The 112,198-nt window shown below is 71.7% G+C and carries 109 protein-coding genes and 1 pseudogene (2 of these 110 only partly in view); 47 read left to right on the top strand and 63 right to left on the bottom strand.

Features of this window, described 5'->3' with window-relative positions; translation table 11 throughout:
• Window positions 1-90, top strand: the final stretch of a protein-coding gene (locus ACQP2Y_RS41280) for a hypothetical protein (RefSeq protein WP_433721774.1). 1,137 nt of this gene lie to the left of the window's left edge; 90 of the gene's 1,227 nt are visible here — the last part of the coding sequence; its start codon lies off the left edge, out of view; its stop codon occupies window positions 88-90.
• Here the strand turns inward: ACQP2Y_RS41280 and ACQP2Y_RS41285 are convergent.
• Window positions 87-998 (bottom strand): Gfo/Idh/MocA family protein, encoded by a 912-nt coding sequence (locus tag ACQP2Y_RS41285; protein WP_433721775.1) that lies wholly within the window; start codon window positions 996-998, stop codon window positions 87-89. The genes ACQP2Y_RS41280 and ACQP2Y_RS41285 overlap by 4 nt on opposite strands.
• Window positions 999-1,077: 79 nt before the next feature.
• Here ACQP2Y_RS41285 and ACQP2Y_RS41290 point away from each other — a divergent pair, with 79 nt between their 5' ends.
• Window positions 1,078-1,443: a hypothetical protein gene (locus ACQP2Y_RS41290; protein WP_433732274.1), complete on the top strand. Its 366-nt coding sequence runs from the start codon at window positions 1,078-1,080 to the stop codon at window positions 1,441-1,443.
• Window positions 1,436-1,867 carry a hypothetical protein gene (locus tag ACQP2Y_RS41295; RefSeq protein WP_433721776.1) on the top strand — a complete coding sequence of 144 codons (432 nt, stop codon included), beginning with the start codon at window positions 1,436-1,438 and terminating at the stop codon, window positions 1,865-1,867. Before ACQP2Y_RS41290 ends, ACQP2Y_RS41295 begins: the two co-directional genes overlap by 8 nt.
• A 26-nt stretch (window positions 1,868-1,893) precedes the next feature.
• Here ACQP2Y_RS41295 and ACQP2Y_RS41300 read toward each other — a convergent pair whose 3' ends face one another.
• The 10 genes from ACQP2Y_RS41300 to ACQP2Y_RS41345 all read right to left on the bottom strand — a co-directional run bounded on the left by ACQP2Y_RS41300 (window position 1,894) and on the right by ACQP2Y_RS41345 (window position 10,714).
• Window positions 1,894-2,913, bottom strand: coding sequence for a hypothetical protein (locus ACQP2Y_RS41300; RefSeq protein ID WP_433721777.1), 1,020 nt, complete (start codon window positions 2,911-2,913; stop codon window positions 1,894-1,896).
• Entirely contained in the window at window positions 2,913-3,410 is a 498-nt protein-coding gene (locus ACQP2Y_RS41305; RefSeq protein ID WP_433721778.1) for a SigE family RNA polymerase sigma factor, read from the bottom strand. Before ACQP2Y_RS41305 ends, ACQP2Y_RS41300 begins: the two co-directional genes overlap by 1 nt.
• A gap of 52 nt (window positions 3,411-3,462) precedes the next feature.
• Window positions 3,463-4,926 carry a glutathionylspermidine synthase family protein gene (locus ACQP2Y_RS41310; RefSeq protein WP_433721779.1) on the bottom strand — a complete coding sequence of 488 codons (1,464 nt, stop codon included), beginning with the start codon at window positions 4,924-4,926 and terminating at the stop codon, window positions 3,463-3,465.
• Between the two features lie 3 nt (window positions 4,927-4,929).
• Window positions 4,930-5,334 (bottom strand): hypothetical protein, encoded by a 405-nt coding sequence (locus tag ACQP2Y_RS41315; protein WP_433721780.1) that lies wholly within the window; start codon window positions 5,332-5,334, stop codon window positions 4,930-4,932.
• A gap of 85 nt (window positions 5,335-5,419) precedes the next feature.
• Window positions 5,420-6,178, bottom strand: a complete 759-nt coding sequence (fabG, locus tag ACQP2Y_RS41320) for a 3-oxoacyl-ACP reductase FabG (RefSeq protein ID WP_360550397.1) — start codon at window positions 6,176-6,178, stop codon at window positions 5,420-5,422.
• A 109-nt stretch (window positions 6,179-6,287) separates the two neighbouring features.
• Entirely contained in the window at window positions 6,288-7,934 is a 1,647-nt protein-coding gene (locus ACQP2Y_RS41325) for an alpha-amylase family protein (RefSeq protein WP_433721781.1), read from the bottom strand.
• Entirely contained in the window at window positions 7,915-8,778 is an 864-nt protein-coding gene (locus ACQP2Y_RS41330) for an MFS transporter permease (protein WP_433732276.1), read from the bottom strand. Before ACQP2Y_RS41330 ends, ACQP2Y_RS41325 begins: the two co-directional genes overlap by 20 nt.
• 5 nt (window positions 8,779-8,783) lie before the next feature.
• Complete coding sequence (locus tag ACQP2Y_RS41335) at window positions 8,784-9,221, bottom strand: hypothetical protein (RefSeq protein WP_433721782.1); 438 nt, start codon at window positions 9,219-9,221, stop codon at window positions 8,784-8,786.
• 135 nt (window positions 9,222-9,356) lie between these two features.
• Window positions 9,357-10,373, bottom strand: a complete 1,017-nt coding sequence (locus ACQP2Y_RS41340) for a hypothetical protein (protein WP_433721783.1) — start codon at window positions 10,371-10,373, stop codon at window positions 9,357-9,359.
• Complete coding sequence (locus tag ACQP2Y_RS41345; protein ID WP_433721784.1) at window positions 10,370-10,714, bottom strand: PadR family transcriptional regulator; 345 nt, start codon at window positions 10,712-10,714, stop codon at window positions 10,370-10,372. Before ACQP2Y_RS41345 ends, ACQP2Y_RS41340 begins: the two co-directional genes overlap by 4 nt.
• Before the next feature lie 94 nt (window positions 10,715-10,808).
• Here ACQP2Y_RS41345 and ACQP2Y_RS41350 point away from each other — a divergent pair, with 94 nt between their 5' ends.
• Entirely contained in the window at window positions 10,809-11,474 is a 666-nt protein-coding gene (locus ACQP2Y_RS41350; RefSeq protein ID WP_433721785.1) for a DedA family protein, read from the top strand.
• 34 nt (window positions 11,475-11,508) lie between these two features.
• On the opposite strand, the gene ACQP2Y_RS41355 is transcribed toward ACQP2Y_RS41350, so the two are convergent.
• From ACQP2Y_RS41355 to ACQP2Y_RS41375, 5 genes are all read right to left on the bottom strand, one after another.
• Window positions 11,509-12,708, bottom strand: a complete 1,200-nt coding sequence (locus tag ACQP2Y_RS41355; RefSeq protein ID WP_433721786.1) for a carbohydrate-binding protein — start codon at window positions 12,706-12,708, stop codon at window positions 11,509-11,511.
• A gap of 32 nt (window positions 12,709-12,740) precedes the next feature.
• The gene (locus ACQP2Y_RS41360; RefSeq protein WP_433721787.1) at window positions 12,741-14,000 is read right to left on the bottom strand and encodes a chitinase; all 1,260 of its coding nucleotides are present in this window, start codon (window positions 13,998-14,000) and stop codon (window positions 12,741-12,743) included.
• 159 nt (window positions 14,001-14,159) lie between these two features.
• Window positions 14,160-15,566 (bottom strand): carbohydrate-binding protein, encoded by a 1,407-nt coding sequence (locus ACQP2Y_RS41365; protein ID WP_433721788.1) that lies wholly within the window; start codon window positions 15,564-15,566, stop codon window positions 14,160-14,162.
• 91 nt (window positions 15,567-15,657) lie between these two features.
• Window positions 15,658-16,368, bottom strand: a complete 711-nt coding sequence (locus ACQP2Y_RS41370) for a YidC/Oxa1 family membrane protein insertase (protein ID WP_433721789.1) — start codon at window positions 16,366-16,368, stop codon at window positions 15,658-15,660.
• A 61-nt stretch (window positions 16,369-16,429) separates the two neighbouring features.
• On the bottom strand, window positions 16,430-16,717 hold the full coding sequence (locus ACQP2Y_RS41375) for a DUF6412 domain-containing protein (protein ID WP_433721790.1): 288 nt from the start codon (window positions 16,715-16,717) through the stop codon (window positions 16,430-16,432).
• A gap of 115 nt (window positions 16,718-16,832) precedes the next feature.
• Between ACQP2Y_RS41375 and ACQP2Y_RS41380 the strand changes: the two genes are divergently transcribed.
• The 3 genes from ACQP2Y_RS41380 (at window position 16,833) to ACQP2Y_RS41390 (ending at window position 20,935) form a co-directional block, all read left to right on the top strand.
• Entirely contained in the window at window positions 16,833-17,954 is a 1,122-nt protein-coding gene (locus tag ACQP2Y_RS41380) for a carboxylate-amine ligase (protein WP_433732278.1), read from the top strand.
• Window positions 17,955-17,986: 32 nt separating this feature from the next.
• Window positions 17,987-19,330, top strand: coding sequence for an FAD-dependent oxidoreductase (locus ACQP2Y_RS41385; protein ID WP_433732280.1), 1,344 nt, complete (start codon window positions 17,987-17,989; stop codon window positions 19,328-19,330).
• Between the two features lie 132 nt (window positions 19,331-19,462).
• A complete protein-coding gene (locus ACQP2Y_RS41390) occupies window positions 19,463-20,935 on the top strand; it encodes a polysaccharide deacetylase family protein (protein ID WP_433721791.1) in 1,473 nt (490 codons plus the stop codon).
• Here ACQP2Y_RS41390 and ACQP2Y_RS41395 read toward each other — a convergent pair.
• Together ACQP2Y_RS41395 and ACQP2Y_RS41400 are read right to left on the bottom strand one after the other, a co-directional pair.
• Window positions 20,927-21,739 (bottom strand): Fpg/Nei family DNA glycosylase, encoded by an 813-nt coding sequence (locus ACQP2Y_RS41395; protein WP_433721792.1) that lies wholly within the window; start codon window positions 21,737-21,739, stop codon window positions 20,927-20,929. The two genes, ACQP2Y_RS41390 and ACQP2Y_RS41395, sit on opposite strands and share 9 nt — an antisense overlap.
• A 39-nt stretch (window positions 21,740-21,778) precedes the next feature.
• On the bottom strand, window positions 21,779-22,336 hold the full coding sequence (locus ACQP2Y_RS41400; RefSeq protein WP_433721793.1) for a hypothetical protein: 558 nt from the start codon (window positions 22,334-22,336) through the stop codon (window positions 21,779-21,781).
• A 206-nt stretch (window positions 22,337-22,542) separates the two neighbouring features.
• Here ACQP2Y_RS41400 and ACQP2Y_RS41405 point away from each other — a divergent pair, with 206 nt between their 5' ends.
• The 4 genes from ACQP2Y_RS41405 to rocD all read left to right on the top strand — a co-directional run bounded on the left by ACQP2Y_RS41405 (window position 22,543) and on the right by rocD (window position 26,269).
• Window positions 22,543-23,151 (top strand): ATP-dependent Clp protease proteolytic subunit, encoded by a 609-nt coding sequence (locus ACQP2Y_RS41405; RefSeq protein ID WP_433721794.1) that lies wholly within the window; start codon window positions 22,543-22,545, stop codon window positions 23,149-23,151.
• A gap of 118 nt (window positions 23,152-23,269) precedes the next feature.
• Entirely contained in the window at window positions 23,270-23,950 is a 681-nt protein-coding gene (locus ACQP2Y_RS41410) for a thrombospondin (RefSeq protein ID WP_433721795.1), read from the top strand.
• A gap of 302 nt (window positions 23,951-24,252) precedes the next feature.
• Window positions 24,253-25,065, top strand: coding sequence for a dimethylargininase (gene ddaH / locus ACQP2Y_RS41415; RefSeq protein ID WP_433721796.1), 813 nt, complete (start codon window positions 24,253-24,255; stop codon window positions 25,063-25,065).
• Entirely contained in the window at window positions 25,058-26,269 is a 1,212-nt protein-coding gene (gene rocD, locus ACQP2Y_RS41420) for an ornithine--oxo-acid transaminase (RefSeq protein WP_433721797.1), read from the top strand. Before ddaH ends, rocD begins: the two co-directional genes overlap by 8 nt.
• Window positions 26,270-26,301: 32 nt before the next feature.
• Here rocD and ACQP2Y_RS41425 read toward each other — a convergent pair whose 3' ends face one another.
• Both ACQP2Y_RS41425 and ACQP2Y_RS41430 read right to left on the bottom strand, forming a co-directional pair.
• A complete protein-coding gene (locus ACQP2Y_RS41425; protein ID WP_433721798.1) occupies window positions 26,302-27,447 on the bottom strand; it encodes an FHA domain-containing protein in 1,146 nt (381 codons plus the stop codon).
• Window positions 27,448-27,526: 79 nt separating this feature from the next.
• Window positions 27,527-27,820, bottom strand: a complete 294-nt coding sequence (locus tag ACQP2Y_RS41430) for a 4a-hydroxytetrahydrobiopterin dehydratase (protein ID WP_023562166.1) — start codon at window positions 27,818-27,820, stop codon at window positions 27,527-27,529.
• A gap of 135 nt (window positions 27,821-27,955) precedes the next feature.
• On the opposite strand from ACQP2Y_RS41430, the gene ACQP2Y_RS41435 reads away from it, so the two are divergent.
• Together ACQP2Y_RS41435 and ACQP2Y_RS41440 are read left to right on the top strand one after the other, a co-directional pair.
• The gene (locus tag ACQP2Y_RS41435) at window positions 27,956-28,762 is read left to right on the top strand and encodes a hypothetical protein (RefSeq protein ID WP_433721799.1); all 807 of its coding nucleotides are present in this window, start codon (window positions 27,956-27,958) and stop codon (window positions 28,760-28,762) included.
• Window positions 28,763-28,890: 128 nt separating this feature from the next.
• Window positions 28,891-29,700, top strand: coding sequence for a hypothetical protein (locus ACQP2Y_RS41440; RefSeq protein ID WP_433721800.1), 810 nt, complete (start codon window positions 28,891-28,893; stop codon window positions 29,698-29,700).
• A 62-nt stretch (window positions 29,701-29,762) separates the two neighbouring features.
• Here ACQP2Y_RS41440 and ACQP2Y_RS41445 read toward each other — a convergent pair whose 3' ends face one another.
• Window positions 29,763-30,821, bottom strand: a complete 1,059-nt coding sequence (locus ACQP2Y_RS41445) for a 1-acyl-sn-glycerol-3-phosphate acyltransferase (RefSeq protein WP_433721801.1) — start codon at window positions 30,819-30,821, stop codon at window positions 29,763-29,765.
• A complete protein-coding gene (locus tag ACQP2Y_RS41450; protein ID WP_433721802.1) occupies window positions 30,818-31,666 on the bottom strand; it encodes a patatin-like phospholipase family protein in 849 nt (282 codons plus the stop codon). Before ACQP2Y_RS41450 ends, ACQP2Y_RS41445 begins: the two co-directional genes overlap by 4 nt.
• Window positions 31,667-31,828: 162 nt before the next feature.
• Here ACQP2Y_RS41450 and ACQP2Y_RS41455 point away from each other — a divergent pair, with 162 nt between their 5' ends.
• Complete coding sequence (locus ACQP2Y_RS41455) at window positions 31,829-33,151, top strand: serine hydrolase domain-containing protein (protein WP_433721803.1); 1,323 nt, start codon at window positions 31,829-31,831, stop codon at window positions 33,149-33,151.
• Between the two features lie 48 nt (window positions 33,152-33,199).
• On the opposite strand, the gene ACQP2Y_RS41460 is transcribed toward ACQP2Y_RS41455, so the two are convergent.
• The 10 genes from ACQP2Y_RS41460 to ACQP2Y_RS41505 all read right to left on the bottom strand — a co-directional run bounded on the left by ACQP2Y_RS41460 (window position 33,200) and on the right by ACQP2Y_RS41505 (window position 46,161).
• The gene (locus tag ACQP2Y_RS41460; RefSeq protein WP_433721804.1) at window positions 33,200-34,588 is read right to left on the bottom strand and encodes a chitinase; all 1,389 of its coding nucleotides are present in this window, start codon (window positions 34,586-34,588) and stop codon (window positions 33,200-33,202) included.
• Between the two features lie 82 nt (window positions 34,589-34,670).
• Window positions 34,671-35,870: an ABC transporter ATP-binding protein gene (locus tag ACQP2Y_RS41465; RefSeq protein ID WP_433721805.1), complete on the bottom strand. Its 1,200-nt coding sequence runs from the start codon at window positions 35,868-35,870 to the stop codon at window positions 34,671-34,673.
• Between the two features lie 66 nt (window positions 35,871-35,936).
• A complete protein-coding gene (locus ACQP2Y_RS41470; RefSeq protein WP_433721806.1) occupies window positions 35,937-36,803 on the bottom strand; it encodes a hypothetical protein in 867 nt (288 codons plus the stop codon).
• 76 nt (window positions 36,804-36,879) lie between these two features.
• On the bottom strand, window positions 36,880-37,095 hold the full coding sequence (locus tag ACQP2Y_RS41475; protein WP_360821960.1) for a hypothetical protein: 216 nt from the start codon (window positions 37,093-37,095) through the stop codon (window positions 36,880-36,882).
• Window positions 37,096-37,109: 14 nt separating this feature from the next.
• Window positions 37,110-40,265, bottom strand: a complete 3,156-nt coding sequence (locus ACQP2Y_RS41480) for a cyclic nucleotide-binding protein (protein ID WP_433721807.1) — start codon at window positions 40,263-40,265, stop codon at window positions 37,110-37,112.
• Window positions 40,266-40,491: 226 nt separating this feature from the next.
• A complete protein-coding gene (locus tag ACQP2Y_RS41485; RefSeq protein WP_433721808.1) occupies window positions 40,492-42,189 on the bottom strand; it encodes a trypsin-like peptidase domain-containing protein in 1,698 nt (565 codons plus the stop codon).
• Window positions 42,190-42,269: 80 nt separating this feature from the next.
• On the bottom strand, window positions 42,270-43,826 hold the full coding sequence (locus ACQP2Y_RS41490) for a sensor histidine kinase (protein WP_433732283.1): 1,557 nt from the start codon (window positions 43,824-43,826) through the stop codon (window positions 42,270-42,272).
• Window positions 43,827-43,839: 13 nt separating this feature from the next.
• Window positions 43,840-44,556: a response regulator transcription factor gene (locus tag ACQP2Y_RS41495; RefSeq protein ID WP_433721809.1), complete on the bottom strand. Its 717-nt coding sequence runs from the start codon at window positions 44,554-44,556 to the stop codon at window positions 43,840-43,842.
• A gap of 67 nt (window positions 44,557-44,623) precedes the next feature.
• Complete coding sequence (locus ACQP2Y_RS41500; RefSeq protein ID WP_433721810.1) at window positions 44,624-45,301, bottom strand: lysophospholipid acyltransferase family protein; 678 nt, start codon at window positions 45,299-45,301, stop codon at window positions 44,624-44,626.
• Between the two features lie 95 nt (window positions 45,302-45,396).
• Window positions 45,397-46,161 carry a GNAT family N-acetyltransferase gene (locus ACQP2Y_RS41505; RefSeq protein WP_433721811.1) on the bottom strand — a complete coding sequence of 255 codons (765 nt, stop codon included), beginning with the start codon at window positions 46,159-46,161 and terminating at the stop codon, window positions 45,397-45,399.
• Window positions 46,162-46,318: 157 nt separating this feature from the next.
• Here ACQP2Y_RS41505 and ACQP2Y_RS41510 point away from each other — a divergent pair, with 157 nt between their 5' ends.
• The 4 genes from ACQP2Y_RS41510 (at window position 46,319) to ACQP2Y_RS41525 (ending at window position 52,193) form a co-directional block, all read left to right on the top strand.
• On the top strand, window positions 46,319-47,236 hold the full coding sequence (locus ACQP2Y_RS41510; protein WP_433721812.1) for an ABC transporter ATP-binding protein: 918 nt from the start codon (window positions 46,319-46,321) through the stop codon (window positions 47,234-47,236).
• A complete protein-coding gene (locus ACQP2Y_RS41515) occupies window positions 47,233-48,060 on the top strand; it encodes an ABC transporter permease (RefSeq protein ID WP_433721813.1) in 828 nt (275 codons plus the stop codon). The genes ACQP2Y_RS41510 and ACQP2Y_RS41515 overlap by 4 nt, the downstream gene beginning before the upstream one ends.
• A 150-nt stretch (window positions 48,061-48,210) precedes the next feature.
• On the top strand, window positions 48,211-51,954 hold the full coding sequence (locus tag ACQP2Y_RS41520) for a multifunctional oxoglutarate decarboxylase/oxoglutarate dehydrogenase thiamine pyrophosphate-binding subunit/dihydrolipoyllysine-residue succinyltransferase subunit (protein WP_433721814.1): 3,744 nt from the start codon (window positions 48,211-48,213) through the stop codon (window positions 51,952-51,954).
• Window positions 51,955-52,013: 59 nt separating this feature from the next.
• Window positions 52,014-52,193, top strand: a complete 180-nt coding sequence (locus ACQP2Y_RS41525; RefSeq protein WP_433721815.1) for a DUF6104 family protein — start codon at window positions 52,014-52,016, stop codon at window positions 52,191-52,193.
• 4 nt (window positions 52,194-52,197) lie between these two features.
• Here the strand turns inward: ACQP2Y_RS41525 and ACQP2Y_RS41530 are convergent, their stop codons facing one another.
• Window positions 52,198-52,704, bottom strand: coding sequence for a hypothetical protein (locus ACQP2Y_RS41530; RefSeq protein WP_433721816.1), 507 nt, complete (start codon window positions 52,702-52,704; stop codon window positions 52,198-52,200).
• Window positions 52,705-52,754: 50 nt separating this feature from the next.
• On the opposite strand from ACQP2Y_RS41530, the gene ACQP2Y_RS41535 reads away from it, so the two are divergent.
• Window positions 52,755-53,501, top strand: coding sequence for an AAA family ATPase (locus ACQP2Y_RS41535; protein WP_433721817.1), 747 nt, complete (start codon window positions 52,755-52,757; stop codon window positions 53,499-53,501).
• On the opposite strand, the gene ACQP2Y_RS41540 is transcribed toward ACQP2Y_RS41535, so the two are convergent.
• Together ACQP2Y_RS41540 and ACQP2Y_RS41545 are read right to left on the bottom strand one after the other, a co-directional pair.
• Window positions 53,473-55,260 carry an ABC transporter ATP-binding protein gene (locus ACQP2Y_RS41540; RefSeq protein ID WP_433721818.1) on the bottom strand — a complete coding sequence of 596 codons (1,788 nt, stop codon included), beginning with the start codon at window positions 55,258-55,260 and terminating at the stop codon, window positions 53,473-53,475. The two genes, ACQP2Y_RS41535 and ACQP2Y_RS41540, sit on opposite strands and share 29 nt — an antisense overlap.
• The gene (locus ACQP2Y_RS41545; RefSeq protein ID WP_433721819.1) at window positions 55,253-57,196 is read right to left on the bottom strand and encodes an ABC transporter ATP-binding protein; all 1,944 of its coding nucleotides are present in this window, start codon (window positions 57,194-57,196) and stop codon (window positions 55,253-55,255) included. Before ACQP2Y_RS41545 ends, ACQP2Y_RS41540 begins: the two co-directional genes overlap by 8 nt.
• Before the next feature lie 177 nt (window positions 57,197-57,373).
• Here ACQP2Y_RS41545 and pta point away from each other — a divergent pair, with 177 nt between their 5' ends.
• Window positions 57,374-59,440: a phosphate acetyltransferase gene (gene pta, locus ACQP2Y_RS41550; RefSeq protein WP_433721820.1), complete on the top strand. Its 2,067-nt coding sequence runs from the start codon at window positions 57,374-57,376 to the stop codon at window positions 59,438-59,440.
• Window positions 59,437-60,543 (top strand): acetate/propionate family kinase, encoded by a 1,107-nt coding sequence (locus ACQP2Y_RS41555; protein WP_433721821.1) that lies wholly within the window; start codon window positions 59,437-59,439, stop codon window positions 60,541-60,543. Before pta ends, ACQP2Y_RS41555 begins: the two co-directional genes overlap by 4 nt.
• Before the next feature lie 223 nt (window positions 60,544-60,766).
• Here the strand turns inward: ACQP2Y_RS41555 and ACQP2Y_RS41560 are convergent, their stop codons facing one another.
• The gene (locus ACQP2Y_RS41560; protein ID WP_360550479.1) at window positions 60,767-60,934 is read right to left on the bottom strand and encodes a hypothetical protein; all 168 of its coding nucleotides are present in this window, start codon (window positions 60,932-60,934) and stop codon (window positions 60,767-60,769) included.
• A gap of 158 nt (window positions 60,935-61,092) precedes the next feature.
• Here ACQP2Y_RS41560 and ACQP2Y_RS41565 point away from each other — a divergent pair, with 158 nt between their 5' ends.
• The gene (locus ACQP2Y_RS41565) at window positions 61,093-61,995 is read left to right on the top strand and encodes an alpha/beta hydrolase family protein (protein WP_433721822.1); all 903 of its coding nucleotides are present in this window, start codon (window positions 61,093-61,095) and stop codon (window positions 61,993-61,995) included.
• Here ACQP2Y_RS41565 and ACQP2Y_RS41570 read toward each other — a convergent pair.
• The 3 genes from ACQP2Y_RS41570 to ACQP2Y_RS41580 all read right to left on the bottom strand — a co-directional run bounded on the left by ACQP2Y_RS41570 (window position 61,992) and on the right by ACQP2Y_RS41580 (window position 64,916).
• Window positions 61,992-62,942 carry a zinc-binding dehydrogenase gene (locus ACQP2Y_RS41570; protein ID WP_433721823.1) on the bottom strand — a complete coding sequence of 317 codons (951 nt, stop codon included), beginning with the start codon at window positions 62,940-62,942 and terminating at the stop codon, window positions 61,992-61,994. The genes ACQP2Y_RS41565 and ACQP2Y_RS41570 overlap by 4 nt on opposite strands.
• A gap of 304 nt (window positions 62,943-63,246) precedes the next feature.
• Entirely contained in the window at window positions 63,247-64,473 is a 1,227-nt protein-coding gene (locus ACQP2Y_RS41575) for an NAD(P)-dependent malic enzyme (RefSeq protein ID WP_433721824.1), read from the bottom strand.
• Window positions 64,474-64,607: 134 nt separating this feature from the next.
• Window positions 64,608-64,916, bottom strand: coding sequence for a S26 family signal peptidase (locus ACQP2Y_RS41580; protein WP_433721825.1), 309 nt, complete (start codon window positions 64,914-64,916; stop codon window positions 64,608-64,610).
• A gap of 84 nt (window positions 64,917-65,000) precedes the next feature.
• On the opposite strand from ACQP2Y_RS41580, the gene sodN reads away from it, so the two are divergent.
• Genes sodN through ACQP2Y_RS41595 form a run of 3 tightly spaced genes read left to right on the top strand, consistent with a single transcriptional unit; the run spans window position 65,001 to window position 66,344 of the window.
• Entirely contained in the window at window positions 65,001-65,405 is a 405-nt protein-coding gene (gene sodN, locus ACQP2Y_RS41585; RefSeq protein ID WP_203769414.1) for a superoxide dismutase, Ni, read from the top strand.
• Window positions 65,406-65,458: 53 nt separating this feature from the next.
• Window positions 65,459-65,902 carry an N-acetyltransferase family protein gene (locus tag ACQP2Y_RS41590; protein ID WP_433732285.1) on the top strand — a complete coding sequence of 148 codons (444 nt, stop codon included), beginning with the start codon at window positions 65,459-65,461 and terminating at the stop codon, window positions 65,900-65,902.
• 28 nt (window positions 65,903-65,930) lie between these two features.
• Window positions 65,931-66,344 (top strand): ATP-binding protein, encoded by a 414-nt coding sequence (locus tag ACQP2Y_RS41595; RefSeq protein WP_377882631.1) that lies wholly within the window; start codon window positions 65,931-65,933, stop codon window positions 66,342-66,344.
• 17 nt (window positions 66,345-66,361) lie between these two features.
• On the opposite strand, the gene ACQP2Y_RS41600 is transcribed toward ACQP2Y_RS41595, so the two are convergent.
• The gene (locus ACQP2Y_RS41600; RefSeq protein WP_433721826.1) at window positions 66,362-67,057 is read right to left on the bottom strand and encodes a FadR/GntR family transcriptional regulator; all 696 of its coding nucleotides are present in this window, start codon (window positions 67,055-67,057) and stop codon (window positions 66,362-66,364) included.
• A 65-nt stretch (window positions 67,058-67,122) separates the two neighbouring features.
• On the bottom strand, window positions 67,123-67,512 hold the full coding sequence (locus tag ACQP2Y_RS41605) for a hypothetical protein (protein WP_433721827.1): 390 nt from the start codon (window positions 67,510-67,512) through the stop codon (window positions 67,123-67,125).
• A 53-nt stretch (window positions 67,513-67,565) separates the two neighbouring features.
• Between ACQP2Y_RS41605 and ACQP2Y_RS41610 the strand changes: the two genes are divergently transcribed.
• Together ACQP2Y_RS41610 and ACQP2Y_RS41615 are read left to right on the top strand one after the other, a co-directional pair.
• Complete coding sequence (locus tag ACQP2Y_RS41610; protein WP_433721828.1) at window positions 67,566-68,516, top strand: diacylglycerol/lipid kinase family protein; 951 nt, start codon at window positions 67,566-67,568, stop codon at window positions 68,514-68,516.
• A gap of 411 nt (window positions 68,517-68,927) precedes the next feature.
• A complete protein-coding gene (locus ACQP2Y_RS41615; protein WP_364299773.1) occupies window positions 68,928-69,182 on the top strand; it encodes a WhiB family transcriptional regulator in 255 nt (84 codons plus the stop codon).
• A 375-nt stretch (window positions 69,183-69,557) separates the two neighbouring features.
• On the opposite strand, the gene ACQP2Y_RS41620 is transcribed toward ACQP2Y_RS41615, so the two are convergent.
• From ACQP2Y_RS41620 to ACQP2Y_RS41650, 7 genes are all read right to left on the bottom strand, one after another.
• On the bottom strand, window positions 69,558-69,716 hold the full coding sequence (locus ACQP2Y_RS41620) for a hypothetical protein (RefSeq protein WP_433721829.1): 159 nt from the start codon (window positions 69,714-69,716) through the stop codon (window positions 69,558-69,560).
• A gap of 84 nt (window positions 69,717-69,800) precedes the next feature.
• A complete protein-coding gene (locus ACQP2Y_RS41625) occupies window positions 69,801-70,562 on the bottom strand; it encodes a sirohydrochlorin chelatase (protein ID WP_433721830.1) in 762 nt (253 codons plus the stop codon).
• Window positions 70,544-71,308 (bottom strand): phosphoadenylyl-sulfate reductase, encoded by a 765-nt coding sequence (locus ACQP2Y_RS41630; RefSeq protein WP_433721831.1) that lies wholly within the window; start codon window positions 71,306-71,308, stop codon window positions 70,544-70,546. Before ACQP2Y_RS41630 ends, ACQP2Y_RS41625 begins: the two co-directional genes overlap by 19 nt.
• A 151-nt stretch (window positions 71,309-71,459) precedes the next feature.
• Window positions 71,460-73,154, bottom strand: coding sequence for a nitrite/sulfite reductase (locus ACQP2Y_RS41635; protein ID WP_433721832.1), 1,695 nt, complete (start codon window positions 73,152-73,154; stop codon window positions 71,460-71,462).
• A 295-nt stretch (window positions 73,155-73,449) separates the two neighbouring features.
• Window positions 73,450-73,770 carry a hypothetical protein gene (locus tag ACQP2Y_RS41640; protein WP_433721833.1) on the bottom strand — a complete coding sequence of 107 codons (321 nt, stop codon included), beginning with the start codon at window positions 73,768-73,770 and terminating at the stop codon, window positions 73,450-73,452.
• A gap of 38 nt (window positions 73,771-73,808) precedes the next feature.
• Window positions 73,809-75,353 (bottom strand): sensor histidine kinase, encoded by a 1,545-nt coding sequence (locus ACQP2Y_RS41645; protein WP_433721834.1) that lies wholly within the window; start codon window positions 75,351-75,353, stop codon window positions 73,809-73,811.
• A 39-nt stretch (window positions 75,354-75,392) separates the two neighbouring features.
• Complete coding sequence (locus tag ACQP2Y_RS41650; protein WP_433732288.1) at window positions 75,393-76,427, bottom strand: SIS domain-containing protein; 1,035 nt, start codon at window positions 76,425-76,427, stop codon at window positions 75,393-75,395.
• 196 nt (window positions 76,428-76,623) lie between these two features.
• On the opposite strand from ACQP2Y_RS41650, the gene ACQP2Y_RS41655 reads away from it, so the two are divergent.
• Entirely contained in the window at window positions 76,624-78,252 is a 1,629-nt protein-coding gene (locus tag ACQP2Y_RS41655) for a tetratricopeptide repeat protein (RefSeq protein ID WP_433721835.1), read from the top strand.
• Here ACQP2Y_RS41655 and ACQP2Y_RS41660 read toward each other — a convergent pair.
• Entirely contained in the window at window positions 78,242-78,457 is a 216-nt protein-coding gene (locus ACQP2Y_RS41660; protein ID WP_360833583.1) for a biotin/lipoyl-binding carrier protein, read from the bottom strand. The two genes, ACQP2Y_RS41655 and ACQP2Y_RS41660, sit on opposite strands and share 11 nt — an antisense overlap.
• Window positions 78,458-78,591: 134 nt before the next feature.
• Here ACQP2Y_RS41660 and ACQP2Y_RS41665 point away from each other — a divergent pair, with 134 nt between their 5' ends.
• The gene (locus ACQP2Y_RS41665) at window positions 78,592-78,666 is read left to right on the top strand and encodes a 50S ribosomal protein bL37 (RefSeq protein ID WP_372433306.1); all 75 of its coding nucleotides are present in this window, start codon (window positions 78,592-78,594) and stop codon (window positions 78,664-78,666) included.
• A gap of 69 nt (window positions 78,667-78,735) precedes the next feature.
• On the opposite strand, the gene rsrA is transcribed toward ACQP2Y_RS41665, so the two are convergent.
• From rsrA to ACQP2Y_RS41690, 5 genes are all read right to left on the bottom strand, one after another.
• A complete protein-coding gene (gene rsrA, locus ACQP2Y_RS41670) occupies window positions 78,736-79,023 on the bottom strand; it encodes a mycothiol system anti-sigma-R factor (protein WP_433721836.1) in 288 nt (95 codons plus the stop codon).
• Entirely contained in the window at window positions 79,020-79,853 is an 834-nt protein-coding gene (locus tag ACQP2Y_RS41675) for a sigma-70 family RNA polymerase sigma factor (RefSeq protein ID WP_433732290.1), read from the bottom strand. The genes rsrA and ACQP2Y_RS41675 overlap by 4 nt, the downstream gene beginning before the upstream one ends.
• A gap of 71 nt (window positions 79,854-79,924) precedes the next feature.
• Entirely contained in the window at window positions 79,925-80,527 is a 603-nt protein-coding gene (locus tag ACQP2Y_RS41680; RefSeq protein WP_433721837.1) for an alpha/beta hydrolase family protein, read from the bottom strand.
• Between the two features lie 11 nt (window positions 80,528-80,538).
• On the bottom strand, window positions 80,539-80,934 hold the full coding sequence (locus tag ACQP2Y_RS41685) for a WhiB family transcriptional regulator (protein WP_433721838.1): 396 nt from the start codon (window positions 80,932-80,934) through the stop codon (window positions 80,539-80,541).
• A gap of 230 nt (window positions 80,935-81,164) precedes the next feature.
• Window positions 81,165-81,854, bottom strand: a complete 690-nt coding sequence (locus ACQP2Y_RS41690; RefSeq protein ID WP_433721839.1) for an SOS response-associated peptidase — start codon at window positions 81,852-81,854, stop codon at window positions 81,165-81,167.
• Window positions 81,855-81,922: 68 nt separating this feature from the next.
• Here ACQP2Y_RS41690 and aroA point away from each other — a divergent pair, with 68 nt between their 5' ends.
• The 6 genes from aroA to ACQP2Y_RS41720 all read left to right on the top strand — a co-directional run bounded on the left by aroA (window position 81,923) and on the right by ACQP2Y_RS41720 (window position 87,834).
• Entirely contained in the window at window positions 81,923-83,215 is a 1,293-nt protein-coding gene (aroA, locus tag ACQP2Y_RS41695) for a 3-phosphoshikimate 1-carboxyvinyltransferase (protein ID WP_433721840.1), read from the top strand.
• A gap of 2 nt (window positions 83,216-83,217) precedes the next feature.
• Window positions 83,218-84,270: a ribosome small subunit-dependent GTPase A gene (rsgA, locus tag ACQP2Y_RS41700; protein ID WP_433732292.1), complete on the top strand. Its 1,053-nt coding sequence runs from the start codon at window positions 83,218-83,220 to the stop codon at window positions 84,268-84,270.
• Window positions 84,271-84,597: 327 nt separating this feature from the next.
• Window positions 84,598-85,413 carry a histidinol-phosphatase gene (gene hisN, locus ACQP2Y_RS41705; RefSeq protein ID WP_433721841.1) on the top strand — a complete coding sequence of 272 codons (816 nt, stop codon included), beginning with the start codon at window positions 84,598-84,600 and terminating at the stop codon, window positions 85,411-85,413.
• A gap of 70 nt (window positions 85,414-85,483) precedes the next feature.
• Window positions 85,484-86,350, top strand: a complete 867-nt coding sequence (locus ACQP2Y_RS41710) for a hypothetical protein (protein ID WP_433732294.1) — start codon at window positions 85,484-85,486, stop codon at window positions 86,348-86,350.
• Between the two features lie 145 nt (window positions 86,351-86,495).
• On the top strand, window positions 86,496-87,266 hold the full coding sequence (locus ACQP2Y_RS41715) for an ATP-binding protein (RefSeq protein ID WP_433721842.1): 771 nt from the start codon (window positions 86,496-86,498) through the stop codon (window positions 87,264-87,266).
• A 10-nt stretch (window positions 87,267-87,276) separates the two neighbouring features.
• Window positions 87,277-87,834, top strand: a complete 558-nt coding sequence (locus tag ACQP2Y_RS41720) for a DUF5709 domain-containing protein (protein WP_433721843.1) — start codon at window positions 87,277-87,279, stop codon at window positions 87,832-87,834.
• 3 nt (window positions 87,835-87,837) lie between these two features.
• On the opposite strand, the gene ACQP2Y_RS41725 is transcribed toward ACQP2Y_RS41720, so the two are convergent.
• Together ACQP2Y_RS41725 and macS are read right to left on the bottom strand one after the other, a co-directional pair.
• Entirely contained in the window at window positions 87,838-88,467 is a 630-nt protein-coding gene (locus tag ACQP2Y_RS41725; protein ID WP_433732296.1) for a response regulator, read from the bottom strand.
• A 31-nt stretch (window positions 88,468-88,498) separates the two neighbouring features.
• Window positions 88,499-89,629 carry a MacS family sensor histidine kinase gene (gene macS, locus ACQP2Y_RS41730; RefSeq protein ID WP_360544972.1) on the bottom strand — a complete coding sequence of 377 codons (1,131 nt, stop codon included), beginning with the start codon at window positions 89,627-89,629 and terminating at the stop codon, window positions 88,499-88,501.
• A 95-nt stretch (window positions 89,630-89,724) separates the two neighbouring features.
• On the opposite strand from macS, the gene ACQP2Y_RS41735 reads away from it, so the two are divergent.
• From ACQP2Y_RS41735 to ACQP2Y_RS41750, 4 genes are all read left to right on the top strand, one after another.
• Window positions 89,725-90,102: an ATP-binding protein gene (locus tag ACQP2Y_RS41735; RefSeq protein ID WP_433721844.1), complete on the top strand. Its 378-nt coding sequence runs from the start codon at window positions 89,725-89,727 to the stop codon at window positions 90,100-90,102.
• A 100-nt stretch (window positions 90,103-90,202) separates the two neighbouring features.
• Window positions 90,203-91,261, top strand: a complete 1,059-nt coding sequence (locus ACQP2Y_RS41740; protein ID WP_433721845.1) for a carbohydrate-binding protein — start codon at window positions 90,203-90,205, stop codon at window positions 91,259-91,261.
• 114 nt (window positions 91,262-91,375) lie between these two features.
• Complete coding sequence (locus tag ACQP2Y_RS41745) at window positions 91,376-92,617, top strand: family 16 glycosylhydrolase (protein WP_433721846.1); 1,242 nt, start codon at window positions 91,376-91,378, stop codon at window positions 92,615-92,617.
• A gap of 94 nt (window positions 92,618-92,711) precedes the next feature.
• On the top strand, window positions 92,712-95,087 hold the full coding sequence (locus ACQP2Y_RS41750) for a transglycosylase domain-containing protein (protein ID WP_433721847.1): 2,376 nt from the start codon (window positions 92,712-92,714) through the stop codon (window positions 95,085-95,087).
• 7 nt (window positions 95,088-95,094) lie between these two features.
• Here ACQP2Y_RS41750 and ACQP2Y_RS41755 read toward each other — a convergent pair whose 3' ends face one another.
• Window positions 95,095-96,330, bottom strand: coding sequence for a chitosanase (locus ACQP2Y_RS41755; RefSeq protein ID WP_433721848.1), 1,236 nt, complete (start codon window positions 96,328-96,330; stop codon window positions 95,095-95,097).
• 23 nt (window positions 96,331-96,353) lie between these two features.
• Window positions 96,354-96,608: a hypothetical protein gene (locus ACQP2Y_RS41760; protein ID WP_212991153.1), complete on the bottom strand. Its 255-nt coding sequence runs from the start codon at window positions 96,606-96,608 to the stop codon at window positions 96,354-96,356.
• A gap of 96 nt (window positions 96,609-96,704) precedes the next feature.
• On the opposite strand from ACQP2Y_RS41760, the gene malQ reads away from it, so the two are divergent.
• The 3 genes from malQ to ACQP2Y_RS41775 are packed head-to-tail and all read left to right on the top strand — an operon-like array spanning window position 96,705 to window position 99,060.
• Window positions 96,705-98,648, top strand: coding sequence for a 4-alpha-glucanotransferase (gene malQ, locus ACQP2Y_RS41765; RefSeq protein ID WP_433721849.1), 1,944 nt, complete (start codon window positions 96,705-96,707; stop codon window positions 98,646-98,648).
• A complete protein-coding gene (locus ACQP2Y_RS41770) occupies window positions 98,645-98,824 on the top strand; it encodes an antitoxin (RefSeq protein ID WP_433721850.1) in 180 nt (59 codons plus the stop codon). Before malQ ends, ACQP2Y_RS41770 begins: the two co-directional genes overlap by 4 nt.
• A 56-nt stretch (window positions 98,825-98,880) precedes the next feature.
• Window positions 98,881-99,060 carry an antitoxin gene (locus ACQP2Y_RS41775; protein WP_433721851.1) on the top strand — a complete coding sequence of 60 codons (180 nt, stop codon included), beginning with the start codon at window positions 98,881-98,883 and terminating at the stop codon, window positions 99,058-99,060.
• A 27-nt stretch (window positions 99,061-99,087) separates the two neighbouring features.
• Here the strand turns inward: ACQP2Y_RS41775 and ACQP2Y_RS41780 are convergent, their stop codons facing one another.
• A complete protein-coding gene (locus tag ACQP2Y_RS41780; RefSeq protein WP_360819162.1) occupies window positions 99,088-99,474 on the bottom strand; it encodes a hypothetical protein in 387 nt (128 codons plus the stop codon).
• Between the two features lie 181 nt (window positions 99,475-99,655).
• Between ACQP2Y_RS41780 and ACQP2Y_RS41785 the strand changes: the two genes are divergently transcribed.
• Together ACQP2Y_RS41785 and ACQP2Y_RS41790 are read left to right on the top strand one after the other, a co-directional pair.
• Window positions 99,656-100,609, top strand: coding sequence for an anti-sigma factor RsbA family regulatory protein (locus tag ACQP2Y_RS41785; protein ID WP_433721852.1), 954 nt, complete (start codon window positions 99,656-99,658; stop codon window positions 100,607-100,609).
• Window positions 100,610-100,699: 90 nt separating this feature from the next.
• Window positions 100,700-103,543, top strand: a complete 2,844-nt coding sequence (locus tag ACQP2Y_RS41790) for a KR domain-containing protein (RefSeq protein WP_433721853.1) — start codon at window positions 100,700-100,702, stop codon at window positions 103,541-103,543.
• On the opposite strand, the gene ACQP2Y_RS41795 is transcribed toward ACQP2Y_RS41790, so the two are convergent.
• Together ACQP2Y_RS41795 and ACQP2Y_RS41800 are read right to left on the bottom strand one after the other, a co-directional pair.
• Window positions 103,530-104,786 carry a DUF1501 domain-containing protein gene (locus ACQP2Y_RS41795; RefSeq protein ID WP_433721854.1) on the bottom strand — a complete coding sequence of 419 codons (1,257 nt, stop codon included), beginning with the start codon at window positions 104,784-104,786 and terminating at the stop codon, window positions 103,530-103,532. The genes ACQP2Y_RS41790 and ACQP2Y_RS41795 overlap by 14 nt on opposite strands.
• Before the next feature lie 2 nt (window positions 104,787-104,788).
• A complete protein-coding gene (locus tag ACQP2Y_RS41800; protein ID WP_433721855.1) occupies window positions 104,789-106,231 on the bottom strand; it encodes a DUF1800 domain-containing protein in 1,443 nt (480 codons plus the stop codon).
• A gap of 82 nt (window positions 106,232-106,313) precedes the next feature.
• Here ACQP2Y_RS41800 and ACQP2Y_RS41805 point away from each other — a divergent pair, with 82 nt between their 5' ends.
• From ACQP2Y_RS41805 to ACQP2Y_RS41815, 3 genes are all read left to right on the top strand, one after another.
• Window positions 106,314-107,165, top strand: coding sequence for a spermidine synthase (locus tag ACQP2Y_RS41805; protein ID WP_433721856.1), 852 nt, complete (start codon window positions 106,314-106,316; stop codon window positions 107,163-107,165).
• 127 nt (window positions 107,166-107,292) lie between these two features.
• Window positions 107,293-108,630, top strand: coding sequence for a translation initiation factor 2 (locus ACQP2Y_RS41810; protein ID WP_433721857.1), 1,338 nt, complete (start codon window positions 107,293-107,295; stop codon window positions 108,628-108,630).
• 84 nt (window positions 108,631-108,714) lie between these two features.
• Window positions 108,715-110,907, top strand: coding sequence for an MMPL family transporter (locus tag ACQP2Y_RS41815; RefSeq protein WP_433721858.1), 2,193 nt, complete (start codon window positions 108,715-108,717; stop codon window positions 110,905-110,907).
• Window positions 110,908-111,118: 211 nt separating this feature from the next.
• Here ACQP2Y_RS41815 and ACQP2Y_RS41820 read toward each other — a convergent pair.
• Both ACQP2Y_RS41820 and ACQP2Y_RS41825 read right to left on the bottom strand, forming a co-directional pair.
• Window positions 111,119-112,099: pseudogene (locus ACQP2Y_RS41820) on the bottom strand (TerC family protein); the annotation flags it as partial.
• A gap of 65 nt (window positions 112,100-112,164) precedes the next feature.
• Window positions 112,165-112,198: the 3' portion of a pentapeptide repeat-containing protein gene (locus tag ACQP2Y_RS41825; protein ID WP_433721859.1), read on the bottom strand. Its footprint extends 743 nt past the window's final position; only the last 34 of its 777 coding nucleotides appear in the window; its start codon lies beyond the right edge, outside the window; its stop codon occupies window positions 112,165-112,167.

Here is a 112,198-nt window from a genome sequence, read left to right on the forward strand (position 1 = left end):
AAGAGCATCAGCGACGACGGCCTGGTCGTGGCCGGCTACTCGGCCGGACCGGACACCGAGAACCACCCGCTGCTCTGGCGCTGCCGCTAACCCGGCTCGCCCGGCTCCAACGTGATGGTGCGGCCGGTGGTGATCGACTCACCGGCCGCGGCCAGGATCGCCACCACCTCGGCGCCGAAGGCCAGGTCCAGCGCCGGAGCCGGGCCGCCGTTCGCCGCGCCGAACAGGGCGTCCACCGCCCGGCCGAAGGCCTCCACCGGCAGCCACGGCACCGGCGGCACGTCGGCGACCCCGGACTCACCGAAGAACGCCGCGTCCTCGCGTTCCAAGGCGGCCGGGGCGTCGACGGACAGCGTCAGCGTGCTGATCGCGCCGCCGGTGTGCCGCAGCAGCACGTGTGTCATGTCGCGGTCGCCGGCCAGCGCGGTGACCTGCGCGACCGGGCCCAGCACGGGCAGGATCAGCGCGACCGCGTGCGGGCCGACGTCCCACAGGCCGCCGCTCTGCTTGCGCCACACCGACGCCCCGAACGGGTTGCCGGGCTGGAAGATCGAGCCGAGGTGGTCGATCCGCGCCTCCAGCCAGCCGCCGGCCGCGCGGACCTCGTCGATGAACTGCTGGATCTGCGGCATGAAGCGCCGGGTGAAGAAGACGACCCCGGCCACCTGCTGTGCGGCGGCGGCCGCGACGATCTCGGCGGCGGCCTCGGTGGTGAAGGCGATCGGCTTGTCCAGCAGCAGATGCTTGCCCGCCCTGGCCGCGCGCAGGGCGATGTCGGCCTGCACGTCCGGGGGCAGAGCGACGGCGATCGCGTCCACGTCGGCGATCAGCGCGTCGATCTCCGCGTAGGGCTGCGCGCCGTGCTCCGAGGCCAGCGCGGCCGCCTTGGCCGGGTCCCGGCCCCAGACACCCACGAACTCGACGTCCGGGTGCGCCGCCAGCGCCGGGGCGTGCGCCTGGTGGGCCCACGGTCCCGTACCGAAAAGTCCGAACCGCATCCTCGTGCCGCCTTCCCGCTGGAGATCACACCCGGCCGAAAGTTAACACGCTGCTGCTGATCAGTACGCTGTGCCGGTGATGAACGGCCCGCTGTCGACCGCGACCATCGTCGTGGCCCTCCTGCTGGGGATCTGGTATCTGATCCGCTCGGCGCTCAACCGGGCCCCCAGCAACACCGACCTGTGGGCCATGCTCGGTCTCAGCGCTCTGGTCGCGGTGCTCGTGGTGGTGGCCGTCGTCGGGCTCATCACCGGGGACCGGCCGGGCGAGACGACCACCTTCATCGGCTACCTGATCACCACCGTCGCGTTCGCCCCGGTCGGCTTCTACCTGGCCCGGCTCGAGCCGACCCGCTGGGGCACCCTCATCCTCGGCGTCGCCTGCCTGGTGCTGCCGGTTCTCGTGCTGCGGTTGCAGCAGATCGCGGAGGCCACCGGTGGCTGAGCCGACACCCGCCCACACCAGACCGCGGGATGCGGCCCTGGGCACCGGCGCCGGCCGGGTGCTGCTGCTGGTGTACGGCATCTTCGCGGTCTCCGCGGGCGCCCGGGCCGGCGTGCAGATCGCCACGAAGTTCGCCGAGGCGCCGCTGGCGTTCCTGCTGTCGGCGTTCGCCGCGCTGGTCTACATCGCGGCCACGATCGGCCTCGCCGTCGGTGGCACCCGGGGCCGCCTGATCGCCCTGACCAGCTGCTCGATCGAGCTGGTGGGCGTCCTGGTGGTGGGCACCCTCAGCGTGCTCGACCAGGAGGCGTTCCCGGACGCCACCGTCTGGTCGCGCTTCGGTAGCGGCTACGGCTACGTGCCGCTGGTGCTCCCGTTGATCGGCCTCTGGTGGCTGTGGCGCAACCGGCCCGCCCGGCCCTGATCGGCTAGCCCCGGACGGCTGGCGGGTCAGCTCCCGATCCATCTGAACGCTGTCGGGTTCGGCGCACCGGCCGCCTCGGCCAGCGCCACCATCGCCGGCCGGTCCAGGTCCAGGGAGAAGACGGTCAGCCGCAGCCCGCCACCGAGCTCGACGACCAGGTAGTGGCCGCCCTCCGGGACCTCCGCGTACAGGTGACGGGCGGGCCGGCCGCCGACCCGCAGGCTGGTGCCGCCCGCGGGCGCCGGGGTCACCGTGCCGACGCTGACCGAGGTGCCCGAGGCCACGGCGCTGCCGAAGGGGTCCTCCTCGCCGAGGTCGGTCACCGCGAGCCATTCGCCGGGCGAGACACCTGTCACGCTCTGGGCCACGCTCACCTGCCCGGCGGGAATGGCGATCACCATGGGCAGTTCGGTCCCGGCGGGATCGGGCCGCACCGAACGGGCGATGCGCAGCATGGTGGCCCTGGTGATCCCCGGCTGGTCAGCCCGGATCTCGATGGTGAAGCCGCCGGTCTGCCAGTACACCCCCGGCGGCCCGTCGTGACGGTAGCCGCCGCTGCTGCCGTTGATCTCGACTGTCTCGTCACTCTCGTCCCGGGTCACCTCTGACTCCCCGGCCGCGGCGACGGTCATCGACAACCGGCGCGGGACATCGTCGATCAGCAACGGGGACGGAGGCGGCGCCGAGCCCCAGACCCGGATGAGGCCCTCCCCCGGCCGGATCGAGCGGTAGTACTCCGCGTACCCCACCGGCAGCCAGCCCGGGCTGAACTCCAGGGGCACGAACCGGCTCTGGGGCCCGGTCACGCTGGGCACCGGGCTCGGGGTGACACTCGGCGGCTGCGGGGCCGGCCCCGGGCGCAGAGCGAGCATCGGGGCCAGCACCGCGACGATCGCCGCGGCAGCCAAGGCCAGCACCAGACGACGGCGCCGGACAACCCGGGCCCGGCGCTGCGGCAGGGCGGCGAGGACGCGCTGCGGATCCACGGCCCGCTCGGCCTGCTGGTGCTGTGCCGCGCGGACGAGGTCTTCGAGGGACTGGCTCATCATTTCTCCCCGGTCAGGATCGGCGCGGCCGGCAGCTGCTCCCGCAGCGCGAGCAGGGCGCGGGAGACATGCGAACGGGCGGTGACCGCGCGGCAGCCCAGGGCGTCGGCGATCTCGTCGTAGGACATGTCCTCGTAGAAGCGCAGCGCGACGGCCGCGCGTTGCCGGGCCGGCAGGGTGGCGATCAGCCGCCACATCGCGTCGCGCTCACCCCACGAGATGCCGTGGTCGGGCACGCTGCCGGCGGCGACCTCCAGGGACTCCCGGCTCACCGGCCGCGCGGCCCGGCGCCGCCGCCACGACAGGAACTCGTTGACGACCATGCGTTTGACGTAGGCCTCGGGCGAGTCGAGCCCGCCGATGCGGCCCCACCGCTGCTGCACCCGGACCAGGACCTCCTGGGTGACGTCCTCCGCGAGATGCGGATCCCAGGTCACCACCGTGGCGTAGCGCAGCAGGGCGCTCAGCCGCAGCGCCACGAACTCCTCGAATGTCACAACCCCTCAACGCGCCGGTGGAGCCGGAACGTTGAGGGGCGGTGAGAAAAATTCAGGAATCGGCGCCGACGGTGTGCGGCAGGAAGTTGCAGTTGTCCCGGGTGACCAGGCCGTCGGTGCCCAGACCCTCGCGGATGCCCATGCCGGCCGGCTCCCCGTCGATCAGCCAGGCGCCGATCACCGGGTGCACAGTGCCCTCGAGGCCGTCGAACGATGGCAGCTCCAGCAGCTCCTGCACCACGAAACGGCCGTCGCTGCCGTACTCGGTGGGGTTGTCGACCAGGGTGACGCCGTCCCGGACCAGCCTGACCGAGCCGCCCTCGCGACCCCAGACCGGCTTTTTCGCGTACGAGGTCAGGGTCGCCGCCTTCGACGACTCCGCGAAGTAGGCCGGGAGGAGGTATTTACCGCGCTCCGGGTCGTCGCCGAAGAGCTTCCACAGCACCGGCAGCAGCGCCTTGTTGCCCAGCAGCGCCGCCTTGTACGGGGGCTCGATCCACACCGTGCCGCGCTTGGCGGGATCGGCCATGTTCCGGAAGAAGGCCTTGCCGCCCTCCTCGTTCCAGAACCACTCCCACGGGTACAGCATGAAGATCACGTCGATCGGCTGCGCCTTGTGCTCCTGGCCCGGGGAGGGCACGAAGAGCACCCGGTCCCCGGCCACGTCCCAGCCGATCTGGCTCATCGCGATCAGCTCGACCGGATAGCCGGCCTCCTCGGCGGTCGCCATCAGGTAGGCCACGTTCATCCGGTCCTCACCGGACGTCTCACTGGTCTCGTACGCGAAGTAGATCTTGGGCTTTTCCGGCAGCCACGGACGCGCCTCGCGCAGCTTGCCGATGTTGCGCCGCCAGGCGCCGGGGTTGGCCGGCTCGCCGTCGGCCGCCTCCCAGCCGACCAGCCGGTCATGGATGGAGTTCCACTGCCGCCAGGGGTGCTGGGTCACGCCGGTCTGGTCCACCCAGTGCCACTGGATGACCGCGGCCTCGACCAGCGACGTCGGCGTCTGCGCGTTGTATTCGAGCAGGCGCGGGACGCTGCCGGCGCCGTTGTACCAGAGGTCGAAGCGGCCGTAGACGGACGGCGAGTAGTCCGGGGTCTGCATCGGGATCCGGCCGTCCGGGTCCTTGTCCTGATGCGTCCAGGTCTCGGCGTCGCCGTCGAACCACGTGCGGAGGATCTGCTCGTGGGTGTACTCCGGGATGCCGATCCTGGCCAGGAAGCAGGTCTCCGGGCCGCAGACCGACGCGAAGTAGCCGTCGCGGCGGCCCTGCGCGGTGTGCCGGGGGCACTGCTGGACCATCCAGTCGCCGGCCTCGAGGCACATGCTGTTGAGCGCGGTCGTCGCCGCTTCCAGCTCCTCGATCTCGGCTTGGCTGAAGTCGTAGTACGGCCCCTCCTGCCAGTACGACATCATCGTGCCGTCCGGCAGCTCGGTGTCGTTGTAGGTCAGGCCGAGGCTGTAGTTGGTGAGCCGCCAGCCGTCGCGGACCGGGCCGTAGGGAACCCGCTTCAACGCTCAGCCACCCGACTTGCCGGACTTGCCGGACGTGCCACTGCCACCCTTGCCCACGACGCTGGTCTTGACCGTGCCGTTGCTGATCCGGCCGGACGACGGCAGCCCGAACGACGAGCGCGCGGCCCGGTCGTTGTAGGCGAACTTGCTGCCGCCCGCGGGCAGCCGGTAGCCGGGCCGGTATCCGGAGCCGTAGCTCGACGAGTGCCAGATGAAGAACGGCACGAAACCCACACCGCCGCCGTTGTTGTTGTCGTCGTCGTCGCAGTTGTCCTCGTCCACGACGGTGCCGTTGGCGTCGGCGCAGTAGAACGCCTCGTCCTGGGTGTCGTCGTTGTCGCAGGCGGCCACCCCTCCCGCGGCCAGCAGCAGGAAAGTGCTGGTCAACGACACGCTACGGGAGCTCATCCTTCGGTTCACTGTCGGCTTCTCCACCCTTCGACCCGTCCGGCCCGCTCCATCATGTGTAGCTCGCCGGATCAAGCCATGACGGCTAGTCGCGAGGACCGCCGGCCACGTAGATCACCTGGCCGGAGACGAATCCCGCTCCTTCACTGACCAGGAAGGATACGGTGTTCGCCACGTCTTCGGGACGGCCCGCCCGGCCGACCGGGATCTGACCGATCGCCGCCTTCTGAAAGTCCGCGAAGTCGACGCCGACCCGGGCCGCGGTGGCGGCGGTCATATCGGTCACGATGAAACCGGGCGCGACCGCGTTGGCCGTGACGCCGAAGCGACCCAGCTCGATGGCCAGCGTCTTGGTGAAGCCCTGGAGGCCGGCCTTGGCCGCGGCGTAGTTGGCCTGGCCCCGGTTGCCCAGCGCCGACGTGCTGGACAGGCAGACGATGCGACCCCACTGGGCGTCGACCATGTGCTTCTGCACGGCCCGGCTGAACAGGAACGCGCCGCGCAGGTGGACCGCCATCACGGTCTCCCAGTCGTCGTCGCTCATCTTGAACAGCAGGTTGTCGCGCAGCACGCCGGCGTTGTTGACCAGCACCGTGGGCGCGCCGAGCTCGGCGGTGACCCGCTCGACGGCGGCGGCGACCTGGACGGCGTCCGAGACGTCGGCGCCGACGGCGAGGGCGGTGCCGCCGGCGTCGTGGATCGCGGTCACCGTGTTCGCGCAGGCTCCCTCGTCGAGGTCGACGACCGCCACGGACAGGCCGTCGGCGGCGAGCTTGCGCGCGGTCGCCTCGCCGATGCCACGTGCGGCCCCGGTCACGATCGCTACCCGACTCGGCTGGGTCATTGCTGGCCTCCCGCTTGATCTGTTACGCAGTCGGCCGACTCTAACCCAGCTGTTACCCGCGGGTTACCTGGTGGGGTCATCTTTCTGCATCAAGGATGCAAATTTACGGTCACGGCTTCCGGCACAGCCGGATCCAGCGGTAGCCGTAACCCGCCACCTTGAGCTGGTCGAACTTGCCGGGCTCCGGATACTCCTGGTCGGCGAGCACGTCGTTGGGGAAGTCAGCCTCCGGGTACAGGCTGCTGAGGTCCACCACGCCGTCCTCCTCGGCCAGGTTGTGCAGGAAGAGCATGGTGCCGGTGGAGTCGTCCGCGCGGTGCACGAGCAGTCCCGCCGGGCCGGGCACGTCCACGTGGGTGCAGCTCCCGCTGCCGACCTCCGGCGCCTCTTTGAGGGTCCGGATCATCCGCTCGAACCACGACAGCAGCGACTTCGGGTCGTGCCGTTGCAGGGTGGCGTTGACCTTCTCGTAGCCGTACTCGCCGCCGGTGATCACCGGGCGCACGAGCTGGTCGGCCTTGGCGGTGGAGAAGCCGCCGTTGGCGGCCATGTTCCACTGCATCGGGGTACGGATCGCGTCGCGCCCCTTCTGGGTGAGGTCGTCACCCATGCCGAGCTCCTCGCCGTACCGCAGCACCGGCGTGCCCCGCAGGCTGAACTGCAGCGCGTAGGCCAGCTCGATGCGCCGGCGGTCGCCGCCCAGCATCGAGGCCAGCCGGCGGCGGATGCCCCGGCCGTAGAGCTGCATGTCCTCGTCCGGGCCGAACTGGGCGAACACCTCGGTGCGCTGCTCGGCGGTGAGCCGGGACAGGTCGACCTCGTCGTGGTTGCGCAAGAAGGTGGCCCACTGACCGCCGACCGGCAGCTGCGGCGTGTCGCGCAGCGCGTCGATGATCGCTTCCGGGTTGCGCCGGGCCAGCGAGAGCATCAGCCGGCCGTTGAGCATGAAGTCGAACAGCATGTGGATCCGGTTGGCCGAGCCGCCGCCGTCGCCGAAGAAGTCCTTGAGCTGCTCGGGCTCGACATTGGCCTCGGCCAGCAGCACGGCGTCGCCCTGGCGCCACTGCACGTGCTGGCGCAGCTCGCTGAGGAACGCCATGTCCTTGGGCGAGTTCGGGTTGCCCGGCTCGGTCTCCTCGATGATGAACGGCACCGCGTCCATCCGGAACCCGGAGACGCCCAGCTGCAGCCAGAACGCGCAGATCTTCTTGATCTCCTCGCGGACCTCGGGGTTCTTGATGTTGAGGTCGGGCTGGAACTTGTAGAACCGGTGGTAGTACCAGAGCTTCGCGGTGCGGTCGTAGGTCCACGTCTCGGCCTGCTCACCGGGGAACACCATGCCCTGGTGCCGGTCCTCGGGCTGGGTCTCGGCCCAGACGTACCAGTCCCGGTACGGCGAGTCCGGCGACGAACGCGCCGAGGTGAACCACGGGTGCTGGTCGGAGGTGTGGTTCACGACCAGGTCGATGATGACCCGGATGCCCCGGTCGCGGGCCTGGTGCACCAGCTCGGTGAAGTCGCCGAGGCTGCCCAGGCGCGGGTCGACGTTGTAGAAGTCGGCCACGTCGTAGCCGTCGTCGCGGTTCGGCGTCGGGTGGACCGGGTTCAGCCACAGACAGGTGATGCCGAGGCGGGCCAGATAGTCCAGCCGCCCGATCATGCCCTTGATGTCGCCGACCCCGTCGCCGTTGGAGTCGGCGAACGTGTCGATGTCGGCGCAGTAAATGACGGCCTTCTCATACCACCGGTCGCTCATGCCCCCTTACTTGTCCCCGGCTCCGCTTCAGGAAACTTCGGGCCCACGTCAGGGGCCGGACCTTCTCCAGCGCCAGGAAGCTGGTGATCGCGGCGAGGTGCGGGGCGAACGAGATGGTGATGGTGGCGAACGTGACCAGATGGAACGAGTAGAAGAACGCCACCGCGTGGTTGCGCCAGCGCGGCCGCAGGAAGAAGATCGCCGGGCTGGCCAGCTCGAACGCCACGATCCCGAACTGCGCGAGGATCAGCAGGTACGGCACGCCGGCGATCAGGTCGGCCAGGTCCGTGCCGCGGCGGATGATGGCCCGGGCCAGCACCGAGCTCGTCACCCAGTCGATGCCGCCGAAACGCAGCTTGGCCCAGGCCGCCAGGAAGTACGTGCACACCACCGCGATCTGGGTGACCCGCAACGCCCAGCCGCCGGCCTCGGTGCTGCGGGGATCGCCGTGCCGGGCCCGCCCCACGGTCGGCAGCACGGCCAGCGCGACCAGCAGACCGACCCGGTCGTGGTCGACCTTGCCGTAGCTCATCGCGATGACCATCCACTCGAAGTAGAGCGCGAAGACGGTCCAGCCGAGCAGCCGGGGAGCCCGCCCGGTGGCCGCGGCCAGCGCGACCACGAGCAGCACCCAGAAGATGCCGTGCACCAGCAGCGGGGTCGGGGTGGGCAGGTGCAGCAGCCGGCCGACCAGCAGCGGTTTGTACAGATCACCGGGCGTGCTGGCGTGGTGGCGGACCCAGGGCGTGAAGATCACCAGGTCGGCCGCGACGAAGAGGTAGATCAGCGTGCGGAACGCGGCGACCCGGCCCAGCGGGACCGGCTCGGTCAGCCAGCGGGTCAGCCGGTTCACGGTGCACTCCAGGTGGCGATGATCTCGTCCCGGCTGGTGCCGGTGGGCCGGGAGTCCTCGATGCCCTCCCAGCGGATGACGATCCGTACGGTGCGCAATGGCGCGGCCCCGGGGCTCTTCTCCTCGTAAGCCGTGGCGATCTGCCGCAGCCGGGCCGGGTCGTCGATGTAGGCCTGCTGCTGGCCCTCGATCTCGGCCCGCCGCAGCCCGCTGTTGGCCTCGGTCAGCACCACCGTGCGCCCGGTGGTGTCGACACCCTCGACCCGGGTGTCCGGCGCGTCGGCGTTCGGATCGGGTGCGGTGGAATACATCCGGAACGGCCCGAACGGGAAGTCGTCGTCCTGCCCCCAGAAGGTGCCCAGGAGCAGCAGCACCAGCCCGGCCACCGTCACCGCGACCCGGGTCGTCCGCCCGCGCGTACTCAACGTTTCCATCGCGCCGGGACACTACCGCCGCCGCGCCACCCCGGACCATCCCGGCACGACGCGGCGGCCTCGTTCATACGGACGGCGACCCCGTCCGGCTCCGCGGGCCCGGCGGCCGCCACCCGGCCGGCACCAGCGGCAGCGTCATGCGGCCGGCTGCGGCGTCCGGGTGACCGTGACCTTGACGCCCTCCCGCAGGTGCAGCACGACGGCCGCCAGGGCGAAGGCCAGCAACGGGATGCCGGCCATCATCAGGACGTCGACCACGACGATGCCGGGCGTCACGGACCGCGCGAGGGTGATGTCGATCGCCTGCTCGAGCTGGTGCTGCGCCACCGGCACAGCCAGCAGGGGCGCGAGCAGCACCAGAAGTCGGCGCCGGATCCCGGCGGGGATCCGCTGCAGGCCCGCCAGCAGCAACGCGCCGGCCGCGACGAGCAGGACGTCGGTGACGGTGACCAGGCCGAGGATCTGCGGCGGCGTTGGCCACCACGGCAGCAGGAGGGCGCGCACCGCGGCCAGGACCAAACCGGCGGCGAGCATGACGCTGCCACGCCGGCCCAGGATCACAACGGCCGGGCGGCCCCGCCGGGACAGCACCAGCAACGCCACCGTCAGCAACGCCGCGACCAGCGCCCAGGACATCCGGACCGCGCGGAACTCCTGGCTCGGCAGCCACACCGCGACGGCGGTGATCTCGACGAGCACCGCCACGACCGCCAGCGCCATCGCCGTACGCCGGGCGGCGAGCAGCACGGCCACCACGACCACGAGCCACGCCACCGAGCGGGCGGCCACGTCGATCAGCAGGCCACCGTCCACGCCGAAGGCGCGCATCGGATCGCCGGACTCCCGTGCGTACAGCAGGCCGAGGATCAGCCGGCGGCCGGCGACGGCCGCGAGCAGCACCGCACTGAGCAGGGCGGCGACCGCGGCGGCATCGCGCCAGGCGGAGGTGCGCATGCTTTGCGCGCCGCGGCCGAGGCGCGCGAGGAGGCCGGCCCGGAGCAGGTCGACGGCCTCACCCAGGGCGGGTCTGCGCTGCCCGGGTGAAGCGCCCTCCATCAGCACGGTCACCATCTCCTCCTCGTAGGCGTGGCGGTGCGCCGGCGGATAGATCGCCAGCAGGCGGCGGTACCGGATCTCGAGCGGTGCGGTCACGCGGGCGCCCCTCCCAGGTCGTGCCGGGCGCGCAGCCGGCCCTCGGCCAGAGTGGCCTGCTGGCGCAGGCGGCTGCTCTCGGCGGCCAGCCGCTTCTCCCCGACCCCCGTGAGCCGGTAGTAGCGGCGCAGCCGGGACTGCACGACCTCCTCGCGGTCGACCTCGATGAGGCCGTCGGTGCGCAGCCGGTCGAGCGCGGCGTAGAGGGTGCCCGCTCGCAGCCGGACCCGGCCGTCGGTCATCCGGGCCACGTCCTCGATCACGGCGTAACCGTGCTGGGGACCCGAGGCCAGCGCGGTGAGCACCAGGAAGGTCGGCTCGCGCATGGGTGTGTCGGTCATGGCGGCAGCATATACCGATGACAGGTATATACGGCAAGCGGTTTGTACTTTGGAAGCCGGGTAAGCATCGAGGACCGAGACGAAGGAGCGCCGGATGAGCGTGCCGTACTACCTGGCCGCGGAGACCGAGCCCAGTCAGCTGGGTGGCCTGACCGGCTGGGTGGCATCGGTCATCGAGTCGCTCGGCGAGCTGGGCGTGGGCCTGCTCGTGGCCCTGGAAAACCTGATCCCGCCCATCCCCAGCGAGATCGTGCTGTCCATGGCCGGCTATCTGGCCAGCTCGGGCCGGGTCAACCTGGTGCTGGTGGGCATCGCCGCCACCGCGGGCTCGGTGCTGGGCGCCCTGGCGCTCTACTGGCTCGGCTACGCGCTGGGTGAGGAGCGGCTGCGCCGCTGGTTGGACCGCATCCCGCTGGTCGACGCCGACGACCTCAACCTGGCCGACCGCTGGTTCGAGCGGCACGAGAAGGGCGCGGTCTTCTTCGGCCGGATGGCTCCGGTGGTCCGCAGCCTGGTGTCCATCCCGGCCGGCGCCAACCACATGAAGCTGGGCATGTTCACCCTGCTCACCACCCTCGGCAGCGGACTGTGGAACTGCCTGTTCATCGGCGGTGGCTACGCCCTGGGCTCACGGTGGCAGCAGCTGGAGAAGTACAGCAGCTGGTTCGACTACGCGATCATGGCGTTCTTCGCGGTGGCGATCGGCAGCTGGGTGCTCAAGAAGGTGCGCAAACGGCGACGCGCGACCGCGGATCGGTGAGATCCACGGCCGCGCGCCAGGGGAGAAACGGTGGCTAGAAGCCCGCGCTGATCTTGGTGAAGGCCCAGTCGGACTGCGCGATGCCACTGCAGTCGGAGACCACGCCGCCACCGGCGCAGCCGCGGTCCCGGTTGACCGCCCAGAAGGTGAACCGGGCGAGGTTGTTGTTCCTCGCGTAGTCGCGGATCCGGGTCCACGTGTCGGTGCTGGTCAGCTCCTGCTGGTCGGACAGGCCGTTCATGCCGGAGATGCCCAGGTGCGAGTACGCCTGCGCGTCGCTCCAGCCGAAGGTGGTCTTGAGCAGGTTCTTCAGGCCCTCGGAGGCGCCGACCGTGCTGCCGTACATGTCAGCGCCGCCGCCGAAGTCGAACGGCATCTGGGTGAAGATGTCGATGTTCGCGCCGAGCGCCTTGGCCTGCTGCACCAGCCGGGTGCCGTAGTAGTTCGGACCGGTCGGCGAGGTGCCGAAGGTGAGGATCGTCTTCACCGAGGGGTTCTTCTGCTTGACGATCTTGAGGGCGCCGAGGATGCGGTCCTGCACCACGGTGTTCTCGAACTCGTCACTGTTCTCGATGTCGATGTCGATCGCCTTCAGGCCGAACGTGTCGATCACCTTCTGGTACGCGCCGGCGAGCGCTTCCGGGGTGGCGCAGTTCGGGCCGAGCTTGTTGCCGCTCCAGCCGCCGATCGACGGGACGACACTGCCGCCGGCCGCCTTGATCGCGTTGATGGTGCTCTCGTGCGAGCCGCCGGTCAGGCCACCCTCGCCGTCCCAGACCGGGTTGCAGCCGTTGGCCAGCACGAACGCGATGGTGAAGGCCTTGATGCCGGTGGCGTTCATGACCGTCGACGGCGCCGGCGGGTTGCCCCAGCCGGGGTAGATGTACGGCGCGGACGCCATCTTGGTGCCGGTCGCCGGCGGGGTGGTCGGCCCGGTCGGGGGCGTGGTCGGCGGGGTCGTGGGGTCGACCACGCCGCCACAGGCGCCCTTGTCGGCCCAGACGCCCCACTGCCCGCTGGCCGTCGGGACCTCGCCCTGCGTCCACCACTTGGCGGTGTAGTTCTTCGCCTGGTACGAGACGGTGTTGTCCTTGAGGTAGACCGCCGAGGAACTCCAGGCCGGAGCACAGGCGACAGCCGCCGAGGCGCCCGGCGCGAGCAGGACGGTGGTGCCGACCCCGGCCGCGGCCAGGACCACCGCGAGCGCGGCGGCGTACTTCTTCTTCAGTTTCATGGGGGGATCTCTCCAGTGGGGGAATCTGGTGATCAGGGCAGGGTGGACAGGTGCGGCTTGATGGTGTTGGCCCAGCCGTTGCCGGCGGTGACGTCCCAGTTGATCGACCAGGTCATCGCGCCGCGGATACCGGGATAGGTGCGCGGCGGGCGGAACGAGCCGCAGTTGGTGCCGCGGGCCAGGCAGTCGAGGGCCTGGTTGACCACGGACGGCGAGACGTAGCCGCCGCCGGCCGCGCTGGTGGTCGCCGGCAGGCCGAGCGCCACCTGGTCGGGACGCAGCCCGGCCTCGAGCTGGATGCAGGCCAGCGCGACCAGGAAGTTGACCGTGCCCTGGCCGTACGCGGCGTTCTGGTCGCAGCCGAGCATCGCGCCGGAGTTGTAGTACTGGGTGTGGACGACCGTGAGGATGTCCTTGATGTCGAGCGCGAGCTTGAAGTAGGACCCGGCCGGGTTCTGCATGTCGATGGTCTGCGGCGCCATCGTGATGATCAGGTTGGCGCCCGCCTTGGCGCGCAGGCTGCGCAGCGCCTGACCCATGTAGGTCGGGTTGAGCCCGTTCTCCAGGTCGATGTCGACGCCGTCGAAGCCGTACGTCTGCATCAGCGAGAAGACCGAGTTGGCGAAGTTGGTCGCCGCGCCCGCGTCGCTGACGCTGACCGAGCCCTTCTCACCGCCGACCGAGATGATGACCTTCTTGCCGCGCGAGTGCAGCGTCGCGATGTCGGCCTTGAACTGCTCGTTGGTGTAGCCGCCGACCGAGGCGGAGAGCCCGGCGTCGATGGTGAAGGAGACCGCGCCCGGGGTGCTCGTGGCGTCCGCGAAGGCCACCGCGACCAGGTCGTAGGTGCTCGGCACGGCGGCGAGCTTGAGCTCGTTGGCCGGGTTGTCGAAGTTCTGCCAGTAGCCGGTGATGAAGTGCGCCGGCAGCGTGCCGTTGCTCGGCGGCACCGTGGTGGGCGGCGTCGTCGGCGGCGTGGTGGGCGGGGTCGTGGGTGGGGTGGTCGGCGGGGTCGTGGCCGGCGGGGTGGTCGGCGTCGTCCCGCCACCGCAGGCTCCCTTGTCGGCCCAGACGCCCCACTGCCCGCTGGCGGTGGGGACCTCGTTGGTGGTCCACCACTTCGCGGTGTAGTTCTTCGACTGGTACGAGACGGAGTTGTCCTTGACGTAGATCGCCGAGGAGCTCCACGCCGGGGCACAGGCGGTGGCCGCGCTCGCGGAAGATCCTATGTAGACAGCGGAGCCGGCGGCCGCGAGGGCGGCGGACACGGCGAGGACCAGGGATCGGCGCATGGGGGTGGGCCTTCCACGTCGAACAGTTAGGTTCATTGATTATTAGGACTGTTAACAGAACTAGTCCAGACCCCCGGCACCTTAAAGTTCTTTAAGGTGCGCGGGCCGGCGGCGCTGGTCACGCCCCCGGCCCTTATGCGTACGTATTGAACGAAGTCGCTACCTGCGGAACTGGATCCAGTTCACGTTGACGAAGTCGGCCGGCTGCCCACTGGTGAAGGTCAGGAAAACCGTGTGCCGCCCGGACACGTTGGCCACGTTGGCCGGCACCGACCGCCAGGACTGCCACCCGCCGGTGTTGGCGAGCGCGAAACTGCCGATCGGCGCGTTGCTGCGGCTGTCGACCCGGACCTCGACGAGGCCACTGACGCCGCCCGCCGCCCCGGAGGAGACCCGGCCCACGAAGTCGCGTACCCCGCCGGTGCCGAAGTCGACGTTGTCGAACTGGAGCCAGTCACCGTTGCTGATGGCGCCGACGTTCTGACCGCCCTCGGACGACGTCTCCTTGATGACCGACGACGCGGCGTTGTACGACTCGGCCTCGATCTGCCCGTACGCGTCGCGCACGCCACCGGCCGGCGGCGTCGTGGGCGGCGTGGTCGGCGGGGTGGTCGGCGGCGTGGTGCCACCCGAACCCGAGCGGTACACGGCCACGTAGTCGACCAGCATCGGCACACCCGACCGGGTCGCCGCGGTGGGCCCGCCACCGAACGCGGCCGGGAAGCCGCCGCCCATCGCCACGTTCAGGATGATGAACACGCCGCGGTGAGTGGCGTTGTTCCACGTCGTGGCGTCCATCTGGTTCGCGCTGACCTGGTGGTACTGCGCGCCGTCGAGGTAGAAGCGCAGCTGCTCCGGGGAGACGCTGCGGTCGTACTCGACCGCGTACGTGTGGAAGGCGGTGCCGCAGGTCGGGCAGGACTTCTCGCCGCTGCCCAGGCCGGTGGTCTCGTTGCAGGGACCGCCCGGGTTGACGCCGCAGTGCAGGGCCGAGAAGACCGAGGGCCGGCCGTTGATCGACTCCATGATGTCCCACTCGCCGATGCTCGGCCAGTTGGTCGCGCCGACCGGCCGGGCCGCGTCACCCAGGGTCCAGAACGCCGGCCAGTAGCCGGCGGCCTCCGCCCCCGTGACGTTCGGCTGCTGGAGCCGCCCCTCGATGCGCAGCTTGCCGCCGGCCGGCGCGGCGAAGTCGGTGCGCTGGGTCTCCACCCGGCCGGAGGTCCAGTTGCCGGCCGCGTCGCGGATCGGCTTGATCGCCAGGTTGCCGTTGCCGTCCTGGTAGACGTTCTGCGTCGAGTCGGTCATCCGCTCGACCTCGCCGGTGCCCCAGTTCGCCGCGCCGCCGGGGTAGCCGGTGCCGATGTCGTAGATCCAGTTGCTGCGGTTCAGCCCGGTGCCCGCGGCGCCGGTGAAGTCGTCGCTGAAGATCAGGCTCATGCCCGAGGGGGCGGGCGGTACGGCCGCGTCGGCCTGCGCCACGAAGACAGCCGAGGCGCCTCCGGCGATCACGACAGCGGCGGCAGCGAGCAACCGCCGGCGCCACTTGTTCGGGGTGCTTCTCATGACAACGGCCTTTCGGGGGGATGGGGATGAACTGCTGAGAGCGCTCTCTGGAAGTTTCCAGGGTGTTACGGAAGCTTGTCAATATGCATGACTACCGATTGGTTACCGGTGCCGGACGCCGCCAGATCGCCTGTTCAAGCGCGGTCCAGGCGGCCGACGTGACCAGATAGAGGCCACCGGCGAGCGGCAGCCAGGCCACCATCACCACCGTCAGGAACGGCAGCGCGGACATGATCCGGGGCAGCAGGGTCGCGCCGGGCTGGGCCGGATCGGCCGGGGCCGGCTGCAACCGCCGGGTACGCCGCGAGGACCACCACGCCAGCGCGGTGGCCAGCGCCAGCAGCACGGCGAAGACCGGCAGACCGGCCGCCAGGTGCGCGGTCAGCGGCACGCCGAACAGGTGGCCGCCGAGCACCCCGGTGGGCGTACCGGCACCGGGCTGCACCAGGTGGTACATCAACATGAAGAACGGCGCCTGGGCCAGCGCGGGCAGCATCGCGGCGAACGGGCCGGCGCCGTTCGCGCGTTGCAGGGCGAGCGTCTCGGTGGCGAGCAGCACCGGATCGTCGCGGTGCCGCTCCCGCAGTGCCGCGAGCTCGGGCGCCAGCGCGGCGCCGCGCCGGGCGGAACGTGCCTGCAACCAGGTGAGCGGGCTGATCAGCAGCCGGACGGCGACGGTGAACAGGACGATGGCCAGCGCGGCGGAGAGCCCGCCGGTGGCCGGGGTCAGGAGGGTGGCGAGACCCTCGAGGGCGGAGTGCGCGACACCGACGACGGCATCGAGCGCAGCGGAAAAGGACATGGGCGTACCCCTGCGGTCCGAAAGGAAGTAAGGACGCGGAGACGGCCGGCCCAGGCGCGCGTCAGAGCGCGGGGAGCACGACCGCCGGGCACGCCGACGGGGCTCGCGGACGCGGCCGCCCGGCCGCGTCGGGGTCCAGCAGGCGGGGCAGCCGCCGGCGCAGGGCCCGCACGGCCAGGCCGACGCCGGCCGAGGCGGGACGCAGGGACGGCACCGGGATGACGGCGGCGGCCGCCAGCACCACGATCATCGCGGCCGCGACAGCCGCCAGACCCAGCATCAGCTGGGTGGACGACCCGGGCGCGGGGCTCTGCAGGGCGGCGAACACCCAGAACCCCAGCAGCAGCATGCCTCGAACGCTACGCGCGCGGCGCAACCTTCGTTTTCCGGAGACCGCGGCCGGGTAATTTGCGGTCATGGCAACTTCGGAGAGCGCGGCGACGGCAACAACGATCTCCGAGGAGATGGCCGACGAGGCGGAAGCCCAGGGACTCCTCACGCTCGGCGTGGAGGAGGAGTATCTGCTCGTCGACGCCACCGAGGCCCGCGCGGTCGACCGCGTCGAGGAGGTGTTCGACCACCTCGGCGACGACATCCGCGACTCGGTGCAGCACGAGTTCGTGCGCAGCCAGATCGAGACGGCCAGTCCGCCCCAGCTGGAACTGCGCGATCTCTTCGAGTCGATGACCCGGCTGCGGTCCGGGCTGGCCGCCGCGACCGAACGCGCCGGCGCCCGGCTGGTCGCGGTCGGCGCGAGCCCCGCGGCCGGGGAGCACTCCCGGGTCGTCGACAAGCCCCGCTACCACCGGATGCGCGAGCGTTTCGGCGATCTCTCCCCCGGCGGCGGCCTCAACGGCATGCACGTGCACGTCAGCGTCCCCGACCCGGAGACCGGCGTGCAGGTGCTCAACCACCTGCGGCCCTGGCTGCCGATCTTCCAGGCCGCGACGGCGAACTCGCCGTTCTTCGACGGCCGCGACACCGGGTACGCGAGCTGGCGCTCGATGCTCTGGGAGCGCTGGCCCACGGTCGGCCCGACGCCGTACCTGGAGTCCCACGAGCAGTACGAGACGATGATCTCGGACCTGGTCGCGAGCGGCGCGATGCTCGACGAGGGAATGCTCTACTGGTACGCCCGGCTGTCGGCGAACTACCCGACCGTGGAGATCCGGATGGGCGACGTCTGCCCCACCCCGGACGACGCGATGCTGCTGGCGGCGCTCGCCCGCGCGCTGGTCGCGACCCTGCTGCGGGAGGTCGAGGACGGCCGGAGAGCGCCGAACGTGCCGCACCCGCTGCTGATGGCCGCGCACTGGCGCGCCGCGCACGACGGGCTGGAAGGCCTCAACATCGACATGGCCACCCGGGAGCCGCGGCCGGCCTGGAAACTGATGCGCCAGCTCTTCGACTACGTACGCCCGGAGCTCGAACGCCACGGCGACCTGGAGATGACCACTGTCCTGCTGGGACGGCTGCGCGCACACGGCACCGGCGCGGCCCGGCAGCGGGCGTTGCTGGCCCAGGGTGGTGGCTCGGTCGAGGCCGTCGTGGACTGGCTGGCGGCCACCACCCGGGGCGAGCGGTGAAACTCGTCGTCGTCGGCGGGGACGCGGCCGGGATGTCCGCGGCGTCGCAGGCCCGCAAGCGGCTGGGGCCTGACGAACTGGAGATCGTGGCGTTCGAGCGGGGGCACTTCACGTCGTACTCGGCGTGCGGGATCCCGTACTGGATCGGCGGTGCGGTCAAGGACCGGGACGCGCTGATCGCCCGTACGCCGCAGGAGTTCCGCGACGTCGGCATCAGCGTGCACACCCGCCACGAGGTCGTCGGCATCGACCTGGCCGCCCGCGAGGTCGTGGCCCGCGACCTCGACGGCGACGGCGAACGCCGGGAGAGCTACGACCACCTGGTGTACGCGACCGGCGCAGTGCCGGTGACGCCGGACTGGGCCCGGATCGACGGCGAGGGCGTCTTCGGCGTGCAGACGCTGGACGACGGCGCGGCCATCCACGCCTGGCTCGACCGCGAGCCGCAGCCGCGCACCGCGGTCGTGATCGGCGGCGGTTACGTGGGCGTGGAGATGGCCGAGGCGATGGTCCGGCGCGGGCTGGCCGTGACCCTGCTGGAGAAGTCGGCGCAGCCGATGGCCACGGTCGACCCGGACATGGGCGAGCGGGTCGGCGAGGCCATCCGCGGGCTGGGCATCGAGGTGCGCACCCGGACCCACGTGCAGGGCCTGGAGACCACCGACGGCCGGATCTCCGCGGTGGTCACCCCGCAGGGGACGCTGCCGGCCGACATCGTGGTGCTGGGCCTGGGGGTACGCCCGAACACGGCGCTCGCCGTGCGTTCGGGCATCCCGGTCGGGGTGACCGGCGGGCTCCGCACCGATCTGCGGATGCGGGTCATCGGGCCGCAGGGGCACCTGGACGGGATCTGGGCGGCCGGTGACTGCGTGCAGACCGTGCACCGGGTCAGCGGCCAGCCGGTGCACGTGCCGCTGGGCACCCACGCCAACAAGCAGGGCCGGGTCGCGGGCATCAACATCGGCGGCGGCTACGCGACGTTCCCGGGCGTGATCGGCACCGGGGTGACCAAGGTGTGCGAGCTGGAGGTGGCCCGGACCGGGCTGACCGAGAAAGAAGCCAACGCGGCCGGCTTCGCGTTCGTCACGGCGACGGTCGAGTCGACCAGCCGCGCCGGGTACTACCCCGGCGCCAGCACGATGACGGTGAAGCTGATCGCCGAGAAGCGGACCGGCATGCTGCTCGGCGCGCAGATCGTGGGCCGCGAGGAGGCGGCCAAGCGCATCGACTCACTGGCGATCGCGGTCTGGAACAGCATGACCGTGGAGGAGATGACGGCCCTCGATCTCAGCTACGCACCGCCGTTCTCCCCGGTGTGGGATCCGGTGCTGATCGCCGCGCGCAAGGCGACGGACGCCGTGCACGCGGCGGGGTGATGCTTATCGTCCGATGTGTCGTCATCAATCCGCTCTGCGCGCAAAGCTGTGAGCAGGAGCGATCACTTCCGGTCACCCATTGATCACGAAAGCGGTATCGTCTTTGATCTTGTAACCCGGTAGGCATGACGAATGCCGTCGCTCCCCGCACCTCGTACGGCGCCAGAGAACGGGCCGCGGCACGCGGCCCAGTCGGCGGCGCGCGCCCGCAGTGGCGGCGCGCTGACCGCGACGACCGGCGGCTTCCCGCACGTCCAGATCCTCGACGGCGAGACCGCCAACGGACGGCACCGGCGCCCCGAGTCACTGGCCGACGCCACGGTGCTGCGTCCCCCGACGACGACCCGGGTGGCCGGCGGTCGCCGTACCTCCCTCGACCTGGCCCCCCGCCGCAACCGGGACGACCGACGCAAGGCCAAGGCCACGCGGGCGCGGCGGACGACCGCCACCCGCGGCTCGTCCCGCGGCAAGCACGCGAAGGCCGCCGACCCGCTCGCCATCACCGTGCGCCCGCTGCCCGTCGTCCGCGACGCGGCCGAGGCGGTCCGCGGCTGGGCGCTCGCCGAGAGCGGCCGCCCGCCCGTCACCGGCAGCCACCGCGCGCCCGGCACCCTGCCGATCGAGTCCTGGCTGCTCATCGGCCGGCGCCGGCAGCAGGCCCTGCTCGCCGCCCTGGTGGCGGTCGGCCTGCTGCTGATCGTGCCGATCCAGCAGAGCGGCGACCCCGAGGTCAACCCGGTGAACGCCGCCGACCACGCCGTCGCCACCGCGACCAAGGCGCCGGCGAAGAAGAAGGACAAGGCCCCGCAGCAGAAGCCCGGCGAGCCCACCGCGGCCGCCGAGCCCGCCGCGACCACACCCGCCAAACCCGCCGCCAAGCCCTCCGGCCCCGCGACGCCGTCGGCGGCTGCCACCAGCCCGGCGCCCGCGATCCTCGTGCCCGAGGGCGCCGGCCCGGCCAAGTCGCTGCGCACGACCGGCTCGGCCACCGTCGCGCTCACCTTCGACGACGGCCCCGACCCGGTGCAGACCCCGAAGATCCTCGAACTACTGGCGAAATACCAGGTCAAGGCCACGTTCTGCCTGGTCGGCAGCCAGGTGCAGCGGCACCCGGAGATCGTCCGGCAGATCGCCGCGGCCGGTCACACGCTGTGCAACCACACCTGGGACCACAGCCTGACCATCGGCAAGAAGCGCCCGGGCAAGATCCAGGAGGATCTGCGCCGCACCAACGAGGCGATCCAGGCCGCGGTGCCGGGTGCGGAGATCCCGTTCTTCCGCGCCCCGGGCGGCAACTTCACCGACGCCCTGGTGCAGACGGCGTACACGGACGGCATGACCTCGCTCTACTGGGAGGTCGACCCCCGCGACTGGGAGCACACCGAGCAAGAGGACGACGCCGCCCACGTAGAAAAGATCGTCAAGGGCGTGCAGAAGGACACCCGGCCGGGCGCGATCGTGCTGTCGCACGACTTCAACCAGCCGGACACCATCCTGGCGTACGAGCAGCTGCTGCCCTGGCTGACCGAGAACTTCCAGCTCGGCATCCCGGACCAGCCGCCGGCCCCCACCGCGGCGGCTCCCGGCCCGGCGTCCTCACTCTGACGGCTGGCAGACCGGGCACCAGTAGAGGTTCCGTCCGGCCATCGGCCCCCGGGTGACCGCGGTGCCGCAGACCAGGCACGGCTGACCCGTACGGCGGTAGACATAAACCTCACCGCCGTGCCGGTCCACCCGCGGCGCCCGCCGCATCGCCTCCGGCGTGTGAGCGGTGTGGACGGTGTCGATCCGCCCCCGCACGACCCCCTCCTTCATCAGGGCCCGCAGGTCGTCCCAGAGCTCCGCCCAGCACTGCACGCTGACGTCCCGCCCCGGCGTGGTCGGCGCGAGCCCGGCCCGGAACAACACCTCGTTGGCGTAGATGAGCCCGCACCCGGCCACCACGGTCTGGTCGAGCAGGAGCGCGAACACCGGCTTGCCGCTGGCCACCACCCGGGCGTACGCCAGCCGCGGCTCGGCATCGTCGCGCAACGGATCCTGCCCGAGCCGGGCCCGCAGTGCCGCGACCTGCACCGGGTCGAGCACCTCGCAGGCGGTCGGACCCCGCAGCTCCAGCCAGTGGCGCGCACCGGACATGGCGAGTCGCACCTGCCCGACGGGCGCGGGGGCGGGCAACTCGCCATCGGCGAACTTGCCGTAGAGCCCGAGATGAATGTGCATCGTCGACTCGTCGTCGAAGTGGTGCAGCAGATGCTTGCCGTACGCCTCGGTGTCGACCAGCGTGCGCCCGTCCAGCAGCGCGGCCCCGGCGGCGAACCGCCCCTGCGGGCTGGCCACCCGAACGACCTGCCCGGCGAAGAGCGCCCGATGCCGCGCCGCAAGCCGATGAATCGTGTGTCCCTCTGGCACGGGAAGCAACGGTACTCAGACGCCCGGATCCCCGGCGACTCAGCCCGAGCCGGCGCAACCCTTACGCCTGCTCTCGATCCACGGCGTACCGGCGAGGGTCGCCGGCACCATTTTCCCGACTTGCTCGTCCGCCGTCTCCACGCTGACGACGGCAATGAGTTCCTGGGGCGGATCCACGGCGCAGTTCCACTCGACCACCACGTCGACGGGCAACGTCGTACCCGGCGCGACCTGACGTTCCTTCTCGGGGCTGCGTACGGTGACGCCCGGCTGGTCGACGCGGACGGCAAGGACGCCGACCATCTCCGGCCCGGCATTGACGACAGTGACCTGGGCTTCGATGCGTACCCGCCGCTGCTCGTCGTGCACCGTCATTGCACCGTCCTCGGCGAAGAGCAGCACTGAGACCGTGGACCAGTCGGCCTGATCCGCCTGTTCCACTGACGCCGCCAACGGCCGGTACCACCCGATGTAGGTCGCGACGCCGCCGAGCACCCCGCCGGCCAGAAACGACCCCACCACGACCAGGACCAGCGCCCGCGCGCTAGCGAGCCGGCGCCGCCTCCGGTCATGAGCCGGCTGGTCCAGATCGATCACTGCGGGCCCCTTCCCGGCGCAGTGGGACATGGGCGCTGACGCGTACGAGAATATGGCAGCTCCGTGCCGGTCATCCTTGCCGGTGACCCCCGGTCTTTCGCCCTGAGGAGAATTGCTGGGATCGGCGCCCTCTACCGGGGAAGGTGGTAGAGGTCGAATGCCGGGTGGGTGCGACAGACTCCCGGCTCGTGCGAGAGGGTGGGTCCATGAGAGTTGACGAGATCGCGATGCGGGCGGGTGGCGCATCCTTTGACGACCAGGTCTTCGAGCGGCTGCTCCGGGAGCGCATCATCTTCCTCGGCAGCGAGGTCAACGACGAGGTGACCAACCGGATCTGCGCGCAGCTGCTGGTGCTCGCCTCGGCCGACAGCGAGAAGGACATCGCCCTGTACATCAACTCGCCGGGTGGTTCCATCAGCGCGGGTATGGCCGTCTACGACACGATGCAGTACATCAAGAACGACGTGGCCACGATCGCCATGGGCATGGCGGCCTCGATGGGTCAGTTCCTGCTCTGCGCCGGCACCGCCGGCAAGCGGTACGCCCTGCCGCACGCCCGGGTGATGATGCACCAGCTGTCCGGCGGCATCGGCGGCACCGCGGCCGACATCGCCATCCAGGCCGAGAGCATGCTGCACATCAAGTCGGTCATGAACGAGCGGATCGCCTTCCACACCGGGCACACCCCGGAGGAGATCGGCCGCGACTCCGACCGGGACCGCTGGTTCACCGCCCAGGAGGCGAAGGACTACGGGATCGTCGACCACGTGATCTCCAAGGCGACCGACGTCAACGCGACGTCCGCCCTGGTCTGACGCGTTTCCGGCGGCGGGTGCCCGGCTCTGCCGGCGCCCGCCGCCGCCGTGTTTGTGTCGCGGTCCGGCCATCGGGGTATAGCGAGAGCATCCCCGAGGGTTGAAGGAGGTGCTGACGATGAGACTTCCGACGTTCTCGCGCCAGTCCGACACCACCGCCGAGACCGAAGCGCGTCCGGCCGGCGCGACCAGCGCCACGACTCCGGTGCGGCCGCGCACCGACGCCAGCGTGACACCGCCGCCCGCCGCGCCGCCCGTGGTCGAGCGCCGCCGGCCCGCCGACGAGGACACGCTGGTCAACCAGCAGGCCGTCGGTAACGAGCCGAAGACCCGCGACGACCTGAAGAGCCGCGACCTGCAGGCCCCCCGGCCGGTCGCCGCCCGCACCGACCGGGGCGACCGCTTCGACGGGGCTGACCGCTTCGACCGGGGCGATGAGAAGACCATCGAGCAGCCGCCGGTCGTCGCCGGGCCCAAGCCGCGGGCCAGCCTGCTCGCCACCATGGGTCTGATCGTCAGCGTCGTGGCCGCCCTGCTCGTGCTCTCCGGCCCGCTGCTCGGCTACGGCATCGGCCTGGCCGTGCTGGGCCTGATCCTGTCGCTGAGCGGCATCCACGCCACCGGCAAGCGGCACATCGCCGGCAAGACCGACGCCCTGATCGGCATGATCCTGTCGCTGGGCGCGATCGTGGTCGGCGTGCTGGCCCTCACCGGCTCGCTCTCCTGGCTCGGCACCGACATGCAGCCGGTCACCAGCGTCCGAGAGTGGCTTGACGCACAGTTTATCGACCGCTTCTGACGGGTACCAGACATTCACCGGCGGCGATGCGCCGCCGGTGCATCTCGGAACCGGGACGGTCACCAGCCGTCCCGCCCCGAAATCATCCGGCGGTGCGCCGGACAGCGCGGAAACACTGCGAACGGACGATCACCTCGGCCGCTTCGGGACGGGACCGCATCGTTGTGCGGGGGCGGCGGTTCGCCGCCCCCGACGCACGTGCAACGAATCTTCGCGCCGGCCCCCGATCACGCAACGATCCGCCGCCGCGCGCATGGTTGTTCCGGGGCGTACGCAGGCACTTCGCGCATAGCGTTGCCGTCATGACGCCCACCGCCACCCCGCGCCGCTATCTCATGTGCCGGCCGACCCACTTCGCGGTCACGTACCGGATCAATCCGTGGATGGACCCGACGGCGCCGTACGACAACGCTCTGGCCGTCAGCCAGTGGGAACACCTGCGGCAGACGTTCCTCGACCTCGGCCACACCGTCGAGCTGATCGAGCCCCTGCCCGGCCTGCCCGACATGGTCTTCGCCGCGAACGGCGCCACCGTGGTCGACGGCAAGGTGCTCGCCGTGCAGTTCCGCGACGCCGAGCGGGCCGACGAGGCCCCGGCGTACGCCGCCTGGTTCCAGAACAACGGCTTCGAGGTCTTCGACTCCAAGCACACCAACGAGGGCGAGGGTGACATCCTGCTCGCCGGCGAGGTGCTGCTGGCCGGCACCGGCTTCCGGACCTCGCACGCCGCGCACGCGCAGACCCAGGAGGTCTTCGGCCGCCCGGTGATCACGCTGCAGCTGGTCGACCCGGCCTACTACCACCTCGACACCGCGCTCTGCGTGCTGGACGAGCGCAACATCGCCTACCTGCCGTCGGCGTTCTCCCCCGGTTCGCAGGCCGTGCTGCGCCGGCTGTTCCCGGACGCGGTCATCGCCACCCCGGCCGACGCCGAGGTGCTCGGTCTCAACGCGGTCAGCGACGGCCGTACCGTGGTGTTGCCGGTGCAGGCCACCGCGCTCACCGCCGCACTGCGGGAGCGGGGCTACGCCACCGTGGGGGTCGACGTCTCCGAGCTGCGCAAGGCCGGCGGCGGCCCGAAGTGCTGCACCCTGGAGGTTCGTACCCGTGACTGATCTGGACCTGCGGACACCCGCCGCCCTGGCCGACGCCGAGCGCTGGACCGCCCACAACTACCACCCGCTGCCCGTGGTGATCGCCGACGCCGAGGGCGCCTGGGTCACCGACGTCGACGGCCGCCGCTACCTGGACTTCCTGGCCGGCTACTCGGCGCTGAACTTCGGCCACCGGCACCCCGGCCTGATCGCCGCCGCGCACGCCCAGCTCGACCGTCTCACGCTGACCAGCCGGGCGTTCGTGCACGACCAGTTCGCCGACTTCTGCCACGGGCTGGCCGAGCTCTGCGGCAAGGACCTGGTGCTGCCGATGAACACCGGCGCCGAGGCCGTGGAGACCGGCATCAAGGTCGCCCGCAAGTGGGGCTACCAGGTCAAGGGCGTGCCGGACGGGCAGGCCGAGATCATCGTCGCGGACGGCAACTTCCACGGGCGCACCACGACGATCATCAGCTTCTCCACCGATCCGGACGCGCGGGACGACTTCGGGCCGTACACCCCCGGTTTCAAGATCGTGCCGTACGGCGACCTGGCGGCGCTGGCCGACGCGATCACCCCGAACACGGTCGCCGTGCTGCTCGAGCCGATCCAGGGCGAGGCCGGGGTGCTGATCCCGGGCGAGGGCTACTTCGCCGGCGTCCGGTCGCTCTGCGACGACCACAACGTGCTCTTCATCGCCGACGAGATCCAGTCCGGCCTCGGCCGCACCGGTAAGACCTTCGCGATCGAGCACGAAGGGGTCGTGCCGGACATGTACCTGCTGGGCAAGGCGCTCGGCGGTGGCATCGTGCCGGTGTCGGCCGTCGCGGCGAACCGGGACGTGCTCGGCGTGCTCAAGCCGGGCGAGCACGGCTCGACGTTCGGCGGCAACCCGCTGGCCTGCGCGGTCGGCGCCGAGGTGGTCCGGCTGCTCGCCACCGGCGAGTTCCAGGAACGCTCCGAGCGGCTGGGCGCGCTGCTGCACGAACGGCTCGCGGCTCTGGTCGGCCACGGCGTGCTGGCGGTCCGCGGACGCGGGCTGTGGGCCGGGGTGGACATCGACCCGGCGCTGATGACCGGCCGGCAGGCCGTGGAGCGGCTCGCCGCGCGCGGCATCCTGGCCAAGGACACGCACGGTTCGACGATCCGGCTGGCCCCGCCCCTGGTGGTCACCGAGGAAGACCTGGAGCACGCGGTGGCGCAGCTGGCCGCGATCCTGGCCTGAGCGTGACGGGGGAGGCGGGAGTCCGCCTCCCCTCAGCGTTCGAACTTGCGGATCGCCATCGTCGGGGCCTCCGCCATGACCGACGACGGCTGCGTCACGCCACCGGTCGCCCACAGCTTGGCGCGGCCCACGTTCACGCCCGCGTACAGCTCCACCACGTCGTTGGCCGCCAGGATGCGGGTCTCGTCGCGGTTCAGGGTGATCCGGTCGTCGTCGTCCACTGAGCCGCCCGGGCGGATGCCCGTGCCGTTCGTGCTGACGTCCTGGGCGGTCAGCTCGCCGCCGTTCAGCGCCAGCCGCACGTGACCGCGGCTGATCCACTTCCGGGCGTCGTCGGTGAGCCACTGGCCCAGCATCACGCCGCCGCCCTCGGGCGCGCGTCCCACCACGACGGGCTTGTCGGTCGAGACCACGAAGCGCTGGCGCACCACGCCGTCGATACGCACCGACAGCACCTCGACCGCCGGGCGCGGGCCCGCGTCGCGCAGCCGGGTGCCGTGCCGCGGGCAGGTCGGGGCGCCGGACCGCAGCGACGGTGGCGGCTGGGCAACCGGGGCGGTCGTCTTGCGCATGTCGGCGAACGGGCTGTCCGGGTCGCCACCGGAGCCGTACGCGTTGCAGTTGGCCTCCGGGCAGCTCCACACCCGGGCCAGCAGCTTCGCGCCCATCGGGGAGGGCTCGGCGACCGCGGGAACCTCCCCGCGACCGATCCTCGCCACCAGCACCGGACCACCGGCACCCGGCACCGCGGCCAGCAGCCGGCCCGGCTCCTCGACCCACGGCCGGCGGTCACGGAACTGCTCGGCGCGGGTGCGGGTCAGCACGGGCAGGCCCAGCAGCTCGGCCACCTCGAGGACCCGGTCGTCGAGCTGCGGGACGACCTCGACCACGCCGTCGTCCGCCCAGCGGCGGACCACCATGCGCTCGTTGGAGGTCAGGTCCGCGTCGGAGAGCAGGCCCCGGGGCACCACCGCGTACACCGGGACGTTCTCCTCCGAGACGTGCCGGCCGAGCGCGTCGATGACCAGGCCGAGGCGCAGCATGCTGGCCGGGCGGCCGCCGTCGAGATCGGCGTAGCGCACGATCTCCGACAGGTCGACCACGGCGCGGGCCAGGGCCGGGTCGGTGGTGAGCCGGGCCTCGATCGCGTCGAGGACCTTGCTGACCTCGAATCTCACGGGGCCTCCCTGTACGTGCGCGTGCGGCTACCTCCGGCCATCATGCCGTCTGGTGCCCGCGGGCGGCCAATCAGGGCGCTCAGGAGGCGTCGGCGAGGATCCGGTCGATGCGGTTGGCCAGGGCGATGTCACGCGTGGTGACCCCACCGGCCGCATGCGTGACACAGCGGAAGGTCAGCGTGCGCCATCGAATGTCGATGTCCGGGTGGTGGTCCATCTCCTCGGCGACCTTCGCGACCCGGTCGACGACGGCGATCGCCGCCGGGAAGCTGCGCAGGCCCACGGTGCGTACGATCGCGTCCGTCCCGCCTTCCCAGCCGTCGAGGACGGCCACGGCACTGCGTACGGAATCGGCGTCGAGCAGGTCAGCCATGAGACAACCTTAATGCCCGCGCGCCCCCCGGCCATGACGCCTCGGATGAGGATGTCGCACCCGTTCGCTACCGTGAGCGCCGACTTGACGCCCGGAGCCCGGGAGACCGGGGCGGGCACAACGGGGAGGAAACCCATGAGGAATCGACGACCGGCGATCGCTGGTCTCGCCCTGGTCGCCGCTCTCGGGCTCACCGGCTGCGGTCCCGCCGACAGCGTGGCCCAGCCCGGCAGCAGCACCGCCGCGGCCGCCGAGCAGGCGAAGCCGGCAGCCGAGCTGGCCGCCGCGGCGCAGAAGCTGGGCGAGCAGAGCCTGCGTTTCGAGATGGAGATGGTCGGCGCGATCACCGCCTCCGGTGAGGCGGACCCGAAGGCCGGCAACGCCCGGATGACCATGGACATGGGCGCGCTGGGCGACGGCAACAAGATCGAGCTGCGCAAGGTCGGCACCGACGTCTTCATGAAGTTCGGCGGCGCGGTGGGCCAGATGCTCGGCGGCCAGAGCAGCAAGGAGTGGATGCACGTCGACGCGGCCAAGCTCCCCGCGGGCAGCAGCTTCAACGTGATGTCCCCGGACGACCCGGCCGGCACCAAGGCCATGGTCGCCGCGATGACCAAGGTCGAGCGGGCCGGGGCGAACGGCTACCAGGGTTCGCTCGACCTGGCCAAGTCGCCGACGTACAACAAGAAGGACGCCCTGAAGGCGCTCGGCGGCAACACGCTGGTGCCGTTCACGGCCAAGACCGACGACCAGGGCCGCCTGGTCGAGCTGACGCTGGACATGAGCGGGCTGGGCGCCTCGTCCGGCGCCGGGGCCATGCCGGGTGGCGGCAAGGTCAAGACGACGTACTCGGACTTCGGGACCAAGGTCTCGGTCGCGGCACCGCCGGCCGCCCAGGTCCAGGAGCTCCCCTCCCAGCTCGCCGGCATGCTCAACAACTGACGCGTCCCCGGGCCGGGCCGGTCACACCGGCCCGGCCCGGGGTCCGTTTGCGCTTCGGTCCCATCGGGCAAACCACCCCCCGACCGTTCGTCACCCCCGGACGCGCGGCAGGGCAAGGAAGGACCGACATGCGGACGCCACGACTCGCCGGACTCGGCCTCGCATCGATGGCCGCGGTCGCTTTCGCGATGACCGGCTGCACGGCTGACAGCGACGGCACCCCCGGCGCCAGCGCCCCGGTGACGGACGCTCCCAGCGCGTCCGCCGTCGCGGCCAGCCCCGATGCGACCGCAGCCGCCGCGCTGGCCACGGCCACCGCCACGCTGGGCACCTCCAGTTTCAAGGTCACCATGACCTCCGGTCCCGGCCTCAAGCTGACCGGCCTGATGGACGCCCCGAACGGCACCGGCACCGCCGACCTCACCGTCACCGGGCCCAACACCGAGGTCAAGGTGCAGACCCTGCTGGTCGGCCAGGACCTCTACGTGAAGGTCCCGGGTGTCACCAAGGGCACCACCTGGACCCACGTGGACGTGTCCCGGCTGCCCGAGGGCGCCAACGTGGGCCTGCGCCCGGGCCAGATCGACCCGGCCAACACCGCGCAGCTGCTCACCTCGACCACCGACGTGCAGCAGGTCGACGCCCGCAGCTACAAGGGCACGCTCGATCTGACCAAGGCCGCCGGCGTGGCGGGCGTGGACCAGACGCTGGTCAAGACCTGGGGTGCCCAGGCGCAGAAGGTGCCGTTCACCGCGGGCCTGGACGAGCAGGGCCGGCTGTCGGCGCTGACGATCCAGCTCCCGGCGGTCAACGGCCAGCAGGCCCAGCCGCTCGAGGTGCTCTACACCGACTACGGCATCAAGGTCGAGGCGCAGAAGCCGGCCGCCGGGGAGACCACCGAGGCGCCGGACAGCCTGTACACCAGCCTGGGTGGCTGACCCGCACCGATCGACGAGGAGGCCCGGACGCTGCCGCGTCCGGGCCTTCTGCAGCTCAGGGCTCAGGCGACGGGCCTACGCCGGGCGGACCAGTCGGTGCCCAGCGGGCGCGGCTGCGGGCGGTTCTCCTCGATCCAGGCGTCGATGCGCGCCCACCACTCGTAGAGCCAGGCCACCCGTTCCTCCTCGCCGGCCGGCACCTCCTCCGGCGGCACGCTCCAGAACCGCATCACCAGCTGCTTGTCCATCGGCAGCTCACGCCACACGTCCCGGATGGTGATCATCCGGTCCAGCCCGGTGTGCGCCACGAAGATGACCCCCGCGTCCGGTGCGGCGTCGATCGCGGTGAACAGCCCGCCCGGCTTGGGCGGCAGCACGTGACGCAGCCCCTCGGCCTTGACCGCCATGTCCTCCATGCCCTTGGCCCGCAGGAACGCGATCGCCTTGGTGCGCCGGCGCGGGGTGAAGTTGCCGCCCTCCGGGAAGATCACGAACGCGTCGTTGTGGTCCAGCCCGGTCGCCAGGTCGCTGATCTCCTGCTCCAGCGACGCCGTACGGGTGTGGCCGGGCGAGATGAACCTGTTCGGCAGGCGGTTGAGCAGGATGTCGACCGCCGGGTCCCACTGCAGGGTCGCCTTGAGCACGATCCGCGGCTCCCGGTCGAACCAGTTGACCAGGCCGTGGATGAGGACGAACGAGTCGCCCGGCCCGGCGTGCCGGCTCACCACGACCTCCGGGCGACCCGGCATCCCGGTGTCCGGGTCGGTGCCCACCACGTCGATGCTCAGGTGCAGCGACCAGCGGGCCAGCCAGAACAGCACGTCGAGGAACCAGCCGGTGAGCACGTAGTGGGCGCGCTGGAAGGTGGGGTTGCGGATCTTCCACCCGAAACCCGACGCCAGCCAGAGCGCGGCCAGGCACACCAGCGCGGCCGCGTCCCAGATCAGGTAGGCGATCGCCAGGAAAACCAGCCGCGGCACCCGCAGATGCCCGGGCACCAGCGGCGAGGCGGCCAGGGCCAGGATCAGCCACACCGGCAGCGTGGCCAGCAGCGCGACGGACAGCACGACCACGGCCGGGGCGATGACCAGCCGGCGGACCCAGACGGGTGGCAGCATCACGGACCCTCGGCGGAGGCGGGGGTCACGTTGGCGGCGAGGTAGCGGCGCGAGGCGGTGTAGGCGCGGCTGATCCGGCGACCCGCGGCCGCCATGTCGCGGTACGCCCACGGCGAGTCGTCGCGGCTGTCGCCACCGCCGGTCGGCAGGACATGCACCCGTACATCGTCGGGCAGCGATGCAACATCGCGGGCGAACCGGTGCCGCCGGGCGATCTCGAACGCCACCTGGGCCACCTCCCACGGCCGTTTCGGCACCACCAGCGGCCGCTCGATCCGCCCGACCTGCAACACGAAGATCCGCTTGGCGCCGACCCGCACGGCCTCCCCGATCGGGATCGAGTTGACGATGCCGCCGTCGACGAAGTGCTCCCCGTCGATCTCCATCGGCGGCAGCAGCCCGGGCACCGACGACGAGGCCAGCACGGCGTCGACCAGCGGACCACTGTCGAACCAGTGCTCGGCCGCGCGTTCGATGCTGGCCGCGCAGCACCGGAACGGCACCTTGAGGTCGGCGAACGTGGACTGCTCGCCCAGCTCACCGGTGAGCAGGCGGCGCAACGGCAGCGGCGAGTGCAGGTGCGTGCGGGCGGCGAAGCGGCGGAGCTGACGGGCGAGCGAGTCGCCGTACACCTCGGCGGCCTCGGGCGACGACCAGAGCCGGACCAGGCGTTCGGTGACCGCCTCGGAGGGGTCGGCGGCGACCAGCGCGCCGTTGACCGCGCCGATGGAGGTGCCGACCACGACGTCGGGCCGGTAGCCCGCCCGGAAGAGGGCGCGCAGCATGCCCACCTGCACGGCGCCGAGCACGCCACCGCCCCCGAGCACAAAAGCAACCGGGGTGTTCATCGGCCCAGGGTAGCGGGGGAGGTGATCAGATCGAAGGCAAGATCAAGGCGATGTCGTGCCTGGTTGCATGGCACCGACCGTCGCTCCCGCCGATGACATCTGCGTGCTGGCAAGACCGCGCGGGGTACATGCGGGCGGTCCGGGCGTGCCATCATCGGCGGCGTGGATATTCGTCGTCGGTCCCTGCTCGGGGGTGGGTTGGCCGCTGCCGCGGCCACGCTCGCCGGGTGCGGGAAGCCGGTCGGGCCGAGCTGGAACGAGCCGGCCGCGGTGCCCGTGGCCGATCAGGTTTCCGTCGCCCCGTCGAAGACCTCGGCCGCGATCAGGCCCACGCCGGCGCAGACCCGCGCCGCGGCGCCCCCGCCGTACGCGGCCCGCGTGCAGAACACGTTGGCGAAGTATCTGAAGCCGACCTCGGACAACCCCAAGCATCCCGGCTACGCGGGCGCCGTCGCGCTGGTCATGGTCGACGGCAAGACCACCCTGCACACCGCCGTCGGACACGCCCTGCGCTACAAAGCCGGCCCGGTCGAACTGCCCGCGAGTAAACGCGTCGTCATGAAACCCGACGCGATCTTCGACCTGGCCTCGCTGACCAAGGTCTACACCGCGCTGCTCGTGCTGCGGCTGGCCGACCAGGGCAAGATCGACCTCAACGCGCCCCTGCGGAAGTACCTGCCCGAGTTCACCGGCACCGGCAAAGCCGCGATCACCATCGCCATGCTGCTCGCCCACACCAGCGCCCTGCCCGTCGGCGCGAAGGTCACCGGCCTGCCCGACAACGCCGCCCGCTGGAAAGCCGTGCTCACCACCCCGCTGGTCAAGGGCGGCGTGCCCGGCACCACCTTCCGCTACTCCAGCGTCGGGCTGATGCTGCTGGGCCGGCTGGTCGAGAAGCTCACCGGCAAGAGCCTCGACAAGGCCCTGCGTGACAACCTGCTCACCCCGCTCGGCCTCAAGGACACCGGCTTCCAGCCCCTGAAATGGGTCTCCGACAAGAACCGGCTCGTCGCCACCGACGCCCGCTCCTCCCGGGGCCTGCTGCGCGGCACCGTCCACGACGACGTCTGCAACCACCTCGGCGGGGTGGCCGGGCACGCCGGCGTCTTCGGCACCGCCAAAGATGTCGCCGTCATCGGCCAAATGCTGCTCAACGGCGGCACCCACAACGGCAAACGCCTGCTGTCCGCCGACATCCTCAGGACCGCCCTGACCAACGTCAACAAGGGCAAGAAGGCCGTCGACGCCGACCGCCCCGGTCGCAGCGCCGACCACGGGCTCGGCTTCGAGATGAACCAGCCGTGGTTCATGGGCAGACTCGCCGCACCCACCACGTACGGCCACACCGGCTTCACCGGCACCTCGCTGCTGGTCAGCCCGGCCCGCAAGACGGTCGTGGTGCTGCTGACCAACCGCGCCCACCCCAACTGGTCCTGGTCCAATCCCGACACACACCGCGTCGCGGTCCACAACGCCATCGCGTGAAGCGGGGCGGCGATCAGTTTCTGACCACCGCCCCGGCCAGCAGCGGGATCAGCCCAGCCCGTTGAGGAAGCCCTCGTGGTTGGTACGGAACTCCCAGTTGTAGAACTTGTCCCAGTTGATCGACCAGGTCATCAGGCCGCGGAAGTTGGGGTTGGTGCCGCTGCGGACCGCGTACCCGCCGCAGTTGCTGCCCTTGACCAGGCAGGTCACCGCCTGCTGGACCCCCGCCGGGGCGACGTAGCCGTTGCCCGCGCTCACCGATGACGGTGCGCCGAAGGCGACCTGGTCCTCGCGCAGCGCCGGGAACATGTTGGCCGTGTTGCCGGCCACCGGGAAGCCGGCCAGCATCATGTCGGTCATCGCGATGTGGAAGTCGGCCCCGCCCATGCTGTGGTACTGGTTGTCCAGGCCCATGATCGAGCCGCTGTTGTAGTCCTGCACGTGCAGCACCGTCAGGTCGTTGCGCATCGCGTAGATCACCGGCAGGTACGAGCCCGCGCGCGGGTCCTGCCCGCCCCACGGCCCGGAGCCGTAGTACTGGTAGCCGAGCTGCACGAAGAACGTCTCCGGGGCCATGGTCAGCACGAAGTTCGCGCCGTAGCGGGCCTTGAGGGACTTCAGCGCGGCGATCAGGTTGACGATGACCGGCGTCGTCGGGTTCTTGAAGTCGGTGTCACCGGTGTTCAGCGACAGCGAGTGGCCCTCGAAGTCGACGTCGACGCCGTCCAGGCCGTACTTGTCGATGATCGCGCTGACCGAGCTGACGAACTTGTCCCGGGCCGCGGTCGTGGTGAGCTGGACCTGGCCGTTCGCGCCGCCGATGGACAGCAGCACCTTCTTGCCGGCCGTGCGCTTGGCCCGGATGGCGCTGATGAAGTCGGCCTCGCTCTCCACGCCGGGGCATTCGGCCGCCGGGCAGAGGGTGAAGCGGATGTCGCCCGAGGTCGCGCTGGTCGGCTCGCCGAAGGCCAGGTTGATGATGTCCCAGTCGGCCGGTACGTCGGCCATCCGCAAGTAGCCGGAGCCGTTGGCGAAGCTCGAGTGCAGGTAGCCGATCAGCGCGTGCTTGGGCAGCCCGGAGACCGGCGGCGGCGTCGTGGGCGGCGGGGTGGTCGGAGGCGGGGTGGTCGGGGGTGGCGTCGTCGGGGGTGGCGTGGTGGGCGGAGGGGTCGTCGGCGGAGGCGTGGTGCCACCGCAGGCGCCCTTGTCGGCCCAGACACCCCACTCGCCGCTGGCCGTGGGCACCTCGCCCTGCGTCCACCATTTCGCGGTGTAGTTCTTGGCCTGGTACGAGACGGAGTTGTCCTTGACGTACACCGCCGAGGAGCTCCACGCCGGGGCACAGGCGGCGGCAGCGCTCGCGGACGAGGCTATGTAGACGGCGGAGCCGGTGGCCGCGAGGGCGGCGGTGACGGCGAGGATGAGTGAACGGCGCATGGGGGGTGGCCTCCACGTCGGTGTATCGACAGTTGGCCAATTATTAGGACTGTTAACTGTTCCTGTCCAGTGAACGTTTTTTTCACGCCTGGTCGAACCGGATCCGCAACCCGGTCCGATCGAAGAGCAACAGGTCCGGCAGACCGATGCCGACCTCCAGCTCCTCGCCCACCCGCACCTGCCGGGGAACCGGGACCCGGACCATCACCTCACCCGTCGGCGGTGCGTCCACCAGGTCGTACGCGGGATAAAAGCCGTACGGCGTGCTCGCGGCGACCGACCGCGACGGGGCCGCCGGCGCGTCCAGCCGGACGCTGGGCACCCCGCCGACGTCGACGTGGGCCAGCAGCTCATGGCCGAGGTTCTCCACGGCGCACACCTTGCCCCGCACCGACATGTCGTGCTCGCGCAACGGCAGCGCCCGCAACGCCAGCGTGACCCGTTCGGTGTGGTGCTCGGCCAGCCGCGCCGTACGCGGATCCCCCGGCGGCAGCTCCAGCACCTGCGAGCCCAGGTCGAGCACCACCCCGCCGTCCTGGGCGTACACGGCCGCCTCCAGCAGGCTGGTGCGGGGCATGCCGAGGAACGCCGCCACGAACAGGGTGTCCGGGTCCGCGTACACGTCGACGGGCGGGCCGACCTGCTGGAGCACACCCAGGCGCAGCACCGCGATCCGGTCGGCCATGCTCATCGCCTCGGTCTGGTCGTGCGTCACGTAGATCGTGGTCACCGCCAGCCGCCGGGCCAGGGCCACGATCTCGCCGCGCAGCGCCGCCCGGGCCCCGGCATCCACGTTGGACAAGGGTTCGTCGAGCAGGAAGACCGCGGGCTTACGGACCAGCGCGCGGGCCATCGCGACGCGCTGGCGCTGACCGCCGGACAGGTGCTCGGGATAGCGGCTGAGCAGGTCCGCGACCCCCACACTGCGGGCCACGTCGGCGACCCGGGCCCCGATCTCCTCGGCCGGGTGGGCCGTCGCGCGCAGCGGGAAACCGATGTTCTGGGCGACCGTCAGGTGCGGGTAGAGGGCGTAGTTCTGGAACACCATCGCGATGTCCCGCTCGCGGGGACCGATCTCGGCCACCGGCACGCCGTCGAACGTGACCGTGCCGCGAGTCGGCTCCTCGAACCCGGCCAGCAGCCGCAGCAGAGTCGACTTCCCGCAGCCGGTCGGCCCGAGCACCACCAGGAACTCGCCGGGGGTTATCTCCAGGTCGACGCTGTCCACCGCGACGACATCGTCGAAGTTCTTCGTGAGGCCGCGTGCGGCGATCGCCACCATGCACCCATGGTGCGGCTTCGGTGACCATCAATGCCAGACCTTTGCCGGCCCGGCTGCCGCGGGGGGCTAGTGCAGGACCGTGCGGTCGAGGAAACCGTCGCCGTCGTCGTCGAACATCCGCTTCTCGAAGACGCCGTCGTGGTCCTTGTCGTAGTCGGCGAAGTCGACCCGGTTGTCCAGGTCCTTGTCGACGCCGACGAAGTCGGCCTGCCCGTCGCGGTCGAGATCCACCCGGATCTCCGCGCCGCCGTCCTCGCGGCCCCGGTAGGTCGCCTTGTCGAGGTGGCCGTCGCCGTCCGCGTCGACCCGGTTGTGGTAACCCTTGGGCGGGGCCAGCTGCTCGGGCTCCCCCAGGCCGCTGTGCGCCGAGCCGGACTCACCGAGACCGCTGCGCGGCGCGTCACCGAGGGCCGAGACCGCCGGGAGACCGTCCAGGTCGGGACCCGGCGCCGAGCCGAAGCCGGACCGCGCGGAGAACTCCGGCGCGGAGCCCAGCCCGGACTGGGCGGACATGCCGCCGGTCCCCCAGGCCTCCGGCGCCGAGCCGAAACCCTCGGTGGCGGTCCCGGTGGCGCTGCCGAACTCCGACCACTCGCCGAGGCCGGCCGAACTGTCCGTGGCGGCCGCACCGAGCCCCTGGCTGACCGTTGCCGGGCCGGCGGTCCCCTGGTCGACCAGGCCGTGCCCGACCGAGCCGGCCACGTCACCGATGCCGAACGAGGAGAACAGCCCGAACGTGCTCGACTTGGTGACCCGGTCCTCCACGATCGCCGTGTGCGCGCCCGCATCGATGCTGACCTGCTGGCGCAGCAGGTCGGCCTCCTCGGCGTCCAGGACGTAGCCGGCCAGGGTGCCCGCCGGGTCAGCGGCGAGCTGGGCCTGGAACGACGGGTCGGTCAGCAGCCGCTCCAGCACCTCGTCGAAGTCACTCATGGCGCCCACGGTAGGAGCCCGCGTCCAGCGACCGCCATCGGTGAGGTGGTCAATCCCCGCGGACCGGCCGCGCCGGTCAGTCGAGTTCCGGCATCGGCACCGGCTGTGGCCTGGGCCGGCAGGTGCCGCACTGGACGGCGTCCTCGACCACCAGGGCCTCGGCCCGGTCCCGCTGCGCCGACCGGCTCACCTGAAGGAGGTACGGCCCGAAGCGGGCATGGTCCTCGCAGACGCCCCGGCCGCAGAACCGGCAGGTCCCCCGGGCCGCCTTGGCACAGAACCAGCAGAGCACGTGTGTTCCCCTCGTCAGCCGATGATGATGGGTGGTGTGGTGGTGGTCGTGCTCGGCACCGGCGTCGTCGCCGGTGGCGTCGTGGTCGTCTGACTCGGGCGCGGCGTGGTGGTCGTCGGCACCGGGGTGGTCGGCCGGGGCGTGCGCGGCGGCGTGGTCGCCGGTCGCGTCGTGGGCCGGGTCGTCGGCCGGGTGGTGGTCGGGTCCGGGTCGTCCGGCGTGGTCGGGTCGACCGGGTCGGCGGTCGGCTGCGGCACGGTCGTCGCCTCGGTCGGCGGCACCGAGGTCGGCGTCGGCACGGAGGGAACCTCGCTGGGCAGGTCCGAGGGCAGCGGCTGGTCACTGGGCGACGGGCTGGGCGAACCGGCCGGCGGCTCCACCTTGACGCCGTCACCGCAGCTCAGGTCCGTACCGGTGGCCGGGGTGGGGGTGCCGTCCACCAAGACACGGCCGGTGGCGGTGATCAGGCCGTCGGGCTCGACCGCGTACCAGGAGGCGCCGTTGTTGGTGACCAGACCGCCGGGCCGGGTGACGTTCAGGGAGAGCGCCTGGTAGGCGCCGCTGGTGCTGGCCGTGTCGGCCAGCAGGCGGCCGGCCTCCAGGGCGAGGGCCCCGTGCGGCACCCGCTGACGTCCGGCGTCGGTGTAGAGCTTGCCGACCTGGGCCTGCGAGCCGGCGCAGAACAGGGTGGCCGAGCCGCCCTGGAAGGTCAGCCGGCCGGTGGTCCCGGCGGGGACGATGATCCGGTCGCCCTCGTCCAGGTAGCGCCGGTCGCCCTCCTCGAGCCGCACGTTGCGGCCGTCGACGGTCGCGACGATCGTGCCCCGGTCCGAGGTGAGCAGCGCGCGGTCGGTGGGCATCTCGGCCCAGGCCGGGCCGGGCGCGAAGTTGATCACAGTGAGCAGCAGCGAGAGCAGGAGCAGCAGCAGGACGAGCCACCACATCCGGCGCTCGAAGCGGCGGTCCACCTCGGGGTCCTCGGTGCCGTCCGGCGGACCGGGCGGCACGGCCAGCGGCGGGTAGACGCCGGCGGAGTGCACACCCTCGGCGGCCGGCCCGCTGCCGGCCGGACCGCCCGCTGTGGAGCCGGGCGTGCCGACCAGCGGTGGCAGGTCGGAGGCGTCCGGGATGACCCAGAGGCGTACGGGGGTGCGGGCCTGCGCGACCATCCCCGGGATGCCGTCGCCGACCGGGCCGACCAGCGTGCCCCGGCGCAGTTCGACGCCGTCGGGCATGGCGATGACGCCGGACTCCACGACGACCGCGTGGGTCGGCCCCTGCAGGACCACCGGCGCGCCGGGCTCGAGATCCACCGGGTGCGCGGAGGCGATCAGCGCGAGCCGCTCGTCCCCGGCCAGCCCGGCCAGCGCCGGAGTGTCGGCGAACAGCGCCTCGGCCTCCGCACGGTCGGCCGGCGGCGGACCGGGCAGCGGACCGACGACCGTGGCGACGGTGGCGGTGGGCACGGCGAGCAGCGTGGTGCCGGCCGTGTGCCAGTCCAGCGACGTGGCCCGGCCGGTGAGCGCGTTGGCCAGCCCGACCACACCACCGGCGCCGACGTGGTGCCGGATCGTGCCGCCGGGGTCGCCCGGCTTGCGGGCCTGCACTGCGCCGTCGACAACGACGTACACGGCCTGCTGGGTGGTGCCCGCGACGACGAGCTGGGTGCCGGAGTGCGGACGGATCCAGCGGGCCCGCGCGGCCAGGCCGGCCAGCGCGTGCTCGGGCAGGCCACCCAGGTCGGAGGCGCGCAGGGCGGCCAACCGGCGGGGGGCGTCGGCCTCGCGGCGCTTCTCGGCGGACCGCTCACGCAGCAGCCGCCAGGAGCGGGCCAGCCGGCCCACGGCGAGGTAGATCAGCGGGGCGCAGAGCCCGCACACGACCAGGATCAACAGCAGCTTCGCGGTGAAGCCGCTGTGCCACAGACCGGTGACCAGCCCGGAGACCCGGTCGGCCCAGATCCGGTACGCCAGGTTCGCCGCGATCGCCACCCACAGCAGCGCCAGTACGCCGTACAGGGCGACGATGCGGCCCTCGCGGTCCAGCCCCGCCCACGCCGGCGGGCGCCCGCGCAGCCGGCCGGACACCCAGGCGAGGCCACGGCCGCGCAGGTTGGGGATCTCCAGCCAGTCCATCAGCAGGTAGTAGCCGTCGAGCGCGAGCAGCGGGTTCAGGTTGAACAGCACGTTGAGATACCAGGCGAAGGCCAGCTTGAAGGCCAGCGGCCCGAGCGCGGGCACGGCCAGCCCGACGAGCTGCATCGACCCGGCGAGCACGAGGCCGGTGGCCGGACCGGCCGCGGTGACCAGCATCCGGGCCCGGCGCCCGGCCATCCACACGTCGGTGGTGTCGACGAAGACCGAGGGGATGCCGAAGTACACGAGCACGCCGGCCGCGGGCACTTCCCGCCCGGCGTGCTTGGTGGCCAGCGCGTGCCCCAGCTCGTGGCTGGCCAGCGCCACCAGGTTGAGCAGCAGCAGGACGACCGCGCCGAGCAGGTAGGAGCCGCCGGACAGGAAGACCGCCTGGCTGCCCCGCCACCAGGTGGTGACGAACAGGCCGAGCCCGGCCACCGCGAGGACGGCCATGACGATCGCCGCGACCTTGGTGAACAGGAACCGGCCGCCGGCACGGTAGAGCGCCGTGATCACCCGGTCGATGTCGAAGACCAGCATCCGCCGGCCACGCGCCGCCGCCAGCACCCCGCTGCCGACGCGCCGGGGCAGCGGCTGGCGCTCGAGCTCCTGCAACGGGCGGAACGCGTCCACCGGCAGCTCGTCGAGCATCCGGTTGCCGGCGAGGTCGGCCACGACCCGGCGGACCTGGTCGGGAGCGAGCCGGCCGGCCAGACGGGCGAACTCGGCGACGAGACGGGCCACCGTGTGGGTGCCGTCCATCATCTGCGCGAGCTGCCACTCGTCCGGGGTCAGCCGCAGATAGCAGGCCCGGCCGCCGTCGTCGGGCGAGCGGAGCATCACGTACGCCGAGCCGCGCACGCTGGTCAGCTCGACGGCCTCGATCCCGGCGCGCAGCACGGGCCGGGCCCGCGCGGGGTTGAGCCGGTCGACCACCGCACCCCAGAGACCGGGGTCGGCGGGTCCGAGCGGCTCACCCGGCGCACGTCCGGCCAGGGCTTCCCAGACACTCATCCGGGTCTCGACGTACGTCACGCCTTCAGTCCGTTCAACGGGGGTTTGCCTTCACAGGCTGTGGCGAATGGAGAGTAGGCGGTCAGCGAGGCGGAAGGCGAGCCCCCGATAAGCCGATCGCCAGTAGAAACTCCACACAGCGGACATAAAGGTGCGGTGGGCGGTCGCGATCAACCCCCTTGATCGCGACCACCCACCGCCGTGGGGAGGTGACGCCGCCCGATGGCCCGGGCGGCGCCAGGTTGGTTTAGGGGGCCTCGGTCAGCGCCGCGCTGACCGTCTGCTGCTGGCCGTTGCGGGTGAAGACGACGGTCACCTTGTCGCCGACCTTGGCGGACTGGATGATCCCGATCAGGTCGTCGGAGTCGTTGACGGCCTTGCCGTTCACCGAGTTGATGACGTCGCCGCGCTCCAGGCCGGCCTTGGCCGCCGCGCTGCCCTCGGTGACCGTGCTGACCAGGGCGCCGCCACCCTCGGCCTCGGTCACGCTGACGCCCAGCGCCGGGTGGCTGACCTTCTTGCCCGCCATCAGGGCGTCGGCGACGTCCTTGACCTTGTTGCTCGGGATCGCGAAGCCCAGGCCGATGTTGCCCGAACCCTGCCCGGAGGTGGCGATGGCGGAGTTGATGCCGATCACCTCACCGTTGGTGTTGACCAGCGCGCCGCCCGAGTTGCCGGGGTTGATCGGGGCGTCGGTCTGCAGCAGGCCGGACATCGAGGTCGCCCCGGCGCTCTGCTGCTGTGGCTGCTGCTGGCCGCCGAACGGGTTCTGCGGGGTCTGCTCGTCCTCACCGCCGGACCGGATGGTGCGGTCCTTGGCGCTGATGATGCCCTCGGTCACCGAGCCCTCCAGGCCCAGCGGGCTGCCGAGCGCGAGCACGGTGTCGCCGACCTGCATCTTCGAGCTGTCGCCGAACTTGGCCGCGGCCAGGCCGGAGACGCCGTCCGCCTTGATCACCGCGAGGTCGGTCCGCGGGTCGGTGCCGACGATCTTGGCCTGGGCCTTCTTGCCGTTGGCGAAGATGACGGTGACCGAGTCGCCGGTGGCGGTGGCGACCACGTGGTTGTTGGTCACGATGTAGCCGTCGGCGCTGATCACGACGCCCGAGCCCTCACCGGTCTGGGTGGTGATCGAGACGACGCTGTCCTTGACCGCCGCGACGATCTGGGCGAGCGACGAACGGTCGACCACCCTGTTCACCGAGGCGTCGGCGGTCTGCACGGTCCTGGTGTTGTTGTCGTCGTCGAAGGCGAGCGCGGCGGCCGCGCCGACCCCGCCGGCTCCCAGGGCGATCAGCACCGCGGCCGCGCCGGCCACGAAGATCTTGCGGCCGCGGCCGGCCCGCGCGGGGTCGCGCTGCTCGGTCCCGACGGCCTGGGCCCACGCCGGGGCATCGGACTGCGGGGGTACGCCGCCACCGGGCGTCCACTGGCCGGGCTGGCCGGGCGCGCCCTGGGCCGCGTACTGCGGGTGGGGCTGGCCGGCGTAAGCACCCGCGTAGGGCGGCTGCGGCTGGCCGGGGTACTGCTGCTGGCCGGCGCCGTAAGGCTGCTGGCCGTAAGGCAGCTGCTGCGTGTGGTGCTGCTGGCCCCCGTGCTGGGCTGCCGGCTGGGCCGGGTGCTGGCCACCGCGCTGCCACGGCGACGCGAGCCAGGCGCCCTGCTGCTGAGGCGCACCCGGCTGCGGAGCGCCGGACTGCGGGATACCGGACTGCGGAGCTCCGGGCTGGGGCGCACCGGACAGGGGCGCACCCGACTGGGGAACGCCGGAGTGCGGAACGCCGGACTGGGGGGCGGCCGGCTGGCTCAGCGTGGGCTGCTGCGCCGTGGTGTCGGACTGTCCCCGCTCCGGGCCGGTCGCGGGAGAGGCGTCCGCGGGCCGGTGCGACAGCTCCTCGGACGGTGAGCTTTCGTGCCGCTGCGGGTCGGTCTCGTACTCGTTCATGCGGACTACATTGCCCCTGTCCGCTCCGACTCACCTGTGTTGGCCCTGGACGTTTTCTGTGAATGGACGTGCCGGGAAAATCAGGAGTCGTCCGGTTCCAGAGCGGGCAAAGTGACCCGGAAGGTCGCACCCTTGCCCGGCTCGCTCAGCACCTCCACGGTGCCGTGGTGGGCCCGTACGATCGCGGCGACGATGGCCAGGCCCAGGCCAGTGCCGGTGGCCGCGCGGTCCGTGTGCCGGGTCCGGGCCTCGTCGGCGCGGTAGAAGCGTTCGAAGACGTGCTCGCGCTGCTCGGGCGACAGACCGGGCCCGGTGTCGGCGATCTCGATGACCGCGCGGTTGCCGGACTCCGGATAGAGGGAGAGCGTCACCGCGGCGTCGGCCGGCGTGTGCACCAGGGCATTGGTCATCAGGTTGCCGATGACCTGCCGCAGCCGGGCGTCGTCGCCGTACGCGACCAGCTTCTCCGGCGACTCCCGCACGTCCACCTCGATCTTGCGGTCCGGGGCGGTGGCCCGGGCGGCCTGCACCGCGTCCATGGCCAGCACCGGCAGCTCCACCGGGGCCAGCTCGACCGGGCGCTCGCGGTCCAGGCGGGCCAGCAGCAGCAGGTCCTCGACCAGCAGCCCCATCCGGGCGGCCTCGTCCTCGATGCGGCGTACCAGCTTGGCGGTGTCCTCCGGGTTGGCGACCGCGCCCTGGCGGTACAGCTCGGCGAAACCGCGGATGGAGGTCAGCGGGGTGCGCAGCTCGTGCGAGGCGTCCGCGACGAACTGGCGCATCTTCTGCTCCGAGCGCACCGCGCGGGCCTCGGAGATCTGTGCGGCCTCGGCGGCGTCGCGGGCCTGCGACTCCGCGGCGCGGGCGGCGGTCTCGGACAGCGCCCGGGCGGTGAAGGCCGCCTCGATCTGGGCCAGCATCGCGTTCAGGGCCCGGGACAGCCGGCCCAGCTCGGTCTTGGGTTCGCCCTCGTCGGGCTCCGGATCGGGCACGCGCTGGGTGAGGTCGCCGGCCGCGATGGCGGCGGCGGTCCGCTCGATCTGCCCCAGCGGGATCAGGCTCTGCCGCACGATGGCCGCACCCACCGCGGCCAGGGCGAACAGCACTCCGGCGCCGACCAGGACGTCGACCCAGATGAGCCGGGCGATGGCCTCGTCGATGCCGCGCAGCCGCTGCCCGGCGTGCAGCACGGTGCCGCCGTTGACGTAGGTGACCAGCATCCGCCAGATCACGGTGCCGTCGGCGGACTTGACCGTGTACTGCTTGCCGATGTGCTTGTTGACCTCGTTGACGCCCTTGAGCACCGGCGGCAGCTGGCTCGGCTTCAGCGCGGGGTCGTACTTCGGGTAGTCCGGGTCGCCGATGCCGTCCACCGTGGTGACGTTGACGTAGTAGTCGGCCGGCAGGATCAGCGTCTCGTTGCCCTTGAGGTTCTCCAGGGTGTCGGTGAACCGGACCAGGCCCACGTCCAGCCGGTTGATCATGTAGCTGTGCAGCGCATAGGTGCTCGCGGCGCTGATCAGGGACAGCGCCGCGAACACGAGGGCCAGCACGGCGGCGACGAGCTTGGTGCGCAACGGCACCCGCCGCAGATTGGTCTCGGGGACGTGACTGCGGACCCGGTCGGTGATGGTCAGGGACACGGTCGGCTCATGCCGCGGGTTTGCGCAGCACGTAGCCGACGCCGCGGAGCGTGTGGATCAGTCGCGGCTGGACGTTGTCCACCTTGCGGCGCAGGTACGAGATGTACGACTCCACGATGTTGTCGTCACCCCGGAAGTCGTACTTCCACACGTGGTCGAGGATCTGCGCCTTGGAGAGCACCCGGTTGGCGTTGAGCATCAGGTAACGCAGCAGCTTGAACTCGGTGGGCGAGAGCTGCACGCGCTGACCGGCCCGGTAGACCTCGTGCGTCTCCTCGTCGAGCTCGAGGTCGGCGAAGACCAGGCGCGACGGCTCCTCGTCACCGGCGGTGGTGCGGCGCAGCACGGCCCGGATCCGGGCGGTGAGCTCCTCGAGGCTGAACGGCTTGGTCACGTAGTCGTCGCCGCCCAGGGTGAGGCCCCGGATCTTGTCGTCGGTGCCGTCGCGGGCGGTCAGGAAGACCACGGGCGTACGGGCGCCGCCCTCGCGCATGAGCCGGATGACCTCGAAACCGTCGAGGTCGGGCAGCATCACGTCGAGGACGACGAGGTCAGGGCTGGCGTTCTTGGCCGCGCTGACGGCGGCGCTGCCGCTGGTGGCGGTGCTGACGTCGAACCCTGCGAAACGCAGGCTGGCGGAGAGCAGCTCGAGGATGTTCGCGTCGTCCTCGACGACGAGGAGCTTCGCCTCGCTCTGCTTTCCCTGGGTCTGGGTAGCGGCCATGCCCACCATCTTCGTCCAGGTCGCTGCGCCTGCGCTGCACAGTGCCTGAAAGTTTTCTGTGAGCCTGCTAAGCGGCAAGATCGAAGGTGATGGACCGCAGCCCGGCCGAAGCCTGAGCCGCCCGGGCCAGCGCTCGCCGGTCCGCACCGGGCTCGGGGCGCAATGCGGGCGAGCCGACGAGCGTCACGGTCAGGCCGCGCAGACCGGCCACCCGGCGGACCGAGGACCAGAGGGTGTCGTCGCCGACGAAGGACGCCTGCGGGGAGCCGTACCGGATCGCGATCGGCACGACCGGGGCGCCCGCGTCCACCGCCGCCTGGAAGACCGCCGGCCGGAAGCGCCCGCGTTCGGCGCCGCAGAACGTCGTACCCTCCGGGAAGACCGCGACCGACCGGCCGGCCCGCAGCGCCGCGGTGACCTCGGCCACCGTCGCCGGCAGCCGCTTCGGCCGGGTCCGGTCGACGAAGATCGACCCGGTCCGGGCGGCCAGTGCGCCCACCGCGGGCCAGGCCCGCACGTCGTGCTTGGCGACCAGCCGGACCGGCGTCACCGCCAGCAGCGCGACGACGTCCAGCCAGGAGACGTGGTTGGCCACCAGCAGGCTGCCGGGCCGCGGCGCCGGGCCGCGCCACACCAGCTTGACCCCGAGGGCCGCGAGGATGCCACGGGAGATCATCCGCGCGGCGGCGTGCCGCAGCAGCGGCACCAGGACCAGAGCACTGAGCAGTACGCCGAGAAGCGCCATCAACCGCACCACCACGGTCCCGGCTCGCACAGCCTCCGCACCGGCCGGACGGCATTGCGCCCCGCACGCCGACGCCGGCTGCCACACCGCTGAAGTCATCGAGTAGCTCCCAGGAAGTGGCGCCGGTAGCGGGGGTCCATCCGGTCCATCGAGAACAGCACGTAGAAGTCGGCGCAGTGGAAATCCGGGTCGTAGGCCGGCTCGCCGCACACCCAGCTGCCCAGCCGCAGATAGCCCTTGAGCAGCGGCGGAGCCTGCGTCCTGGGGTCACCGACCTGATCGGTGCGGGCCAGCCACGGGTTGCGCGGCCGCACCCGCAGGGCCGGCGGCGAGAGGTGCTTGGCCGAGACCCGGGCCCACACGCCGGCCGCCGTCGCGCCGCCGTCCTCGAGGCCGACCGAGGCGCAGCCGCCCAGCCAGCGCAGGTTGTTCAGGTGCAGGTAGCGGGCGAGGCCCGCCCACATCAGGTTGACCACGGCGCCGGAGCGGTGGTCCGGGTGCACGCAGGAGCGGCCGGTCTCGACGAGCTGGTCACGCAGCGGGCTCAGCCCGCTGAGGTCGAACTCGCCGTCGCCGTAGCGGCGGCCGGCGCGCTGGGCGGCCTTCGGGGTCATCATCCGGTACGTGCCGACGACCAGGCCGGTCGCGTCGTCCCGGACGATCAGGTGGTCGCAGAAGTCGTCGAACTCGTCGACGTCGCGGCCGTCGGGGGTGGCGCCGCGCAGCGTGGCACCGAGCTCGGCGGCGAAGACGTCGTGGCGCAGGCGCTGCGCGGCCGCGACCTGACTGGCGTCGTCGGCGATGAGGAGTGAGTAGCCGCTGGTCCCCGTGGGTGCGGCAGCGGTCATGAGTACCGTCATGGAATCTGTGTAGGGCTCGCGTCTGCCGATGGCGTGTCGCTCCAGGTGGCCCCGGATGACACTCACATGAACGACTCTGTCCGAGGTCGCCGATGGGGCCGCCGGGATTGCCGCGAACCGGTAGGTTGAGCGCTCAGTCGATCAGTGAGGAGCAAACGTGACGGCCGGGTCCGAGGAGATCGTCGTCTCCCACCTCACCAAGCACTACAAGACGCTGCGAGCCGTGGACGACCTGTCGTTCACCGTGCACTCCGGGCGGGTCACCGGGTTCCTGGGTCCCAACGGCGCGGGCAAGACCACCACCCTGCGCATGCTGCTGGGCCTGGTCACGCCGAGCGCCGGCACGGCGACCTTCGGCGGTGTGCGCTACAACGACCTCGATCAGCCGATCCGGCACGTCGGCGCCGTGCTCGAGGCCTCCAGCGCGCACAAGGGCCGCACCGGGCTCAACCACCTGCGGATGATCTGCACCGCGGCCGGGCTGCCCTGGCAGGCCGCCGACGAGGCGCTGGCCAAGGTCGGGCTGACCCCGGCGGCCAAGCGCAAGTTCAAGGGCTACTCGCTGGGCATGAAGCAGCGCCTCGGCATCGCCGCCGCGCTGCTGGGCAACCCGCGGGTGCTGATCCTCGACGAGCCGGCCAACGGGCTCGACCCCGAGGGCATCCGCTGGATGCGCGACCTGCTCAAGGCACTCGCCGCCGAGGGCCGTACGGTGCTGGTCTCCAGCCACCTGCTCGGCGAGATGCAGCAGCTGGCCGACGACGTGGTGATCATCGCCGCCGGCAAGCTGATCCGGCAGGGCCCGGTCGGCGAGGTGCTCGGCTCGATGGCCGGGATGACCCAGGTGCGCGTGCGCACCCCGCAGGTGGAGGCGCTGACCGCCGCGCTCTCCGAGCGCAACGCCACCGTGACCCCGCTGCCCGACGGCGCCCTGCTGGTCTCCGGGCTGGACGCGGCCGCCGTGGGGCACACCGCCTTCACCAGCTCGGTGGAGTTGCACGAGCTGGCCGGCGAGCGCGCCGATCTGGAACAGGTCTTCCTGCAGCTGACGGCCGGAAAGGCGGGCATCCGATGAACCTGGTGAAAGCCGAACTCTTCAAGATCCGGTCCACCTCGACCTGGTGGATCCTCGGCCTGGTCACCTTCGTGCTGTGGGCGCTGACCCTGCTGATCAACTGGGCCGGCAGCACCGTCAACGCGAGCGCGGAGTCCACCGAGGGCCTGAGCGCGGACCAGGCGGAGCAGGTCCGGGTGGCCAACGAGGCCGTCAACGTGGCGTCGAACCTCTACACCAGCGGCCAGTTCTTCGGCGTGCTGATGGTGATGCTGCTGGCCGCGATCGTGGTGACCAACGAGTTCTTCCACCAGACGGCCACCACCACCTTCCTGGTGACCCCGCGGCGCGAGTCCGTGGTGCTCGCCAAGCTGATCGCCTCGACCCTGCTCGGGCTGGCCTTCTGGCTCATCACCACCCTGCTCAACCTGGTGTTCGTGCCGTTCATCCTGGACGCGCTCAACATCGGCTCCCAGCTCGGTGAGCCGGCCATCTGGCGGGCGGTCGGGCTCAACGCGCTGGCGTACGCCCTGTGGGCGATCCTCGGCGTGGGCGCCGGGGTGCTGATCCGCAGCCAGATCGGCGCCACCATCGCGCTGAGCACGACGTACGTGATCGGCTACTTCGGCGCCACCACGATCTTCTTCCTGCTCACCCCGCGCATCGGCGAGTGGTTCGGCAAGCTCCAGGTGCTGGTCCCGCCGCTGGCCTCGCAGCTGATGGTCTCCGGCACCGAGCTGCCCGGCAACCCGCCCCGCTGGGTCGGCGCCGTCGTGCTGATCGGCTACGCGGTGCTCGCCGGCGGACTCGGCACCTGGCTCATGAAGCGGCGGGACATCGCCTGAGTGTCCTTCTCGCCCTCAGGAAGTTGGTCACAGACCGGACGTCCGGATGGTCACGGAAATCTCACGGCGTAGCCTTGACGGCGATTTCCTTTCCGTCCCGTGTGACGAACGTCGCGTGCTGACAACTTGGTGAAAGAGGCGAACACGGAAGTGTCGACCCAGCAGACTTCGCATGAAAATCCACTCGCGGACTTCGGTCCCAACGAGTGGATCGTCGACGAGATGTACCAGCGCTATCTGGCCGACCCGTCCAGCGTCGACCCCGCCTGGCACGACTTCTTCGCCGACTACAAGCCGGCGATGGCCTCGGGCTCGATCGCGACGCCCGACGAGGCCACCGCCGCCAACGCGAAGGCCACCGCCGCCAAGGCCGGCACCGACGCTCCCGCCGCGTCGACCATCGCGCCCGAGAAGCCCACCGTGCCCGCCAAGCCGGCCCCGGCCAAGCCGGCACCGGCAGCCGAGCCGGCCCCCGCGAAGCCCGCGGTGGCCAAGCCCGCCCCCGCCAAGCAGGCACCGGCGCCGGCCCCCGCGGCCGGCGCCAAGGTCACCACGCTGCGCGGGGTCGCCGCCCGGATCGTGCAGAACATGGACGCCTCGCTGGAGGTGCCCACCGCGACCTCGGTGCGCGCCGTCCCGGCCAAGCTCCTGGTCGACAACCGCATCGTGATCAACAACCACCTGGCCCGGGGCCGCGGCGGCAAGGTCAGCTTCACCCACCTCATCGGCTGGGCGCTGGTCCGCTCGGTCATGGCGCACCCGGAGATGAACAACTCCTTCGCCGAGGTGGACGGCAAGCCGGCCATGGTCCAGCCCGAGCACATCAACCTGGGCATCGCCATCGACCTCGCCAAGAAGGACGGCACCCGCACGCTGGTCGTGCCGTCCATCAAGAACTGCGAGACGATGGACTTCCGCAAGTTCTGGCAGGCGTACGAGGACGTGGTCCGCCGGGCCCGCCGCAACGAGCTGACCATGGACGACTACGCCGGCACCACGATCTCGCTGACCAACCCCGGCGGCATCGGCACCGTGCACTCCATCCCCCGCCTGATGGCCGGGCAGAGCGCCATCATCGGCGTCGGCGCGATGGAGTATCCGGCGCCGTACTCCGGCATGTCCGACGAGACGCTCACCGAGCACGGAGTCAGCAAGGTCACCACGCTGACCAGCACCTACGACCACCGGGTCATCCAGGGTGCGCAGTCCGGCGAGTTCCTCAAGGCGATCCACGAGTTCCTGCTCGGCGAGCACGCCTTCTACGACGACATCTTCACCTCGCTGCGGATCCCGTACGAGCCCGTGCGCTGGGTGCGCGACGTGGCCCGGACCTCCGAGGGGCAGATCGACAAGGCCGCGCGGGTGGTCGAGCTGATCCACGCGTACCGGGTCCGCGGTCACCTGATGGCCGACACCGACCCGCTTGAGTTCGAGATCCGCCGGCACCCCGACCTGGACGTTCTCCAGCACGGGCTGACCCTGTGGGACCTGGACCGGACGTTCCCGGTCGGTGGCTTCGCCGGCAAGCAGAAGATGAAGCTGCGCGACGTGCTCGGCGTGCTGCGTGACACCTACTGCCGCCGGGTCGGCATCGAATACATGCACATCCAGGGCCCGGAGGAGCGGCGCTGGATCCAGGACCGGATCGAGATCAAGTACACCAAGCCGTCGCCGGAGGAGCAGAAGCACGTCCTCAACCGGCTGAACGCGGCCGAGGCGTTCGAGACGTTCCTGCAGACCAAGTACGTCGGGCAGAAGCGCTTCTCGCTCGAGGGCGGCGAGTCGCTGATCCCGCTGCTGGACGAGGTGCTGCAGGCGTCCGCCGAGGGCGGCCTGGACGAGATGGTCATCGGCATGGCGCACCGCGGCCGGCTCAACGTGCTCGCGAACATCGTCGGTAAGCCGTACGGGAAGATCTTCAACGAGTTCGAGGGTCAGATGGACCCGAAGTCGGCCCACGGCTCCGGTGACGTCAAGTACCACCTGGGCCAGGCGGGCAAGTACACGACGCCGGACGGCGAGAGCGCGACGACCGTCAGCGTGGTGGCCAACCCGTCGCACCTGGAGGCCGTGGACCCGGTGCTGGAGGGCATCGTCCGGGCCAAGCAGGACCGCCTCGACCTGGGCCTGCACGGCTACACGGTGCTGCCGCTCCTGATCCACGGCGACGCCGCGTTCGCTGGCCAGGGCGTGGTCGCCGAGACGCTCAACCTCTCCCAGCTGCGCGGGTACCGCACCGGCGGCACGGTGCACGTGGTCGTCAACAACCAGGTCGGCTTCACCACCGCCCCGGAGTACAGCCGCTCGTCGCTCTATTCGACCGACGTGGCCCGCATGATCCAGGCGCCGATCTTCCATGTGAACGGCGACGACCCCGAGGCCGTCGTCCGGGTGGCCCGGCTGGCGTTCGAGTACCGCCAGGCGTTCAACAAGGACGTCGTCATCGACCTGGTCTGCTACCGCCGCCGCGGGCACAACGAGGGCGACGACCCGTCGATGACCAACCCGCGGATGTACCAGATCATCGACACCAAGCGTTCGGTCCGCAAGCTCTATACCGAGGAGCTGATCGGCCGCGGTGACCTGACCGTGGACGACGCCCAGGAGCAGCTGCGCGACTACCAGGCGCAGCTGGAGAAGGTCTTCAAGGACACCCGGGACACCGCCGGCTCCCCGCCGCGGGCGCAGCGCTCGGCCACCGACGAGCCGGAGCCGCAGGTCGACACCGCGATCGACGCGGCCGGCGTGCAGGCGGTGGGCCAGGCCCACCTCGACCTGCCGGAGGGCTTCACCCCGCACAAGCGGGTCCAGCAGCTGCTGGACCGGCGGGCCAAGATGGCCACCGACGGCGGCATCGACTGGGGCATGGGTGAGCTGATCGCCTTCGGCTCGCTGCTCAGCCAGGGCGTCACCGTGCGCCTGGCCGGTCAGGACTCGCGCCGCGGCACGTTCACCTCCCGGCACGCCGCGATCGTCGACTCGAAGACCGGCAACGACTTCCTGCCGCTCTCCACGCTGGCGACCGGCAACGCCCGCTTCTTCGCCCACGACTCGCTGCTCAGCGAGTACGCGGCGATGGGCTTCGAGTACGGCTACTCGGTCGAGAACCCCGAGGCGCTGGTGCTCTGGGAGGCGCAGTTCGGTGACTTCGTCAACGGCGCCCAGTCGATCGTCGACGAGTTCATCTCGTCCGGCGAGGTCAAGTGGGGTCAGCAGTCGTCGCTGGTGCTGCTGCTCCCGCACGGCCAGGAAGGTCAGGGCCCGGACCACTCGTCCGGCCGCCCGGAGCGTTTCCTGCAGCTGTGCGCGCAGGACAACATGCGCGTGGCCAACCCGACGACCCCGGCGAACTACTTCCACCTGCTGCGCCGCCAGGCCCTGTCGCCCAAGCGCAAGCCGCTGATCGTCTTCTCGCCGAAGTCGCTGCTGCGCCACAAGCTGGCGGTGTCGTCGGTCGCCGACTTCACCAACGGCCGGTTCCAGCCGATCATCGCCGACGCCGGGATCAACGGCACGCCGCTGGACGCCGGCGCGGTCAAGCGGGTCCTGCTCTGCTCGGGCAAGGTCTACTACGACCTGTTCCAGGCCCGGGCCGAGCGCGGCAGCACCGACACGGCGATCATCCGGATGGAGCAGATCTACCCGCTGCCCGTCGAGGAGCTCAAGGCGGTCCTCAACCAGTACCCGAACGCGGAGGACTTCGCGTGGGTGCAGGAGGAGCCGGCCAACCAGGGCGCCTGGTCGTTCGTGGCGCTCAACCTGCTGGAGCACCTGGAAGGCGTACGCCTGCGCCGCATCTCGCGGCCCGCCGCGGCCGCCCCGGCGGTCGGCTCGGCGAAGCTGCACGACGCCGAGCAGTCGGCCCTGGTCGAGGCGGCCCTGCCCCGGCCGTGACGCACTGAGCAGTCGGGGGCGTTTCGCTACGGCGGAACGCCCCCGCTTACTATCCGGACATGTACTTCACCGATCGTGGCATCGAGGAACTCGTCGAGCGGCGCGGCGAGGAGTCCGTGACCCTGGAATGGGTCGGCGACCAGCTGAAGAACTTCGTCGACGCCCACCCGGAGTTCGAGACGGCCATCGAGCGCTTCGCCACCTGGCTCGCCCGCGCCGACGAGGACGACGACGAGTAGGGGCTCAGCGTGAACGGCGGACCGGGCGGTCGGTGTGCCGGCGTACCCACGCGGCAAGGCCGCCGCTGAGCATGAGAAACACGCCGATGATCATGCCTTTCCACGAGTTGAAGAAGATCCGGGAGTCGTCCGTGACCCCGTTGTCCGCCACGAACTCGGCGGGCTGAGCGGGGTCTATCCGGATACCCATCGTCGGCTGCGTGCTTGGGTCGCAGTCCTGCTCGCGGGGGCAGTTGATCCTCGGGTGGTACTGCCGCCCCTCGTGGATGTACCAGAGCTCGACGTTCGCCTGGCCTGCCTTGTTGGAGCCCTTGAACTCCGCGAGCGTCGCCGTCAGCGCGACACCGCTCGAGCGCAAGCGCTCTGCTTTACCAGCCGCGCTTGCTTTGACGACAATGCCCCCGACGGTCAGGAGCAGGCCACCGCCGAGCAGCACCGCCACGATCAACACGACAAATGCCTTGTCCCGCGCCGTCCACTCGCTTTCCTCGGACGGCTTCCGCTCGGCCACCATGGTCTCCTGTCGTCGTGTGAAGCAGGCTAGGTTGAGGTGTGGTCGCGGTGGGCAGGGAGGCGGGCCGGCCGATCCGGCGGGTCGAGGCGGATCCCGGCGCCGAGATCGACCGTGACGCCTGGTGGGCGCATATCCCGGCGATCAGAGCCATCCTCGACCACGGCCTCAACCTCCCGGCCGGCGTGACCTTCGTGGTCGGCGAGAACGGCTCGGGCAAGTCGACCCTCATCGAGGCGCTGGCCGCCGTGCACGGGCTGAACCCGGAGGGCGGCTCGCGGTCGGCGCGGCACAGCACCCGGGCCACCGAGTCGGCGCTGGGGTCGGCGCTTCGGGTGATCCGCACCCCGGGCCGGATGGTGAACTCGTACTTTCTGCGGGCCGAGACGATGCACGGGCTGTACACGTACCTGGAGGGGCTGGGCGGCGGGCCGGACCAGGACCTGCACGAGCGCAGCCACGGTGAGGGCTTCCTGGAGCTGCTGGACCGCAAGTTCCACGGCTACGGCTTCTATCTGATGGACGAGCCGGAGGCACCGCTGTCGTTCACGTCGACGCTGGGCCTGCTGTCCCGGCTCGACAACCTTCGCGCGGACGGCGCTCAGGTTGTCGTGGCGACTCACTCGCCGCTGCTGACCGCCCTGCCCGGGGCGACCATTCTGGAGCTGAGCGGGCAGGGCATCCGCAAGGTGACCTGGGACGAGCTGGAGATCGTCGCGCACTGGAAACGTTTCCTGGACCGGCCCGAGGGCTACCTGCACGCGCTGCTCACCGGTACGCCGCCGCCTGCAGCATGAACAGCTCGGCGTAGAGGCCGTCGCGGGCCATCAGCTCCTGGTGGCTGCCGGCTTCGGCGATCTGGCCGTCCGCCACGACCAGGATCAGGTCGGCCATCCGTACGGTGGAGAAGCGGTGCGAGACCAGGACCGTGATGCCCCCGGTGCGGCCGCCGACCTCGCGGGCCGAGCGCGCGTAGCGCTCGAAGAGGGCGTGCTCGGTCAGCGGGTCCAGCGCCGCGGTCGGCTCGTCCAGCAGCAGCAGGAGCGGCTCGTCGCGCATCATCGCCCGGCTCAGCGCCACCCGCTGCCACTGGCCGCCGGACAGCTCCTCACCATCCTCATAGGACTTGCCGAGGTGCGAGTCCAGTCCGTTCGGGAGGCGGTCGACGACCACCTGCGCGTCGGCCCTGCGCACGGCCGCGGGCACCGCTTCCGGGTCGGCGATGCGGGGCAGATCGCCCACCCCGATGCTCTCCCGGGCCGGCGCGTCGAGCTTCACGAAGTCCTGGAAGCCGGCCGCGATCCGCTCCCGCCAGCCGGCCGGGTCGATCCGGCGCAGGTCCACGCCGTCGACGGTGATCGTGCCCGCGGTCGGGCGGTAGAACCGGCACAGCAACTTGACCAGCGTGGACTTGCCGGCGCCGTTGTCACCGACGACGGCCACGGTGGCGCCGGCCGGGATGCGGACCGTGACGTCCCGTAGCACATCGGTGTCGGTGCCGGGATAGCGGAACGCGACCCCGTCGAGCGCGATGCCGTCGCGCAGAGTGGCCGGCACCGGACGATCCGGCACGATCGGATCCGCCGAGCCGGCCGACTCGCGGCGTAGCCAGCGCACCCGGGCCAGCGCGCGGGCGTTGCGTTGCAGCGACCCCGCGACGGCGACCGCACCGGCCGCCTGGGCGTTGGTCTGCACGGCCAGCGTGATGACCAGGACGACGTCACCGACGGACCGCTCCCCCGCGATCGCGGACCGGACCACGAGCACGACCGCGGCCACGTACCCGAATGCGAAGATCAGCTGGCCGGCCAGCCGCAGGCCGAGACCGGCCAGCTCGGCGCGCCGCAGCGGGATCTCCTCCCGGCGGCGGGCCGCGGCCTGGCGCTGCCGCAGCGTGCGCTGCAGCCCGAACAGCCGGATCTCCTTGGCGGCGGCCGGGCTCACGGCCAGCTCCAGCAGGTGCCAGCCGAGCCGGCGGGATTCCGCGGTGGCGAGCTCGGCCCGCTCCAGGCGGGCCTCACCGATCCGGCCGGCGAAAAGCGGCGGTACGGCGAAAAGCGGCAACAACAGCAACCACGGCTCCAGCCGCGCGAGCAGCACCCCGGTCAGCACGATCTGCACGGACAGGGTGAGCGCGGTGAGCACGGTCTGCACGCCCGCGGCCACCTCCCAGCTCTCCTTGCGCAGCAGCTCCATCCGGTCGGCGTAGTCCTGCCGTTCGTGCTGGTCCAGCCCGGCCGTGCCGTGCGCGAGGTCACCGATCTCCCGCTCGATGCGCAGGTGATGCAGGTCGGCGAGCTCGAAGAAGAAGATGTGCGCGAAGTGCTCCATGGTGAGGCTGAGCAGCGCGACCACCGCCACGGCAACCGCCGCCCAGACCGCCGCGGAGGTGTCCCGGCCCAGCGCCGCGTCCGTGGTGAGCGCGAGGAAGACGGCGATCAGGGGCGCGCTCACGTTGCCCAGCAGCATCAGGAAGGCGGAGATGAGCAGCCGGCCGCGGCTCGCCCGCCAGGAGGAGCCGAGCACGCCGGTGATGCCCAGCCACAGGTCACGCATCAGCGGGCTCCTCGATCAGCTCGTCACCGTCGGCCGCCACGTCCGGCTCTTTGTCCTCGGCGAAGCGGGCCGCCTGGAGGGTGAACAACTCCGCATAGCGGCCGCCGCTCGCGAGCAGCTCGTCGTGGGTGCCCGACTCCAGCACCCGGCCGTGCTCCAGCACCGCGATCCGGTCGGCCCGGCGGACCGTGGAGAAGCGGTGCGAGATCACCAGGCTGGTCGCGCCCCGGGTCAGATCCAGGAAGTGGGAGAAGAACGCCACCTCGGCGCGGGCGTCCAGGCTCGCCGTCGGCTCGTCCAGCACCAGCACGCGGGCGCCGCCCTGCACCGCGATCAACGCGCGTGCGATCGCGATGCGCTGCCACTGCCCGCCGGAGAGGTCGGCACCGTCCGTGTACTGCCGGGACAGCGGGGTGTCGAGGCCGATCGGCAGCCGCTGGACGAATTCGAGGGCGCCCGCGCGGCGTAACGCGTCCTCGATCGCCGCGTCGTCGTTCAGCTCGCCGGCGCCGAAGCCGACGTTGTCGCGGACCGGCAGCTCGAAGTGCACGAAGTCCTGGAAGATCGCCGCGACCCGGCGCTGCCACGCGGTGCCCTCGAAGGTGCGGATGTCCACGCCGTCGGCGGTGATCCGGCCGGACTCCGGTTCGTAGAGGCGGGCGAGCAGCTTGACCAGCGTGGTCTTGCCGGCACCGTTGAGCCCCACGATGGCCAGCGAAGCACCCGCGGGGATGACCAGGTCGAGCCGGTCGAGCACGGCCGGCGACTCGGGTGAGTAGCGGAAGGTGACCTGCTCGAAGCGGATCTCGCGGATCGGCAGGTCGGGCGGGGGAAGGTCGCCGCCGCCCGGGCCGGCGGCCGCGGCGGTCAGCTCGCCGAGGCGGCGCAACGCCTGCTGGGCGTTCAGGCCGTACTCGGTCTGCACGTCGGACTCCGCGATGAAGGCGCCGATCCGGACCGACGAGAGCGCCGCCTGCATCACGATCAGGAACGCGCCGATGCCCAGCACGCCGGCCGCCGCGTCCCGGGCCGCCAGCGCCAGCGTCCCGCCGAGCAGGACGAACGCCACGAGCGTGTAGAGCACGTACGGTCCGTAGAAGATCCGGCGGCGTTGCTGCCAGACCGGGACCGAGCTGGCCATGAAGGCGTCCGCGTAGCGGTCGCCGACCCAGTCGAGCAGGCCGAAGACCCGGATCTCCTTGGCTGCGACCGCGGTGAACAACAGGTCCCGGAAGTAGAAACGCCGCCGCCGGGTCCGCTGGTGCGACATGTAGATGCGCCCGAAGACGGACAGGCCCACGCGGTAGCCGAACCGGATGATCAAGCCGGCGGCCAGCACCGCGACCGCCGCCCACCACTGCCACACCACGCCGACGACGAGCACGGCGGCGACGGTCTGCAGATAGCGCGAGAGCAGGGCGATGAAGCCGGCGCAGGCCGCACCCGGCGTCCAGTCGGCGAACCGCAGCAGGGAGATGCCGTCGGCGGCCTGGTCCAGCACCTCGGGGTCCTCCAGCACGGCGATGCCGGACCCGGTGAAGGAGTCGGCCATCAGCTGGTCGCGGACCCGGTCGTCGATGCGCCGGCGCATCAGCTCGCCGAGGAACGCCTGCACCGGCAGCGACAGCTGGATGGCGAAGAAGAGCGCGGCGGCCATGATCAGGTGATCGCGCAGGTCGAGCCACGCCGGCGAGTCCACGCCACCGTCGACCGCGGCGGGCACCCCGGCGATGACCCAGGCGGTGGCCAGCACGAAGCCGACAGGCAGCAGACCGGCGACGATCTGCAGCAGGACCGCGCTCGTGACGACGGCCGGGCCGCCTCCGGGCAGGATCCGCAGCATGGCCCGGCGCTGAGCCCAGCGGCCGCCCATCCCCGCGGTGAACTCGCTCCACACCGACCGGTCGACCTCGGCGCCCATGTCCTGGCCGGCCATCAACTACACCCCCGCAGCGATTGATCACGGTGAACCTACCGAGATGTCCCCGCGGGCGTCGCCCCGTTTTCCCGCCGTTCGCTCTCGGCGGACCGGCGGTCCGCGGGCCGGACGGCCCTTGTCCACAGGGTCGGTCGACCCCGGGCGCGATCGCTGCCCGGCCGGTAGGTTGAAGGCGTGGCGAGCAGCGTGTACGTGGCCGGGGTGGGCCCCGCCGTCGGTAAGGGCACAGTCGCCCTGGGGCTGGTCGAGTTGCTGTCCCGGCGGGTCGCCCGGATCGGCGTCTTCCGGCCGGTCGTCCCGGGCCACGGTGAGGATCCGCTGCTGACCCTGCTCACCACCCGCTACCCGGCCGTCGCTCCGTACGCGGACTCCTTCGGGGTCACGGTGGCCGAGGCTGCCGCCCTGGTCGCCGACGGCAAGCGCGAGGAGCTGATCTCCCGGATCGTCGAGCGCTACCGCGAGGTCGAGCGGCAGTGCGCCTCCGTCGTGGTGATCGGCAGCGACTTCTCCGACGGCCAGGAGGAGGGGCACGACGAGCTGCCCCGCGAGCTGGCCTTCAACGCGCGGCTGGCCAACGAGTTCGGCAGCGTGGTCCTGCCCGTCGTGGGTGGGCAGGGCCGGCGTTCCGATCTGCAGGCCGCGGTCGGCTCGGCGTACCACTCGCTTGTGGATCTGAACGCGACCGTGCTGGCCGTGATCGCCAACCGGGTGCCCGAGGGGGTGACGCCACCCGCCGGACTGCCGGTGCCGGTCTGGGCCATCCCGGAGATCCCGATGATCGCCGCGCCCACCGTCGCGGAGGTCGCCGCCGCCCTCGACGCCACCGTGGTGACCGGCGGTGAGGCCGCCCTCGACCGGGACGTGCTCGACTACGTGGTCGGCGCGGCGCACGTGCCGGCCGTGCTCGACCACCTCACCGACGGGGCGCTGATCATCACCCCGGGCGACCGGGCCGATCTGCTCGTCGCCGCGAGCGCCGCGCACGCCGCCGGCAACGTGACGCTCGCCGGTCTGGTGCTGACCATCGGCGAGTTCCCCGATCCGCGCGCCGTGCGGGTCATCGAGCGGCTCAACACCGGGCTGGCCATGCTCGTGGTGCAGTCCGACAGCTACCACACGATCAGCGCGGCCGGCCGGATCGAGGCCAAACTCAGCCCGGCCACCCCGCGCAAGGTCGAGGCGGCCCTGGGCGCCTTCGAGAAGCACGTGGACACCGCCGAGCTGACCCGGCTGCTCGACGTGACCCGGTCCAGCCGGGTGACGCCGCTGATGTTCGAGAACGACCTGATCGAGCGGGCCCGGGCCGACCGCCGGCACCTGGTGCTGCCGGAGGGCACCGACGAACGGATCCTGCGGGCCACCGAGACGCTGCTGCGCCGCGGCGTCGCCGACCTGACCCTGCTCGGCGACCCGGCCGAGATCGCCCGCCGGGCCCGCGAGCTGGGCGTCGAGATCGGCGCCGCCCGGCTGATCGACCCGGCCAGCAGCGAGTGGCGCGACGACTTCGCCAAGCAGTACGCGGAGCTGCGCAAACACCGGGCCGTGACCCTGGACCTGGCGTACGACGTGGTCCGCGACGTCAACTACTTCGGCACGATGATGGTCGCCACCGGGCGGGCCGACGGCATGGTGTCCGGGGCCAACCACACCACCGCCGCCACCATCCGGCCCGCCTTCGAAATCATCAAGACGGTGCCCGAGGTGTCCGTCGCCTCCAGCGTCTTCTTCATGCTGCTCGCCGATCGCGTGCTGGTCTACGGCGACTGCGCGGTCAACCCGGATCCCGACGCGGCCCAGCTCGCCGACATCGCGCTGTCGTCGGCGCAGACAGCGGCGGCGTTCGGCATCGAGCCGCGGGTCGCCATGCTGTCCTACTCGACCGGCAGCTCGGGCGCGGGCGCCGACGTGGAAAAGGTGGCCGCCGCGACCAAGCTGGTCCGCGAGCGCCGCCCCGACCTGCCCGTGGAGGGACCCATCCAGTACGACGCGGCGATCGACCCGGGGGTGGCGGCGACCAAGCTGCCCGAGAGCGTGGTGGCCGGCAAGGCGACCGTCTTCGTCTTCCCCGACCTCAGCTCGGGCAACAACACCTACAAGGCCGTGCAGCGCTCGGCCAACGCGGTGGCGGTCGGCCCGGTGATGCAGGGCCTGCGCCGCCCGGTCAACGACCTGTCCCGCGGCGCGACGGTCAAGGACATCGTCAACACGGTGGCGATCACCGCGATCCAGGCCCGCTCATGAAGATCCTCGTGCTCAACTCGGGCTCGTCCTCGGTCAAGTACCGCCTCTTCGACGGCACCGAGACCCTGGCCAAGGGCCTGATCGAACGCATCGGCGAGTCCGGCGGTGAAGCCGGCAACCACGAGGCCGCCCTGCAGCAGGTGATGGCCGCGGTCGACGTCGAAGGCCTCGGCGCGGTCGGGCACCGGGTGGTGCACGGCGGCAGCGAGTTCGGCCGGGCCACGGTCATCGACGACGAGCTCTTCGCCGTCATCGAGGGGCTGGTTCCACTCGCGCCGCTGCACAACCCGGCGGCGCTCAGCGGCATCGCGGTGGCCCGCAAGCTGCTGCCCGACGTCCCGCAGGTCGCCGTCTTCGACACGGCGTTCCACCAGACGATCCCCCCGGACGGCGTGGCCTACGCGATCGACGCGTCCCTGGCGGAGCGCTGGCAGATCCGCCGCTACGGCTTCCACGGCACTTCGCACGCGTACGTGGCCCGCAAGACCGCTGAGCTGCTCGATCTGCCCGCGGACCGGGCCCGGGTGATCACCCTGCACCTGGGCAACGGCGCGAGCGCCTGCGCGGTCTCCGGCGGCCGCAGCGTGGCGACGTCGATGGGCATGTCCCCGCAGTCCGGGCTCGTGATGGGCACCCGCAGCGGCGACGTCGACCCGACGGTGATCTTCCACCTGCACCGGGTCGCCGGGCTCCCGATCGAGGAGATCGAACGCTCCCTGACCCGCTTCGCCGGCCTCCAGGGCCTCGCGGGCGAGAACGACATGCGGGCGGTGCAGGAACGCCGGGCGGCGGGCGACCCGGCGGCGACGCTGGCCTTCGACGTCTACTGCCGGCGGATCAAGGAGTACGTGGGCGCGTACCTGGCGGTCCTGGGCGGCGCGGACGCGATCACGTTCACCGCGGGCGTCGGCGAGAATTCCCCGCAGGTCCGCGCCGCCTCGCTGGCCGGGCTGACGGAGCTGGGCATCACGATCGACCCGTCCCGCAACGAGCGCGGCGAGCGCATCATCTCGCCGGAAGGGGCGCGGGTGCGGGTCTGCGTGGTCCCGACGGACGAGGAGCTGGAGATAGCCCAGCAGGTCACGGCCGAGCTGCAGAGCTGAGCCCGGCGCTGACCGGGACGACTGAGCCCGTGCGGGCCGGTGCTGCCGGCGGCGGTCGCTGCCGGCGGCGGTCGCGTTGCAGGCCGGGCGCGGCGAGTGGTCGCGTTGGCGGCCCGGCGCGGTGGGTGGTGGTCATTGGAGGCCGGGCGGGCCGGGTGCGGCGGGCGGTGACCCGCTCGCGTCCCGGCCCGCGCTCAGCCCGGGTAGGTCGGCGCGGTCCTGGTCAGCCCAGGGCCAGCCAGGCGATCACGGCGATCAGAACGATCGCGACCGCGACGGCGCCGATGATCAGCGGGGTCTTGGAGGCGGCTGGCGGCTCCTGCGGCGTGCTCTGCGTGAAGGCGCGGAACGCCTCGGTGTTGCCGCTCGGGTCGACGGTGTTGTCAGGCATGCGCACGACCATAGCGAAGCCGAGCACCCCCGCGACAGTGCCTCCCGGCCTCCTAGCAGGGCGTTCGTCCCGTCCGTCGAGATATCACCCGTTCGTGGGTGTGTCCGGGACTGCCCGCGCCGACGCCCGCCGCCGGGAGAGCCGGGCACACTTGGCGGATGGGACGCCGTACCGTCGCGCTTCTGCTCGCTGCCGTCTGCGCGACCGGCGCACTCACCTCATGCTCCGCCGGGCCGGCCCGCCAAGCGCCACCGTCCCCCGCCGCGAGCGTCGGACCCAGCCTGGAGAGCAGCCCCGCCCCCACCCTCGGCCGGGCACCGAGCCGCACGTTCCCGGTCGAGACCCGCAAGCTGAAGCTCAGCCGCGGTAAGGACCGCCCGCTGCCCACCACGGTCTGGTATCCGGCCGCCGGCGACGGCCCGTTCCCGGTCATCGTCTTCAGCCACGGCCTCACCGCCCGCCCGGGCGACTACGCCGACATCCTCGCCCGCTGGGCCCGGGCCGGTTTTGTCGTCGCCGCGCCCGCCTACCCGCACACCTCCGCCGGCGTGTCCGACTTCGACGTCATCGACCTGCTCAACCAGCCGGCCGACGCCTCGTACGTGCTCACCCGGGTCCTCGCGCTCGGCGGCAAAGCCGGCGATCCGCTGCGCGGGCGCCTCGACCCGGACCACGTCGCCGCCGCCGGACACTCCGGCGGCGGCATCACCACGCTGGGGATGCTCACCGGCGCCCGGGACGACCGGCTCACCGCCGCGGTGGTCCTGGCCGGGCGGCAGGTGCTGCCCGCGGCCTTCACCGGCCCGCCGATCCCCGTGCTCTTCGTGCACGGCCGGCAGGACCGGACCGTACGGTACGCCGACGGGCTCGCCGCCTTCGAAGCCGTGCCGTGGCCCAAAGCCCTGCTCACCCTGCCCGACGCCGGCCACGTCGTCACCAGCGGCGCGCAGTTCGACCTGGTGTCCGACGCCACCACCGACTTCTGGCGATGGAGCCTCTACGGCGATGCCGGCGCCGGACGGCGGCTCGAACAGCGTGACAACCTCGACAGCGACCTCTAGTGCAGGTGGTCGACGGCCACCTTGCCGAAGATCTCCCCCGAGTTGAGCCGGGCGAAGGCGTCGCTCACCGCGGAGAAACCGTAGGTCGAGTCGATCACCGGGCGGATGTCGCGTTCGACGCAGAGGTCCAGCAGGGCGGCCAGCTCCTCGGCCGTACCCATCGTGCTGCCGAGAATCTCCAGCTGCATCATGAAGACCCGGCGTAGGTCGACCTTGGGGAACGGGCCGCCGGTCGCGCCACAGACCACGATCCGGGCACCGGGGGCCGAGCACTTCAGCGAGTGCTCGAAGGTCGGCGCGCCCACCGACTCGATCACCACGTCCACGCGTTCGGGCAGGCGGGCGCCCGGCTCGACCGCGGTGGCGCCCATTTCGGTGATCCGCTCCCGCTTGGCGGCGTCGCGGCTGGTCGCGTACACCCGTTTGCCGAGCGCGGTCGCGAGCGCGACCGCGGCAGTGGCCACCCCGCCGCCCGCGCCCTGCACCAGGACCGATCCGGCGTCGGCGACGCGGCCGCGCGCGGTGAGCATGTGGTACGCGGTCAGCCACGCCGTGGGCAGGCAGGCCGCATCCAGGAACGAGATGCCGGCGGGCTTGGGCACCAGGTTCTCCGCCGGTACGGCGACCCGCTCGGCCAGCGTGCCCGGCCAGCGCTCGGACAACAACGAGAAGCCCCGCGGGTCCCCCGGATCTTTGATCACCGGGTAGACGACGACCTCGTTGCCGTCGGTGTCCACACCGGACGCGTCACATCCGAGGATCATCGGCAGCCGGTCGGCGGGCAGGCCGACGCCCCGCAGCGACCAGATCTCGTGATGGTTGAGCGAGCTGGCCCGCACATCGACGGTCACCCAGCCGTCCGGCGGGGACGGCTCGGGCTGGTCACCGACGGTCAGTCCGGCCAGCGGCTCGTCGGGCTTCGTCGCACTGGCATAGGCGGCTCGCATACTCCGCAGCTTAGGCCGGACCCGCCGATCCTGTCGCGGGCCTGACGCAGCCGGGCAAAGCCGGGCGCGGCCCACCGAACGCCGGGCACGACTGAGCGAACGCCTGGCAAAGCCGGGCACGGCCAAGCGAACGCCAGGCACGACTGAGCGAACGCCCGGCAAAGCCGGGCGCGGCCATGCGGATGCCGGGCATGCGAGATCCGGGCCTGCCGGGGATCAGCGCGATCAGCCTGCTGCCCCGGGCCCGCGGTCAAGGATCCGCGGAGCGGGGCGGATGAACGCCTCGCCCCGCGGACCATGAAGCTCAGACCAGTGCCACCGGCGCGGCCGGCCGCGCGACGAACCGCGCCACCCCGTCCTGCTCAGCCGCCCGGGCGACCGCCTCGGCCACCGCCGGAGCAACCCGCGGATCCAGCGCCGACGGCACGATCGCGTCCGCCCGCAGCTCGTCCGCCACCACCTCCGCGATCGCCTCGGCCGCCGCCACCTTCATCCGCTCGGTGATCCGGGTGGCCCGGGCGTCCAGCGCACCCCGGAAGATCCCGGGGAAGGCCAGCACGTTGTTGATCTGGTTGGGGAAGTCGCTGCGGCCGGTCGCGACGATCGCCGCGTACTTGTGGGCCAGCGCCGGCGGGACCTCCGGCGTGGGGTTGGCCAGGGCGAAGATGATGCCGCCCGGCGCCATGCCGGCCAGCGCGTTCTCCTCGATCTGGCCGCCGGAGACGCCGATCAGCACGTCGGCGCCGATCAGCGCCTCCTTGATGCCACCGGTACGCCCGGAGTAGTTCGTGCCCTGCGCCAGCGCCGCCTTCGTCCCGGTCAGGCCCGGGCGGTCCGCGTGGATGATGCCCTGGGAGTCGCAGACGATGACGTTCGCGCCCTGGATGCCGGCCGCGATCAGGGTGTTCGTGATGGCGACCCCGGCCGCGCCCGCGCCGCTGATCACCACCCGCAGGTCGGCGAAGCGCCGGCCGAGCAGGGCGACCGCGTTGCGCAGCGCGGCGAGCACGACGATCGCGGTGCCGTGCTGGTCGTCGTGGAAGACCGGGATGTCCAGCGCCTCGTCGAGACGGCGTTCGATCTCGAAGCAGCGCGGGGCGCTGATGTCCTCGAGGTTGATCCCGCCGAACGAGGGGCCGAGCGCCTTGACCACGGCGATGATCCCCTCGATGTCCTGGGTGTCGAGGCAGATCGGGATGGCGTCGACGCCGCCGAACTGCTTGAACAGCACGGCTTTGCCCTCCATGACCGGCATGGCGGCCTTCGGGCCGATGTTGCCCAGCCCCAGCACGGCGGAGCCGTCGGTGACGACGGCCACCGTGTTGGCCGTCCAGGTGTAGTCGGCGGCCAGCTCAGGGTCGGCCGCGATCGCCTCGCAGACCCGGGCCACGCCCGGGGTGTAGGCCCGGGACAGATCGTCGCGGCTGGACAGCGGGACGGTGCAGGTGATCGCCATCTTGCCCCGCTTGTGCAGGTCGAAGACGGGGTCGGCGGCCAGGGCAGGGTCGAGCTCAAAACTGAAAAAGGACACAGGGACTCCAAGACACGCATCGGAACGTCGGTGTGCCAGCCGGACTCGCGCGAGTCTGCGCGGTCCGACGTGCGATGCGGGGGTCACCCGGGACAAGCAACCGCAAGATTCAGGTGTGCTGCGGTTAACGCAGGTTAACTTAGCCGACCCGGACGCGGCCAGTAGCGAAACACCACTTGTCCGATGACATCCGCCACCCCGTGGGTGCGGGAGTCGTCGGTGACGAACTCGTTGTCACCCTCGACCCACCAGCCACCTTCGTGCGGGCGGATCGCCCGTTTGACGACCAGCAGTTCCGGCCGGGCCCGGAAGCGGGCCACCACGACCGACTGCGGCCGGACCCGCCGGACACGCCGCACGAGCAGGGCATCTCCGCCGTGCAGGGTGGGTGCCATGGACGGCCCTCGCACCAGTACGGCGAAGAGCGGCAATTGCCAAGTCATGGCATCAATCCCGGGGTCGAGGTTCGGTGTTCCGGTAAGGGGTAGTGTCGACTCGGATCATCGCAAACGTATGGAGGGGTCCTGATGCGACTTCCGCGTATTTTCACGCCGCGCACTGTGGTCAGCGCGCACTGCGACCTGCCCTGCGGGGTGTACGACCCGGCGCAGGCACGCATCGAGGCGGAGTCGGTGAAGGCCATCGCTGAGAAGTACCAGGCGAACACCGACCCCGAGTTCCGCACCCGCGCCATCCTCATCAAGGAGCAGCGCGCCGAACTGGTCAAGCACCACCTGTGGGTGCTCTGGACCGACTACTTCAAGGCGCCGCACTTCGAGAAGTACCCGAACCTGAACCAGCTGTTCAACGAGGCCACCAAGCTCGCCGGCGCGTCCGGCGCCAAGGGCTCGATGGATCCCGCGGTCGGCGAGCAGCTGCTGGCCAAGATCGAGGAGATCTCCAAGATCTTCTGGGAGACCAAGCAGGCGTGAGCCCCGCAACGATCCGGCCGGTACGTCATGACGACGTGCCGGCCGTTGTCGCGATGGTGCACGAGCTCGCCGAGTTCGAGCGCGCCGCGGACTCCTGCCACCTCACCGAGGAGCAGTTGCGCACGGCACTGTTCGGTGAGCACCCGGCGGTGTTCGGCCACGTCGCGGTCGACGCCGACGACGCCCCGTACGGTTTCACGCTCTGGTTCCTGAATTTCTCCACGTGGGAGGGAACGCACGGCGTCCACCTGGAGGACCTGTACGTCCGCCCGCATGCCCGGGGCACCGGCGCGGGGGCCGCGCTGCTCGCCACGCTGGCCCAGGTCTGTGTGGAACGGGGCTACAAGCGCCTCGAGTGGGTGATGCTGGACTGGAATCCGGCCGCGGAGTTCTACGCCGCGATCGGGGCCGAGGTCGTGGCCGACTGGCTGCCGTACCGGCTCTCCGGTGCCGCCCTGACCCAACTCGCTGAGCGCGCCTCCCCCGTCAGGGGCTAGAGTTCCGTCCATTGGGAGGATGGGGTCGGTGACTCAGCTGCAGACAACGCATCCGGAGCCGGCGTTCGGTGACGACGTCGTGCTGCTGACCGTGCCCGCCGACGGCGGGTACCTCGGCGTGCTCCGTACAGCCACGGCCGGCCTCGCTGCCCGCCTGCACTTCGCGCTCGACGAGATCGAGGACCTGCGCATCGCGGTCGACGAGGCCTGCGCCATGCTGCTGGCCATCGCCACCCGCGGCGCCGAGCTCGAGTGCCGCTTTGCGGTCACCGACGACGCGCTCACGGTCGAGGTGACGGTGTCGACAGTGCGCGGCGCCCGGCTGCCGTCGGAGTCCTCTTTCGCGTGGAAGGTGCTGACCGCGCTCACCACGTCGGCGTCCGCCGAGGCGACCGGCCGGCACGCCACGATCCGGCTGCTGACCCGCCGCACCGAGATCTGACCCGCGCCTGGAGAAGGTCAGCGCGCGGTCGCCACCATGATGTAGTCCAGGTGCCGCCGGCCGACCTCCATGGCGGCCGCGGCGTCGCCGGCCTTCACACACATCAGCAGTTCACGGTGGTCGGCGTCGATGCGCGCCCAGTAGTCGCCGGGCAGGTTCTCGACGATCTCCTCGCCGTAGGTGACGTGGTAGAGCGGGCGGGTGACCAGCTCGAAGAGCGGATTGCCGGTCGCCGAGGCGACCGCCGCGTGGAAGGCCGCATGCGCGGCCAGCATGGTCTCGAGCTCGTCCAGGTCGGGATCGAACATCGCGCCGCGCATCTCGATCAGGTTCGCATCCGTACGGCGTTGCGCGGCGAGTCCGGCGGCCGGCACCTCCAGGGCGCGGCGCAGCTCCAGCAGATCGGCCATGCCCACCTCGGCGGAGTTGCTCAGCAACGTGAGCCCGGTGGAGAGCGCCTCGGAGAGCTGCTCGGCGTCGGGGTGCGCGACGAAGCTGCCGCCCGTGACACCCCGGGTGGTGACGATCAGATGCTGGCTGGCCAGCAGACGTAACGCCTCGCGGACGGTGCTGCGGCTCACGCCCGAACGGACGCACAGCTCAGGCTCCGGTGGCAGCCGCTCGCCGGGCTGCAAACGACCCGACGTGATCTCGTCGCGCAGTTCGTCCGCCAGGAGCTGGTACGCCGGCGGGCGCACCGTCGGTCCGGCCACTGCCCTCACCCCCTTGTGATCCGCCCACTCAGAGTAGGCCGTCGGGCGCGGGTGGGAAGGGGGCTTCAGTCGAGTCCGAGAGCGCGCGTGGTCGGCGGCAGCACACAGAGCAGTCCGACTCCGGCGCCGAGCACCATCAGCAGTGCGCCGATCCACGCCGTACCGGTCTGGAGCAGGAAGCCGCCGGAGGCGATCACGAAGAGCTGCACGACGATTGCCGGGCCGCGGGCGTGCGTCGAGCGCCGCGCCAGCGCGCGTGCGACGAAGACCACAGCGACGGCCGCGACGGCCGCAAAACCGGTGAGTGCGACGGCGACCGCGATGCTGCCGGCCTCGGCGGTGAAGTCCAGCACCAGCAGGTACGCGGTCAGCACCACGAGCGCGACTGCCTCCGCGAGGAGCAGGCGTACCGCCCAGACCAGCGTCGCCGGGGAATCGAGTTCTCGGGGAGTCACCGCTGTACGATACCGGCCAGCTCAGAGCCTTCCTGAGAGGTACAGTGCCGCCCATGCGAGCGTTACTGGTGGTTAATCCCAAAGCCACCACGACGAATGAGCGCAGCCGCGACGTCCTGGTCCGGGCCCTGCGCAGCGAGGTCGACCTGACCGTCGAATACACCATGAAACGCGGTCACGCCGCGGGTCTGGCGCGGGCGGCAGCCGAGAGCGGCGTCGATGTGGTGGTGACGCTCGGCGGGGACGGCACGGTGAACGAGGCCGTGAACGGGCTGATGACCGCCGATCCCGGGCTCGCGGCCCGGGGCACCGCACCGGCCTTCCGGCTGCCGGCGCTCGCCGTCGTCCCGGGTGGCTCCACCAACGTCTTCGCCCGCGCGCTGGGGTTGCCGCGCGACTGGGTCGACGGCACCAGCGTGATCCTGGACGGGCTGCGCTCGGGCCGGCACCGGGTGATCGGGCTCGGCCGGGCCGACGACCGCTACTTCACTTTCACGGCCGGGCTCGGGTTGGACGCGGCCGTGGTGCGCCGGGTCGAGCAGGCGCGGCTGCGGGGCCGCACGTCCACTCCTTCGCTGTATGTCCGGTCGATGATCGGGCAGATCTTCTCGGGCGAGGACCGTAAGTCGCCGCCGCTCTCGATCGAGCGACCGGGCGAGGAGCCGGAGAACGGTCTGGGCACCGTCATCATCCAGAACACGGCCCCGTGGACCTACGTCGGCGACCGTGCCATCAACCCGAACCCCGAGGCCTCGTTCGACCGGGGACTTGACCTGCTGGCCGTTCGTAACCTATACATCGCCAGCACAACACGCACAGTGACACAGATGGTCTCCCGCAACGCGGATCCGCACGGCAAGCACGTGCTGCGCCTGCACGACCAAGCCGACTTCACCGTGATCGCCAGCCGCCCGCAGCCCTTCCAGCTCGACGGGGACTACCTGGGCGAACGCCAGAAGGTGCACTTCCTGTCCGTCCCCGAAGCGCTGCGTGTGATCTGCTGAGGATCGGGTACGTCGATCGGAACCTCATCACGATCTGTTACAGAAAGACGGGCAAAAGGTCGGCAACGCGGCGCGTACCGTACTACATTGATAGGGGCGGTCGTCCGCCGGTCCTGGAAGAACCCCCAGAACCGGACAAAGGGGTCGTGAGCTAGCTCACCCGCTGGGAGAATTTCCGAGCGCTACCCTTGACATCGCGGGAGTTCGTGAAAGCATTCACAAGCGATAAGAAGTAACCCGATGCCGGTCGTGCACGTTCCTTAATCCAGAAGGCACGGAACGGCATCGCGCACAAAGCTTGCTCACGCACCGGTGATCTGACGAACGCTGTCCGTCGGTCCCGGCGCGGATGCAGATAAAAGTAAGTAGCACCATTCTCTACCCAATCCAGAAACAAGGAGTGTTGCCGCCATGGACTGGCGTCACCATGCGATCTGCCGCGACGAGGACCCGGAGCTGTTCTTCCCGATCGGGACGTCTGGCCCCGCACTCCTGCAGGTCGAGCAGGCCAAGGCCGTCTGCCGGCGGTGTACCGTGACCGAGTCGTGCCTCGCCTGGGCGCTCGAGTCCGGACAGGACGCCGGCGTATGGGGCGGTATGAGCGAGGACGAGCGGCGCGCAGTCAAGCGTCGCGGCGGCCTCCGGGTCGGTGCCCCTACCGCCTGAACAATCCCCTCACAGCATTCACGCCCCGGGCCACATCGGCTCCGGGGCGTCGTGCTGTCCGGGACCCTACCGCTGACCGACTCCGATCATCGGCTGTTTCGATACGATTACGCCACGCAATGGTGACGCACGGCATGAATGCGATCACGGCCGCTCGCGAAATGATCTCGAAATTACCGTTATCGAAGCCACTATTCGTCGATGCCCGCCCACCCTCCGCAGTGGACACCCCCGCAGCCGGACGATCACTCAATGTGGTCACTCCCAAGCGTGACGCCCGGTGACCGTGTCACTCAGGTGACCGACCGTGCCGGGCGGCGGAGCGGCAACACCCGATCCGTAGGCCGAGCGCGATGATCCACCGTGGTCGAGCTGTTACGCCGGGACGGGACTGACCTGCTGGGCACCGACGGGTTGCAGGTGGACCAGCGAGCGCACCGCCCCGGCCGGCAGCGGTGCGTCGTGGGCGGGCAGGCGGCGCGGCTCAGCCTTGGTGCCGATCGGCTTGAGCATCGTCGGCAGCCGCAAGAGCATCAGCAACAACCGCAGCCCTACAGCCGCGTGGCAGCCGCGGGCGCGACCCCGCCGGCCGGGCAACAACCCCACGGCCGCCGTCCCTCAAGCAGCGAGCGCACCAACACCAGCGAGAGCACGAGCCCCAACCTCCAGCACCCGCCCACCAACCAACTCAGCAACAGCCGGAACATCCGTCAACGGCTGGCCCACCGCACCAACTCCGGCCTCCCGCGCCGAAGCCACCGTCGAATCCCACAACAGCCCAGGCGCAAGGAAGTAAGAAACCAGAGCAACCCGCTCATACCCCGCACCCCGGAGATCACGAACAACGTCACCCGACAGCGGCGGGGCGGCCGAGGCATACGCCACCCGGCACGGCACCCCCACACGGGCGCTCAGAGCCGCCGCAGCCTGCTCCACCGTCGTCCGCGCCGCAGCGTTGCGGGTCCCCGCCGCTGCCAGCACCAGCGCATCTGCCGCAACCGGACCCAGCCGCGTCACCAGACCGTCCAGCAGCAGCCCGGGCACGCGGCCGCCGACCGGCCCCAGCACCTCGGCCTGCGAGACCTCCAGCGCCGGATGCTCGGCCCGGGCCGCGGTGATCTCGCCCGGCACGTCGACCCGGCCGTGGTACGCCGAGGTCAGCAGCAACGGGACCAGCACCGCCCGCCGGTGGCCGGCCTCGGCGTACGAGGCCAGCACCTCCCGTGGGCGCGGGCCGGCATGGTCGAGGTAGGAGGCTCGCACCTCCCACTCCGGGTGCCGGGCCGCGACAGCCCGAGTCAGCGCCTCGGTCGCCCGGGCCGCGCGTGGGTCACGGCTGCCGTGGGCGGTCAGCGTGACGGCTAGACGTGCAGGCCGCATTCGGTCTTCTCGAACATCGCCCAGCGGCCCGCGCGGGGGTCCTCGCCGGCCTTGGTGCGCCGGGTGCACGGCCAGCAGCCGATCGAGCCGTACCCCTTCTTGAAGAGTTCGTTGACCGGCACGTTCCAGCGGGCGATGTAGCGGTCCACGTCGGCCTGGGTCCAGGCCGCGATCGGGTTGACCTTGACCTTGCCCTTCTTGGCGTCGAAGGCCACGACCGGGGTGTTCGCCCGGGTCGGGGACTCGTCGCGGCGCAGGCCGGTGGCCCAGGAGTCGTAGTCGCTCAGGGCGCGTTCGAGCGGCTCGACCTTGCGCAGGAAGCAGCACTCGTCGGGGCTGCGGGCGAAGAGCCGGGGCCCGAACTCGCCGTCCTGCTGGCCGACGGTCATCCGCGGGCGGATCGAGCGCACGTTCACGTCCATCGTGCGGGCGACCGTGTCGCGGATCTTGAGGGTCTCGGGGAAGTGCAGGCCGGTGTCGAGGAACACCACGTCCACGCCGGGCGAGACCCGGGAGAACAGGTGGGCGACGACCGCGTCGGCCATCGAGCTGGTCACGCAGAAGCGGTCGCCGAAGGTGCTGGTCGCCCAGCGGGCGATCTCCTCGGCGGGGGCACCCTCGAGCGCGACGCCGGCCGCGTCGGCCAGTGCCTTCAACTCGAGAGCGTTGCGGCGGGTCGGATCGGCCGGGGCGGCGGGGGCCCCGAGGGACACCAGTCCCAGGCCGGCGGCGGTCACCACAGTCATCGGTTCACTCCCTTGGCGAGCAGTCCGTTGAACTTGACCGTGAAAACACGGGCGCAGGAGTGGCACTCCCAGGCACCGTGCGAAGCCTCGTTGGGGCGCAGGTCCTCTTCACCGCAGTAGGGGCAGTAGAGGGGGGCTGATCTGGCATCGCTCATTTCACGAGCTCCTCTTCCGCCCGGATGACCCAGTCGGCGAAGGTCTCGCCGTCGCCGCGGCCGGCCAGGTAGTTGCGGGCGAGGCGCTCCACGTACCCGGGGAGCTCCTCCGCGGTGGCCTTCAGGCCCCGCACCTTGCGGCCGAAGCCGGCGGTCTGGCCCTGCGCCATGCCGAGGCCGCCGCCGAGGTGGATCTGGAAGCCCTCGACCTGCTCGCCGTGCTCGTTCATGACGAGCATGCCCTTGAGGCCGATGTCGGCCACCTGGGTGCGGGCGCAGGCGTTGGGGCAGCCGTTGATGTGGATCGAGATGTCGGCGTCGAAGTCGCGCAGCCGCTCCTCCAGCCGGGCGACGAGCTCCTCGCCGCGGGCCTTGGTCTCGACGATCGCGAGCTTGCAGTACTCGATGCCGGTGCAGGCCATGGTGCCGCGGCGCCAGGCCGACGGCCGGGCCTCCAGCCCGATCCCGCGCAGGCCCGCGACCAGCGGTTCGACCTGGTCGTCGGCGATGTCCAGGACCAAAAGCTTCTGGTACGGGGTGAGCCGCACCCGGTCGGAGCCGTGGGCCGCCACCAGGTCGGCCAGCTTGCTGAGCTGCACGCCGGAGGAACGGCCGACGACCGGCGCCGCACCCACGTAGTTCCGGCCGTCGCGCTGCTTGTGCACGCCGATGTGGTCGACCGGCTTGTCCGGCAGCACCGGCGGCGGCCCGTCGATCAGGGCCCGGCCCAGGTATTCCTTCTCCAGGACCTCGCGGAACTTCGCCACGCCCCAGTCGGCCAGCAGGAACTTCAGCCGGGCCCGGTTGCGCAGGCGCCGGTAGCCGTAGTCGCGGAAGATCCCGACCACGCCCTCCCAGACGTCCGGGATCTCGTCCAGCGGCACCCACACGCCCAGCCGCTCGGCGAGCCGCGGGTTGGTGGAGAGGCCGCCGCCGACCCAGACGTCGAAGCCCGGTCCGTGCTGCGGGTGCACCACGCCGAGCAGCGCGATGTCGTTCACCTCGTGCGGCGTGTCGGCCAGCCACGAGATCGACGTCTTGAACTTGCGGGGCAGGTTGGAGTAGCGCGGGTCACCGAGATACCGCTCGACGATCGTGTCGATGGCCGAGGTCGGGTCGATGACCTCCTCGGTGGAGACGCCGGCGACCGGGCTGCCCAGCACGACGCGCGGGCAGTCGCCGCAGGCCTCGGTGGTCTCCAGGCCGACCGCCTCCAGCCGGCGCCAGATCTCCGGCATGTCCTCGACCCGGATCCAGTGCAGCTGGATGTTCTGCCGGTCGGTGATGTCGGCGGAGCCGCGGGCGAACTCGGTGGAGATGTCGGCGATGGTGCGCAGCTGGGCGAGGTTGAGGGCGCCGCCGTCGATGCGGACGCGGAGCATGAAGTACTCGTCCTCGAGCTCGTGCGGCTCGAGCACCGCGGTGCGACCGCCGTCGATCCCCGCCTTGCGCTGGGTGTAGAGCCCCCACCAGCGGAAACGCCCCCGAAGGTCCTGCGGGTCGATGCCCGCGAAGCCGGTGTGGGCGTAGATGTGCTCGATCCGGGCCCGGACGTTGAGCGGGTTGTCGTCCTTCTTGATCCGCTCGTTCGGGTTCAGCGGTTCGCGGTGTCCGAGCGCCCACTGGCCCTCGCCACGCGCCTTACGGGGGCGAGCGGCGGGCTTGGTGGCCGGGGTGCTGTCCAGCGCCATGTCGGCGTTCCTCCAGGTAATTCTGCCGGTGGGCGCGCTGTACGCGGTCGGCTCCTGTGAGGGCTCGCGACTTCAGTGTCTGGCGAGGGCCGGCGCGTCGTGCGCGCCCGAAAAAAGAGATCGGGCGGCGTCAGGAAGCCGGACACATCGCGCTGCGGACACGGCCGTAATCGACGTGGCGACGAGCCACGAAGCGGCGGTCAACTGCAGCGGTCATGCCGGTAAGCCTCTCACGCGAGACCCTTTACGGCCAGTGCGGTCCAGATTCCGGGAGTGTGGCGGCGGACACCGTGAGTCAGAGGTCCTGGGCGGCGTCGTGCTGGCGGTGCCACAGCAGCCGCAGCCACTCGTTGGCGCCCGCCGCGGGCTCCACGGACGGCACCGGGGTCGGCGCGGTCTCCACCAGTTGCAACAGCCGCCAGGCCAGGCCGAAACACTCGTCGTCGCCGAAACCGCGTACGAGCAACCGGGCCTCCTCGTCGCTCACCGGCCACCGCACGGCACACAGACGACTCTCCAGCTCGCCGAAGGCCGCGTCGCCGGCCTCGGAGTCGTCCGCTTCGGACGGCAGGGGGCCCAACTCGACAAATCGAAGAACCTCACTACGGACGCCCATTGAACGATCTTCACACAGCCGGGCAAAGCCCGCAGGAATCAGCGCTTGCCGAGGGGCACCACCAGGACGGCCTCCGTGCCGCCGCCGGCCCGGTTGCGCAGCTCGATGCTGCCGCGCAGCTCACCGGTCGCCAGCGCGCGGACGATCTGCAGGCCGAGCCGGCCGCTCGCGTCGGCGTGGAACTCGTCCGGCAGGCCCTGGCCGTTGTCCGCCACGGTCACGTGCAGTTGCTTGCGGAACCGGTGCGCCGAGACCACCACCTCGCCGGTCGGCGCCGGCGGGGTCAGCGACGGCTCGGGCGCCGGGGCGTCCTCGTCGGGCGCCGGGAAGCCGTGCTCCACCGCGTTGATCAGCAGCTCGTTGAGGACCATCACCAGCGAGGTGGCGATCTCCGCCGGCAGTACGCCGAACGTGCCCTCGCGGCGCATCTTGACCGTGATCTCGGTGGCTGCGACCTCGGTGGCCGCCGTGGCAACCCGGTCCACGATGCCGTCGAAGTCGACCGCCTCGTCGCTCGACATGGACAGCGTCTCGTGCACCAGCGCGATCGAGGCCACCCGCCGTACGGATTCCTGCAGGGCCACCCGGGCCTCCGGGGCGTTGACCCGCCGGGCCTGCAGGCGCAGCAGCGCCGCGACCGTCTGCAGGTTGTTCTTGACCCGGTGGTGGATCTCGCGGATCGTCGCGTCCTTGGTCATCAGGGCCCGGTCCCGGCGGCGGACCTCGGTGACGTCCCGGGCGAGCACCAGCGCACCGATCGGCACGCCCGCCGGCATCAGCGGCAGGGCCCGGATCAGCACGGTCGCGCCGCGGGCCTCCACCTCCTTGCGGGGAGGGGCCTCGCCGCGCAAGGAGGTGAGGATGCGTTCCGCCGCGTCGGTGCCCTCGAGCGGGTCGGCGGCCAGCCGGCTGGAGAGCACCGACAACTCCTCGCCGACCAGGTGGGCGTTGAAACCGAGCCGCCGGTACGCGGACTGCGCGTTCGGGCTGGCGTAGGTGACCTTGCCGCCGGCGTCGAGGCGGATCAGCCCGTCGCCGACGCGCGGGGCGGACGTGGTCTCGCCCGGGTGCGCGGGTGGCGGGAACGTGCCGTCGGCGACCATCTGGGCCAGGTCGTCGGCCGTGGTCAGGTAGTTGAGCTCCAGCTGGCTCGGGGTGCGCGCGGTGGACAGGTTGGTGTCGCGGCCGATCACCGCGATGACCTCGATGTTCTCGTCGGCGCCGCGCAGCCGTACCGGGATCGCCTCGTGCCGGGCCGGGGTGTCGCCGTACCAGACCGGGTCGCCCTCGCGCCAGATCCGGCCCTGGGTGAACGCGATGTCGAGGTGGGCGACCTCAGGGCCGCCCACCTTCTTGCCGACCTGGTCGTCCTGGTACGCCGTCGACGATGTGTTGGGCCGGACCTGGGCGACGCAGAGGAACTCCCGCGGGCCCTCCGCACCCCGCAGCGGCACCCAGAGCAGCAGGTCAGCGAAGGAGAGGTCGGACAGCAACTGCCAGTCGCCGGCGAGCCGGGTCAGGTGGTCGATGTCGTCAGGACCGAGGCCGGTGTGTTCTTCGGCGAGATCGCGCAGCGTGGACACCGCACAAGCCTGCCATGCCCATGTTGCGGGCCGTCACGATCAGAGCGTGGACGTGACCTTGTTCAGGCCGCGCGGCGCGTCCGGGTCCTCACCACGGGCCAGCGCCAGGGCCAGGGCCAGGCGCTGCAGGGGCAGGATGTCGAGCAGCGGCGCATAGCGCTCGTCGACCGCCGGGACGGCGAGCCGGCCGGCGGCGCCGGGGATGTCGGTGGCCCCGACGGTGACGACGTCGGCGCGTCGCTCACCCAGGCGGGTCACCACGTCGGCCATGGAGGCGCCGCCGGGCCCGGTGCCGACAACAGCGAGCACCGGTACGTCGGGATCCGTCATCGCCAGCGGCCCGTGCAACAGGTCGGCGCCCGAGAAGGCCAGGGCCGGCAGGTACGACGTCTCCATCAGCTTGAGGGCGGTCTCGCGGGCGGTCGGGTACGCGTACCCCCGGCCGGTGGTGACCAGGCGCGACGCGAAGCGGTAGCGCTGCGCCAGCTCGTCCGCGCCGTGATCGCCCAGCGCGTCCTCGGCGAGCTGCGGCAGCTTCTCGAGCGCGGCGCGTTCCTCGGCGGGCAGGGTGCCGTCACCGTTGCGGATGCCCTCGACCAGCAGCAACAGCGCGAACAGCTCCGCCGTGTAGGTCTTGGTGGCGGCGACGGCGCGCTCGTGCCCGGCCGCCACATCCACCGAGAGCTCGGCGGTCTGGGCCAGCGTGGAGGCGGGGTTGTTGGTCACCGCGAGGGTCAGCGCGCCGCTGTCCCGGGCGACCCTGAGCACCTCGGTGAGGTCGGGCGAGCCGCCGCTCTGGCTGACCCCCACGACCAGCGCGTCCTTGAGGTCGGGACGGGCGCCGTAGAGGGTGATGGCGCTGGGCGAGGCGAGACCGACCGGCAGGCCGAGCCGGATCTCGGTCAGGTACGCGGCGTAGAGCGCGGCGTGGTCGGAGGTCCCGCGGCCGACGAAGACCACGTGGCGCGGGCGCCGCTCGGCCACCCGGGCAGCGGCATCCGCGATGGCTTTCGCGGACTCTCCCTCCAGCAGCCGTGCGTAACCTCCCGGCTGCTCTGCGATGTCGGCCGCCATTCCCTGGCCTCGCTGCGTCACTGGTCCTCCCCCTCATGCGCGGTACAGCTCGATCGGTGCGCAGTCTTGCACTTTTGAGCCGGAAAACGCAACGTTTCGAGCACAGATGCGCATGGATTGCGGCCTGACATGTCGAGAATCGTCGCCTAGGCTCGCGTCGGTGGCACACGGCGTGCCATGCGAGGAAGGCGTGGCCATGGAAGACCCCCGGCGCTCCGCCGATCGCGACCTCGAGCAGGCCCGCGCGGCCCTCGAGCGTGGCGAGATGCACCACGCCGCCGATCACCTGGCCGGCGCCATCGCGCACGCGCCGACCCTGCCCGAGACCCACGAGCTGCTCAGCCGGCTGGCCGCCCGCGCCGACGGCGGCCTGGAGCTCTTCCCGCTGGAGCAGCACGCCTTCGTCGGCACGGTGGTCGCCCGGGCCCACCTGCTCGCCGCCGCCGGCCGCCCCGAGGACGGGCTGCCGCTGCTGGTCGCGGCCAGCGGGCACACACCCGGCGTCGACTGGGCGGGCGTGCCCTGGGTCAGCGACCCCGCGCTGGGTGCCCGGATGGAGCCAGGGCTGCTGGCGCAGATCGTCATGCAGCTGTGCACCACCATCGGCGACCCGGCCCCCGAGGCCGGCCGCGAGTCCCTGCTGCCGTATCTGACGCTGGTCCGGCACGCCGTCGAGGCACACCCGGAGCAGGCCATGCTGCTCGGCGCCGGCTCGGCCCTGGCCCGCCGGCTCGGCGAGCCCACCCTGGCGGTCGAGTGGGCCGTGCGCGGCGCCCGGCTGCGGCCGTCCAAGCTGGCCGAGATCTGGCTGGGCTACGCCTACCGCAGCGCGGACCGCATCCCCGAGTCGCTGGCCGCCCTGCGCCGCGCGGTCATGTACGACCCCGACGACCTCTCGGTGTACGCCGACATCGCCGGCACCCTGGCCGACCACGGCCGCCTGGACGACGCGCTGGCCTGGGCCGACCGGGCGCTGGCCAAGGACCCCGAGTTCGACTGCGCCGTGCACACCGCGCACCGGCTGCGCTACCGCGCCGACGGCGACCTGACCCACCTGATCCGCCTGGCCGACTTCCAGCGCGACCACCCCGACGACACCCACGAGCACGCCGACCTGGCCGACTGCTGCGCCGACCAGCCCTGGCTCAGCCGGGTGCCGTCCGCGCCCGGCACAGCGCCGGACCCGGCCCGGGAGCCGTTCGTGGCGGGCCGCCCGACGGAGGCCGCGGTGGAACGCCTGCACCGGGTCGCGCACCCGCTGTGGCCGCACCCGCCGGCCGCCTACGACGCGGCCCTCGGGCTGGTCCTGGTCGAGCCGGAGGATCTGCTGGCCCTGATCGCCCACCCGCCGGCGGCCCCGGACAACGAGGTGGGACAGGCGCTGGCCGCCCACGACCCGGCGCTGTGGACCCGCTGCGCGCAGGTCTGGGCCTGCCTGGGGCTGCTGCACCAGCGCACGGACGAGCCGTGGGCCGGATCGGTGCGCCGCCGCCTGCTGGTCGAGCTGGCCACCACGGGCACCGACCAGATCACCGAGGCGGCGCTCTTCGCCCTGGTCACGGCCGCCTGGGTGGAGCCGTCGGCCCGGGCCGACGTCGCTGAGCTGGTCACCCGCCGGCTGACGGAGATCACCGCTACGCGGCAGCCGCTGGCCTGGTCGGTGGCGCAGCTCGCGCTGGCAACCCCGGAGCTGGCCGCGGAGGTACGGCTGCGGGCCGCGGAAGTGGTGCGCGCCGAGGAGGATCACGCGGCGCCGGTGCTGCCCCGTCAGCGCCGCCGCGGTGGTCGTCTGCGGCGCTGGCTGTCGGGCCGCCCTATTCGATGACGGCGATCAGGTCGCCTTCCTGCACCACGTCACCCTCGTTGACCGCGAGCCGGGCCACGACCCCGTCCGACTCGGCGAGCACCGGGATCTCCATCTTCATCGACTCGAGGATCACCAGGGTGTCGCCCTCCTCGACCTCGGCACCGGCGGCGGACACGACCTTCCACACGTTGGCCACCATTTCGGCTCGGATCTCGTCGGCCATGGGGTAGTCCTCCTCGTCGCGGCGCTGCTCCGGTGACGGTATCCAATCATGGTCCGGCCGCGGGGGCATACGGGGCGTGCGGGCCGGGCCGTCTACCATCGGCGGGTTGACCGCGAGGACGAACGGAGATCGAGATGGCCAAGAAGTCTCGTAAGAAGAAGGCCCGGAAGAAGAACGCCGCCAACCACGGCAAGCGTCCCAACTCCTGAGCCGTGGACAGCGAGAAGGGCCGGTAGCTCACGCCACCGGCCCTTCTTCACGTCCGACGTCCCCGCGGGTCAGGGCAGGAACTCGTGGCTCTCCGCCTCGACCACGTACTCGCTGAGCTTCACCCGGAGCCGCTCGCGCAGCTCCTTGGGTGCCGTCTCGTCGCCGCAGCAGCGGGCGACGAGCGCCTTCACCTCGTGCTCGATGCCGTACTCACGCAGGCAGTCGGAGCAGTCGTCGAGGTGCCGCTGGATCAGCTCCCGGCGGTCATCGCTGCACTCCAGGTCGAGATACAGGTAGACCTCGCTGATCACGACGCTGCAGTCGGTCTTCTGGGCTTCGTCGTTCACGTCGCTCACGCCTCCTGTGCGGCGGGCGTGCCGGAGGTGCGGGTGATCCCCCGGTCGACGGCGTACTGCTCGAGCAGCTTGCGCAGGTTCCGCCGGCCGCGGTGCAGGCGGGACATGACCGTGCCGATCGGCGTGCCCATGATGTCGGCGATCTCCTTGTACGAGAAACCCTCGACATCGGCGAGGTAGACGGCCAGCCGGAACTCCTCGGGCAGCTGCTGCAGCGCGTCCTTGATGTCGCTGTCGGGCAGCCGGTCCAGCGCCTCGGTCTCGGCCGAACGCAGACCCGCGGACGTGTGCGACTCGGACGAGGCGAGCTGCCAGTCCGAGATCTCCTCGGTGGGAGCCTGCACGGGCTGCCGCTGCTTGCGCCGGTACGAGTTGATATAGGTGTTCGTGAGGATGCGGTACAGCCAGGCCTTGAGGTTGGTGCCCTCCTCGAACTGGTGGAACGCGGAGAACGCCTTGAGGAAGGTCTCCTGCACGAGGTCCTCGGCATCGGCCGGGTTGCGCGTCATGCGCAGGCCGGCCGCGTAAAGCTGGTCCACGAAGGGCAGCGCGTCCCGCTCGAAGCGCGCCCGGCGCTCCTCGGTCTTCTCGCTGCGTTCGCTTCTTTCCGTCCGCTCTGCTGGCGTCACCCGCACGTCTCCCCTCGACCGCCCCGCCGAGGATACGGGTAGTGCCCCGTCAACAGATTCAAAAACCGCCGGTGATGTGACGCTCACCGATGATGTGACGGGCCCCGTGACAGCCGCCGGCCACTCGGGCGCGTGCAGCAGCTGCTGCACCTTGCGCACCTGCGGGCCGCCGCGCTGGACGAATCCGGTTCCGGCTTGCACTTTGGGGTACCCCTTCCGACGTACAGCCTTCCGGGTGATGTAACGGTGGCGAGGGTGCCCGCATTCCGGATTCAGCGGGCCCACCTGTGCGCCCGCAGCCACGCGACCACGATCGCGGCGGTGCCGGGCAGATCACGGCGCAGATCGTGGACGGCGCCGGGGCGTACGGCGACCTCCACGACGCCGCCCGGCTCGGGCACGCCGAAAGGATCGCGGTCGCCGTTGACGACCAGGGTCGGGATGCGGACCGGCAGCTCATCGGCGCGGCTGCGTTCCGGCCTGCCCGGCGGATGCAGGGGGAAGGCGAGGGCCAGCACCCCGGCCGCGCCCAGCTGCTCCGCCGTCCGGCAGGCCACCCGGGCCCCGCTGGAGCGCCCGCCCAGGATCAACGGCAGGCCGCCGTCGGCGATCTCGGCCACCACCGCCGTCCAGGCCTCGTCCAGGTGGCCGGCCGGCGCGGGCGCACGACGCCCGGCGACGCGGTACGGCTGGGTCACCAGCGCGACCCTGGCGCTCGCGGCCACGGCGGCGTCATGCACCGCGGTCAGATCGGGCGCGTCCACGTCACCGCCCGCGCCGTGGCCGAGGACGAGCTGACAGAGCGACGGGCCGGCGGGGTCCGTGATCCGGACCCCCGCCGGCCCGCGCGGTGTGTCGATCGAGAAGCTGTGCACAACTCCTATGTCTAGCGGCTCACCGGCACAAGTGTGAGCAGGCGGCGATCTTCTTCGTCCGGTCCGTCGTCGACTTCCTCGCCGTCCGGCTGCACCCGCTCGCGCCAGGCGACCAGCATCGCCCGCCGTTCGCGTGGTGTCGTCCCGCCCCAGACGCCGTGGCAGTCGCCCACCTGCAAGGCCCAAGCCAGGCACGGCCCTTGGACATCGCAGCTGCCGCAGAGTGCGACCGCACTCTCGGACGGCTCGTTCGGAGCCGGGAAGAACGTTTCCGGATCGACCGTGCGGCAGGCGCCGCGGGTGCGCCACGCTTCATCACTGCGACGGTCTTCGATCGCGCTGAGCAACCTTGGGTCGCGCCTGGCAATGGCGACCTCATGTGGACGCGGCATTCGAGCACGTGTCATCAGCCCACCTCCCCCGTGGGTACCGGTAAAGCCGTGATGGGCGGTCCGCACCGTACGGATCGACATCACACCGGCGCTGGTTTCTATCGCACGGAGGAAGATCAGAACAAGGGTCTTATCTATCTCGCAACAAAGTTTCCAGTGAAGAACCCCTGCATATAGGGGTATAACGCTTCGCGCTTATCAGCGAAGCGGCAATTCGGACACCCGGAATGATCGCATTTCGTCGCTCAGAACAGGGTCACCTCTGCGGGCTTCTCCGGCTCCGGAGCGGTCAGCAGATGCGGGCCGTTGTTGCGCACGTTTCCGACGTCCGGACGGACCGGGCGGACCTCGATCGCCTCGAGCTCGGCGGGCGACATCGGCTGCAGCAGAGCGGGCGCCTCACCGCCGCCGGCCAGCCACTGCGACCAGCGCTCCCGCGGCAGGATCAGCGGCATCCGGTCGTGCACCTCGGCCAGCCCGCCCAGCGCGGCAGTGGTCAGCACGCTGCAGGTCAGCAACTGCTCGCGCCACATCGTCCAGATGCCGGCGAAGGCGAGCACCGAGGAATCGCGCGGGGTCATGTAGAACGCCCGCTTGGTCTTTCCGTCGCGCACCCACTCGAACCAGCCGTCGGCCGGGACCAGGCACCGGCGGCGCTCGAACGACGGGGCGAAGGCCCGCGAGGTGGCCACGGTCTCGGCCCGGGCGTTGATCATCCGGGCGCCGGTGCGCGGGTCGTCCGCCCACGGCGGGACCAGGCCCCAGCGGGCGGAGTCCACGACCCGGCCGCCGTGCCGCTGCGACATGCGCACCAGGGGAACGGGATCGGTGGGAGCGACGTTCCAGCTCGGCCCCAGCGCCTCCGTGACGCTCGTGGCGTCGAAGAGCAGGCTGAGGTCGGCCTCGCTCCGCGTCGTCGCGTACCGCCCACACATAGCGCCGACCCTACGCCCGGCGCGCCGATCGTGTTGCCCCGCGCAAGCTGTCGTACCCGAACGGCAGAATGGGGGCCGTGACAGCTCAAGCACGCCCCTGGACGGCCCCCGTCAGCAGCCGGCCGGTCACGGCCACGGTCGCCCTGCCCGGCTCCAAGTCGATGACGGCCCGGGCCCTGGTGCTGAGCGCGCTCGCCGACGGCCCGTCGGAGATCCGCCGCCCGCTGCGGGCCCGCGACACCACGCTCATGGCCGCCGGGCTGCGGGCCCTGGGCGTCGCGGTCGACACCACGGCCGACGAGGTGTGGCGGGTCGAGCCCGGCCCGCTGCGCGGACCGGCCCGGGTCGACGTGGGGCTGGCCGGCACGATCATGCGCTTCGCCCCGCCGGTGGCCGCCCTGGCCGACGGCACGGTCACCTTCGACGGCGACCCGCACGCCCGCAACCGGCCGCTGCGTCCCATCGTCGAGGCGCTGCGCACGCTGGGCGTCGACCTCGACGCCTCGGAAACCGGCGGGCTCCCGCTGGAGATCCGCGGCACCGGCCTGGTCACCGGCGGCGAGGCGGTCATCGACGCCTCCGGGTCCAGCCAGTTCGTCTCCGGGCTGCTGCTCTCCGCGCCCCGCTTCGCCAAGGGGCTCGTGCTGCGCCACGAGGGCCCGCCGGTGCCCTCCGCGCCGCACCTGCGGATGACCACCCACATGCTGCGCGCCGCGGGCGCGACGGTGGACGAGGGCGTGCCGGACGTGTGGGCCGTCGAGCCCGGCGGGCTGCACGGACGCACCTGGGACATCGAGCCCGACCTGTCCGGCGCCGCGCCGTTCTTCGCCGCGGCCATGGTCACCGGCGGCGCCGTCACGCTGGCCGGCTGGCCGCGCGACAGCTGGCAGCCGGTCGGCCGGCTGAGCGAGCTGCTGACCGCACTGGGCGCCGAGGTGACCCAGGACGACACCGGCCTCACCGTGCGGGGCACCGGCGCGCTGCACGGCCTGCGCGCCGACCTGTCCGAGGTCAGCGAGCTGACGCCGGTCGTCGCTGCGCTGGCCGCGCTCGCCGACGGGCCGAGCGAGCTGCGCGGCGTCGCCCACATCCGCGGCCACGAGACCGACCGGATCGCCGCGCTGGCCACCGAGCTGCGCAAGATCGGCGCGGAGGTCGTCGAGCACCCCGACGGCCTGGAGATCACCCCGGGACCGCTGCAGGCGGCCACCCTCGAGACGTACGCCGACCACCGGATGGCCCACGCGGCGGCGGTGCTGGGACTCGCCGTCGAGGGCGTCCGGCTCACCGACGTAGCGTGTACCTCCAAGACCCTGCCGGAGTTCCCCGAGCTCTGGGCCGACCTCGTGACAGGGAGCTGAAGCTGCCCGGCAAGAAGCGCGAGTACGACGAGGACGACGTCCGGATCAGACCGGGGCGGTCCTCGCGTCCGCGTACCCGCACCAGGCCCAAGCACGAGGACGCCATCGACGCGCTCGTGATCACCGTGGACCGCGGCCGGTACGGCTGCATTCGGGAGGACGCCGAGCACCTCGACGAGCTGATCACCGCGATGCGCGCCCGCGAGCTGGGCCGCAAGTCCGTCGTCGTCGGCGACCGGGTCGCCCTGGTCGGCGACACCTCCGGGGCCCCCGGCGCACTGGCCCGGATCGTGCGCATCGCCGAACGCACCTCGGTGCTGCGCCGCACGGCGGACGACGACGACACCACCCCCGAGGGCCGGCTCGAACGCGTCGTCGTGGCCAACGCCGACCAGCTCGTCATCGTCAGCGCGCTGGCCGACCCGCCGCCACGCACCGGCTTCATCGACCGTTGCCTGGTGGCGGCGTACGACGCGGACGTCGAGCCGCTGCTGTGCCTGACCAAGGCCGACCTGGCCGGGCCGGCCGCGGTGCTCGACTACTACGCCGAGCTGGACCTGCCGTACGTTTTGGTCAAGCCGGAGAGCGACCTCACCGAGGTGCGCGACCGGCTGGCCGGGCGCATCTCCGTCATGGTCGGCCACTCCGGCGTCGGCAAGTCCACGCTGGTCAACCGGCTGGTGCCGGACGCGCTGCGAGCGGTCGGCGTGGTCAGCGCGATCGGCAAGGGCCGGCACACCTCGACCAGCGCGGTGGCGCTGCGGCTCCCCCGGGTGCAGAAGAAGGGCGACCCCGGCTGGATCATCGACACGCCGGGCATCCGCAGCTTCGGGCTGGCCCACGTGAGTGCAGAGAGTCTGCTGCACGGCTTCCCGGACCTGGTCGAAGGCACGGTGGACTGCCCGCCGAACTGCGGCCACACGGCCGCGGACGTGGACTGCAAGCTGGACGCCTGGGTGGCGGCGGGCAAGGCCGACCCGCGGCGGCTGGCGTCGTACCGCCGGCTGTTGAGCTCGCGGGCCGGCGAGGACAACTCGCGCGACCAGAGCGAGTAGCGCCGGGCCTGGCGGCCCTGGGGCTGGGCGACCCGACGGCGCGGCCCGAGGCGGCCCGGCGATCCGGCGCGGCGCCGGGAGGGCCGCGGCCCACAGAGGCGGCGCGGCCCGGGGAGGCGGCGCGGCCCGGGGAGGCGGCGCGGCCCGGGGAGGCGGCGCGGCCCGGGGAGGCGGCGCGGCCCGGGGAGGCGGCGCGGCCCGGGGAGGCGGCGCGGCCCGGGGAGGCGGCGCGGCCCGGGAAGGCGGCGCGGCCCGGGAAGGCGGCGCGGCCCGGGGAGGCGGCGCGGCCCGGTGAGGGCGCGCGGGGTGATCGGCTAGCGTGCCCGCATGGCCTCGTATGCCGATGACCTCGCCCTCGCCCACCTGCTCGCCGACACCGCGGACTCGATCTCCGTGGCCCGGTTCCGGGCCCTGGACCTGCATGTCGAGTCGAAGCCGGACCTCACCCCGGTCTCCGACGCCGACAAGGCGGTCGAGCAGGCGATCCGCGCGACCCTGGCCCGGGCCCGCCCGCGCGACGGTGTGCTCGGTGAGGAGTTCGGCATGTCGACCCCGCCGGCCGGGCAGGGCAACCGGCACTGGGTGATCGACCCGATCGACGGCACCAAGAATTTCATCCGCGGAGTGCCCGTCTGGGGCACCCTGATCGCCCTGCTGGAGGGTGAGCGGCCGGTCGCCGGGCTGGTTTCCGCTCCCGCGCTGGGCCGCCGCTGGTGGGGCGCGCTGGGCCACGGGTCCTGGGCCGGTAAGCACCAGCGGGCCGCCGCCCGGATCTCCGTGTCCGCCGTGCGCCGGATGGCCGACGCCAGTTTCTGCTACGCCAGCCTGCCGAGCTGGGAGGAGGCCGGCCGGCTGGAGCCGATGCTGCAGATCATGCGGGACTCGTGGCGCAGCCGGGCCTACGGCGACTTCTACGGTTACATGCTGCTCGCCGAGGGCGCCGTGGATGTCATGGTCGAGCCTGAGCTGTCGCTGTGGGACGTGGCCGCCCTGATCCCGATCGTCACCGAGGCCGGTGGCTCGTTCACCGATCTGGCGGGTGAGCGGGCGCCCGGGGACGGGAGTGCCATCGCTACCAACGGTCACTTGCACGACGAAATTCTCGGGCGGCTGGCGGCCGGGGTGCCCTCGACGCACCGTTAGTCTCCGGGCGGCGCCGAAGCTGGTCTATTCTCGCCGGGTGATGTCGCCGGGCTGGTTCTACCTCGCCGCGATGATTGCCGCGTACGGGGTCGCCAACCTGCTGCAGTCGATGGCCGCGGCCCGCACCACGGTGCATCACACCTTCGACCCGCAGCTGCTGGTCCGCCTCGCCTGTCACCGTACGTATCTGCTCGGGTTGGTCTGTCAGGTCCTGGGTTTTGTGCTGGCCTTCATCGCCCGGCGTGATCTTCCGCTGTTCCTGGTGCAGGCGAGCGTGGCCGCCGGTCTCGGGGTGACGGCGCTGCTGGGTGTCCTGGTGCTGAAGTGGACCTTGCCCGTGGCCGAGGTCGCCCTGCTCGTGCTGCTGCTCGGTGGCATCACCGCCCTGGTCCTGTCCGCCCAGCCTGCCCATTCCCGTCAGCTGGGGACGGCCGGAGTGGTCGGCCTGGCCGTCGCGGTGGCGGTCATCGGCATCCTGGGCTTCTTCGCGGTACGCCTGCACGGCGCCCTCGGCTCGGTGGCGCTCGGCTCGCTGGCCGGCATCGCCTTCTCCGCCGCCGCCATCGCCGCCCGCCCGCTGGCCGTGGAGCAGTCGTTCGGGGGCTACTGCAGCAACCCGCTGCTGTATCTGCTCGTCGCCCACTCGATCGTCGGCCAGCTCCTGCTCGGCCTGGCCATGCAGCGGGGCTCCACGACAGCGGCGGTGGCCGCGATGGACGCCGCCGGGGCGGTGCCGGCGGCGATCGTGGGGCTGCTGTTGCTCGGCGACCGGATCCATCCGGGCCGCGAGTGGCTGGCCGCGGTCGGCTTCGTCGTCACGCTCGGCGCGGTGATCGCGATGACCCGCTACGCCGAGCCTCAGCACCACCACGCCACGGCCCGCGCGGCCTCGGGCCGGCGCCCGGACGGCGCGCGGCTGCATCCCGCCGGCCGATGAGCGTGCATGAGCCGGCGCGCACGGGGTACGTCTCAGACCCATGCCCTTCTGCCCCGAATAGTGCAGATACCCGGAAGCAACGCACCCGTGGGCGGCCCCGTGCCGGAATGCGAAGCCCACACGCGTTAGGCACAATGGAGCGATCATGGCGAGCGAGGTCCGACACCAGGTCGACACAGGGCAGGCCTACGCGGTCGTCCGGGTGACCGGGGTGCTCGACGCCGCCACCGCCCCGCGCGTGCGGTCCTGCCTGCTCGGGCTGCTCGCCGATCAGCCCGAGGCCCTGGTGGTCGACGTCCGGCAGCTCACCGCCGGTGCGCCCGACGCGGTCGCCGTGCTGACCGACCTCGCCCGGGACGCCGCTGACTGGCCGGGCTGTCACCTGCTGCTGAGTGCGAGCCCGGGCGCCTCGGCCTGGCGCGACACCGGTCTGCCGGTCTGGCCGACGCCCGAGGAGGCCATCGCCGCCCTCGGTGCCCCGGAGCCGCGGCGCTTCCTGCGGGCCCAGCTCGAGCCGGTCGTCGGCGCCGCCCGGCGTTCGCGGGAGCTGGTCACCGAGGCGTGCGCCCGCTGGGACCTGCCCGACCTGGCCGGCCCCGCCTGCATCGTGATCACCGAGATGGTCAACAACGTGGTCGCGCACGCGCACACCCCGATGACGGTGCTGTTCGCCCTGCGCGGCGAGAGCATGTCGGTGGCCGTCCGCGACCACTCCACCCACGTACCCCGCTTCACCGGCAGCCCGGTGCCGGTGACCTCGTACGGCGGCCGCGGCCTGCTGCTGATCGACTCGGTGGCGCAGCGCTGGGGCAGCCTGCCGCTGGACGACGGCAAGGTCGTGTGGGCCGTCCTGGACGCCGGCGAGTCCGCCGGCCAACTGCCCAGCACAGGCTTGGCGGGCCACGCGCGCGGGTAGATTGCGGAACATGCGAGACAACGACTACCCGACCGAGGTGTCCGACCCGGAGGCCTCCGGGCTGCCCGAGACCGCGGACGACGACTCGAACGCGTACGACTCGGTGGAGAGCACCCGGTGGGCCGACGGTGCCGATCCGGCGGCGCTCGCGGGTGTCGGCCCCGGCGGTTCCAACCGCTACGGCGACACCGCCGAGGAGGCCCGTCAGGGCGAGCCGCTGGACTACCGGCTGCGCCAGGAGGAGCCCGACGTCGGCGCCGAGGACCCGCTGCCGGTCGAACGGGACCCGATCGACGAGACCGTCGACTCCTCCGCGCAGCGCCAGTTCGACGCGGACGTGTGGGGCGCGAGCCCGACCTCCGACCCGAATTCCGCGGTGTCGCTCTACGACGACGGCCAGCTCGACGCGGACGACCCGCGGCCGGTGGGCCGGCTGGTGGAGACCGACGAGGGCTACGGCACCGACGACGAGGCCGACAGCATCGCGTACGACGCCGGCGCGTCCGGTGGCGGCGCCAGCGCGGAAGAGCTGGCCATGCACGAGACGAACGCGCCCGACTACCGCTAGGGCCTAGTCCAGCCCCTGCTCGATGGCGTAGCGGGTGAGCTCGACCCGGTTGTGCAGCTGGAGCTTGCCGAGCGTGTTCTGCACGTGGTTCTGCACGGTGCGGTGGCTGAGGACGAGCCGGTCGGCGATCTGCCGGTACGACAGACCCTTGGCCACCAGCCGCAGCACCTCGGTCTCGCGCTCGGTGAGCTTCGGTGTCATGCCGTCCGCGGCGGGCGGCTCGACGGCCAGTCGGCGGAACTCGCCGAGCACCAGCCCGGCCAGCCCGGCCGTGAAGACGGTGTCCCCGGCGGCGGTGCGGCTCACCGCCTCCAGGAATTCGGCCTGGGCGGCGGACTTGAGCAGGTAGCCGCTCGCCCCGGCCTTGACCGCGTCGAGCACGCTCTGCTGCTCACCGCTGGCCGAGAGCATCAGCACCCGGACGCCGGGCACCGCCTCCAGCAGCCCGTTGATCACCTCGACGCCGGACACGTCCGGCAGTTGCAGGTCGAGCACCACCACGTCGGGGCGGGCGGCCGCGGCGATCCGGACCGCCTGGCGTCCCTCGCCGGTGGTGGCGACCACGTCGTAGCCGGCCGCGGTCAGGTCGCGGCTGACCCCCTCGCGCCACATCGGGTGATCGTCCACGACCATGACCCGGATCCTCGGTGCCTCTGTCACCGGCTCAGCCTATCGATGCCCGCGGCACGCTCAGCTCCACCTCGGTGCCCTGCCCGGGCGCGGAGGTGATCCGCACGGTGCCGCGCAGGTCGGCGATCCGGCCCCGGATCGACTGGGCCACCCCGAGCCGGCCCTGCTCCTCCGCCTGGGCGAACCGCTCGGGCGGGACTCCGCAGCCCTCGTCGCGCACGCTCACGGTCACCTCGGCGGGCTCGTCCTCGACCAGCACCCACGCCTTGGTGCCCGGCTCGCAGTGCCGCACCACGTTGTCCAGGGCGGCGCCGACGGCGGCCGCCAGCTCGGTCGCCACCCGCGAGGGCAGGCGGACCGCGCCGGCCGGGGCGGCGACCGACACCGTGGCCGACGCGTACGGGTCGAGCAACGTCATCAGATCCACCTCGGCGTGCTCGTCGACCGGTTCCGCCGTCCGCCCGGTGACCAGGGTGCGCAGCGCCGCCTCCTGTTCACCGGCCAGCCGGGCCAGTTCGCCGGCCTCCCCGTCCAGGCCGGCCCCGCGGCGTTTGACCAGCGCGAGCACCTGGAGCACCGAGTCGTGGATGTCGCGGGCCAGCCGTTCGCGTTCGCGGATGGTGGCCTCGAGCTGGATGGCCCGTTCCAGGCGCTGCTGCGACCGCTGGGCGATGCCGACGAGGTAGCCGACCGCCGTCGCGGCCAGCACCATGAGCACTGTGCCGGTGAACGCGGCCTGGTCGTAGTGGGCGCGGACAGTCAGGTCGGTGGCGCCCATGGCCAGCGCGGCCGCGATGCCCCAGCGCCGGCCGCCGGCCACGGCCCAGGCGATCACCGGGGCGACGTGCCAAGCCACGGCCAGGGTCGGCAGGCCGGCCTCGAGCCCGGCCCGGCCCACCACCCAGAGGCTGGCGGCCATCACGCCCATGGTGACCAGCAGGTCGACCACCAGCAGGGGTGGCCGGCGCCGGGCCGGTACGGCGTACGCGTACGTGGTGAACACCGTCCAGGCGGCCACCACCGCGAGCGCCGGCCAGGCCAGCATGGGCCGCTCGTAGGCCCCGACGTTGCGGACCACCAGGACGGCCACGTAGACCAGGGCGGCGATCCGGTACACCGCGATCGCCCGCCACAGCGGGTTCTGCAGCCCGCTCGATTGCGCCATGGGCCGACGATCCCACACTGCCGCACACCCGTACCTGCGCTCGCCCGGCGGAATGATCAGACGTCGCCTACGGTCGAGTCATCGGTACGGAAGCATTGATCTCAGAGGCGTTCGACCGTAGCCGGATCACCGCGCTGCGGCATGCCGTCGCGGCCCGCGCCGAGGAGGCGGGCATGACCGGGGCCCGGCTGGACGATTTTGTGGTGGCCGTCAACGAGCTGCTCACCAACGCGGTGCGCCACGGCGGCGGCACCGGGCATCTCGGTCTCTGGGCCCAGGACGGTTCCGTTTTCTGCGACGTGACCGACCACGGCGCCGGCCTGGGGGCGCTCATTCCGCACCGGCCACCACCGGACCAACCGGGCGGCTGGGGCCTATGGCTGGTCCGGGAGCTGACGGACACATGTGAGATCAAAACCGGACCCGACGGTACGGCCGTACGCATTTCCAGCCGCACCGACGCGAAATCCTGAATCTTTTTTTAAATTCGGCCGTCCCGACTTGACGTTTGCCCGCGGATCTTCTTATGTCACTGCTGACGCTTCAGCATCATTGCCCCCCGGAGGTTTCCCCGTGCCGCGACACAGCGCGCCGCAGCAGCCCACGTGGCTGCGCCCCCGACTAGTCGTCGCATTCGTGGTCGCGACCGCCGGACTGGTGACCGCCGTCTGGCTGCCGACCCGCAACGACAGCGCGGACGCCGCGGAGCGCAACCGCAGCACCGACCGCCTGAGCCGGTCGCTGCCGGCCTTCGCCGACGACTTCTCCGGCCGGCGCGGCAGCACGGTCGACCCGGGCAAGTGGGCGCTGCGCACCGACCGGGTCAACGGCGGGGTGCAGTTCAGCCAGAGCGTGCGCAACGCCCGGCTGGACGGCGACGGCAAGCTCGTGATCGTCCTGCGCGACGAGGACCGGGACGCCTTCTCCACGGCCCGGCTCTACACCCGGGGAACGCTGCGCAGCACCGCCGGCCACGTCGAGGCGCGGATCAAGGTGCCTGCGGACCAGGGTCTGCGGCCCACGTTCGAGCTCGTCAGCGCGGTGCGGACCAGCACCGGCGCGCTGAACCTGCTGGCCGACCCGGTCACCGACGACGACTTCCACACGTACGCGGTGGACTGGAAGCCGGGCGAGGTGACCTTCTCCGTCGACGGCTCGCCGGTCCGGCGGGAGGCGCTGCGCGGCGTGGACACCGGGCAGCCGTTCCGGCTGGCGCTGAGCCTCACCGTCGGCGACAACCGCCGCGGCGCCGATCTCCCGGCGCGGATGGTCGTCGACTCGGTCAGCTTCTCCGGGGCCGACGCCTCGGCCGAGCCGCCAGCCACCACGCCGCCGACCAGCGAGGTGCCCACGACCCCGCCGGCCGGCGAGCCGACGACCGCCCCCACGACCGAGCCGCCCACCAGCGAGCCGACGACCCCGCCCACGACGACTCCGCCGGCCGCCACCACGCCGCCCACGACCCCGCCGACGTCGGCTCCTCCGGCCGCCGCGCAGTGGGCGCCGTTCACGGACTATGTGGCCGGGCAGCTGGTCACCTTCAAGAACGTCGAATACCAGGTGCTGGAGACGCACACCTCGTTGCCCGGCTGGGAGCCGACCGCGCTGCCGGCCCTCTTCAAGAAGATCTGACCGGGGTAAAGCGTTATCGGGGGTTCCGGAACCAGTCTCCCTTGACTGACACCGGCGAATCTGTAAACACTGCTAAAAGTGTTAACAACCTCTTCCCCCGGAGGCTCATCCCCCATGCGAAAAACCCGCATTCTGCTTGCGGCGGCAGTTGTCGCCGCGACCCTCACGAGCGGCCTCGTGGCCGCTTCCCGCAATGACACGGCTGACGCCGCCATCGGCGGCATCACCTGGCAGGACGAGTTCAACGGCGCGGCCAACAGCCCGATCGACGCCAGCAAGTGGAAGTTCGACATCGGTGGCAGCGGCTGGGGCAACAACGAGCAGCAGTACTACACGAACTCGACCAGCAACGTCCGGCAGGACGGGCAGGGTCACCTGGCGATCACCGCCCGCAAGGAGAACCCGGCCAACTATCAGTGCCACTACGGCACCTGTCAGTACACGTCGGGCCGGATCCTGACCGCCGACAAGTTCTCCCAGCGGTACGGCCGCTTCGAGGCCAGCATCAAGATCCCCAAGGGCCAGGGCATCTGGCCGGCGTTCTGGATGCTGGGCGGCAACAACTGGCCGACCACCGGCGAGATCGACATCATGGAGAACGTCGGCAAGGAGCCGAACACGGTGCACGGCACCGTGCACGGCCCCGGCTACTCCGGCGCCGAGGGCATCGGCGGCGGCCGCACGATCGGCGGCGCGCTGGGTGACGCTTTCCACACGTACGCCGTGGAGTGGTCGCCCAACCTCATCGTCTGGTTCCTCGACGGCGCGGAGTACTTCCGGATCACGCCGGCCAACCTCGGCGGCGACCAGTGGGTCTTCGACCACAACTTCTTCATGATCCTGAACGTGGCCGTCGGCGGCTACTGGCCCGGCTACCCGGACGGCAGCACGCAGTTCCCGCAGACCATGCTGGTCGACTACGTCCGCGTCTCGGCGTGGACCGACGGCGGCACCACCCCGCCGCCGGCCACCGGCGGCACCGCGCTGCGCTCCAACTTCAGCAACCGCTGCATCGACATCCCCGGCGGCAACGCTGTCGACGGCGTCCGGCTGCAGCTGTGGGAGTGCAACGGCAGCAACGCGCAGAAGTGGGCGCCGAACGGCGACGGCACGCTGCGGGGCCTGGGCAAGTGCATGGACCCGGCCGGCGGCGCGCTGACCAACGGCACCCCGATCCAGCTGGTCACCTGCAACGGCAACCCGGTGCAGCGGTTCACCCTGTCGGCTGCCGGTGACCTGGTCAACGTCTCGGCCAACAGGTGCGTCGACGTGAAGGACTGGAACAGCGCCAACGGAGCCCAGTTGCAGCTGTGGGACTGCGGCGGCACCACGAACCAGAAGTGGACCAAGGCCTGACGCTGTTTGCGTACGACCGTTACTCTGCCGCCCGGGCCGCTTCGGCGACCCGGGCGGCATTGATTGTCTTCTCACCGTGGAACGGATCTCCTTGATGCGCGGACGCGACCACCACTTCGTCACGAACGTGTCCTCGCTGCTGGTTTGCGGCTTACTGGCCGGGGTCGCCGTGGCCGCGGCCGCGTTCCCCGCCGTGGCCATGTCGGGCCTGGCGGCCAAGGCCGGCGGCGAAGCCTTCGAGAATCTGCCCAGCCAGCTCAAGCAGGCCACCGCCCCGCAGCTGACCCGGGTCTTCGCGGCCGACAACAAGACGCTGATCACGGTGTTCTACGACGAGTTCCGCAGCGAGGTCGGGCTCAAGAACATCTCGATCAACATGCAGAACGCCATCGTCGCCGCCGAGGACCACCAGTTCTTCAAGCACAACGGCGTCGACCTCAAGGGCTCCGTACGCGCCCTGGTCAACAACAAGCAGGGCGGCGACAAACAGGGCGCCTCGACCCTGACCATGCAGCTGGTGAAGATGTCCCTGGCGTACTCGGCGAGCACCCCGCAGGAGGTCGTGGACGCCACCGAGGACACCACCACCCGCAAGGTCACCGAGATGAAGTACGCCATGCAGCTGGAGAAGGAACTGACCAAGCAGCAGATCCTGGAGCGCTACCTGAACGCGGCGCCCTTCGGCAACGGCTCGTACGGCATCTTCGCCGCCAGCCAGGTGTACTTCAAGAAGCAGCCCAAGGACCTCACCGTGGCCGAGTCGGCCCTGCTGGCCAGCATGGTCAAGGCGCCGAGCGGCTTCGACCCGACCACCCCGCGCGGCTACCCCCGGGCGCTGGACCGGCGCAACTGGGTGATCGGCAACATGCGCGACCTCGGCTACATCACCCCCGAGGCGGCGGCCGCCGCGATCAAGGTCAAGCTCGGCCGGACCACCCAGCGCACCGGCAACGGCTGCGCGTCCGTGCAGACCAACCACTGGGGCTTCTTCTGCGACTACTTCTACCGGTGGTGGCTCAGCCGGCCCGAGTTCGGCCGGACCGTGTACGACCGCGAACGGCGGCTCAAGAGCGGCGGCTACCGGATCCAGAGCTCGCTGGACATCAAGGCGCAGGCGGCCACCCGCAAGAACATCACCGACAAGATCGGCATCAACAACCGCGACGCCCTGCTGCTCGCCGCCGTCCAGCCGGGCACCGGGCGGGTCCGCGCCCTGGCCGCCAACCGCCGCTTCAAGCTGGACGTCGAGCACAACAAGATGTCCTCGGACCCGAAGAAGGCCGCCAAGAACATCCGGGGCACCTACCCCAACACCACCAACCCGCTGCTCACCGGCGGTGGTGACATCACCGGATACCAGGCCGGGTCGGTGTTCAAGATGTTCACGATGGTGGCGGCGCTGGAGAACGGCTACCCGCCGTCGTACCCGATCAACACCACGTACCAGTACAAGTCCGGTTACCGGGACACCGGGCCGGCCTCGTGCGGCGGCGGGTACTGGTGCCCCACGAACGCGTCGAAGAGCGAGAAGGGCCCGTACAACATGTGGACCGGGTTCGGAGCCTCGGTCAACACGTTCTTCGTGCCGCTGGAGGAGAGCGTCGGCGCGGACAAGGTGGTCGACGTCGCGCAGCGCTTCGGGGTGCAGTTCCGGTCCCCGAAGGAGAAGGAGATGGCCACCAAGAACGCGAAGGACTGGGGTGCGTTCACCCTGGGTGTGTCGGCCTCGACCCCGCTGGAGATGGCGAACGCGTACGCGACCCTGGCCGCCGACGGCAAATACTGCACGCCCACCCCGGTCCAGCAGATCTCCACGGCCAAGGGCGAGAAGCTCGACGTCGGCAAGCCCAACTGCCGGCAGGCCACCAAGCCGGACGTGGCCCGGATGGCGATCGACGCGGCCCGCTGCCCGATCGGCGACTTCGCCCAGCTGGGCAGCTGCAAGGGCCGTACGGCCGGCGCCGCCCGCGGCGCGGTGGGTCACCCGATCTTCGGCAAGACCGGCACCACCGACAACGACAAGACCGCGTCACTGATCATCGGGACGACGTCCATGGTCGTGGCCGGCTACCTGGTCAACCCGGACTACCAGGACCACCCGTACCGGCTGAGCCACTCCATCGTGAACCCGGCGGTCTGGGAGACCATGCACGACATCATGAAGGGCAAGCCGAAGGAGCAGTTCAAGAAGCCCTCCGGCGACAAGCTGCCCGAGGGTGAGCAACGCTCGATCCCGGACGTGAAGTGCCTCAGCGTCGCCGCGGCGACCAGCAAGGTCAAGGGCGCGGGCTTCATCGTGGGCCCGGGCACGGAGATCGCGTCGGACTGCCCGGCCGGTCAGGCCGCGGGCACCGCACCGGAGGGCCGGACCATCGAGGGCGGCTTCGTGAGCATCCAGATCAGCAAGGGTAAGGAAGACGCCGACAAGAAGGACCCGAAGAAGGACGACAAGAAGCCCGGCAACGGCTGACGGCCGGTCAGCGGGTCGTGAAGCTGTCGCCGTAGACGCGCCAGCTGAGCGGCCCGTTCAGGTCCAGGTTGCTGGCCTTCAGGAACAGCCGCTGTGCCGTCTCGACCCGGGTCACGTCGCTGTGCGCCTCCTCGGTGCGCATCTCCTTGACCCGGGCGTCCAGGAACGCGTTGAGCCACACCAGCTCGTCGCCACCCTGCTTCGGCGTCTTGGCCTTGCGCATGGCGTCGGCGCGGATGCTGCGCAGCCCGGACTGGCCGTGCATCACCGCCGCGTCGTAGTAGACGAACTGGCCCAGGGCGCGTACCCGGTCCGCCGAGGCCAGGGCGACCGCCGGGTCGAAGTACATCCGGTCCCGCTCGTCCTCCTGGGTCTTCTGGAACGCCGGGTCGGCGGCGGCCGCCTTCCAGGCGGCCGGGAAGCCGGGGTCGAGCCCGGCGTGCGAGTCCGACCCGTCGACGGTACGCAGCGCCGGCAGATACTTCGCCAGCTTGTTGCCGGGCACCCGGCGGGTGTACTCGGTCACCAGCGCCAGCATGTCCGAGGTGCCGGAGCAGAAACCGACGATGCCGCCGGTGTAGCCCCGCCCGTCGCCGATGTCCTCCAGGTAGCCGAACTGGCCGCGCCAGTTCAGCGTCGAGTTCTCCGCGCTGGAGACCAGTTGCAGCGCGATGGCCTTCTTCCGCGGGTCGGCGAGACCGGCGGCGAGCGAGGACGCGGCCACCGAGGGCGTGCCCTCCTTGACCGGCGCGGCCGGGCCAGGCCCGAAGGCCTGCACCTCGTAGAGCGAGTAGCCGCTCGCAGCGCCCGGCTGGGTGGCGAGCACCCGCAGGTAGCGGCCGGTGCCGTTGAGCTTCCTGAGGTCGTCGGTGCCGCCGTCGCCGCTGCTCGTGCGGTAGAGGTCACGCCAGGCGGCGCCGTCGCTCGAGACCTGGACGCGGTACGACTTCGCGTACCCGCCGTCCCAGCGCAGCCGCACCCGGCTGACGTCCTGGGCTTTGCCGAGGTCGACGCGCAGCCACTGGGAGCCGGCCGCACCGGCCGCCCAGCGGGTGCTCGCGAAGCCGTCCACCGCCTTGGTGGCGTCCTGAGCGGCGCCGGAGACCGTCGACGCGGCGACCGGACGGCCCTTGGAGAGCAACACGTCCGGCGCCGCGTCGGCGGTGACGGTGATGACCAGGGGCACGGTGCAGACCGCGGCTATCCCCGTGCCCAGCGCGATTGCTTTCGCCCGGATACCCACCACTCCAAGCTAGGTGGGCGGGCTCAGCGACGTTTGCGGTTCCGGGAAATCAGCACGAAGGCCAGCACGATGCCGGCGACCACGAGCAGGCAGCACAGGCCGCCGAAAATGGGAAGGAAACCGATGCCGCCACGACGCCGGCGCGAGCGCGCCGCCTCGACCGCGAGCTCGGCCGTGCCGTTGCTCGCCGCCCAGGCGTGCACCGGGATGACCAGCGTCAGGACGGCGCCTGTCACGGCGGCGCTGAGCCGTGACCACCACTTCACTGCAGAAGACATGCGTTCCATCTTGGCCGACACCCGCAAGACCCGCATGACCGGACTACCGCCGACAGGGCAGGGTATGACCCAGCGGAATCGAACGAGGGGACGGGGATGGACGCGGATCTGACTGCTCTGGCCGAGGCGCACGGGGTGGCGACCTGGTACGAGGACTGGCATCGCGAGCGCAAGGACGTGTCGCCGGAGTCGGTGATCGGCGTCCTCGGCCTGCTCGGTGTCGACGCCACCTCCCCGGCGTCGGTGGCCGCCGAGCTGGCCGAGATCCGGACCGCCCGTGAGCAGCACCGGCTGCCGGGCACCGTGGTCGTCCGGCAGGGCGGCACCCAGCCGCTGACCGGCACGATCCAGCTGGAGGACGGCACCCGGGTGCAGGCCGACGGTGAGCTCCCCCGCGACCTGCCGCTGGGCTGGCACCGGCTGATCACCGACGAGCAGGACGTGACGCTGGTCGTGGTCCCCACCGAGCTGCCCGAGCCGCCGGAGACCTGGGGCTGGATGCTCCAGCTCTACGCCCTGCACTCGGCCGCCTCGTGGGGCATGGGCGACCTCGGTGACCTGCGTTCCTTCGTCGAGGGCAGCCACGGCGCCGGGCTGGTGCTGCTGAACCCGTTGCACGCGATCACACCGACGCTGCCGCTGCCGGCGTCGCCGTACTCGCCGTCGAGCCGCCGGTTCGCCAACCCGCTGTATCTGCGGGTCGCCGACACCGACGCGTACCGCCGGGCTGATCCCGCCCTGCGGGAGCAGGTCGACGCCCTGCGCCCGGCACCGGCCGCCGACGGTCTCATCGACTACACCGCGGTCTGGCAGGCCAAGCGGGCCGCGCTGGAGCTGCTCTGGCCGCTGGCCGGCGAGGTGGACCTGACCGCCGATCCCGGGCTGACCGACTTCGCCACCTTCTGCGCGCTCGCCGAGGTGCACGGGCCGAACTGGCAGCAGTGGCCGGCCGAGTTCCGCCGCCCGGACTCCCCCGCGGTGCTGGCCGCCCGCAGCGGCGACCGGGTCGCCTTCCACGTCTGGCTCCAGCAGCTGCTCGAGGACCAGCTCGGCGCGGCCAACCAGGCCGCCCGGGACGCCGGGATGCCGGTCGGCATCGTGCACGACCTCGCCGTCGGCATCGACCCCAGCGGCGCGGACGGCTGGCTGCTGCAGGACGTGCTGGCCGCCGGGGTGCACACCGGTGCCCCGCCGGACGCGTTCAACCAGCTCGGCCAGGACTGGGGGCTCGCCGCGTGGCGTCCCGACCAGCTCATCGAGACCGGCTACGCCGCGTACCGGGACATGCTCCAGCGGATCTTCCGGCGCGCGGGCGGCCTGCGGGTCGACCACGTGGCCGGGCTGTGGCGGCTCTGGTGGGTGCCGCCGGGCATGGGCGCGGCCGAGGGCACGTACGTGCACTACGACCCGGAGGCCATGCTCGGCATCCTGGCGCTGGAGGCGCACCGGGCCGGCGCGGTGGTGATCGGCGAGGACCTCGGCACCGTGCTGCCCGTGGTCACCGAGACGCTGGAACGCATGAACATGCTCGGCTCGGCGGTGCTGTGGTTCACCCGCGACTACGACGACCCGGCCGAGGGCTACCTGAGCGCGGCGGACTACCCCCGCAACGCACTGGCCACCATCTCCACCCATGACCTACCGACGGCGGCCGGGTTCCTGGTCGGCGAGCAGGTCCGGGTCCGCGCCGAACTGGGCCAGCTGGCCGGGCCGGTCGAGGACGAGCAGGAGTTCGCCGACAAGGACCGGGCCCAGCTGCTCGTCCGCCTCACCGAGGAGGGCCTGATCACGCCGGAAACCCCGGCCCAGGACATCATCGTGGCGATGCACGAGTTCCTGGCCCGCACGCCCTGCCGGTTCATCACCGCATCGCTCTACGACGTGCTGGGCGAGCTGCGCCAGCCGAACCTGCCGGGCACCACGGACGAGTATCCGAACTGGCGGATCCCGCTCACAGCTAGCCTGGAAGAGATCCTCGCCGACCCGCGGGTGGCCCGGATCGCCGAGGTGCTGAGCGCGAAGAAGGGGACGGCCGCATGAGCTTCCTGGACAAGGCGAAGGATTTCGCCGACAAGCACGACAAGCAGGTCGACCAGATCCTCGAGAAGGTCGGCGACGAGGTCGACAAGCGCACCGGCCACAAGTACTCGGGCCAGATCGACAAGGGTGTGGACGAGGCGCAGAAGCGCACCGGCGACGGAGACACCCGCGTCTGAGGTTTGCCGCCATCCGGCCCGGGCACCTCGTCCGTACCAACGGAAGGGGCACCGACATGGGTTTCATGGACAAGGCCAAGGACATGGCCGACAAGCACGACGAGCAGGTCGACAAGGGCATCGAGAAGGCCGGTGACCAGATCGACGACCGCACCGGCAACAAGCACTCGAGCCAGATCGACAAGGGCGTGGACCAGGCTCAGAGCCGTACCGGTCAGGGCGACACCCAGCAGTGACCTTCGCCTTCCGGGGCCGCTCGCAGCTCAGCTCGCGAGTGGCTCCGGCGGCGGGTCGTCGTCGAGCGCGAAGAGCATGGGATGCACCGCCAGGCGGTGATCCCGTTCGCGGCAGCGCGACGGCGGCAGTAAGGACGAGCGGTGCTCCGGGTGCTCCCCGCAGTGCCGCATCGCCCGGGTGATCGCGTCGCTGTGGTGCCGGCCCCCGCCGTACTCACCGCAGCTGTCGCAGTCCCAGCGCCAGTAGGCCGGCCCGTCCTCCGACTCGTGCCGCCGGATCTTGAGCGGCGGTCCCGCCCGGTGCTGGGCGGCGGCGAGGATGGCCGCCATGTCATCGGCCGGTGGCGGCCCGGCGGCCCGCACCGGCCCGTTGCCGATGATCTCGGCCAGCGCGCTGGTCCCCGTACCCGACACCACTCACCTCCACGTTGGTTGGTCGGGCCCAGTGTGGACTGCGGCCCACCGTCCGCATGACAGGTTTCACGTATAAGGGCGTCTTCGTTCACTCGCAGTGGTGCACCGGAAACGCTCGGCATCTTCCGGCCCGCCCTCCCGGTGTTACCGTGGTCGATCGGCGGTGCTCGGAGGTGGCCAGGTGCAGGGAAGCGGCGCAGCCGCCGACGCGCGTCCGGCGTTCACCCACTCGGCCTTTTTCTACGACTCCGACACCGCGTACGGCAGCACGCTGGCCGCCTTCGTCCGCGACGGGCTGGCCCGGGACGAGGCCGTCGCGGTCGCGGCGAACGCCCACTGCACCGGTCTGCTGCGCGACGCCCTGGCCGCCGACGCCGCCGAGGTGCGGTTCCTGCCGGCCGACGAGTGGTACGTCCGCCCGGTGCGCACCATCGCCGGCTGGTCCCAGCTGCTGCGGACCGCGGCGTCGAGCGGCCGGCCGTTCATGCGGCTGATCGGGCACACCACGCCGGCGCACGGGGCGCGCAGCTGGGTCCGCTTCGAGTCCGCGCTCAACGAATCACTGGCCGGGCTGCGCGGGCATCTGCTGTGCCCGTACGACCGCAGCAACCTCCCACCGGAGACCGTCAGCACGGCAGCACGCACCCACCCCCGGCTGTACGACGACGGGTGGCTGGAGAGCGTGGGCTACGAGCCGCCGGAACGGTTGCTGACCGAGCTGCCCGAGCCGCCGTACCCGGTCACCGGGGAGCCCGTCATCGCCGTACCGGTGCACGACTCCGTGGCCGGCCTGCGCGCGCAGGTCCGGGCGCGGGCCGCCGCGGAGGGCTGGCTGCCGCCCGACCGGGTCGAGAATCTCCTGCTGGCGCTGAGCGAGGTCGCCACCAACGGCATCCGGCACGGCGGCGAGCACCGGGAGCTGCGCGTCTGGCTGACCGACGACGCGGTGGTCTGCGAGGTCACCGACGACGGCCGGGTGCCGCCCGGTCCGCTCGCGGGCTATCTGCCGCCGCGGCCCGGCCGGATCGGTGGCATGGGCCTGTGGCTGGTCCAGCAGCTCTGCGACGCGATGGCGATCCGCTCGGTGGACGGGCTGACCCGCGCCCGCTTCGCGCTGCGCCGCAGCCCCGCCTGACCGGGGTAACCCCCGCCGTTTCCCGGGCGCGACGCGCCGCCCTGTGTCCGAATAGTACGGATAAAGCCGTACTATTCGAGGAGACTTCCCGTGCCCCCTACCCCGCACGTCCCCCAGTCCGCCGCGCCCGTCTCGGCGGCGCCGGCGCAGTCCGCCGACCCTCCCGGCTGGGAGACGCTGGAGCTGGCCCGGCACAGCGCGGAAGCGCACGCGACCTTCCAGCGGCTGATGACCGAGGCGCATCTGGAGTACCTGCGGGTCATCGAAGCCCTCACCGGCCGCCCGGCGGAACCGGACCGTGCTACCCGCCCACCGGCCGCACCGTCCAACGCGGCAGCCGGCCGATGGGCGGCGCCGGCGACGAGCCCCAACCGGCGAGCCTGGCCGGCGACCGGCAACGACCGCCGAGCCGACCCGCTCACGGGCGCCGAGCACCGGACCGGAGTCCCGGCCGAGCCGCAGGAGCCCGCGACGTCGCCCACCGCGGTCCCGGCTCAGCCGGACCGCCAGGGAACAGCGACCGACACCGTCGCGCCGGATCCCGGTGAGGCCGCCCCGGCAGCCGACACCGCCGACGCCACCGGGACTGCTCCGACCGACGGGACAACCGCCGCGGACGCCACCGTCCTCGGCGAAGCCACCGAACCCGAAGCGATGGATCCCGACCCGACCGATACCGGCTTCATCGAGCCCACCTTCCCGGGCCTCGCCGGCTTCGACTTCGGTGCCGCCCCGGCCGAACCGGCCACCCTCACCCAGACCGAGCCGAGCGGCTTCGCCCAGACCGGCCCGCAGGAGATCGACGTGGTCAGGCTGACCATGTCCTGGGCGCAGACCCCGCTCGGCGGCCTCGCCCCGCCCGGCCTGCACGCCGGCCCCGTCCACGTGGTCGACGGCGGCAGCGGCCTCGCCACCGCCGTGGCCGCCGAGCTGACCGCCCGCGGCCTGGCCGCCGAGGTGGCCACCCACCCCGGCCTGGGCGGCGTCATCTTCCTGGGCGGCATGGCCCGCCCGGCCTCCCCCGACGCGGCGCTCGAGGCCCAGCTCACCGCCCTGTGGCTGGCCCGCAACGGCAAGGACCGCGGGATCTTCGTGACCGTCGCGGACACCGTGAGCGGCCGGGCCGGTGCCTGGCTGGGCGGCCTGGTCGGGCTGGTCGGCGCGGTGGGCCGGGACCGGCCGGCGGCGTCCGCCATCGCCATCGAGTGCGAGCGCGGGGACCGTGACCCCGCTGATGTGGCCGTGCTGATCGCCGACGAGCTCACCCGGGGTGCGGGCGCGCAGCGGGTGCGGGTCGCCGCGGACGGCACCCGTTCGGTGGGCCGGCTGGTGTCGGCCGGGGCTGGGGCGCCGCGGGAGCGGACCATCGGGCCGGATTCGGTCATCGTCGCGTCCGGCGAGGCCCGGGGCTTCTGCGGTGCGGCGCTGGTGGAGCTGGCCCGTTCGGCGCAGTGCCGGCTGGTGCTGCTCGGCCGTACCCCGTTGGCCGCCGAGCCGGAGCACCTGGCCGGCGCGGCCGACGAGGTGTCGCTGATGCGCAAGTTCGCCGCCGGCACCGGCGGGCCGGACGGCCTGGCCGGGATGCGGCTGCGGGCCCGGGCGGTGCTGGCCGCCCGGGAGATCCGGGAGACAATCGCGGCCTGCGTGGCCGCCGGGGCCGAGGCCCGGTACGTGCACGCCGACGACCGCGACGCCGACCGCCTCACCGCCGAGCTCGACGTGGTCCGCTCTGAGTGGGGCCCGATCACCGGAGTGCTGCACTGTGCCGAGGTCGTCGTGGACCGGCGCCCCGGTGAGAAGTCCGCTGCCGACGCCGACCGGGCGCTGAGCACCCACCTGGCCGGGCTGCCCGCCCTGCTCGCCGCGACCGCGCAGGATCCGCTCGACACCCTGATGCTGTTCTCCTCGGTGGCCGGCTGGTCCGGTGATCTCAGCCAGGGCACCCAGGCGCTGATCGGCGCCACCCTGGACCGGATCGCCGAGGCGGAGCAGCGCCGCCGTCCCGGCTGCCTGGTCCGTTCGCTGGCCTGGGATCCGGCCGGCGAGACCGGTCCGGTGACGGGCGACGCCGACCGGGGCGACGCCGAGACGGTTCCGGTCCACGCGCGGGCGGCCGCGTTCGTCGCCGAGCTGGCCGTCGACGGGCCCGCCCACATCGTGCTGACTCCCCGCTCGACGGTCCCGGACCGGGCCCAGCCGGCCAGCGTCGCCGTCGACGCCGGTACGCATCCCTGGCTCGCCGATCACCGGCCGCAGGACGTCGCGATCCTGCCTCTGGCGGCCGGGCTGGGCTGGATGGCCGCGGCCGCCCGGGTCCGGGAGCAGGACGCCGTGCTGACCGGCGTCCGGGTGCTGCGTTCGGTGGCCACGGAACATCCGCAGACCATCGGCGTCACGGTGTTCGGCCGGGAGGTGTGGCTGAGCAACGACGCGGGTGAGCCGTGCTTCCGGGCCGGCTTCGGCGCGCCCGGACCGGACCGCGAGTGGCGGCCCGCCGGTGACCCGGCGCGCTTCCCGGGCAGCTCGGTGTACGCCGGCCGGCCGCTGTTCCACGGCCCGCGGTTGCACGTGGTCCGCTCGCTCGGCGAGATCGGTCCCCAGGGGGTCGTCGGCACCGTCCTGGGGGCCCGGGCGATGGGCTGGCCGGACGACGACCTGCCGGTGGACCTCGCCGCCCTGGACGGCGCGCTGCAGCTCAGCGGCGTCTGGGCGATGGACGAGCACCGCCCGGTGCTGCCCATGGGGGTCGCCGAGTGCCGCATCCACCGCTGGGGCCGGTTGCCGGGCCCGGCGCTGTGCATCGTGGCCGACGGTCACCGCGACGAGCGCGGCGCCCGCTGCGATGCGGCCCTGGTCGGCCCGGACGGTGAGCTCTGGGCCGAGCTGCTGGGCATCGAGTTCATCGCCCCGGCCGGTCCGCTCAGCGTGCGCTGACCAGCCCCAGATTGCTGGGCTTGACGCCGGGGAAGACGCTCGCCACGTCGCTGATGCCGCAGCGGGCCCGCAGGATCTCCCCGATGACCGCGCGGTAGTCGGTCGTCACGGCCAGGTCGCCGTCCACCAGCTGGGCGGCGGCCAGGCCGGGCCAGCGGCCGTGCACCTTGCCGCCGCGGACGCCCCCGCCGAGCACGAGCATGGCGTTGCCGTAGCCGTGGTCGAGGCCGCCGGACCCGTTCTGGCCGACCCGCCGGCCGAACTCGCTGATGGTGACCAGGGTGACCCGGCCCAGCCCGGCCGGCCCGAGGTCCGTGGCGAACGCCGCCAGCGCCTTCGCCAGGTCGGCCAGGTGGTCGTACATCTTCTTGCCCGGCGCCGCCGCGCCCAGGTTCTCGTGCATGTCCCAGTCGCCGGAGTCGACGGTCGCGCTGAGCAGGCCGACGTCCGCCTTGATCAGCCGGGCCACATCACGCAGCGCGGCCCCCAGCTCGGTGTCCGGGTACGCGGCCCCGTTGGCCGGCTGGTACCCGGCGACCTTGAGCTGTCCCGCCGTGGCCAGTGCCCCGGTTGTCATCGCCGTCGTCTGCGCCAGGGCGTCGGGTGCGCCCGCGTACAGGGCGGCCATGGTCGCGGCCATCGGGCGTTTCGGGTCCTCGCCGGAGAGCTTGAAGTCGTCGATCGAGGTCAGCCCGAGGCTGGGCGCCGGACCGGCCAGCACCCGGGCGGGCCGGGCGCTGCCCACCGAGACCGCGTCGAACGGGTGGTCCGCGCCCAGCCGGCCCGTCATCCGGTCCAGCCACCCGGTGCGCAGCGTGGTGCCGGGCGCCGCGCGTTCCAGCTCCTCCATCGCCGAGAAGTGCGAGCGGTTCGGGGCCGGCTGGCCGGCGGCGTGGACCGCGCCGAGCGTCCCGGCCTTCCAGAACGGCAGCAGCGGCGCCAGCGCCGGGTTCAGCCCGAAGTACGAGCCACGCCCGATCAGCTGGGACTTCGGTACGGCGATGCCCGGCCGGGCGGCGTAGTAGCCGGGGTCCCCGGCCGGCACCACGGCGGACAGCCCGTCGAAGCCGCCGCGCAGGGACAGCAGCACCAGCACGTCGCCGGCGTACGAGCTGTCGGCGGCGAAGGCCAGCTGGGTGGCGAGCTGGTCGCCGACCAGTCCGGCGAAGACCCCGGCGGCCCCCGCGGCGAGGAGTTTGCGACGGGTGACCGGGGCACAGCCACAGGCCTCGACAACGGACATGGTCACCTCAGCGCGAAGTAGGGAGAGTTGAGCAGCAGAGCCACCAGGTACGGGAACGCCCACCCGACAGCGGCGTCGCTCGCCTTCAGGGCCGAGGCGGGCGTCTTGCCGTAGTAGGCGGCGATGGCCGTGGTGTGCGCCGGGGCGAGAGTCCGGCCGACCAGCCTCGTGGCCACCGCGTCGATCAACGCGCCGTAGGTGGCCGGCACCGTACCCGCGAAGGCCGTGACCAGCGACGCCGGCCGCTGCAGCGTGCTGGGCCACCAGCCGGCGGCGATGTTCAGGTGCGCGTTCCAGCGCACGACCTGCCCGGACGGGGACGCCCAGGCGGCGGCGACGTCGGGATAGCCGTTCGGTGGCGCCCAGGCCATCGGCGCCTGCCCGGCGGACTCGGTGATCCAGTAGAGCGCCTTGAGCGCCTGGGTGCCGGACTTCTCGGGCGCGTAGCCGAGGGTGCGTACCGTCGCGACGATGTCCTCGAGCGGCGTGCGGGTCTTGGCGCCGACCGACGCGGCGAACTCGGCCGAGCCGAAGAGGGCGCGCAGCACCGGGGCGATCGCCGTCCGGTTGTCCAGGTAGACCTTGGCCAGCCTGGTCACCAGCGCGGGCGGCGGGTCGTCGGCGACGAAGCGGACGCAGAGTTTGGTGGCGATGCGCCGGGCGGTCGCCGGGTGCAGGGCCAGGTAGTCGAGCAGGGCCAGGGCCGCGGTCTCGCCGCGGGCGGCGCTCGTGTTGGCGTGGCGGAAGCCGAGCACCTTGACCGCGCCGGTGGCGTGCCGGCCGGCGTCGTAGCGGTAGCGCCCGTCGTCCCAGCTGACCGTCATGCCGGTGAGCAGCCGGGCGGCGTTCTTGACGTCGGACTCGGAGTAGCCCAGCCCGACGGTGTGCAGTTCCAGCAGCTCACGGCCGTAGTTCTCGTTCGGCGCGGCCTTGGTGGAGAAACGGTTGTCGAGGTACGTGAGCATCGCCGGATGCTTGGCGGACGCCTTCAGCATGTCGGCGAAACGCCCCAGCGCGTACGGCCGGATCACGCTCCGGTCGTAGTCCTGCCGGCTGTCCCAGACGTCGCCGGAGGGGTTGGTGACGTTGAGGTGGTTGGACCAGAAGTCGACCATCACCTCGAACAGCTGCCGCTCGCTCCAGATCGAGCGGGCCAGGGTGGCGCAGCCCAGCTCGTACATGGTGTCCCAGCCGTACATTTTGAGCGCGCCACTGCGCACCTTGGCCCGGACGCCGTCGATCGTGAGCCGGCTCAGCGGCAGCCGGGCGACCAGGTCGTCGGCGACCGGGTCGGCGATGGCGGCCGGCTTGAGCTGCCGCTCCAGCCAGACCGGCGCGCCCAGCCGGCGGATCTCGGCGGCCGACTCGGGGGTCGGACCGTACGTCGTCCGGCGCAGCAGGTGCAGCAACGGGTCACCGGGGAGGAAATCCGCAGTCGCCGTCACGACCGTCGACGTCGGCCGGCGGACGCCGATTCCCAGGGTTCCCGCCGCCTCGCTACCGGATCGCAACCGACATACTGCTGCCATGGCGCAGCGCAAGCGGGGTGAGCGGCGGGTCGAGACCGTCGGCTCCGGCGTCGCCGAGCTGGTCGGGGACCCGGACCGGGCGTCGGGCTGGACGCTGCTGCTCGACGGGGCCCCGCAGTCCCACGTCGACCTGGCCGACCCGACCCACCTGGAGTTCGAGTACATCCGCCGGATGGCCGCGGCCATCGACCTGATCGCGCCGGCCGGGGCCCCGCTGCGGGTCCTGCACCTGGGCGGCGGCGCGCTGACGCTGCCGCGCTACGTGGCCGCGACCCGGCCCGGGTCGCCGCAGCGGGTGGTGGAGATCGACGGGCCGCTGGTCGAGCTGGTGCGCCGGGAGCTGCCCTGGGACCCCAAGGCCAAGATCCGGGTACGCGTCGGCGACGCCCGCGAGGCGGTCACCGGCATGCGCGACGACGGGTACGACCTGGTCGTGGTGGACGTCTTCGCGGGTTCGCGCACCCCGGCGCATCTGGCGTCGGTGGAGTTCATGCGGGAGGTGGCGCGGGTGCTCGCGCCGCTGGGCTGGCTGATCGCCAATGTGGCCGACGGGCCGCCGTTGCGCTATGCCCGTACCCAGGTCGCCACCATCCGGGCCGCGCTCCCGCAGGCCTGCCTGGTCGCCGACGCCGCGGTCCTGCGCGGCCGGCGCTTCGGCAATCTGGTCGTGCTGGCCGGGCGGAGCTCACCGCCGGTGCCCGAGCTGAGCCGGCGCGCGGCCGGGGACTGGTTCCCGGGCCGGGTCGAGACTGACCTCGATCGATTCACTTCCGGTCAGCAGCCGGCGACGGATATCGACGCTCTTCCCTCTCCGGCCCCTCCGGAGGGGCTGTTCAGCGCGCGGCCCTAGACAGCAGTACGGACCCCGCCGCCCAAAGGTTCACGCGCTCCGGGCCGGGGGTGTCGTCGTTCCACGATGAGGCAATTTCACGTCCCCGCGACTTGTCCGGCCTCTGCTATATCGATCTAATCGAGGTATGCCGGATTCGCATTTTCTCCCCACTGCGCTTCCCACCGGCCACTCCCACGCCTTCGGCCCGCTGCAGGGCGGTGAGCGCCCCCTTTGGCAGGGCCGGTGCGCTGTCGCCGAGTACGCCTTCGACCAGGCGGCGTCGCTGCCACGCTGGGCGTTGCCGGAGAGCACCGAGGTCCTCGTGACCGACAACCGGGTGCTGTACGCGTACACCCGCTCGGACTCTCCCGATGATCTCGAGGTCACCTCGGGTGAGCTGCGCTGGCTCTACCCGCAGCACCTGCGGGTGCAGCCCGGCGCCCGGACGACGGGCCGCGCGGCCGCGGCAGCGCAGATCCAGCTCGTGTGCGCCGCGTCCGACGGCTCTTTCCCGGCGCTGGTCTTCGCAGGCGGCGACCTGGCCACGGTCGGCGACGCGGACAAGCTGGCCAATCTGATCCGGCAGTCGATCGCCCGGTTCCGGGTCGACCACGCGGACCAGCTGGGTCTGTCGGCGCCGCAGTCCCGGATGCTGTCGCGGCTGCTGATCGGCCCCGAGTTCAGCAACTTCCAGGGCGGCGAGGGCCAGACGGTGACGCTGATCGGCGCCCTGTCGGTGCACCGGCCGGCCGACCCCGGCCCGCCGGCCGGCTACGAGCTCGAGGTCGCCGTGCCCGAGCCGCACCGGCTGGTGATGGACGACGCGGACCACGACAGCCTGCTCCTCGCCTCCCTGCACCAGGACTTCCCGCCGCGCTACGAGCCCCAGCCCCAGCCCCAGGAAGTCCAGCCCCACAAGGCCCAGCTTCACGAGGCCGAGCGTCACGGGCCTCAGCCCTACGAGGCCGAGCCCTACCAGTTCCAGCCCGATGAGGCTCAGTCGCACGACGTGCCCTATCCCCCCTCGGTCAGTGGCACCCGGATGCGGCTGCCGGGCTACCGGCCGGGGCTGGCCGCCGACGAGGCGCGGGCCCTGCAGGCGGCCGCGGCCGAGCAGGCCACCCACGTCAACCAACCGGATCTCGCGTCCCGCGCGGCCGACCTGGCCGCCCGGATCGCCAGCCTGGTCTCCACCGCCGAGCAACAAGCCGCCGAACAAGCCGTCGCAGACCAGGCCGCCGCCGACCGAGCCGCTGCCGCAGCCGCAGCCGCAGCCGCAGCCGAGCATGCCGGCGCGGAACGAGCGCGGGCCGAGGAGGAGGCCGACCTGTCCGAGGTGCCGACCACCGACCTCACTGCCCGGGCCGCCCACGTCCGGCGGGCCGCCGCCCGCTTCGCGACCAACTCGGCCGCGGGCAAGGCCGGGGTACGCCGTCCCGAGCCCGAGATCGGCTCCACCTCCCGGGGCCAGCGCCCCCGCTGAGCCTGATCCGCCGCCCCGGCGCGCTCCGATCGCTACGCTGACCAGGACAAACCTGCCTGTCAGCGCAGATCGGACAGCGTCACCATGGCCCAGCTGCTGTACCGCCTCGGCCGTTTCTCGTTCCGGCGCCGGCGATTGGTGGCCGGCCTCCGGGCGCTGATCCTGCTCCTGCTGGCCGCCGGTGCCCTGACGCTCGGCGGCAAGACGGTGGACACCTTCACCATCCCGGGTACCGAGTCGCAGGAAGCCCTCGACGCCCTCAAGCGGGACCTGCCCGATGCCGGCGGCGCCGCGCTCACCGTGGTCGTCCAGGCTCCCGCCGGGACGCGGCTGGCGGACCCGATCACCCGGGCCGCCGTGGCCGACGTGGTGGCGCAGGCCGCGAAGCTGCCCGGCGTCGTCGCCGTGGTGGATCCCTACGCCTCGGCGCGGATCGACCGGTCCGGCACGATCGGCCTCATCAGCGTGCAGTACACCAAGGGTGCGGACGACCTCTCCCCCGCCGACCGGGAGGACTTCGACTCCCTGGCGTCCGAGGGCACGGACCAGCGCCCGCGGGTGGTTCCGGGCGGGGTGAGCGGCGGCGGACCGGAGATCGGCGCGACCGAGGTGATCGGGGTGGCGGTGGCCGCCCTGGTCCTGGTGGTCACCTTCGGCTCGCTGGTGGCGGCCGGGATGACGCTGCTGACCGCCCTGATCGGGGTCATCGCGGGCATGTGCGGCCTGCTGCTGGTGACGGCCGTGGTGGAGGTGTCGTCGACCGCCCCGGTGCTCGCGCTGATGCTGGGCCTGGCCGTGGGCATCGACTATGCGCTGTTCATCGGCTCACGGCACCGGACCCAGCTCGCCGCGGGGATGGCCGCCGAGGAGTCGGTCGCCCGGGCCACCGCGACCGCAGGTTCGGCGGTCACCTTCGCCGGCGCCACAGTGGTGATCGCGCTGGCTGGGCTCAGCCTGGTCGGGGTCCCGTTCCTCACCGCGATGGGTCTCGCCGCCGCCGGGACCGTGCTCACCGCCGTACTGGTGGCGCTCTCGCTGCTGCCCGCCATGCTGGGCTTCGCCGGTGGCCGGATCTTGCCGCGGGGTCTGCGCAACCGGGGCGTGCACGCGCGGCAGGCGGGCGAGGACGGCTTCGGCTTCACCTGGGCCCGCTGGGTGACCCGGTTCCGGGTGCCGGTGGTGATCGTGGTCGTCGGCGGGCTGGGCGTGCTCAGTGTGCCGGTCCGGGACATGCGGCTGGCGCTGCCGGACAACGGGACCGCACCGGCCGGCTCCCATCAGCGGGTCGCGTACGACCTGACCACCGCCGCCTTCGGGGCCGGCGCCAACGGTCCGCTGCTGGTGGTGATCCGCGGCCCGCGCAAGGACGCCGTCTCGTCGCTGGCCGGCCGGGTGACCGCCGGGGTCCGCAAGCTCCCCGGCGTCGCTGCGGTCAGCCCTGGGCCGGCCAACGCCGCGGGCACCACCCAGGTCGTGCTGGTCACCCCGGCCGGCGGTCCGAGCAGTGCGGAGACCGCGCGGCTGGTCCGCGCCCTGCGCGACTCGGTTGCCCTGCTGGCCGGTGGCAGCACCAGCGTGGCCGTCACCGGCGCGACCGCCGTCGGCGTCGACGTGTCGCAGAAGCTCACCGCCGCCCTGCCCCGCTACCTGGGCGTGGTGATCGGGCTGTCCTTCCTGTTGCTGCTGCTGGCGTTCCGCTCGGTGCTGGTGCCGTTGAAGGCGGCCGCCGGTTTCCTGCTGACCACGGGGGCCACCTTCGGCATCACGGTCGCGGTGTTCCAGCTGGGCCGGGCGGCGGACCTGTTCGGCGTGGACCGGCCGGGGCCGCTGGTCAGCTTCCTGCCGATCATCATGACCGGGGTGCTCTTCGGGCTGGCCATGGACTACGAGGTGTTCATCGTCTCCCGCGTACGCGAGGACTTCGTGCACGCCGGGCCCCCGAGTGACGCGACCGCGACCGCGGCGACCGTGGCCGGGGTCGGGCACGGCGCCCGGGTGGTGACAGCCGCGGCACTGATCATGGCGGCCGTCTTCGGCGGGTTCGTGCTGATCGACGACCCGACCATCAAGGCGATCGGCTTCGGGCTGGCGCTCGGCGTGCTCATCGACGCGTTCGTCGTACGGATGACGCTGGTGCCCGCCGTGCTGATCCTGCTGGGCCGCCGGGCCTGGGCCTTCCCGCGCTGGCTGGACCGGATCACGCCGCGGGTCGACATCGAGGGCGACAGCCTGCGCCGGCCGGAGCCGGCCGACGCCCCCGAGCTGGTCAGACTCTGACGAAGCAGGTGCCGGCGGTGACCCGCTCGTCGTGCACCCGGTGCGCCCGGCGCAGCAGGTTCATCAGCTCGTCCTCCTGGCGGATCCGGGCCCGGTACTTCTCCGGCAGCCGCTTGAGGTGCGCCTCCTCGTCGAGCAGCTTGTGGTAGATCTCGTCGCAGTAGCGCGGGTCGGTCTCGATGTCGAGGAACTCGGTCGCGTGCCGCCGCGCCGCGGCGACGTACGTCTGCGCCCGGCCCTTGGGGCTGAGCAGCGACGCGATCACCGTGATGATCAGCACGCCGATGATGAAGGCCAGCGAGGCCCCGGTGCTGATCTCGACCACGTCGATGTGCTCGCCGCCGTTGATGAAGGGCACATTGTTCTCGTGGAGGGCGTGCAGGATCAGCTTCACGCCGATGAAGGCCAGGATCGCGGCCAGCCCGTACGAGAGGTAGATGAGCCGGTCCAGCAGCCCGTCCAGCAGGAAGTAGAGCTGGCGCAGCCCCAGCAGCGAGAACGCCGTGGCCGTGAAGACCAGGTAGACGCTCTGGGTGAGGCCGAAGATGGCCGGGATCGAGTCCAGCGCGAACAGGATGTCGGTGCCGCCGATCGCCACCATGACCAGCAGCATCGGGGTCAGCACCCGCTTGCCGTCCTGGACGGTGAACAGCTTGTCGCCGTCGTAGTCGTCGGAGGTGCGCAGGAAGCGCCGGGCGAGCCGGATGATGACGTTGTCCGCCGACCGGTCCTCGCTCTCGTCGCCCTTGAGCAGGTTGCCCGCGGTGATCAGCAGGATCAGGCCGAACAGGTAGAAGACCCAGGCGAACGAGTTGATCAGCGCCGCGCCCAGGAAGATGAAGCCGGTCCGGGCGATCAGCGAGAAGACGATGCCGAAGAGCAGCACCTTCTGCTGGTCGGCCCGCGGCACCTTGAAGCTGTTGAGCAGCACCAGGAAGACGAAGAGGTTGTCGACCGACAGCGCCTTCTCGGTCACCCAGCCCGCGAAGTACTCCGCGCCCATGTCGCGGCCACCGAAGATGAGCACCCCGAAGCCGAAGACGATGGCCAGGCCGACGTAGACCGCGGACCACGCCCCGGCCTCGCGCAGCGTCGGGATGTGCGCGCGCCGGACGTGGAAGTAGAAGTCGAAGACGACGAGCCCGAGGATCCCCACCACGGTCAAGGCCCAGACCAGACCGGACACCTGCATGCCACCACGCTCCACGGAGTCTCGGTCGATCGGCGAGATCCATCATCCTAGGGGGGCAACCGGCGTCACCGGACCTTGGTCGTGGCGTCCGTCACGGCC

The organism is Actinoplanes sp. CA-051413, from assembly GCF_050955795.1.
GTDB lineage: Bacteria > Actinomycetota > Actinomycetes > Mycobacteriales > Micromonosporaceae > Actinoplanes.

Coding starts and splice junctions, on each gene's coding strand:
- ACQP2Y_RS41285 (WP_433721775.1), bottom strand. CDS start 998: ATGCGGTTCGGACTTTTCGGTACGGGACCGTGGGCCCACCAGGCGCAC.
- ACQP2Y_RS41290 (WP_433732274.1), top strand. CDS start 1,078: ATGAACGGCCCGCTGTCGACCGCGACCATCGTCGTGGCCCTCCTGCTG.
- ACQP2Y_RS41300 (WP_433721777.1), bottom strand. CDS start 2,913: ATGAGCCAGTCCCTCGAAGACCTCGTCCGCGCGGCACAGCACCAGCAG.
- ACQP2Y_RS41315 (WP_433721780.1), bottom strand. CDS start 5,334: ATGAGCTCCCGTAGCGTGTCGTTGACCAGCACTTTCCTGCTGCTGGCC.
- fabG (WP_360550397.1), bottom strand. CDS start 6,178: ATGACCCAGCCGAGTCGGGTAGCGATCGTGACCGGGGCCGCACGTGGC.
- ACQP2Y_RS41325 (WP_433721781.1), bottom strand. CDS start 7,934: ATGAGCGACCGGTGGTATGAGAAGGCCGTCATTTACTGCGCCGACATC.
- ACQP2Y_RS41335 (WP_433721782.1), bottom strand. CDS start 9,221: ATGGAAACGTTGAGTACGCGCGGGCGGACGACCCGGGTCGCGGTGACG.
- ACQP2Y_RS41345 (WP_433721784.1), bottom strand. CDS start 10,714: ATGACCGACACACCCATGCGCGAGCCGACCTTCCTGGTGCTCACCGCG.
- ACQP2Y_RS41350 (WP_433721785.1), top strand. CDS start 10,809: ATGAGCGTGCCGTACTACCTGGCCGCGGAGACCGAGCCCAGTCAGCTG.
- ACQP2Y_RS41355 (WP_433721786.1), bottom strand. CDS start 12,708: ATGAAACTGAAGAAGAAGTACGCCGCCGCGCTCGCGGTGGTCCTGGCC.
- ACQP2Y_RS41360 (WP_433721787.1), bottom strand. CDS start 14,000: ATGCGCCGATCCCTGGTCCTCGCCGTGTCCGCCGCCCTCGCGGCCGCC.
- ACQP2Y_RS41365 (WP_433721788.1), bottom strand. CDS start 15,566: ATGAGAAGCACCCCGAACAAGTGGCGCCGGCGGTTGCTCGCTGCCGCC.
- ACQP2Y_RS41370 (WP_433721789.1), bottom strand. CDS start 16,368: ATGTCCTTTTCCGCTGCGCTCGATGCCGTCGTCGGTGTCGCGCACTCC.
- ACQP2Y_RS41375 (WP_433721790.1), bottom strand. CDS start 16,717: ATGCTGCTGCTGGGGTTCTGGGTGTTCGCCGCCCTGCAGAGCCCCGCG.
- ACQP2Y_RS41380 (WP_433732278.1), top strand. CDS start 16,833: ATGGCCGACGAGGCGGAAGCCCAGGGACTCCTCACGCTCGGCGTGGAG.
- ACQP2Y_RS41385 (WP_433732280.1), top strand. CDS start 17,987: ATGTCCGCGGCGTCGCAGGCCCGCAAGCGGCTGGGGCCTGACGAACTG.
- ACQP2Y_RS41390 (WP_433721791.1), top strand. CDS start 19,463: ATGCCGTCGCTCCCCGCACCTCGTACGGCGCCAGAGAACGGGCCGCGG.
- ACQP2Y_RS41405 (WP_433721794.1), top strand. CDS start 22,543: ATGAGAGTTGACGAGATCGCGATGCGGGCGGGTGGCGCATCCTTTGAC.
- ACQP2Y_RS41410 (WP_433721795.1), top strand. CDS start 23,270: ATGAGACTTCCGACGTTCTCGCGCCAGTCCGACACCACCGCCGAGACC.
- ddaH (WP_433721796.1), top strand. CDS start 24,253: ATGACGCCCACCGCCACCCCGCGCCGCTATCTCATGTGCCGGCCGACC.
- ACQP2Y_RS41430 (WP_023562166.1), bottom strand. CDS start 27,820: ATGGCTGACCTGCTCGACGCCGATTCCGTACGCAGTGCCGTGGCCGTC.
- ACQP2Y_RS41435 (WP_433721799.1), top strand. CDS start 27,956: ATGAGGAATCGACGACCGGCGATCGCTGGTCTCGCCCTGGTCGCCGCT.
- ACQP2Y_RS41440 (WP_433721800.1), top strand. CDS start 28,891: ATGCGGACGCCACGACTCGCCGGACTCGGCCTCGCATCGATGGCCGCG.
- ACQP2Y_RS41450 (WP_433721802.1), bottom strand. CDS start 31,666: ATGAACACCCCGGTTGCTTTTGTGCTCGGGGGCGGTGGCGTGCTCGGC.
- ACQP2Y_RS41460 (WP_433721804.1), bottom strand. CDS start 34,588: ATGCGCCGTTCACTCATCCTCGCCGTCACCGCCGCCCTCGCGGCCACC.
- ACQP2Y_RS41465 (WP_433721805.1), bottom strand. CDS start 35,870: ATGGTGGCGATCGCCGCACGCGGCCTCACGAAGAACTTCGACGATGTC.
- ACQP2Y_RS41470 (WP_433721806.1), bottom strand. CDS start 36,803: ATGAGTGACTTCGACGAGGTGCTGGAGCGGCTGCTGACCGACCCGTCG.
- ACQP2Y_RS41485 (WP_433721808.1), bottom strand. CDS start 42,189: ATGAACGAGTACGAGACCGACCCGCAGCGGCACGAAAGCTCACCGTCC.
- ACQP2Y_RS41495 (WP_433721809.1), bottom strand. CDS start 44,556: ATGGCCGCTACCCAGACCCAGGGAAAGCAGAGCGAGGCGAAGCTCCTC.
- ACQP2Y_RS41500 (WP_433721810.1), bottom strand. CDS start 45,301: ATGGCGCTTCTCGGCGTACTGCTCAGTGCTCTGGTCCTGGTGCCGCTG.
- ACQP2Y_RS41505 (WP_433721811.1), bottom strand. CDS start 46,161: ATGACGGTACTCATGACCGCTGCCGCACCCACGGGGACCAGCGGCTAC.
- ACQP2Y_RS41515 (WP_433721813.1), top strand. CDS start 47,233: ATGAACCTGGTGAAAGCCGAACTCTTCAAGATCCGGTCCACCTCGACC.
- ACQP2Y_RS41525 (WP_433721815.1), top strand. CDS start 52,014: ATGTACTTCACCGATCGTGGCATCGAGGAACTCGTCGAGCGGCGCGGC.
- ACQP2Y_RS41540 (WP_433721818.1), bottom strand. CDS start 55,260: ATGCGTGACCTGTGGCTGGGCATCACCGGCGTGCTCGGCTCCTCCTGG.
- ACQP2Y_RS41545 (WP_433721819.1), bottom strand. CDS start 57,196: ATGGCCGGCCAGGACATGGGCGCCGAGGTCGACCGGTCGGTGTGGAGC.
- ACQP2Y_RS41555 (WP_433721821.1), top strand. CDS start 59,437: ATGAAGATCCTCGTGCTCAACTCGGGCTCGTCCTCGGTCAAGTACCGC.
- ACQP2Y_RS41560 (WP_360550479.1), bottom strand. CDS start 60,934: ATGCCTGACAACACCGTCGACCCGAGCGGCAACACCGAGGCGTTCCGC.
- ACQP2Y_RS41565 (WP_433721822.1), top strand. CDS start 61,093: ATGGGACGCCGTACCGTCGCGCTTCTGCTCGCTGCCGTCTGCGCGACC.
- ACQP2Y_RS41570 (WP_433721823.1), bottom strand. CDS start 62,942: ATGCGAGCCGCCTATGCCAGTGCGACGAAGCCCGACGAGCCGCTGGCC.
- ACQP2Y_RS41580 (WP_433721825.1), bottom strand. CDS start 64,916: ATGACTTGGCAATTGCCGCTCTTCGCCGTACTGGTGCGAGGGCCGTCC.
- sodN (WP_203769414.1), top strand. CDS start 65,001: ATGCGACTTCCGCGTATTTTCACGCCGCGCACTGTGGTCAGCGCGCAC.
- ACQP2Y_RS41590 (WP_433732285.1), top strand. CDS start 65,459: ATGGTGCACGAGCTCGCCGAGTTCGAGCGCGCCGCGGACTCCTGCCAC.
- ACQP2Y_RS41610 (WP_433721828.1), top strand. CDS start 67,566: ATGCGAGCGTTACTGGTGGTTAATCCCAAAGCCACCACGACGAATGAG.
- ACQP2Y_RS41615 (WP_364299773.1), top strand. CDS start 68,928: ATGGACTGGCGTCACCATGCGATCTGCCGCGACGAGGACCCGGAGCTG.
- ACQP2Y_RS41620 (WP_433721829.1), bottom strand. CDS start 69,716: ATGCTCTTGCGGCTGCCGACGATGCTCAAGCCGATCGGCACCAAGGCT.
- ACQP2Y_RS41625 (WP_433721830.1), bottom strand. CDS start 70,562: ATGCGGCCTGCACGTCTAGCCGTCACGCTGACCGCCCACGGCAGCCGT.
- ACQP2Y_RS41630 (WP_433721831.1), bottom strand. CDS start 71,308: ATGACTGTGGTGACCGCCGCCGGCCTGGGACTGGTGTCCCTCGGGGCC.
- ACQP2Y_RS41635 (WP_433721832.1), bottom strand. CDS start 73,154: ATGGCGCTGGACAGCACCCCGGCCACCAAGCCCGCCGCTCGCCCCCGT.
- ACQP2Y_RS41640 (WP_433721833.1), bottom strand. CDS start 73,770: ATGGGCGTCCGTAGTGAGGTTCTTCGATTTGTCGAGTTGGGCCCCCTG.
- ACQP2Y_RS41650 (WP_433732288.1), bottom strand. CDS start 76,427: ATGGCGGCCGACATCGCAGAGCAGCCGGGAGGTTACGCACGGCTGCTG.
- ACQP2Y_RS41655 (WP_433721835.1), top strand. CDS start 76,624: ATGGAAGACCCCCGGCGCTCCGCCGATCGCGACCTCGAGCAGGCCCGC.
- ACQP2Y_RS41660 (WP_360833583.1), bottom strand. CDS start 78,457: ATGGCCGACGAGATCCGAGCCGAAATGGTGGCCAACGTGTGGAAGGTC.
- ACQP2Y_RS41685 (WP_433721838.1), bottom strand. CDS start 80,934: ATGACACGTGCTCGAATGCCGCGTCCACATGAGGTCGCCATTGCCAGG.
- ACQP2Y_RS41690 (WP_433721839.1), bottom strand. CDS start 81,854: ATGTGTGGGCGGTACGCGACGACGCGGAGCGAGGCCGACCTCAGCCTG.
- aroA (WP_433721840.1), top strand. CDS start 81,923: ATGGGGGCCGTGACAGCTCAAGCACGCCCCTGGACGGCCCCCGTCAGC.
- hisN (WP_433721841.1), top strand. CDS start 84,598: ATGGCCTCGTATGCCGATGACCTCGCCCTCGCCCACCTGCTCGCCGAC.
- ACQP2Y_RS41710 (WP_433732294.1), top strand. CDS start 85,484: ATGATTGCCGCGTACGGGGTCGCCAACCTGCTGCAGTCGATGGCCGCG.
- ACQP2Y_RS41715 (WP_433721842.1), top strand. CDS start 86,496: ATGGCGAGCGAGGTCCGACACCAGGTCGACACAGGGCAGGCCTACGCG.
- ACQP2Y_RS41720 (WP_433721843.1), top strand. CDS start 87,277: ATGCGAGACAACGACTACCCGACCGAGGTGTCCGACCCGGAGGCCTCC.
- ACQP2Y_RS41725 (WP_433732296.1), bottom strand. CDS start 88,467: ATGGTCGTGGACGATCACCCGATGTGGCGCGAGGGGGTCAGCCGCGAC.
- macS (WP_360544972.1), bottom strand. CDS start 89,629: ATGGCGCAATCGAGCGGGCTGCAGAACCCGCTGTGGCGGGCGATCGCG.
- ACQP2Y_RS41745 (WP_433721846.1), top strand. CDS start 91,376: ATGCGAAAAACCCGCATTCTGCTTGCGGCGGCAGTTGTCGCCGCGACC.
- ACQP2Y_RS41750 (WP_433721847.1), top strand. CDS start 92,712: ATGCGCGGACGCGACCACCACTTCGTCACGAACGTGTCCTCGCTGCTG.
- ACQP2Y_RS41760 (WP_212991153.1), bottom strand. CDS start 96,608: ATGTCTTCTGCAGTGAAGTGGTGGTCACGGCTCAGCGCCGCCGTGACA.
- malQ (WP_433721849.1), top strand. CDS start 96,705: ATGGACGCGGATCTGACTGCTCTGGCCGAGGCGCACGGGGTGGCGACC.
- ACQP2Y_RS41770 (WP_433721850.1), top strand. CDS start 98,645: ATGAGCTTCCTGGACAAGGCGAAGGATTTCGCCGACAAGCACGACAAG.
- ACQP2Y_RS41775 (WP_433721851.1), top strand. CDS start 98,881: ATGGGTTTCATGGACAAGGCCAAGGACATGGCCGACAAGCACGACGAG.
- ACQP2Y_RS41795 (WP_433721854.1), bottom strand. CDS start 104,786: ATGTCCGTTGTCGAGGCCTGTGGCTGTGCCCCGGTCACCCGTCGCAAA.
- ACQP2Y_RS41805 (WP_433721856.1), top strand. CDS start 106,314: ATGGCGCAGCGCAAGCGGGGTGAGCGGCGGGTCGAGACCGTCGGCTCC.
- ACQP2Y_RS41810 (WP_433721857.1), top strand. CDS start 107,293: ATGCCGGATTCGCATTTTCTCCCCACTGCGCTTCCCACCGGCCACTCC.
- ACQP2Y_RS41815 (WP_433721858.1), top strand. CDS start 108,715: ATGGCCCAGCTGCTGTACCGCCTCGGCCGTTTCTCGTTCCGGCGCCGG.